Source organism: Sulfurimonas hongkongensis, from assembly GCF_000445475.1.
Taxonomy (GTDB): Bacteria; Campylobacterota; Campylobacteria; order Campylobacterales; family Sulfurimonadaceae; genus Sulfurimonas; species Sulfurimonas hongkongensis.
Genome location: NZ_AUPZ01000004.1, coordinates 1 through 115,343, shown reverse-complemented (window position 1 = coordinate 115,343; position 115,343 = coordinate 1). Strand labels below are relative to the sequence as shown.

General features: G+C 34.9%; 111 protein-coding genes, 5 tRNA genes and 1 pseudogene (1 of these 117 running past the window's edge). 40 read left to right on the top strand and 77 right to left on the bottom strand.

Going from position 1 to position 115,343, the window contains the following annotated elements; genetic code table 11:
- A protein-coding gene (locus M947_RS15375) for a GGDEF domain-containing response regulator (RefSeq protein WP_021286947.1) crosses the window boundary here: on the top strand, positions 1 to 313 show its 3' end. 935 nt of this gene lie to the left of the window's left edge; 313 of the gene's 1,248 nt are visible here — the last part of the coding sequence; its start codon lies off the left edge, out of view; the stop codon is at positions 311 to 313.
- Between the two features lie 13 nt (positions 314 to 326).
- Here M947_RS15375 and M947_RS15370 read toward each other — a convergent pair whose 3' ends face one another.
- Positions 327 to 1,433 (bottom strand): vWA domain-containing protein, encoded by a 1,107-nt coding sequence (locus M947_RS15370; RefSeq protein WP_021286946.1) that lies wholly within the window; start codon positions 1,431 to 1,433, stop codon positions 327 to 329.
- 206 nt (positions 1,434 to 1,639) lie between these two features.
- On the opposite strand from M947_RS15370, the gene M947_RS23480 reads away from it, so the two are divergent.
- Positions 1,640 to 1,897: a hypothetical protein gene (locus M947_RS23480; RefSeq protein ID WP_156022365.1), complete on the top strand. Its 258-nt coding sequence runs from the start codon at positions 1,640 to 1,642 to the stop codon at positions 1,895 to 1,897.
- Positions 1,898 to 1,946: 49 nt separating this feature from the next.
- A complete protein-coding gene (locus M947_RS15360) occupies positions 1,947 to 4,289 on the top strand; it encodes a tetratricopeptide repeat protein (RefSeq protein WP_021286944.1) in 2,343 nt (780 codons plus the stop codon).
- On the opposite strand, the gene M947_RS15355 is transcribed toward M947_RS15360, so the two are convergent.
- The 7 genes from M947_RS15355 to M947_RS15325 form a co-directional block, all read right to left on the bottom strand.
- A complete protein-coding gene (locus M947_RS15355; RefSeq protein WP_021286943.1) occupies positions 4,284 to 4,916 on the bottom strand; it encodes a phosphatidylserine decarboxylase in 633 nt (210 codons plus the stop codon). The two genes, M947_RS15360 and M947_RS15355, sit on opposite strands and share 6 nt — an antisense overlap.
- Positions 4,906 to 6,891, bottom strand: coding sequence for an ATP-dependent zinc metalloprotease FtsH (gene ftsH, locus M947_RS15350; protein ID WP_031347865.1), 1,986 nt, complete (start codon positions 6,889 to 6,891; stop codon positions 4,906 to 4,908). Before ftsH ends, M947_RS15355 begins: the two co-directional genes overlap by 11 nt.
- A 14-nt stretch (positions 6,892 to 6,905) precedes the next feature.
- The gene (locus M947_RS15345; protein WP_021286941.1) at positions 6,906 to 7,733 is read right to left on the bottom strand and encodes a 50S ribosomal protein L11 methyltransferase; all 828 of its coding nucleotides are present in this window, start codon (positions 7,731 to 7,733) and stop codon (positions 6,906 to 6,908) included.
- The gene (locus M947_RS15340) at positions 7,733 to 8,107 is read right to left on the bottom strand and encodes a chemotaxis response regulator CheY (RefSeq protein WP_021286940.1); all 375 of its coding nucleotides are present in this window, start codon (positions 8,105 to 8,107) and stop codon (positions 7,733 to 7,735) included. Before M947_RS15340 ends, M947_RS15345 begins: the two co-directional genes overlap by 1 nt.
- Positions 8,108 to 8,180: 73 nt before the next feature.
- A complete protein-coding gene (gene hisA / locus M947_RS15335; RefSeq protein ID WP_021286939.1) occupies positions 8,181 to 8,891 on the bottom strand; it encodes a 1-(5-phosphoribosyl)-5-[(5-phosphoribosylamino)methylideneamino]imidazole-4-carboxamide isomerase in 711 nt (236 codons plus the stop codon).
- A 30-nt stretch (positions 8,892 to 8,921) separates the two neighbouring features.
- Positions 8,922 to 9,533, bottom strand: a complete 612-nt coding sequence (gene hisH / locus M947_RS15330; RefSeq protein WP_021286938.1) for an imidazole glycerol phosphate synthase subunit HisH — start codon at positions 9,531 to 9,533, stop codon at positions 8,922 to 8,924.
- Positions 9,530 to 10,435 carry a PDC sensor domain-containing protein gene (locus M947_RS15325; RefSeq protein WP_021286937.1) on the bottom strand — a complete coding sequence of 302 codons (906 nt, stop codon included), beginning with the start codon at positions 10,433 to 10,435 and terminating at the stop codon, positions 9,530 to 9,532. Before M947_RS15325 ends, hisH begins: the two co-directional genes overlap by 4 nt.
- Before the next feature lie 165 nt (positions 10,436 to 10,600).
- On the opposite strand from M947_RS15325, the gene M947_RS15320 reads away from it, so the two are divergent.
- Genes M947_RS15320 through M947_RS15310 form a run of 3 tightly spaced genes read left to right on the top strand, consistent with a single transcriptional unit; the run spans position 10,601 to position 14,045 of the window.
- Complete coding sequence (locus M947_RS15320) at positions 10,601 to 12,151, top strand: PilZ domain-containing protein (RefSeq protein WP_021286936.1); 1,551 nt, start codon at positions 10,601 to 10,603, stop codon at positions 12,149 to 12,151.
- A 14-nt stretch (positions 12,152 to 12,165) separates the two neighbouring features.
- Positions 12,166 to 13,161 carry a lipopolysaccharide heptosyltransferase I gene (waaC, locus tag M947_RS15315; protein WP_021286935.1) on the top strand — a complete coding sequence of 332 codons (996 nt, stop codon included), beginning with the start codon at positions 12,166 to 12,168 and terminating at the stop codon, positions 13,159 to 13,161.
- Positions 13,158 to 14,045, top strand: a complete 888-nt coding sequence (locus M947_RS15310) for a lipid A biosynthesis lauroyl acyltransferase (protein ID WP_021286934.1) — start codon at positions 13,158 to 13,160, stop codon at positions 14,043 to 14,045. Before waaC ends, M947_RS15310 begins: the two co-directional genes overlap by 4 nt.
- On the opposite strand, the gene M947_RS15305 is transcribed toward M947_RS15310, so the two are convergent.
- The 3 genes from M947_RS15305 to panB form a co-directional block, all read right to left on the bottom strand.
- On the bottom strand, positions 14,011 to 15,087 hold the full coding sequence (locus M947_RS15305) for an AI-2E family transporter (RefSeq protein WP_021286933.1): 1,077 nt from the start codon (positions 15,085 to 15,087) through the stop codon (positions 14,011 to 14,013). The two genes, M947_RS15310 and M947_RS15305, sit on opposite strands and share 35 nt — an antisense overlap.
- A gap of 178 nt (positions 15,088 to 15,265) precedes the next feature.
- Positions 15,266 to 16,279 (bottom strand): Holliday junction branch migration DNA helicase RuvB, encoded by a 1,014-nt coding sequence (ruvB, locus tag M947_RS15295; protein WP_021286931.1) that lies wholly within the window; start codon positions 16,277 to 16,279, stop codon positions 15,266 to 15,268.
- A 27-nt stretch (positions 16,280 to 16,306) separates the two neighbouring features.
- The gene (panB, locus tag M947_RS15290; protein WP_031347863.1) at positions 16,307 to 17,098 is read right to left on the bottom strand and encodes a 3-methyl-2-oxobutanoate hydroxymethyltransferase; all 792 of its coding nucleotides are present in this window, start codon (positions 17,096 to 17,098) and stop codon (positions 16,307 to 16,309) included.
- Positions 17,099 to 17,152: 54 nt separating this feature from the next.
- Between panB and M947_RS15285 the strand changes: the two genes are divergently transcribed.
- The 3 genes from M947_RS15285 to M947_RS15275 all read left to right on the top strand — a co-directional run bounded on the left by M947_RS15285 (position 17,153) and on the right by M947_RS15275 (position 19,621).
- Positions 17,153 to 17,554: an Hpt domain-containing protein gene (locus tag M947_RS15285; RefSeq protein ID WP_021286929.1), complete on the top strand. Its 402-nt coding sequence runs from the start codon at positions 17,153 to 17,155 to the stop codon at positions 17,552 to 17,554.
- Between the two features lie 16 nt (positions 17,555 to 17,570).
- Positions 17,571 to 18,311 carry a tryptophan synthase subunit alpha gene (trpA, locus tag M947_RS15280; RefSeq protein WP_021286928.1) on the top strand — a complete coding sequence of 247 codons (741 nt, stop codon included), beginning with the start codon at positions 17,571 to 17,573 and terminating at the stop codon, positions 18,309 to 18,311.
- Positions 18,312 to 18,598: 287 nt separating this feature from the next.
- The gene (locus M947_RS15275; RefSeq protein ID WP_021286927.1) at positions 18,599 to 19,621 is read left to right on the top strand and encodes a hypothetical protein; all 1,023 of its coding nucleotides are present in this window, start codon (positions 18,599 to 18,601) and stop codon (positions 19,619 to 19,621) included.
- Positions 19,622 to 19,699: 78 nt separating this feature from the next.
- Here M947_RS15275 and M947_RS15270 read toward each other — a convergent pair whose 3' ends face one another.
- The 15 genes from M947_RS15270 to M947_RS15205 all read right to left on the bottom strand — a co-directional run bounded on the left by M947_RS15270 (position 19,700) and on the right by M947_RS15205 (position 39,233).
- On the bottom strand, positions 19,700 to 21,490 hold the full coding sequence (locus M947_RS15270) for a hypothetical protein (protein WP_021286926.1): 1,791 nt from the start codon (positions 21,488 to 21,490) through the stop codon (positions 19,700 to 19,702).
- Between the two features lie 2 nt (positions 21,491 to 21,492).
- Positions 21,493 to 22,794: a S41 family peptidase gene (locus tag M947_RS15265; RefSeq protein ID WP_021286925.1), complete on the bottom strand. Its 1,302-nt coding sequence runs from the start codon at positions 22,792 to 22,794 to the stop codon at positions 21,493 to 21,495.
- Between the two features lie 255 nt (positions 22,795 to 23,049).
- A complete protein-coding gene (gene nosZ / locus M947_RS15260; RefSeq protein WP_021286924.1) occupies positions 23,050 to 25,644 on the bottom strand; it encodes a Sec-dependent nitrous-oxide reductase in 2,595 nt (864 codons plus the stop codon).
- A 53-nt stretch (positions 25,645 to 25,697) separates the two neighbouring features.
- Positions 25,698 to 26,981, bottom strand: coding sequence for a c-type cytochrome (locus tag M947_RS23800; RefSeq protein WP_021286923.1), 1,284 nt, complete (start codon positions 26,979 to 26,981; stop codon positions 25,698 to 25,700).
- Between the two features lie 343 nt (positions 26,982 to 27,324).
- On the bottom strand, positions 27,325 to 28,740 hold the full coding sequence (locus M947_RS15255; RefSeq protein WP_021286922.1) for a BatD family protein: 1,416 nt from the start codon (positions 28,738 to 28,740) through the stop codon (positions 27,325 to 27,327).
- A complete protein-coding gene (locus M947_RS15250) occupies positions 28,724 to 30,550 on the bottom strand; it encodes a VWA domain-containing protein (RefSeq protein ID WP_021286921.1) in 1,827 nt (608 codons plus the stop codon). Before M947_RS15250 ends, M947_RS15255 begins: the two co-directional genes overlap by 17 nt.
- A complete protein-coding gene (locus tag M947_RS15245) occupies positions 30,547 to 31,476 on the bottom strand; it encodes a vWA domain-containing protein (RefSeq protein WP_021286920.1) in 930 nt (309 codons plus the stop codon). Before M947_RS15245 ends, M947_RS15250 begins: the two co-directional genes overlap by 4 nt.
- Positions 31,469 to 31,861 (bottom strand): hypothetical protein, encoded by a 393-nt coding sequence (locus tag M947_RS15240; protein ID WP_021286919.1) that lies wholly within the window; start codon positions 31,859 to 31,861, stop codon positions 31,469 to 31,471. Before M947_RS15240 ends, M947_RS15245 begins: the two co-directional genes overlap by 8 nt.
- Entirely contained in the window at positions 31,862 to 32,692 is an 831-nt protein-coding gene (locus M947_RS15235; protein ID WP_021286918.1) for a DUF58 domain-containing protein, read from the bottom strand.
- Positions 32,693 to 32,702: 10 nt separating this feature from the next.
- The gene (locus tag M947_RS15230) at positions 32,703 to 33,650 is read right to left on the bottom strand and encodes an AAA family ATPase (RefSeq protein ID WP_021286917.1); all 948 of its coding nucleotides are present in this window, start codon (positions 33,648 to 33,650) and stop codon (positions 32,703 to 32,705) included.
- 49 nt (positions 33,651 to 33,699) lie between these two features.
- A complete protein-coding gene (locus tag M947_RS15225; protein WP_021286916.1) occupies positions 33,700 to 34,623 on the bottom strand; it encodes an LPP20 family lipoprotein in 924 nt (307 codons plus the stop codon).
- 73 nt (positions 34,624 to 34,696) lie between these two features.
- Complete coding sequence (locus tag M947_RS15220; protein ID WP_021286915.1) at positions 34,697 to 35,746, bottom strand: CsgG/HfaB family protein; 1,050 nt, start codon at positions 35,744 to 35,746, stop codon at positions 34,697 to 34,699.
- Between the two features lie 46 nt (positions 35,747 to 35,792).
- On the bottom strand, positions 35,793 to 36,896 hold the full coding sequence (locus M947_RS15215) for a BatD family protein (protein ID WP_021286914.1): 1,104 nt from the start codon (positions 36,894 to 36,896) through the stop codon (positions 35,793 to 35,795).
- A complete protein-coding gene (locus M947_RS15210; RefSeq protein WP_021286913.1) occupies positions 36,877 to 38,313 on the bottom strand; it encodes a vWA domain-containing protein in 1,437 nt (478 codons plus the stop codon). The genes M947_RS15215 and M947_RS15210 overlap by 20 nt, the downstream gene beginning before the upstream one ends.
- Positions 38,310 to 39,233, bottom strand: coding sequence for a VWA domain-containing protein (locus M947_RS15205; RefSeq protein ID WP_031347859.1), 924 nt, complete (start codon positions 39,231 to 39,233; stop codon positions 38,310 to 38,312). Before M947_RS15205 ends, M947_RS15210 begins: the two co-directional genes overlap by 4 nt.
- A 143-nt stretch (positions 39,234 to 39,376) precedes the next feature.
- Here M947_RS15205 and M947_RS15200 point away from each other — a divergent pair.
- From M947_RS15200 to rd, 4 genes are all read left to right on the top strand, one after another.
- Positions 39,377 to 39,452, top strand: a tRNA-Lys gene (locus tag M947_RS15200).
- Positions 39,453 to 39,664: 212 nt separating this feature from the next.
- Positions 39,665 to 39,739 (top strand) — tRNA-Glu (locus tag M947_RS15195).
- A 349-nt stretch (positions 39,740 to 40,088) separates the two neighbouring features.
- On the top strand, positions 40,089 to 40,460 hold the full coding sequence (locus tag M947_RS15190) for a hypothetical protein (protein ID WP_021286911.1): 372 nt from the start codon (positions 40,089 to 40,091) through the stop codon (positions 40,458 to 40,460).
- Positions 40,461 to 40,582: 122 nt separating this feature from the next.
- A complete protein-coding gene (gene rd / locus M947_RS23330; protein WP_021286910.1) occupies positions 40,583 to 40,744 on the top strand; it encodes a rubredoxin in 162 nt (53 codons plus the stop codon).
- 3 nt (positions 40,745 to 40,747) lie between these two features.
- Here rd and M947_RS15185 read toward each other — a convergent pair whose 3' ends face one another.
- From M947_RS15185 to groES, 3 genes are all read right to left on the bottom strand, one after another.
- Entirely contained in the window at positions 40,748 to 41,539 is a 792-nt protein-coding gene (locus M947_RS15185) for an energy transducer TonB (RefSeq protein WP_021286909.1), read from the bottom strand.
- 189 nt (positions 41,540 to 41,728) lie between these two features.
- Positions 41,729 to 43,369: a chaperonin GroEL gene (groL, locus tag M947_RS15180; RefSeq protein WP_021286908.1), complete on the bottom strand. Its 1,641-nt coding sequence runs from the start codon at positions 43,367 to 43,369 to the stop codon at positions 41,729 to 41,731.
- A 143-nt stretch (positions 43,370 to 43,512) separates the two neighbouring features.
- Positions 43,513 to 43,773 (bottom strand): co-chaperone GroES, encoded by a 261-nt coding sequence (gene groES, locus M947_RS15175; protein WP_021286907.1) that lies wholly within the window; start codon positions 43,771 to 43,773, stop codon positions 43,513 to 43,515.
- Positions 43,774 to 43,977: 204 nt separating this feature from the next.
- Between groES and M947_RS15170 the strand changes: the two genes are divergently transcribed.
- A tRNA-Met gene (locus tag M947_RS15170) sits at positions 43,978 to 44,054 on the top strand.
- Positions 44,055 to 44,276: 222 nt separating this feature from the next.
- On the opposite strand, the gene M947_RS15165 is transcribed toward M947_RS15170, so the two are convergent.
- From M947_RS15165 to M947_RS15110, 12 genes are all read right to left on the bottom strand, one after another.
- Positions 44,277 to 44,353, bottom strand: a tRNA-Arg gene (locus M947_RS15165).
- Positions 44,354 to 44,429: 76 nt separating this feature from the next.
- Positions 44,430 to 44,648 (bottom strand): hypothetical protein, encoded by a 219-nt coding sequence (locus tag M947_RS15160; RefSeq protein ID WP_021286906.1) that lies wholly within the window; start codon positions 44,646 to 44,648, stop codon positions 44,430 to 44,432.
- A 6-nt stretch (positions 44,649 to 44,654) separates the two neighbouring features.
- Positions 44,655 to 44,882: a hypothetical protein gene (locus M947_RS15155; protein ID WP_021286905.1), complete on the bottom strand. Its 228-nt coding sequence runs from the start codon at positions 44,880 to 44,882 to the stop codon at positions 44,655 to 44,657.
- Between the two features lie 122 nt (positions 44,883 to 45,004).
- Complete coding sequence (locus M947_RS15150; protein WP_021286904.1) at positions 45,005 to 45,508, bottom strand: hypothetical protein; 504 nt, start codon at positions 45,506 to 45,508, stop codon at positions 45,005 to 45,007.
- 105 nt (positions 45,509 to 45,613) lie between these two features.
- Positions 45,614 to 46,324: an SDR family NAD(P)-dependent oxidoreductase gene (locus M947_RS15145; RefSeq protein WP_021286903.1), complete on the bottom strand. Its 711-nt coding sequence runs from the start codon at positions 46,322 to 46,324 to the stop codon at positions 45,614 to 45,616.
- A gap of 23 nt (positions 46,325 to 46,347) precedes the next feature.
- On the bottom strand, positions 46,348 to 47,871 hold the full coding sequence (locus M947_RS15140; RefSeq protein ID WP_021286902.1) for a bifunctional GNAT family N-acetyltransferase/carbon-nitrogen hydrolase family protein: 1,524 nt from the start codon (positions 47,869 to 47,871) through the stop codon (positions 46,348 to 46,350).
- A gap of 165 nt (positions 47,872 to 48,036) precedes the next feature.
- Positions 48,037 to 48,675: an urease accessory protein UreH domain-containing protein gene (locus M947_RS15135; protein WP_021286901.1), complete on the bottom strand. Its 639-nt coding sequence runs from the start codon at positions 48,673 to 48,675 to the stop codon at positions 48,037 to 48,039.
- 25 nt (positions 48,676 to 48,700) lie between these two features.
- Complete coding sequence (locus M947_RS15130; RefSeq protein WP_021286900.1) at positions 48,701 to 49,975, bottom strand: 2-hydroxyacyl-CoA dehydratase subunit D; 1,275 nt, start codon at positions 49,973 to 49,975, stop codon at positions 48,701 to 48,703.
- Positions 49,962 to 50,966, bottom strand: a complete 1,005-nt coding sequence (locus M947_RS15125) for a 4Fe-4S binding protein (RefSeq protein WP_021286899.1) — start codon at positions 50,964 to 50,966, stop codon at positions 49,962 to 49,964. The genes M947_RS15130 and M947_RS15125 overlap by 14 nt, the downstream gene beginning before the upstream one ends.
- Positions 50,967 to 50,991: 25 nt before the next feature.
- Entirely contained in the window at positions 50,992 to 51,918 is a 927-nt protein-coding gene (locus M947_RS15120; protein ID WP_021286898.1) for a hypothetical protein, read from the bottom strand.
- A 2-nt stretch (positions 51,919 to 51,920) separates the two neighbouring features.
- Positions 51,921 to 53,918, bottom strand: a complete 1,998-nt coding sequence (locus tag M947_RS15115) for a TonB-dependent receptor (RefSeq protein WP_021286897.1) — start codon at positions 53,916 to 53,918, stop codon at positions 51,921 to 51,923.
- Between the two features lie 304 nt (positions 53,919 to 54,222).
- Entirely contained in the window at positions 54,223 to 56,418 is a 2,196-nt protein-coding gene (locus tag M947_RS15110; protein WP_021286896.1) for a TonB-dependent receptor, read from the bottom strand.
- Between the two features lie 321 nt (positions 56,419 to 56,739).
- Between M947_RS15110 and uvrB the strand changes: the two genes are divergently transcribed.
- Positions 56,740 to 58,722: an excinuclease ABC subunit UvrB gene (uvrB, locus tag M947_RS15105; RefSeq protein WP_021286895.1), complete on the top strand. Its 1,983-nt coding sequence runs from the start codon at positions 56,740 to 56,742 to the stop codon at positions 58,720 to 58,722.
- A 140-nt stretch (positions 58,723 to 58,862) separates the two neighbouring features.
- Entirely contained in the window at positions 58,863 to 59,423 is a 561-nt protein-coding gene (locus M947_RS15100) for a DedA family protein (RefSeq protein ID WP_021286894.1), read from the top strand.
- A 166-nt stretch (positions 59,424 to 59,589) separates the two neighbouring features.
- Here M947_RS15100 and pckA read toward each other — a convergent pair whose 3' ends face one another.
- On the bottom strand, positions 59,590 to 61,167 hold the full coding sequence (pckA, locus tag M947_RS15095; protein WP_021286893.1) for a phosphoenolpyruvate carboxykinase (ATP): 1,578 nt from the start codon (positions 61,165 to 61,167) through the stop codon (positions 59,590 to 59,592).
- A 131-nt stretch (positions 61,168 to 61,298) separates the two neighbouring features.
- Here pckA and M947_RS15090 point away from each other — a divergent pair.
- From M947_RS15090 to M947_RS15075, 5 genes are all read left to right on the top strand, one after another.
- Positions 61,299 to 61,374, top strand: a tRNA-Val gene (locus M947_RS15090).
- A 205-nt stretch (positions 61,375 to 61,579) separates the two neighbouring features.
- Positions 61,580 to 61,735 carry a type II toxin-antitoxin system HicA family toxin gene (locus M947_RS15085; RefSeq protein ID WP_021286892.1) on the top strand — a complete coding sequence of 52 codons (156 nt, stop codon included), beginning with the start codon at positions 61,580 to 61,582 and terminating at the stop codon, positions 61,733 to 61,735.
- A 96-nt stretch (positions 61,736 to 61,831) separates the two neighbouring features.
- Positions 61,832 to 62,074, top strand: a complete 243-nt coding sequence (locus M947_RS0111855; protein WP_021286891.1) for a type II toxin-antitoxin system HicB family antitoxin — start codon at positions 61,832 to 61,834, stop codon at positions 62,072 to 62,074.
- Between the two features lie 61 nt (positions 62,075 to 62,135).
- Positions 62,136 to 62,471: a hypothetical protein gene (locus tag M947_RS15080; protein ID WP_021286890.1), complete on the top strand. Its 336-nt coding sequence runs from the start codon at positions 62,136 to 62,138 to the stop codon at positions 62,469 to 62,471.
- A complete protein-coding gene (locus tag M947_RS15075; protein ID WP_021286889.1) occupies positions 62,434 to 63,060 on the top strand; it encodes a nucleotidyl transferase AbiEii/AbiGii toxin family protein in 627 nt (208 codons plus the stop codon). The genes M947_RS15080 and M947_RS15075 overlap by 38 nt, the downstream gene beginning before the upstream one ends.
- An 18-nt stretch (positions 63,061 to 63,078) precedes the next feature.
- Here the strand turns inward: M947_RS15075 and M947_RS15070 are convergent, their stop codons facing one another.
- Complete coding sequence (locus M947_RS15070) at positions 63,079 to 63,555, bottom strand: methylated-DNA--[protein]-cysteine S-methyltransferase (RefSeq protein WP_021286888.1); 477 nt, start codon at positions 63,553 to 63,555, stop codon at positions 63,079 to 63,081.
- 177 nt (positions 63,556 to 63,732) lie between these two features.
- Between M947_RS15070 and M947_RS15065 the strand changes: the two genes are divergently transcribed.
- Genes M947_RS15065 through M947_RS15050 form a run of 4 tightly spaced genes read left to right on the top strand, consistent with a single transcriptional unit; the run spans position 63,733 to position 68,267 of the window.
- On the top strand, positions 63,733 to 64,968 hold the full coding sequence (locus M947_RS15065; protein ID WP_021286887.1) for an apolipoprotein N-acyltransferase: 1,236 nt from the start codon (positions 63,733 to 63,735) through the stop codon (positions 64,966 to 64,968).
- A gap of 50 nt (positions 64,969 to 65,018) precedes the next feature.
- A complete protein-coding gene (locus tag M947_RS15060) occupies positions 65,019 to 67,121 on the top strand; it encodes an RNA degradosome polyphosphate kinase (RefSeq protein WP_021286886.1) in 2,103 nt (700 codons plus the stop codon).
- Positions 67,122 to 67,652, top strand: coding sequence for a gamma carbonic anhydrase family protein (locus M947_RS15055; protein WP_021286885.1), 531 nt, complete (start codon positions 67,122 to 67,124; stop codon positions 67,650 to 67,652).
- The gene (locus tag M947_RS15050; protein WP_021286884.1) at positions 67,653 to 68,267 is read left to right on the top strand and encodes a trimeric intracellular cation channel family protein; all 615 of its coding nucleotides are present in this window, start codon (positions 67,653 to 67,655) and stop codon (positions 68,265 to 68,267) included.
- Here M947_RS15050 and M947_RS15045 read toward each other — a convergent pair.
- The gene (locus M947_RS15045) at positions 68,257 to 68,751 is read right to left on the bottom strand and encodes a nitrous oxide reductase accessory protein NosL (RefSeq protein WP_021286883.1); all 495 of its coding nucleotides are present in this window, start codon (positions 68,749 to 68,751) and stop codon (positions 68,257 to 68,259) included. The genes M947_RS15050 and M947_RS15045 overlap by 11 nt on opposite strands.
- Positions 68,752 to 68,826: 75 nt before the next feature.
- Between M947_RS15045 and M947_RS15040 the strand changes: the two genes are divergently transcribed.
- Positions 68,827 to 69,345 carry a redoxin family protein gene (locus M947_RS15040; RefSeq protein WP_021286882.1) on the top strand — a complete coding sequence of 173 codons (519 nt, stop codon included), beginning with the start codon at positions 68,827 to 68,829 and terminating at the stop codon, positions 69,343 to 69,345.
- Between the two features lie 297 nt (positions 69,346 to 69,642).
- On the opposite strand, the gene M947_RS15035 is transcribed toward M947_RS15040, so the two are convergent.
- The 9 genes from M947_RS15035 to M947_RS14995 form a co-directional block, all read right to left on the bottom strand.
- On the bottom strand, positions 69,643 to 73,059 hold the full coding sequence (locus M947_RS15035) for a molybdopterin-dependent oxidoreductase (protein ID WP_021286881.1): 3,417 nt from the start codon (positions 73,057 to 73,059) through the stop codon (positions 69,643 to 69,645).
- A 10-nt stretch (positions 73,060 to 73,069) separates the two neighbouring features.
- The gene (nrfD, locus tag M947_RS15030) at positions 73,070 to 73,975 is read right to left on the bottom strand and encodes an NrfD/PsrC family molybdoenzyme membrane anchor subunit (RefSeq protein WP_021286880.1); all 906 of its coding nucleotides are present in this window, start codon (positions 73,973 to 73,975) and stop codon (positions 73,070 to 73,072) included.
- Positions 73,975 to 74,613, bottom strand: a complete 639-nt coding sequence (locus tag M947_RS15025; protein WP_021286879.1) for a 4Fe-4S dicluster domain-containing protein — start codon at positions 74,611 to 74,613, stop codon at positions 73,975 to 73,977. The genes nrfD and M947_RS15025 overlap by 1 nt, the downstream gene beginning before the upstream one ends.
- Positions 74,614 to 74,887: 274 nt before the next feature.
- The gene (locus tag M947_RS15020) at positions 74,888 to 75,970 is read right to left on the bottom strand and encodes a SpoIIE family protein phosphatase (protein ID WP_021286878.1); all 1,083 of its coding nucleotides are present in this window, start codon (positions 75,968 to 75,970) and stop codon (positions 74,888 to 74,890) included.
- A gap of 74 nt (positions 75,971 to 76,044) precedes the next feature.
- Positions 76,045 to 77,337, bottom strand: a complete 1,293-nt coding sequence (gene hisD, locus M947_RS15015) for a histidinol dehydrogenase (RefSeq protein ID WP_021286877.1) — start codon at positions 77,335 to 77,337, stop codon at positions 76,045 to 76,047.
- A 1-nt stretch (position 77,338) separates the two neighbouring features.
- Positions 77,339 to 77,764 (bottom strand): DUF255 domain-containing protein, encoded by a 426-nt coding sequence (locus tag M947_RS15010; protein ID WP_021286876.1) that lies wholly within the window; start codon positions 77,762 to 77,764, stop codon positions 77,339 to 77,341.
- Positions 77,757 to 78,281: a shikimate kinase gene (locus M947_RS15005; RefSeq protein WP_021286875.1), complete on the bottom strand. Its 525-nt coding sequence runs from the start codon at positions 78,279 to 78,281 to the stop codon at positions 77,757 to 77,759. Before M947_RS15005 ends, M947_RS15010 begins: the two co-directional genes overlap by 8 nt.
- A gap of 38 nt (positions 78,282 to 78,319) precedes the next feature.
- Positions 78,320 to 79,600 carry a hypothetical protein gene (locus M947_RS15000; RefSeq protein ID WP_021286874.1) on the bottom strand — a complete coding sequence of 427 codons (1,281 nt, stop codon included), beginning with the start codon at positions 79,598 to 79,600 and terminating at the stop codon, positions 78,320 to 78,322.
- Positions 79,601 to 79,605: 5 nt separating this feature from the next.
- Entirely contained in the window at positions 79,606 to 80,046 is a 441-nt protein-coding gene (locus tag M947_RS14995) for a hemerythrin domain-containing protein (protein WP_021286873.1), read from the bottom strand.
- 147 nt (positions 80,047 to 80,193) lie between these two features.
- Here M947_RS14995 and M947_RS14990 point away from each other — a divergent pair, with 147 nt between their 5' ends.
- From M947_RS14990 to crcB, 7 genes are all read left to right on the top strand, one after another.
- On the top strand, positions 80,194 to 81,513 hold the full coding sequence (locus M947_RS14990; protein ID WP_021286872.1) for a S41 family peptidase: 1,320 nt from the start codon (positions 80,194 to 80,196) through the stop codon (positions 81,511 to 81,513).
- 8 nt (positions 81,514 to 81,521) lie between these two features.
- Positions 81,522 to 82,235: a phosphoribosylaminoimidazolesuccinocarboxamide synthase gene (gene purC, locus M947_RS14985; protein WP_021286871.1), complete on the top strand. Its 714-nt coding sequence runs from the start codon at positions 81,522 to 81,524 to the stop codon at positions 82,233 to 82,235.
- 109 nt (positions 82,236 to 82,344) lie between these two features.
- On the top strand, positions 82,345 to 82,584 hold the full coding sequence (purS, locus tag M947_RS14980) for a phosphoribosylformylglycinamidine synthase subunit PurS (RefSeq protein WP_031347851.1): 240 nt from the start codon (positions 82,345 to 82,347) through the stop codon (positions 82,582 to 82,584).
- Positions 82,584 to 83,261 carry a phosphoribosylformylglycinamidine synthase subunit PurQ gene (purQ, locus tag M947_RS14975; protein WP_021286869.1) on the top strand — a complete coding sequence of 226 codons (678 nt, stop codon included), beginning with the start codon at positions 82,584 to 82,586 and terminating at the stop codon, positions 83,259 to 83,261. The genes purS and purQ overlap by 1 nt, the downstream gene beginning before the upstream one ends.
- Entirely contained in the window at positions 83,258 to 84,361 is a 1,104-nt protein-coding gene (locus M947_RS14970; RefSeq protein WP_021286868.1) for a hypothetical protein, read from the top strand. The genes purQ and M947_RS14970 overlap by 4 nt, the downstream gene beginning before the upstream one ends.
- Positions 84,339 to 85,037 (top strand): lysophospholipid acyltransferase family protein, encoded by a 699-nt coding sequence (locus M947_RS14965; protein ID WP_021286867.1) that lies wholly within the window; start codon positions 84,339 to 84,341, stop codon positions 85,035 to 85,037. The genes M947_RS14970 and M947_RS14965 overlap by 23 nt, the downstream gene beginning before the upstream one ends.
- Positions 85,006 to 85,398, top strand: coding sequence for a fluoride efflux transporter CrcB (gene crcB / locus M947_RS14960; protein ID WP_031347849.1), 393 nt, complete (start codon positions 85,006 to 85,008; stop codon positions 85,396 to 85,398). The genes M947_RS14965 and crcB overlap by 32 nt, the downstream gene beginning before the upstream one ends.
- Here the strand turns inward: crcB and M947_RS14955 are convergent.
- Positions 85,395 to 85,964 carry an ATP-binding cassette domain-containing protein gene (locus M947_RS14955; protein WP_021286865.1) on the bottom strand — a complete coding sequence of 190 codons (570 nt, stop codon included), beginning with the start codon at positions 85,962 to 85,964 and terminating at the stop codon, positions 85,395 to 85,397. The two genes, crcB and M947_RS14955, sit on opposite strands and share 4 nt — an antisense overlap.
- 3 nt (positions 85,965 to 85,967) lie before the next feature.
- Positions 85,968 to 86,660: a dUTP diphosphatase gene (locus M947_RS14950; RefSeq protein ID WP_031347848.1), complete on the bottom strand. Its 693-nt coding sequence runs from the start codon at positions 86,658 to 86,660 to the stop codon at positions 85,968 to 85,970.
- A gap of 237 nt (positions 86,661 to 86,897) precedes the next feature.
- Between M947_RS14950 and M947_RS14945 the strand changes: the two genes are divergently transcribed.
- A complete protein-coding gene (locus M947_RS14945) occupies positions 86,898 to 87,071 on the top strand; it encodes a hypothetical protein (RefSeq protein WP_021286863.1) in 174 nt (57 codons plus the stop codon).
- Here the strand turns inward: M947_RS14945 and M947_RS14940 are convergent.
- Genes M947_RS14940 through ovoA form a run of 3 tightly spaced genes read right to left on the bottom strand, consistent with a single transcriptional unit; the run spans position 87,052 to position 90,750 of the window.
- Positions 87,052 to 87,462, bottom strand: coding sequence for a pyridoxamine 5'-phosphate oxidase family protein (locus M947_RS14940; protein WP_021286862.1), 411 nt, complete (start codon positions 87,460 to 87,462; stop codon positions 87,052 to 87,054). The two genes, M947_RS14945 and M947_RS14940, sit on opposite strands and share 20 nt — an antisense overlap.
- Positions 87,455 to 88,639 carry a PatB family C-S lyase gene (locus M947_RS14935; RefSeq protein WP_021286861.1) on the bottom strand — a complete coding sequence of 395 codons (1,185 nt, stop codon included), beginning with the start codon at positions 88,637 to 88,639 and terminating at the stop codon, positions 87,455 to 87,457. Before M947_RS14935 ends, M947_RS14940 begins: the two co-directional genes overlap by 8 nt.
- The gene (gene ovoA, locus M947_RS14930; protein WP_021286860.1) at positions 88,636 to 90,750 is read right to left on the bottom strand and encodes a 5-histidylcysteine sulfoxide synthase; all 2,115 of its coding nucleotides are present in this window, start codon (positions 90,748 to 90,750) and stop codon (positions 88,636 to 88,638) included. The genes M947_RS14935 and ovoA overlap by 4 nt, the downstream gene beginning before the upstream one ends.
- Before the next feature lie 32 nt (positions 90,751 to 90,782).
- Here ovoA and pgeF point away from each other — a divergent pair, with 32 nt between their 5' ends.
- On the top strand, positions 90,783 to 91,535 hold the full coding sequence (gene pgeF / locus M947_RS14925; RefSeq protein WP_031347847.1) for a peptidoglycan editing factor PgeF: 753 nt from the start codon (positions 90,783 to 90,785) through the stop codon (positions 91,533 to 91,535).
- A 158-nt stretch (positions 91,536 to 91,693) separates the two neighbouring features.
- On the opposite strand, the gene amrB is transcribed toward pgeF, so the two are convergent.
- From amrB to bioD, 19 genes are all read right to left on the bottom strand, one after another.
- Positions 91,694 to 92,476 carry an AmmeMemoRadiSam system protein B gene (gene amrB / locus M947_RS14920; protein ID WP_021286858.1) on the bottom strand — a complete coding sequence of 261 codons (783 nt, stop codon included), beginning with the start codon at positions 92,474 to 92,476 and terminating at the stop codon, positions 91,694 to 91,696.
- A 48-nt stretch (positions 92,477 to 92,524) separates the two neighbouring features.
- Positions 92,525 to 93,097 (bottom strand): AmmeMemoRadiSam system protein A, encoded by a 573-nt coding sequence (amrA, locus tag M947_RS14915; protein WP_021286857.1) that lies wholly within the window; start codon positions 93,095 to 93,097, stop codon positions 92,525 to 92,527.
- 22 nt (positions 93,098 to 93,119) lie between these two features.
- On the bottom strand, positions 93,120 to 94,943 hold the full coding sequence (gene dxs / locus M947_RS14910) for a 1-deoxy-D-xylulose-5-phosphate synthase (RefSeq protein WP_021286856.1): 1,824 nt from the start codon (positions 94,941 to 94,943) through the stop codon (positions 93,120 to 93,122).
- A 3-nt stretch (positions 94,944 to 94,946) separates the two neighbouring features.
- Positions 94,947 to 95,741: a flagellar assembly protein FliH gene (gene fliH / locus M947_RS14905; protein WP_021286855.1), complete on the bottom strand. Its 795-nt coding sequence runs from the start codon at positions 95,739 to 95,741 to the stop codon at positions 94,947 to 94,949.
- Between the two features lie 8 nt (positions 95,742 to 95,749).
- On the bottom strand, positions 95,750 to 96,775 hold the full coding sequence (gene fliG, locus M947_RS14900; protein ID WP_021286854.1) for a flagellar motor switch protein FliG: 1,026 nt from the start codon (positions 96,773 to 96,775) through the stop codon (positions 95,750 to 95,752).
- Between the two features lie 6 nt (positions 96,776 to 96,781).
- Positions 96,782 to 98,494 (bottom strand): flagellar basal-body MS-ring/collar protein FliF, encoded by a 1,713-nt coding sequence (gene fliF / locus M947_RS14895; protein ID WP_021286853.1) that lies wholly within the window; start codon positions 98,492 to 98,494, stop codon positions 96,782 to 96,784.
- Positions 98,495 to 98,505: 11 nt separating this feature from the next.
- Positions 98,506 to 99,600 (bottom strand): histidinol-phosphate transaminase, encoded by a 1,095-nt coding sequence (gene hisC / locus M947_RS14890; RefSeq protein WP_021286852.1) that lies wholly within the window; start codon positions 99,598 to 99,600, stop codon positions 98,506 to 98,508.
- Positions 99,590 to 100,678 carry a prephenate dehydratase gene (gene pheA, locus M947_RS14885; protein WP_021286851.1) on the bottom strand — a complete coding sequence of 363 codons (1,089 nt, stop codon included), beginning with the start codon at positions 100,676 to 100,678 and terminating at the stop codon, positions 99,590 to 99,592. Before pheA ends, hisC begins: the two co-directional genes overlap by 11 nt.
- Positions 100,675 to 101,451: an HAD-IIA family hydrolase gene (locus M947_RS14880; RefSeq protein WP_021286850.1), complete on the bottom strand. Its 777-nt coding sequence runs from the start codon at positions 101,449 to 101,451 to the stop codon at positions 100,675 to 100,677. Before M947_RS14880 ends, pheA begins: the two co-directional genes overlap by 4 nt.
- Positions 101,452 to 101,575: 124 nt before the next feature.
- Complete coding sequence (gene lysA / locus M947_RS14875) at positions 101,576 to 102,778, bottom strand: diaminopimelate decarboxylase (RefSeq protein WP_021286848.1); 1,203 nt, start codon at positions 102,776 to 102,778, stop codon at positions 101,576 to 101,578.
- Positions 102,779 to 102,855: 77 nt separating this feature from the next.
- Complete coding sequence (locus M947_RS14870) at positions 102,856 to 103,926, bottom strand: LptF/LptG family permease (RefSeq protein WP_021286847.1); 1,071 nt, start codon at positions 103,924 to 103,926, stop codon at positions 102,856 to 102,858.
- A 66-nt stretch (positions 103,927 to 103,992) separates the two neighbouring features.
- The gene (gene pth / locus M947_RS14865; protein WP_021286846.1) at positions 103,993 to 104,541 is read right to left on the bottom strand and encodes an aminoacyl-tRNA hydrolase; all 549 of its coding nucleotides are present in this window, start codon (positions 104,539 to 104,541) and stop codon (positions 103,993 to 103,995) included.
- Positions 104,542 to 104,682: 141 nt separating this feature from the next.
- A complete protein-coding gene (locus M947_RS14860) occupies positions 104,683 to 105,219 on the bottom strand; it encodes a 50S ribosomal protein L25/general stress protein Ctc (protein WP_021286845.1) in 537 nt (178 codons plus the stop codon).
- A 54-nt stretch (positions 105,220 to 105,273) separates the two neighbouring features.
- Entirely contained in the window at positions 105,274 to 106,461 is a 1,188-nt protein-coding gene (locus M947_RS14855) for a type IV pilus twitching motility protein PilT (protein ID WP_021286844.1), read from the bottom strand.
- The gene (locus M947_RS14850; protein WP_021286843.1) at positions 106,458 to 107,438 is read right to left on the bottom strand and encodes a transaldolase; all 981 of its coding nucleotides are present in this window, start codon (positions 107,436 to 107,438) and stop codon (positions 106,458 to 106,460) included. The genes M947_RS14855 and M947_RS14850 overlap by 4 nt, the downstream gene beginning before the upstream one ends.
- Position 107,439: 1 nt before the next feature.
- Entirely contained in the window at positions 107,440 to 107,862 is a 423-nt protein-coding gene (locus tag M947_RS14845; protein ID WP_021286842.1) for a hypothetical protein, read from the bottom strand.
- Complete coding sequence (locus M947_RS14840) at positions 107,831 to 108,766, bottom strand: aminodeoxychorismate synthase component I (RefSeq protein ID WP_021286841.1); 936 nt, start codon at positions 108,764 to 108,766, stop codon at positions 107,831 to 107,833. Before M947_RS14840 ends, M947_RS14845 begins: the two co-directional genes overlap by 32 nt.
- Positions 108,759 to 109,634, bottom strand: a complete 876-nt coding sequence (locus tag M947_RS14835) for an aspartate carbamoyltransferase catalytic subunit (RefSeq protein WP_021286840.1) — start codon at positions 109,632 to 109,634, stop codon at positions 108,759 to 108,761. The genes M947_RS14840 and M947_RS14835 overlap by 8 nt, the downstream gene beginning before the upstream one ends.
- Before the next feature lie 21 nt (positions 109,635 to 109,655).
- Entirely contained in the window at positions 109,656 to 110,303 is a 648-nt protein-coding gene (gene bioD, locus M947_RS14830) for a dethiobiotin synthase (protein ID WP_021286839.1), read from the bottom strand.
- Between the two features lie 49 nt (positions 110,304 to 110,352).
- On the opposite strand from bioD, the gene M947_RS14825 reads away from it, so the two are divergent.
- From M947_RS14825 to M947_RS0111850, 5 genes and pseudogenes are all read left to right on the top strand, one after another.
- Positions 110,353 to 111,588 carry an aminotransferase class I/II-fold pyridoxal phosphate-dependent enzyme gene (locus M947_RS14825; protein ID WP_021286838.1) on the top strand — a complete coding sequence of 412 codons (1,236 nt, stop codon included), beginning with the start codon at positions 110,353 to 110,355 and terminating at the stop codon, positions 111,586 to 111,588.
- Between the two features lie 2 nt (positions 111,589 to 111,590).
- A complete protein-coding gene (locus M947_RS14820; RefSeq protein ID WP_021286837.1) occupies positions 111,591 to 111,890 on the top strand; it encodes an ATP-dependent Clp protease adaptor ClpS in 300 nt (99 codons plus the stop codon).
- Position 111,891: 1 nt separating this feature from the next.
- Complete coding sequence (clpA, locus tag M947_RS14815) at positions 111,892 to 114,081, top strand: ATP-dependent Clp protease ATP-binding subunit ClpA (RefSeq protein ID WP_021286836.1); 2,190 nt, start codon at positions 111,892 to 111,894, stop codon at positions 114,079 to 114,081.
- The gene (aat, locus tag M947_RS14810) at positions 114,062 to 114,757 is read left to right on the top strand and encodes a leucyl/phenylalanyl-tRNA--protein transferase (protein ID WP_021286835.1); all 696 of its coding nucleotides are present in this window, start codon (positions 114,062 to 114,064) and stop codon (positions 114,755 to 114,757) included. The genes clpA and aat overlap by 20 nt, the downstream gene beginning before the upstream one ends.
- Positions 114,758 to 114,906: 149 nt before the next feature.
- A pseudogene (locus M947_RS0111850) lies at positions 114,907 to 115,343 on the top strand (hypothetical protein); the annotation flags it as partial.

Sequence of the window (115,343 nt, the reverse complement as noted above, 5' to 3'; positions counted from 1 at the left end):
AGTTGCAATCTCAGAGGTTTTAAGATCAAACACAAGCTACAGAGATATAGTAGCTAGATTTGGCGGTGAAGAGTTTTGTATAGCTCTAAAAAATATAAACCAGTATAGTGTACCTGAGATTTTAGAAAGACTTAGAGAGGAGATTGAAGAGTTTGTCTTTGTGCTTGATGATGAGAGTGAAGTTAAGTTTACTATCTCCATAGGAGCAACCTATCATGATGACTCTGACACGCTAGAAGAGACAATAAACCAAGCAGATATGAACCTATATAACGCAAAACAAAACGGAAGAAATCAAGTAAACTTTGGTTAAAAATTTGTAAACTCTATAAAACTAGCAACTCTCCAAAAGGGACTTTGCTCTCTTTTGGAGTTATCCATTTTACACTATAACTAGGCTCTTCATCAGGAAAGGCTCCATCAAGGTCACTAAAGTACAAAAGCAGTTTTGAATCTTGAAGATTTTCTTTTACAAACTCAAAAACAGGTCTAAAATCAGTTCCACCGCCACCAAAAACTTTTGCTTCTAAGATATCTCCACCATAAAAAGTAGTATGGGAACGAATTTTATCATCACAAACCAAGAGGTCTATCTCATAAGATGCTATAGTATTCATTAAAAAACCCAACTCGCTTAAAAACTCACCCAAAAGCTCTTCATCAACTGAGCCTGAACTATCTATGGCAACAACAAGTTTAAACTTCTCACTCGTAGCTGATGGTAAGTAGAGTCCAAGATGCAGGAGTTTTTTGTTTGGTGGCATCTGAGTATAATCATCCCTGCTAAATCTATCAAGTGCAACCCTAAGTTCATCTCGCCAATCTATTTTTGAGCTAGACTTTAGGGTAAAAAAACGCTCTAAACTTGTTGGAAGTTGCGAATTTTTTTCTTCCTTTTCTAAGATAGCCTTTGCAAACTCATCAAACAACTCTTCTTCTACTATTTGGTTCTCAATCTCTTTAACTTTTTGTTCTTCTTGCCTCTGAATATCATCTGCATCCTCAGCCTCATACTCTAGCTCATCGCGCAAAAACTCCTCTTTAAGCTGGGCATAAATCTCCTCAGCATAAAGTCCACTAAATCTTTTAGAATAGTGTGCCAAATCTGGACGATAGAGTCCATTTTCAACCAACATGTCATTTATAGCATAGTCAGTTGCCAACTGCCATAGCCAGCCACTTCTAGAGTTTTTGCGAGACTCATGTGCAAGTGATGCGTGCATGGCAGCATTTGCTAAAACAAACTCCATCTCAGCTAAACTAATCTCTTTAAAAAAGTCATCACTGTACTCAAGAGTTTTACCATTACTTTTAAAAGCTTGTATATCATCACTTTGTAAGAGTTCAAGCTTTGAGGCAAGAGTTCCAAAAAAAGGATACTCCACTAAGAGTTTAGACTTCGCCTGAGAAATTTTATTGTCAATTTTAGACATCCTGCTATCCCTTTTTTAAAGCTATTATATCAGTTGCTTATTATAGGTTTATAAAGGTTAACTCTTATAAGTAATCCACCTACATTGTTAAAATTATGGATAAAGGCAGCACAAGTAAAAGCAATAAACTAAAGATAAATCTCTATAAATAATATAATTGAACCCTCTGATTAATCCAAAAAAATAGATTCCGTGTCAAGCACGGAATGACGGGCACGCATCAACCTGAACAAACAAACTGTCAACCTGAACAAACAAACTGTCATCCTGAACAAACAAACTGTCATCCTGAACAAACAAACCGTCACCCTGAACAAACAAACCGTCATCCTGAACAAACAAACCGTCATCCTGAACAAACAAACCGTCATCCTGAACAAACAAACCGTCATCCTGAACTTGATTCAGGATCTACCTTAATAATTGTTCAGAGCACTCAATTTTATAAATACTTTTTTCACTAAAGATTATGGTACTATTTTTGCTACACAAAGTATTAAAACAGGGTAGGTGATGGCTGAGAATTTTGATGATATTATTATTATTGAAGAAGATGATGCTGCCCAAGTAGAGTCGAAAATTGTTCAAGAAGAAGAGTCTGATGGACTTAAAGCTTCACAAAAACAAAAGATTATCATTTTAGCAGTTGGTGCTCTTATAATCATTCTTATCACAGCAATTACACTTTTTTTTATACTAAGACCATCTAAAGTTGAGAAGAGTCTCTCTTTTGACCCTATTGAAACTAAGCTTAAAGAAAAAACAATACAACCCATAGAGACTACAAAGCTTGAAAATATGATTGCAAAAGCGAACTATTTATACTCAACTGGTTCAAAAGATGAAGCTCTATTTTTATATGAAAAAATTGCGATGTATAGCGAGGCTATCTCTGTTTATAATCTCGGGGTAGCTCAACTAAAAGATGGAGCTTATAACTTGGCTTTGCAAACTTTCAAAAAGGCTATAGTAAATGATGAAAAGAGATGTGTAAGTGCCATCAATGCGGCAGTTTGCTCTTTACATCTAAAAGATAAAGAGAGCTTTGAATACTATATAGATTTAGCTTATGCTTATCTTCCAAGAGAAAAAAATTCTGACCAATACTCCTACTACTATGCACTTATAAACTACTATAAGAACAATTACTTAGAGGCTCTAAGTGCTCTAGAGAATCCAACTAGTAACGAATACGCTACGACTCAAAAACATCTAAGAGCAAAGATAAACGCTCTTTTTTCTAACAACGACAAAGCTATAGAGGCTATGGAGGAGGATTTTGATGCTGATGACTCTTTTAGTATAGCTCTGCTTTATGCAAGAATCGGAGATTTAACTCTAGCACTAAAGCACTTAGAAGAAGCCATCATAAGAAATATAGAACCAGTAAAAGCATCTATTGCACAGGTCTATATAAACTTAAAAGCTGGTCGCATAAACACAGCGGGCAAGCAGTTAAAAAACATCACAGATATGTTCCCAGAGGAAGTTTATAAGCCTTATCCTCTCAGAGTTGAGCTTAAAGAGTCTCTTTTTGATCCACTTAAAGCTCAGATTAGGTATAGAAATAAACTCAGAAACTCTAAAGAGTTTACCTATCTTAAAATATTTTACTTCTCTCCATACAAGATTTTTAATGCTGATCAGACTATTAGCAACATCCAAAAAGGAAATGCAAATATATATATAGACAATATCTCAAGTGCAAAGGAGTATCTACAAAGGAGTGCCTCCTCATCGAGTGTAAATCAAGGAATAGTAAAAGCTATAAAAGATGCGATGGACTTCAAACTAAGAGACGCAAATGAAGAGCTTCAAAGATTAGCACAAATCCAGCCAAAACACTCCATCTTACAATACAACTTAGCTCTAACTTATGCACAAATGGGAAACATTGACAAAGCACATGAGCACTTTTTACGCTCCTACCATCTAGATGCAAAAAACTATCTCTCTGGCATCTATGCTACAATGACAGCTCAACTGACAAACAAAGAAAACACAACGTTAGTTACTATACTAAAAGACTCCATTATGTTAGAAGAACCTAGCGAAGAGTTAGACCTATATAACATACTTTTAGCCATCAGTGATGATAATATTCTCTCTATCTCGGATTGGCTAGATAAAGATTATGAAAACAAGCCTCTCTATCTCGCACTTGATACCATAATAGCACTAAAGTTAAACAACCAAGATAAAGCAAAAAAAGCATCACACAAACTAACTCTACTGTTACCAAATGAGATAGTCCCACATATGATATACATTGGTGCACATTTCATAGACCTAAAACCAAAAGAGTATGCAAGTGAAGTTTTAAACTATCTAAAGGTACAAAAATTTAATTTTAATGATCTATACTATGGTCCATACCTAACAAGATATCTCTACACTCAGCAAAATCTTATAACAGGTAAACTATTTTTTCTTAGAAAACAGCTAAGACGTGTCTTAGAGACAACTAAAGGCGACACACATGAGATAGTAGCAGCCCTAGCTCTTGCATCTCTTTATGATGGTGCTTATGAGGAGTCTTATACTCTATATAATCATCTCATAGATGACTTAAAGGTAAGAGATGCTTATACTCTGTTTTTAGGAGCAGTTGCATCTACCGCTGCAGAGCACCATGCAAATGCCATAGCCCTTCTAGAACTATCTAAGATGAAAGATGGAAGTTTTACAGAGAGTCGATACGCCCTTGGACTATTATATCTTGAAGTGCAGAACAATCAAGGTGCAGCTATACAGTTTTCAAGGATAGACGACAGTGGATTTTCTTCTGAGTATTTTAACTTTGATATTGACCTAGATAAGCTTCTTTTTCAAAAAGAACAAAAATTAAAATTATGAAAAATACCCTACTAATGATTGTGACGCATTAACTTCTTGTCCGATACTAAGATTTATTCTAAAGTTTTGAGGTAAATATATAGTTGTAACTCCATTTATCATTAGACCATACCTAGCCCCTTGAAGAGTCTTTTGTTTTGCATTTAAATCTACTTTGATATTATCAAAACTCTGCTTTAACATATGTTTTACTTTTACAACGTTTTTAAAACTATCTTCAAAAACTATCTCAACTCTCTCATTTAAGTCTCTTGATAGTGACGAATCTTTTGAGAGCCTAGCACCATGCTTCATATCTATAGACTTGATGGTAGCACTAAGCGGTGAGCGAAGTAATGAGGTATCAAAGTAATTACTGTTTATCTCCACCTTATAAGCATATTCACTATCATCAAACTCTTCTATAGATAAAACAGTACCATCTACAGGAGAGACTACGCTCTTTGCTTCAAAGTTTGGAGACATTCTCTCAGGATTTCTATATACAAAAAGTAAAAAAATAACCATTACAAAAGCGAGAAATTCAAAAAATTCAAAATCAAAGATGCTAAAAAAAACAAATGCTAAAAAAGCAAAACCTATATGGTTGAAGCCCTCTTTTGCTATTGGTAGGAGATTATTGTTCATCACTATTCTCATTGTTTTTATTTATGTTATTTTTAGACATCTTAGCATCCTCTTTTAACTCTTCTTCTATATCATCAACTGCAACTTCTACTTTTGAGTCTATGTTATTATCTTTTTCAAACTTGATAATAATCTCTCTTACCTCTTCACCTGTGATATTCTCTTTTTTATAAAGAAGTTTTACCATCTCTTCTATGGCATCTTTATACTCTTGTAGTCTAGCTTTAACTTCTTCATATCTCTTTTCTAGAGATAGTTTTATAAACTCATCCATGTTTTGGGCCATCTTATCGCTATATTCACGAGTAGCTTGTTGTCCGCTACCCAAAAATGACTGCCTGCTCTTCTCAAGCACCATAAGTCCCGCTACATCACTCATTCCATATGTTTGAACCATAGATTTTACGATGTCAGTTGCCCTTTCAAGATCATTGCCAGCACCAGTTGATATTTCGCCTAAAAAGACCTCTTCGGCAGCTCGACCACCTAAAAGAACATCAACCTCAGCCCACAATTCATGGCGTTGCATCATAAACTTGTCCTCTTCTGGCTTGTTTAGAGTATAACCTAAGGCAGCAAGTCCACGAGGAACTATAGAAACTTTAGAAACTTTTTTAGCTCCTTTTGTTGTCTCAGCCATAAGTGCATGACCACTCTCATGATAAGCTACTATTTTTTTCTCTTTAGGATTGATTCTGCGAGATTTTTTAGCAAGTCCAGCTAAGGCTCTCTCAACTGCTTCGTATAGATCTTTTTGCTTAACAGTTTTTTGACTCTTTCTTCCAGCTAAAAGTGCGGCTTCATTTACAATGTTTGCTAGATCTGCACCAGCCAAACCAGCAGTTAGACGAGCTACCTCTGCTACCTCAACATCTTCATCCATTTTTACATTTTTCATATGTACTTTTAGGATTTTTATACGTCCTTCAAAATCTGGCTTATCAACCAAGACTTGTCTATCAAAACGACCTGGACGAAGCAATGCTTGGTCAAGTACTTCTGGTCTATTTGTAGCTGCTAAGATGATAACAGGTGTATCTGTTCCAAAACCATCCATCTCTGCTAAAAGTTGATTTAGAGTCTGCTCTCTCTCATCATTTCCGCCCATCATCCCGCCAGCTGCACGGCTCTTTCCTATAGCATCTATCTCATCTATAAAAATGATACTCGGTGCATCCTTTTTTGCCTGCTCAAACAAGTCACGAACACGAGCTGCACCAACTCCCACAAACATCTCTATAAAACTAGAGCCACTGACTGAGAAAAATGGAACATCAGCTTCTCCAGCTACAGCTTTAGCTAAAAGTGTTTTACCAGTACCAGGTGAGCCTACCAAGAGCACACCTTTAGGGATTTTTGCACCAATCTCTACATAACGAGCTGGATATTTTAAAAAGTCAACTATCTCTTGAACCTCTTCTTTTGCCTCTTCAACACCTGCTACATCATCAAACTTTGTGTCGGGTTTTTCGGAATTGACCATCTTTTTAGAGTTACCAATGCCTAAAAGACCACCACCCATACTTTTTTGCATTCTTCCCGCAAAAAACATCCAAATAGCTATGATTATAAGAAAAGGAAATAGCCAACCAAACATCTCAGTAAACCAGTTTGTCTCACTAAATCCAGTATATTCTATGCCTTGCTTATCAAGAAGCTCTACAAGCTTTGTATCGCCTTTTACGATTCTAGTCGTATATATAGTGCCTTCATTTCCTACTGCTTTTATATAAGTTTGTCCAATACTCACCTCTTTTAGTGACTTTGACTCAACTAAAGATTTAAGTTCAGAATAACTTACTTGTTTTGTCTTTCTATTTGAATTTCCTGCATCTTCAAGTCCTCCACCATCACCAACAAGAGCTTTAAAGAGCAAAATGATGACTACTGAAAAAATAGCAAACGCTATTAGGGGGTTATTATTAAAAAAATTGTTATTTTTATTATCGTTATTGTTTGAATTGTTGTTTGCCATTATTATCTCTTTTTTTATTTTCTTTTTAAGACAAGCGTTACCCACTCACCCTCTGCGATTCTCTCTAAGATATCACAATCCTTGTAAAAGCTTAAAACCTTGTTCTCATACTTATCTAAGATACCTGACAAAATTAGCACTCCATCACTCTTAAGAGCATTTTTTAAGTCTTTTGCTATAAATGTAAGTACATCTGCAACTATATTTGCTACAACTACGTTGTATTTTTTTTCACTTAGCGAGCACGAACCTTCCCAAATATTAGCAAATTCAACTCCGTTTAGCTGTGCATTCTCTTTTGAGTTCTCTACTGAGACCGCATCAGTATCGCAAGCATCCACAATAGCGCCAAGCTTAATAGCTCCAATAGCGAGTATGCCACTTCCACAGCCTATATCTATAAGAGTGTCACCTTTTTTTACATACTTAGAGATAGCTCTAAGCGATGAAGCCGTAGTTGGATGATGTCCTGTTCCAAAAGCAAGAGCTGGGTCAATCGCAATGTTTATAAGGTCTGGGTTTTGAGCGTCCCATGTTGGATGTATATAAAACTTATCGATTTTTATAGGGGTTATACTTTTTTGATAGAGTTCAACCCAGTCGCTATTTTTAAGTTTTTTATGTTTATATTCAAGCTCTATAATCTCACCTAAAGCCTTTTGTAAAGCTTCGCAAAACTGTTCCAATCCCCAAGCAATAGTTTCAAGTTCATCCTCACTTCTGATAGTAAAACCGTCCTCAGACTCTTCAAATCCAACATCGATGGTATCTAAGAGAAAGTCTGCAAAAAGTTCTTTGTGTGATGAAACTTTAACTACTAACTCGTAGTAGTAATCTTGCATTACTCAGCAATCCCCATAACAGCACCAAGTTTTTCTTTTAGTACTTGAGGAGTAAATGGTTTTACGATGTAGTTATTTACACCAGCTTTTAAAGCAGTGATAACCTCTGACTTACCACCCTCTGTTGTTACCATGATAATTGGTGTGTCTTTAAAACGATTATCAGCTCTAACTTTTTTAACTAACTCCAGTCCATTCATCTCTGGCATATTCCAGTCAGTAATTAGCATATCAATATCTGGATTAGAGTCCATTTGACTCCAACCCTCAACGCCATCAGCCCCTTCTAGAATATCTTTGTATCCCAAGCGAGCTAAAGTATTTTTTATAATACGACGCATTGTAGAACTATCATCAACTACAAGTAATTTCAATTGAAATCCTTTTTTAAAATATATTTTGCAAAATTTATAATCAAATAATATCTAAATTTTTGTTTTTTTACTATTAAGTGAGGCTTTTAAATAGCTTTGGCAAATCTATAGTTCCCTCATAGTAAGCTTTTCCTATGATAACACCATCAACTTCTTTAGTTGCTATTAATGCCTCAATATCTCCTACATCTTTTACACCACCACTAGCAATTGTGCTGATGCCACTAGCTCTTGCAATATCAAGTGTAAACTCAAAATTTACACCGCTAAGTGTTCCATCTTTACCAACATCTGTGCATATTATAGCTTCAACACCAGCATTTGCAAACTCTTTTGCAAGTTCAGTTGCACGCATTGTGCTTACCTCTCCCCAGCCCTCAACTGCTACAAATCCATCTATAGCATCTATACCAACTGCTATGGGATATTTTGCAGCCATCTCTTTTACAAATTCAGGTTTTTTAACTGCTATTGAACCAAGGATCACTCTATCTATCCCAATATCTAACATCTTTTTGATAGTCTCTTCATCGCGGATGCCACCACCAAGCTCAAGTTTAACACTACAATTTTGTCGTATCTTTACAATCTGCTCTAAGTTTTTAGGCTCTCCTGCAAAAGCACCATTTAAATCAACTAAATGAACCCACTTGGCTCCCATCTCTTCAAACTTCTTAACTAAAAGCCAAGGCTCATCTGAATAGATTTTAGCACTATCCATAAGTCCTTTTGTAAGTCTTACAGCCTTTCCATCTTTTAAATCAATTGCTGGATATAAAGTCACAATAATTTTCCTTTAATTTATTTTATATATTTAGAGTTTAATAAAATTTTCCAAAATTTTAAGTCCATTTGTATGGCTTTTTTCTGGATGTGGCTGTATGCCTAGTATATTTTCATGCGATACCGCTGATGTAAAATCATAGCCATAGTTTGTAGTACCTATAATATCTTCTTTATTTGTACACTCAACATGATATGAGTGAACAAAATATAGGTAGTGGTTTGCATCTAAGCCAGTAAAGAGTGGATGCTCTTTTGTAAAGACTCTATTCCATCCCATATGAGGGACTTTTAGATTCTCTTCAAACCTACTTTTATTAAAAGCTTTTACGCCCCCTTTTATAAGTCCTAATCCTCTACTATCCCCAAACTCTTCACTACTCTCAAAGAGCAGTTGCATCCCCAAACAGATGCCAAACATATAGTTTCCACTTGTTGCATACTCTTTTAAAGCATCAATCATGCCTCTTTGGTTTAGATGTTGCATCGCATCTCCAAATGCACCAACACCCGGTAGTAAGAGCTTGTCATACTCCTTAAACCTATCTGGATTAGACACTACTACTGTTTTTTCTCCAAGTATCGAAAAAGCATTTTGAACACTTGCTAAATTTCCCATGTTATAATCAACAATTCCTATCATATTTCACTCACTGCTTTTGTAAATTTTATATAAACAGCTAAACTTATTATCAAAAGTGCAACCCCACCAATAATAAACATCGCATACATAAGCATTTGCGGGTCTGTTATGGCAAACTTAAAGACTAACATCAAGGCTTCAATGGAGAGTGCGATGATGATAGAACCTAAAAACTTAACCATAGTTTTATGTGGCCTTGAGATATCTTGCTCTTTGTTTCGCCCCATAATCTCCTCTTCTATAAGAGTCTTTGCCAAATCAAAAATAGCCAAAGATAAAGTAAGTAAAATGGTGGCTTTAAACATATCATCTATAACTAAATGCGAAAGTGTTATCTCATTTGTAAAAAAGCTCTTAACACCATGAGAAAAAAGAAGGATTGCAACTGCTATTAGTGCAAAAGCAAACATTACATAAGAGTATTTAAAAAGTCTTGTAAAAAAAGCATCAGAAGTGTTTAACTGAGCTATCTTTAAAACCTCACTAAGGGGCATGTCTAAACACGCTACATAGAGAAGTTCACTCTTTTCATTATAGATAGGTTGTGATGCTGTAACTGTTAAATCCTGAGTTATAAGGGACGGATATGGGTCTGTTATGGTACATCTCTCCTCCCTTACTGCACGATAGTAGTAGGCACGATCAGCTCTAATCTTGCCTATATCCTCCTCTTCTTCTTTTTGAGATGTAAATGTTGGGGATACCTGAACCCCTTTATAGTCTAAGAGATAGATGCCCTCACAGTTTTGTAAATCTGCTTTTATCTTTAAAAGACGGGGAACTATCATCTCCTGTGTGAGCGAGGGGAGTTTATTTGGAATATTTTTAGAGAAGAGATAGCAAAGATAGGCTCTTACTTTAGTACGACCTTCTGCAAAATCTTGAATATCGGATGCAACCATCTATTGACAAGCCTTGTGTTTAAATTTTTGCAATTATACCAAAGGCTACATAACATATGCTCATAATTGTAGAATTTTCATCATATTAAAATATCTTGCTGTAAGTATATTAGACACTTAAAAACATATGCTATAATTTTTTAAAAAAGTTAAGGGGTATTTATATTGTTCCATCTTTACTATAAGACTGCTGCGTCTAAACAGATATCAGATGTTGCCAAGTCATTTGACTTTTGTGAGGCACTTGATATAAGTAAAATAGATAAAGTCAAATATGCAGATGTCTATCTTGTAGAGATACAAAAGATAGAAAAAACTCTACTTCTGCGCATAAAAAAACTTCTAAACAACAAAAAGAACTCTTTGATCTACTTTTTTATAGATGAGTCTCCTAATCTAGCGCTATTTCAACTAGCATTTATTTTAAGTGTAAAAAATATTTTTACTCCAAAAAGTGAAACCTCAAAAGTTATATCTGAGATAAAAGCAGATATTTTTTTAAAAAAAACAACTGCACAAAATGAGCAGAGAGAACATACAAGTGTTGACTTTATAAAAAACCGCATCTACTTTATAGAAGTACTAAAAGAGAAGCTTCTTAAGAAGCCTTTGTCTACAGGCACCTGCTCTATCATAACCTTAAACATCGAAAATATGAGTACTTTGAGTAAATTTTGGAGTGAGTATGAGATAGAGATGGCTATTGGTGATCTACTTTTGCAAATCAAATTAGATATAGATGAACGCACTCTTCTTGCTCAATATAGCGATAAATTCTACATAGCACTTTTTGAGGGGCTCGACTTTGAAGCTACAAAACAAAAAGCCAACGCCATTCAAAAGCACATATTGGCATACACTTCTAAAGAGAAGATTAAACCCATCGTTAGCTTGCATGTTTTTGACGTAAATGATTTTGAATTAAATGATGCACTAAAAATTATTTCAGATATTGCAAAAGAAAAAATTTCAAGCAAAGATATAGAGACTCAAAAAATACACAGAGTCATCAACTTAGATAGTGAGCTTGATGATGAAAAAGTCATAGACATACTTTTACAAACCACATTTACAAACAAAACGCCCATAAAACTTCTAAATATCTACAAGGGTTTATGTATAAACAACCCTTCTATGATTATCAAAAAGACTCAAGAAGAGATATATGTTAGTTTTGAACAACTTCAAGGTACTGTTATGAACTTTGAAAAAAAGACTGTTATTCAATCTGCAAGCTTTACAAAAGATATAGAAGCAGATGTAAAACTCATCGACTTAAAAAAAAGAGTAGCACTTTTAAAAAATTTTAGATTTGTTGATGGAAGTGCAATTAGCAGAAAAAACAGTAGAGTCACCTCCTCTCAAAGAACGCCTATATCTGTCGTAAATAACAAAGGCTCTTTAAGTGGTGAGATTTTAGATATTTCTATGCACTCCATAGCTATAAAAACAAGAACTTCTAAGCAAGCACAAGAGCTAAACTCAACAGATGTTGAACTAAAATTTACTCTACCCATCAGAAGTTCTGAAGATGGATATATGAAACTAAAGCTAGATGCTAAAGTTATTTTGGTAAAGTGTAGTGAAAAGTATTGTAAGTTAGTTGTGGAGCTAAAAGAGACCCAATCACATGAGTCAATCTTGATGGAATATGTCTATGATCGGCAAAAAGAGATTATATCGGAGCTTAAAAAACAAAATATCATGCGAAATTAGCTATAATAGCGCCAATGAAAAAAGATATAAAACACATAGCCATAGTGCGGCTCTCTGCCCTTGGAGACATCGTAAATAGTGCAGTCATACTACAGTTTATTCATCAAAAATACCCAAATGCAAAGATAGATTGGATAACAGAAGAGATCTTTGCACCACTACTGCAAAATCACCCCTTATTGCATAAAGTCCACACCATAAATCTAAAAGAGCTTAAAAAATCAAAAAGTCTTACAGAACTTTTTAAAACTATCTCAAAGCTTTGCTCTTTAGGTAAATTTGATATCATCATAGATATGCAAGGACTACTAAAATCAGCCATAGTTTCAAGACTCATTGGCAAAAAAACACACGGTTTTGATAAAAATTCTTCAAGAGAGTCACTCTCAAGATTTTTTTATAACACAACTTCTTATATAGAGTATGATGAAAATATAGTAAAAAGAAATACTTTTTTAGCCTCTGATGGACTTGGATTTAAGATAAATGACTTGATGCTACTCAAAAAAAAGAGAGTTTTTGAAACTCAACTCTATCCACTAAACAAAAGTGGGGAAAAAAATATAGCCATAGTTATTGGTGCCTCCTGGGAGTCAAAGAAGTATCCAAAAGAAAGGGTAGCCGAGCTGTGTAGTGAACTAGGACAAAACTGTTATATCATTTGGGGAAATGATAAAGAGAGAGAAGAGGCTTTGTGGATTTGCAAAAATTCTTCATCTGCCATACTTGCACCAAAATTATCTCTGTTTGAGTTAGTCTCATTTATCTCTAGCGTCGATCTTCTTATAGGAAATGACACAGGTCCAACCCACATTGCATGGGCGCAAAATATTCCATCAATAACTCTTTTTGGTCCAACTACAAAGAGAATGATATATGTAACTTCTAAAAATCTATTTGTAAAATCACACTCAAAAGTAAATATATACAAGATAGACAAAAATGATTTCTCCATAGGAGATATTGAAGTAAAAAGTATTACAAAAAAGGCTCGGGAGTTATTAATATGATAGGATTTTACGCTTTTTTAATTTTAGAAAAAATTTTGATGCTTCTTCCAAAAAAACTTAGACGCTCTTTTTTTATAGCACTTAGTTTTATTGCCTTTAAGCTCTCAAAAAGATATAACAAAGTTATAAGAGATAATCTAAAGTTTGTTTATGGAGATGATGTTAGTGAAGAGTTTATACAAGATATTGCAAAAGCCTCCTTTAGGCAATTACTGTTAAATCTCCTTCACACTATGGAGATAAGATACTATAGCATTGAGGAGCTTGCAACAAAGGTTAGCTTCAAAAATGATGAAGTTGTAAGAAAAGCACAAGAACAAAATAGACCCATAATTTTTATAAGTGGACACTATGGCTCTTGGGAACTAGCAGGGGCTATGCTTGGTGCTTTGCGTGAACCATTTATGACAGTCTATAAAAAGATGAAAAACAAATATTTTGAGAAGTACTTACTAAGTTCTCGCTCAAAATCTCGCATGAAATATGTTGAGAAAAAGGGTGCGACAAGAAGCCTCTTAAAACATCTTCGTGCTAACAAGTCCGTTCTTCTCTTAATAGATACAAATGTAAACAAAAAAGAGGCCATCACAGTTGATTTTTTAGGTAAACCAACAAGCCAAGTAAAAACTACTGCGTACTTAGCACGAAAATTTGATGCGGCTTTGATCCCTATCCTTGTTCACGCCATAGATGATGAAAACTTTGTTATAGAGTTTTATGATGAGATAATCCCACCAAAAACAGATGATGAAGAGCAAGACATAAGGGTCTCAACTCAGATGCAAACCGATTGGCTCACACAAGAGATACTAAAAGATCCTAAACCTTGGTTTTGGTTACATAGAAGATTTAAGAATGATTATCCTGAGATTTATAAGAGCTAGAAGAATCTTCACACTCTTTTGTTCTAGCCTCAAACAGTTTTAAGATAGTTAAGAAAAATGCGGTAATTGCAGGTCCAAGTATCATCCCCCAAAAACCAAATGTTGCTAGTCCTGCTATGATTGCAAAAAAGATTATAAGCTCATTTATTCTTGTATCATCCTCTTTTAAGAGTCTGTTATTTATCTCTTTTATGATGAGTGGTTTTACAAAGGTATCTGCGATAACTGAGATAACTAAGATGGAGTAAATTGCTATAAAAATAGCATTTGATGTCTCTCCTATGGAGAACTCATAAATCATAAATGGAAGCCACATTAAAATCCCGCCAACCACAGGTATAAGAGATGCAAAACCATACATAATGCCAAAAAGAAGTCCATTGTATCCTATAAAAGATACGGCCAAACCAAACAAAACTCCCTCAAACATAGCAGTTATGATGATGGAGTAAAAAACAACACTCATAACTGAGGATATCTCTTTGGCTATAAGACTTGTTTCATGGACTGACATCTGAACTACTCGCTTTAAAAACTCTACTATATATGCACCGTTATATTGAGCAAAAAAATAAAAGATAATAGTTAAAAATGCATTCTTTAAAAACCCTGCACTAAAAGCACCTATGGTACCGGTCATAGATATGATTTTTGTTGCAAATGAACTTACATTCCACTCTTTTAAAATATCTTTGGAATATGGTTCTAAAAATGCAAGATAGCTTGGAGGATTTGCGATAAACTCTTTTACATAGGCTTCAAGACCTAGATAAACTTGTGGATCAATGTTTTTTAACTTCATAGTAAGAGTTGCCAAAAAGTAACCTAGAGGAGCAAAGAATAGAACTGCTAGTAAAAAACTAGATACAAGAGCTGCAACAAGACGATTTTTAAAGAGTTTATAAAAAAAACCTTGAATATCTGAAGTTGAAATTGCTAGTAGTGCAGCTATAGTCATCGTAAGTAAAAAAGGGGCATAAAGCAGATACATCCAATAAAGAGACGTAGCAAAAAGTATGGCTACAAAGTACTGTGGTTTCATTATTATCTGTCTCCTTGAGACTGTGAAATAACTCGGAAGTGAGGCTTCAGCCTCGCCTTTTTTGCGGGACGCATCGTGGAGAACGCCATTTGTTTGCGTTCCCAAAAGTCCCACTTCCAGTAGAAAACTATTTGAACAAGTTCCTCTTCAATTCCTCTCATAGGTGTAGGTGTAATTTTCAAAACAAACTTCCATCTTGTTGTGGTAAAGATAAGTTTAGTATCTCATAAGTATTTCTTGTAGCTTTTCTGCCCTTTGCAGTTCTCTCTAGGTAACCATTTGCTATAAGGTAAGGCTCTAGCACATCTTCAACTGTCCCCTCATCCTCGCTCAAAGCCGCAGCTATTGTACTAAGTCCCATAGCTCTTCCATTTGCTGATGCTAAGAGGTTTAATAGTCTTAAGTCCATCTCATCAAAACCATGAGAGTTGATGCCAAGCTCATCTAGTGCATATTGAGTTCTCTCATGTCCTATATCATTTTCGTGAGCTACCTCAGCAAAGTCTCTTACACGACGCAAAAGACGAAGTGCTATACGAGGAGTCCCTCTGCTTCTTTTTGCTATCTCTTTGGCCGCACTATGGAGTATTTCTTTGTTTAGCTTTAGGGAGGCTTGAGAGATGATTTGGGCTAACTCTATTGGGTTATAAAACTGCATCCTAAAGCTCATACCAAACCTGTCTCTAAGAGGGTTTGAGAGCATTCCAGCTCTTGTCGTTGCGCCTATGAGAGTAAACCGTGGCAGGTCTATCTTTACAGTTTGAGCGGCCGGACCGCTTCCTATAATGATATCTATACGAAAGTCTTCCATCGATGAGTAGAGTATCTCTTCAACTGCAGGTGAGAGCCTATGAATCTCATCTATAAAAAGGATATCGCCCTCTTCTAGGTTTGTTAAAAGTGCCGCTAAATCTCCGCTTTTTTCTATCATCGGAGCCGCTGTTACTTTGATGTTTGCATGCATCTCATTTGCAACTATAAGTGCTAGTGTAGTTTTACCAAGTCCAGGAGGTCCATAAAAGAGGACATGATCAAGCGCTTCTTGGCGTTTTTTGCTGGCCTCTATAAACACACTAAGGTTTTTTTTAATCTGCTCTTGACCTATATACTCGCTCCAAGCATCGGGACGCAAAGTGCGTTCAATACTATCTTCTTCAGCTGAAAAAGTCTCGATTTCCACTATTCTATCCATCTATCTCTACCATTAGCAACTTTACCATCAGTAAGTATGTTCCTCTTTTGGAAACTCCTTTTTTAAAACCTCATCAGCGTAGTTTTTCACAGCACTTCTTATCAAAGATGCACCATCCATATATTTTTTTACAAATTTAGGAGTAAACTCTTCAAACAATCCTAGCATATCTGAGAAAACCAAAACCTGACCATCAACTCCAGTACCAGCTCCAATGCCAATAACAGGGATATCAACACTCTGGGCCACTTCAGCTGCCACCTCAGCTTTTACACCCTCTATAACCATACAAAACGCTCCAGCTTTTTGCACAGCTTTTGCATCTCTTAACAAATGCTCTCTTTGGATACTATCTTTTCCTTTTACTTTATAACCACCCTCACTTCTTACAGATTGTGGCAAAAGTCCTATGTGTCCGCAAACGGCGATGCCATGAGTCGTTAGATACTCGATTATGTCAGCTCTACTCTCTCCGCCTTCTATCTTTACAGAGTCCGCTTGTGTCTCTTTATAGACTCTCATAGCATTTTTAAGAGCATCGTCTTTGTTATCATAAGTTCCAAAAGGCATATCACACACCACAAAGCTACTCTTTGCTCCCTCACAAACTGCGTTTGTGTGGTAGAGCATCTGCTCCATTGTTGCACTAAGAGTATCACTTTTGCCAGCAAAGCTCATATTTAGACTGTCTCCTACTAAAATCATGTCTGAACTTGATTCAAAAAGCCTAGCAAATAGTGCATCATAAGCCGTTATCATCACTAAAGGACGCACACCTTTTGTTTTTTGTATGGAAGTAATTGTCATTTTTTTATTCATAAAAGTATTTTAACCAAAAACTGATACAATTGCACTAAATAGGAGAATTACTTTATGGGCGTAAGAAGTGAGTTAGATGCTAACTTTGATTTTGAAATCGTAGATGAGTTTCTAGACCACTACACTATGATGGTTGAGAGCATGGAGGTTATGATTATGGATCTTGAAAAACCTAACAGATATAAGAGAAGTGTAGATGAACTTTTCCGTGTTTTTCACAATATAAAATCCGCATCAGGTTACCTAAAAATTACTTCTATGTCAAAGCTCTCAGCCTTTGTTGAAGATGCCTTAGAAGAACTAAGAGGGACTGAGGAGTTGGCAAGCAGTGAAGTCGTCTCTTGGCTTCTTGCCATCAGTGACACATACGCTCAGTGGTTAGAGGATTTAAGAGCTGATAATGAGCTAACTCACATAAAATTTGAGCTCTTAAAACTGCCCTCTTTAGAAAAATAAAATATTTGGAAAAAAATTGAAAAAATTAGTAGCATATATAACAACAACCTATCCTGAAAAATCATTTACAGTAGATTTAAGTCTATCACTTGGCGAGCATGGAGTTGATATGGTTGAACTTGGCGTTCCATTTTCAGACCCAGTAGCAGATGGTCCTCTTATAGAAAAAGCAAACCATATAGCGCTAAAGAGTGGTTTTAAGTTTAAAGAATTATTGGAGATATCCCAGATAATAGCCCCAAAAGTTGATACTCTTTGGATGGGTTACTTCAACAGCTTTTACCAACAAGATATGAACAAACTTTTACCACTTGCATCTAAACTTGGAGTAAGTGGACTTATCATCCCCGACTTACCATATGAAGAATCACTCAAATACAGTGATCTATTTAGAGCAAACTCTATAAGTAATATTAGTTTTGTAGCACCAACAGACTCTAAAGAGCGTATAAAAGAGATAACAAGCGATGCACAAAAATTTATCTATATGGTAGCATACGCTGGCATCACAGGTTCAGGGATAGCAGAAGACTTACAGCCTTTTATAAACTCCATAAAAGAGTTCTCAAAAACGCCCATTTATGTAGGTTTTGGAGTAAATGCAAAAACTGCAAAAGATAAAGCACAAGGTGCCGATGGTGTTATCGTAGGAAGTGCTTTTATAGAGATACTTCTAAGAGATGACTTAAATTATCAACAAAAAATTCAAAAATGTAATGAGTTAGCTAAAATCATAAAAAGTGAAATCAACCCTTAAGAAAAACTCTGCTCGTATGGAGATTTTAGCTTGTTAGCATCATCTCTTAGCTCTTTAAATACAAGAGCTTGAGCCGAATCTTTTTAGCTTTTTTAAAAGAACAAAAAAATGAGATACTTTAAAAAAAGCATAACAAATCATCACTTTCGCCAGCACGCTTTGTAACTATACTACTCCTTTAATCCATTTAAGCTTTTGAAAAACTAACCAATATAAACAAAATAAATGGAACAATATTTGTTTTTTTAGTGTTATTAAATTTGTTACCATTATATAAGGAGCTTATTATGTCCATAGCTAGTGTCACATCATCTTCACTTTATTCTGCATCTATCGTTAAAAAAAGATCAGAGACTTCTGAAATATCTACTGATGCGATTAGTTTATCAGCTGTAAGTAGCGATAGTGCTACTATCTCAACCAAATGGGGATTTAAAGTCGATGAAAACGGTTTTTTTAGTACTGATTTTAATAAAGCGGCAGGGATTCCTGATAATATCAAAATCCATAAGCAGCAAATGGATACTGTCGAACAATATGCTAAAATAGTTGGTTCAAACGATGACCCTGTTAAAGCACTTGGTAAAGTTTGGGATTTCTTTGCTAAAGTAGCTGGAAACACTCTTGATTCTGATGGAAGTATGAGCATTGAACAAGTTAGTAAAATGCCTAGAAGTTTTGAATTTACTGGCAGTTTATTTGATAACCCAATTAGCATACAACAAACACAAAAAGAATATCTTCAAGTAAGTAAAATATCTGGTGACATTCAAGGTATGTCGGAAAATACTTTTGAAACAGGTTTTAGATCATTTTTTGGTGAAAATATTGCTGTTGGAGATAATCTTCAAAATATTAAGAGTATATATCAAAACTATATTTCTCCTAATTATAATTCAAGTGAATCTAAAGATCAAATTAGTGTAGGTGAGCTTTTTGGAGCTTTTTGCACACAAACTATAGGTGGAACAGATCAAGCTACATATAATGCTACAAAAGCTTATTATAAATTTTTAGAAACTGGACAAGATTTCGAATCTTATCTAACAGATAAATTCGGAGCCGATTATGTAACAAATCTAGCAGATGGGATGAATATACATTTTGATGATCCTGATATGTTCGATACATTAATGAAAGAAATAGATCGTCATACAAAAGAAAACTACAGTAGTTATCTCTCAGGACAAAGCATTGCTAAAGATTCAATTCTAAGTAAAAATGATAATAACACACCTTCATCAGCCTATCAGACACTTAAAAATGCAAAATTACCAACTTCAGGTAAGTTGTTAAATCTTGGAGTATAGAAACAATAAAATTTAAAAAATGTGTGACCTAGCAATAACATCAGTTGTAATGAATTAGCAAAATCATCAAAAGTGAAATCAACCCTTAGAAAAACTCTGTTCGTATGGAGATTTTAGTTTGTTTGCATCATCTCTTAACTCTTTAAAGACCTTTCTTATCCACTCTTTGTAAGAGTCTTTCATAAGGTTTTTTAGAGAGTTTTTTTGTGCATCTATCATCATAACTACACTCTTTTTAAAATCCTCTTCATTAAATGCTTGATCAACCTCAGTCATAGCAGCATCAACTCCGACCCAACTAGCAGTCCCAGTCACAACTCCACAAAGCAGAGCCCACGGACCACTAGGCGCACAAAGGGCGATTCCACCCATAGATGCACCAAAAAACGAAGATGCTTTTATGGCTCCTTTTGCTCCAAACTTTAGTAGCATCTTACTCATTATGCTCTTTGAGATGGCACCACTAATAAGCAGGGTTCCCGTAGCACTAAGTCCTTTTTTTGCCATATCTCTTGAGTTTGCTTCAAATATGTCTCTAAAGTTTAACTCCAATGAGTTTGGCTTTATGTCATGTTCAATCTCAAGCAAACTAACAGTTTGTCTTAGTTGGCTCTGAAACTCTTGCATTGTTTTTTTTATACTTTTATCTATATCTCTTGAAGCCTCATCTACTCTTGTAGAGAAGTCGTTTTGATCAAAAAGGTAGTAGTTTATTTTTGTCATTATCTCATCTTCTAAAGCCTCAGTATTACAATCTTTTAGTTGAAATTTTTTTGGTAAATACTGGTTGTAGTATGGGGCTAAGTAATCGTTTTTATATCCGCAGTAAAGACTATAAGCTTTTAAAAAGATTCTGCTGTATTCACCTTTGATGGAGTAGTAGTACGCGCTAAGACCCGGCACTCCATCATAGACTTTTACAAAGACTCCATCTACATGCTTATCTATATCTGCATCTACCTTTTGAAGTAACAACTCAAGAGATGTGTTTAGCTTTGAGTCTATCACTCTATCTACATCTTTGTAAAACTTGTCAATCTTTGCTTGAGATTTCTTGATATGGTGTTTTTCATATAAATAATTTATGCTTGAGCTGATTATAAAAAGCAAGATTATAGTAGAGATAAAACCAAACAAGAAGTAGTTTTTATATCTCTGCTTTGTCTTTAAGATGGCATCTACTGACTCAAAACAAAAGAGTAATCTTGAGTAACCCCAAGCAAAAACACCTTGAGACACAAGAAGATAAAATAGCCAAATGTAGATGTTTTTTGAGTAATCTAGTGCCTCTAAGGAAGTGCTTATAAGCTTATATTCTAGAAGTTCTTTGTATCTTAGGTTTATTGATATAAAGTTTAGTATCTCGCAGTTAAAGGTTTTTATCTCGATGCTTGGGGTGCTAAAGTAAGCATAAACAACAAAAACTAAAACTAAAAAAAGTGTATTTATATATATGCTCCATCTTCTTGAGACTGCAAACAAAAACTCCTCTTTAACTCTAGTTGCTAAATACTTTTTTGTTTTTGCGTAGATTCCCCATAGCACTAAGATGTCAAAACCTAAGATAAAAAATATAAAAGCGTCAAAGTAGAGGCTACTTACTAGCATCAAAGTTGCTACTACAAAAGCAAGTATTAAAGAGATGAAAAGATTTAGCCAAACACTTTTAAAAATACTAAAAAGAGAGCTACTCTCATGAAAAATAGCACTAGCAACTGCAAGCTTTTTAATAAGTGGCATCTCTATAAGAGAGAGCATTAAAAGAGGGGTAAGGACAAATAGATAGAAGAGAAAAACTAAGCATGAAGAGCTCTCGGCTAGTAAAAACCAAAGAAGTAAAAACAAAAAAAGCATCAAGCTTTTAAACATCTCTACTTCTCTTCTTTTGTACAGACACCACTCGTCTGTGAGGAGTGTTTTTTAGTAAAGCTCTCTTTATTGTTAAGAAATTCTTCTGCTGAAGCTAAACATTTATCTCTCCCATCAATAATTTGAGTGTTTACCTCATAGTCTGGCAAAATTCCAACACCCTCTATAGTGCTTGAATCTGCTAAAAAGTAGTGTGCAACTGTAAGGCTTAAGGACTCATCTTTGCTAATGCTATATAACGATTCAACGCTCCCTTTTCCAAAAGTTTTCTCTCCAAAGAGTGTAGCACGATGATGGACTTGCAGAGCTCCGCTTAAAATCTCAGCCGAAGATGCTGTATTTGAGTCCACTAAAACTGCTAAAGGTAGCTCTGTGAGAGTCTTTTGTTTTGAAGCATCAAAATACTTTTTATCACTCTCAACTCTACCGATTTGAGTTATAATATTTCCTCTATTTAAGAACATATCAGCTACTTCAACTGCTTGAGACACAAGCCCGCCAGGGTTTCCTCTAAGATCTAAAATGATGGCTTTACTAGAGTTTTGATACTCTTTTATTTTACTAGATATTTTTTCAGCTATATTAGCATCAAAACTTGATATTTTAAAGTAAAGTATCTTGTTTTTTAGTCTCTCAAACTCTAAAGTCTCTATCTTAATAGTCTCTCTTTTTAGCTCAAAATTTATATATATGTCATCTCTTTTTATGCTTAAATTTACAAATTCTCCAACATCTTTACGTAAAAGCTCTATGGCTTTATCTAGCGAGATTTTTTCACAATCGACACCATCAATCTTAAGTACAATATCTGAGACCTTTATCCCAGTTTTAGATGCAGGTGAATTTTTTAGAACTTTTACTACAACAAGGGAGTTTTCTACTTTGCTTAAACTGATTCCAAATCCAACAAAAATACCCTCAGTTTTTATCCTTAGCTCTTGCATCTGCTCTTTATCAAGATAGCGAGAGTGAGCATCAAGCGAGTCCATGCAAGAGCTTATAAGCATCTCATAAATCTCGCCCTTAGAGAGCTCTTTTTTTATCAAATATTCAACTAAAAGTTCAAGTTTTTTATCTTCACTTTTTAATGAGTAGAGCTTTTGTTTTATTTTTTGTTTTTCAGATTTTATGAGATATGGTGTATTTTTTAAAAGTCCATCTATACTTTTAGAGATAAGTTCATCTTTACTAAAGGGCTTAAAATAGTGTTTTTCAATATTAAAAAGAACCTTTTCATACTTTATCTTTGCATCGGATGCCACAAGTGATGCAAACAAAATAAACACTAAAAAAACAACCCGCATCCCATCTCCTAATCTTTCTCAATCATAAGAGAAAATTCTACTATAAAATAAGCTTTTATGGAAATAATTTTTATTGGGTGTTCTGAACAATTATAAAATTAGATCCCTAATCAAAACAAGAGAATCGCTTTTTGCTATGCAAAAATGTTTCTTTAGAGTTCAGGATGACGGTTTGTTTGTTCAGAATGACACGTATCCTGTCATTCCGTGCTTGACACGGAATCTAGTTTGCAAACTAACCAGAGGGTTCTATTATTAAAACAAATCAGCGTTTTCATCTATCCATTTAAAATACTCTATTATGTCTTTTATCTCTTGATCTTTCATGTTCTGATTGGGCATTTTTAGGTTAAAAAACTCTATCATTCTTTTCATATACGGTTCATGAAACTTGCTTGTAGGATTTTTAATATACTCCGCAACCCATTGTTCTGCGTTTCTATGTCGTTTAAGAACACCTATTAAATCTGGACCAGAACTGACTCTTCCAATAACATGGCATCCCGAGCATCCTCCTTCACGAAAGGCTTCTTCTCCTTTTTTAGCTTTTTCCGATTTAGGTGTAGCCAAATGGGCTACAAGAAGATCTTTAGCCCTAATAGCAGAATCGGCAGTTTTAATCATATATTGCCAGATCATATTTTCAAAAAGAATTGCATTTTCAAAATTTTTCTCGTTGTATGCTTTTATTGCTTTTTCTTTTTCAAGAGCAATTTTTGAATATTGGTCTTTTGCATCGTCTACTAGATTTTTAACCGTAGAATACTTTGTATATTCTTTATCTTCAAAAAAAATGAAGAGTGATTCAATAACATTATTAGTCGCCTCATTGTTGGCTGTAATTTTTCGGTATTGTTTTTGCAACTCTTCTATAGACAAGCCTTTTATTTTAGTTTTTTGTATCCAATCATAGTTTTTATTTGGATCTTTAACTAGAAGATATCCCAGCATCTCTATGTGTAAAGCAGAACAAAATTCTGTACAATAGTAAGGAAAAACTCCTTCAATGTCTGCCACAAAATCTATCTGGACTGTCCTGCCTGGTTCTGTAGAAACATGTATATCATGATGGTCAATTGTAAATCCATGTGTCTCATCCTGAGCCCTTTCAACATTGGTTATATACATAGTAACTTTATCACCTTTATTGACCGTTATGTGCTCAGGATTAATATGTGAACGAACCATAGTAGAGTAAACATATACATGGTTTCCTTTTCTCTCAATCCGCTCTTCTCCAGCAAGCGTTTTTCCAATATGAGGTTTTCCTGTTTTTGAATTGGTTCCTATGTTGTATCTAACTTTTGTATGAATTTTACTTGCACGAATAGAAGCGGCTTGATGCGGTTCTCCAAGTGGAACAGGCATATCATAAAGAAGTTCCATCTTCTTTGCACCAATTTCTATAAGTTGATTGTTTTGCGGATGTAATGGTCCTACGGGTAAGAATCTATCAATAGAAAGTTTATTAAGAGATATAAGGTATTCTCCCTGAGGGTCTGCAGATTTTCCCTCCATAGCTTCAATATGCCCAACATTATAGTGCACATTTACTCTATCAATAAGTTTGAGTTTTTTATAATCCCACTTTACAATTTGTGAATCTACATATAAAGAACTATAGACTATGCCATCTTCTTTACCAAAAGAGTTATGTAGATGCCCAAGCCCAAGCTCCAACTGTCCATGCAAAGATTTTTTCATATCCAATATTGGTATACCATAAGTATCTCTTCCAATATACTCTTTGTTTTTTATTTGATTTAAAATTTTCTTAAAATCAAATACAGATGCATGAGTATCTAGCTTACCAGAGACAATAATAAGTTGACCATCTGGACTTACATCGAGTCCGTGAGGAGATTTATTTTCAGGTATTAAGAAGAGTGCATTATTTTTAACAGCTACTTCTATAGGTATTATTTTGTGTCCATTGATTACTTTAACATTTTTTTTATCTTTTGCAAGTTTGGCCAATTTCTTCCAGTTATACACATGTAAAAAATCCGTGTCATTTCGACTACATCCAGCTTCAAACGGAGGCAGACCTTTTTCTATTCCTCCCGTATAAAGTTCTGAGTTAAAAGAGTTTGTAAATGCCCAACCATCCGAAATACCCTTGCCTACATCTGTCAAATCTTGCATATAGGGAGGAAATTCAAGAGTAAAAGATTCTTCTTTTAAAATCTTCCCTTTCTCTCTGTTGAACTTCCAAAATGTTACTCCACCTCGATAAACATCTTCATAGGCTTCCATAGGATAGTAGTCATTTGTAAAAGGAGCCGGATATTGGCAAGATTCAAGTATATACTCCGTATTTGGAGTGACAAATGCACCTCCGTGGCTCGATTTAAAGATAGGATTTACTACAATTTGCGAAGTTTCAAAGTATTCTAAATCTATTACAGCGATTCTGGCATTTGCCTTGTCGTTTATAAAGAGATGTTTTCCATCATATTTACCATCAGTTTCAGAGAGTGCAGGATGATGTGTATCTCCCCAATTTATCTCTCTTCCTCTAACATTTCCTTGTCTCAAAACTTTTTTTGAATCAGTATCAAAACCATACCCTTGCCATGGCTCTGGAGTAAAAACTCCGATATATTTTAGAATTCTCATAGAGGGAATACCATAGACTAAAACTTGACCTGACTGCCCTCCACTAACAAATGCATAATATTCATCAAGTTTGCCACTAGGATTGTAAACTTTTAGTGCAGCAAGTGCATCTTTTTCAGTCAATCCGCGTTTTTTCATAACCTTTTTAAATTCTGACTGAGCTACTAAAGTTTGCGTCATTAAAAACAGCCCCAAAACTACGCTAGAAGTTGTTTGTAAATATCTTTTCATATCTTTTCCTATACTTTGTTATCTAAACATCTCAACCAAAGAGTATAATGTTTTTATTGATCTCCAAAAGTGGCTATCTCTTCAGCAAGTTTTTCCAATTCCTCATCTGATAAATATCCAAAGACAGCTATATGCATCTCTTCTTCATTTGCTTTATATTCAAGTGATTTTCTTAGCAACTCCTCTTTGCTTAAACCAATAAGTTTACTTCCCATACTCCCCTCTCCACTAGCTCCATGACATGGGGCACAATTACTTTTATACATTGAACTTACTTTAAATTTTCCAGCAGATCCAGCTCTTTTTTCTAAAGTTTTTATCTTTAACTCTTGTTCTTTTCTCTCATTTTCTCTCTTTTGTTCAATCACTTCTTTTTCTTCTTTTGTGGGCTCTTGTTCTTCTATAGTTATTGGTATTGTAACTTTTGTAGCATCTATTAGACTAGATACTTTTGCCAATGTATCTACTTCTATATCTGTTTTTAAAACATATGCACCTGTACCTATACCTATCAGTAAAGTAGCTATGAAAATAGAGTGCTGCAAAATTGTTGTTTTCTTAAACGGTTGTTTTTTTAACGATTTTGATTTTAGCCACCACGCTATCAGGGACAAAATACTAATAGCTACTAATACCCAAAAACCAATAACAGGATAGGCGTGCGTAGTAAATTGTGCTACTTTGCCATCTCCTAAAATAACTGGAGTAAACGGTTCAATCGTAATAGCTCCCTCATGGAGGTTATGTCCAAACCAATAGAGCCAATAGGCATAGATTCCTAAAAAAATAAAAGGTAAAAGCACAGGAATAATCATAAGTCGGTTGACAAATTTATTGTTATAAGTGATAAAAAACATAAAAATCATCCCCAAGAGAATAAGCGCGTAAGGAGCAAGGGTACTTTCGTATATCCCTCCTCTTTCCATAGGGGCCATTCCTACATAATGGTTAATAGTGTTCATTTCATGAACCTCTCCACTTAAACCATCAAAATGAATATATACAGGAAGTCCATAAGGAAAAGCTTTTTTAGGATAATTAGGTGCTTCTAAAGAAAAATTCCATACCGGCAGTGATGGGACTCCTATCTCTTCAGATATTTCAATCATTTTTTTTAAGTTAGCTCTTGCTTCTTTTTGAGTATTGACACTAATATATCTATCTTTTTGATAGAAATTCCAAAGCGGATAAACATATGACGGTATATCCTCAACTTTGTTATCTTTGATGCGCTCTAAGGTTCCATTGAAACCAACAGAAGGAATGATAAAGCCATACAACAAAGCGACTAAGGCAATGCCGGCAAAGATTCTTGACATCAAAGAGTAGATATTCACAATAAATTCCTTTTTACTTAAAGGTTTATTATATTATTAGTCCTTCAGTTTTTTTATTTATTTCTAAACTTTCACACACAAATTTCAATAAACCACAGCTTAAAGTTTAATAATTAATCGCAAAAAGAACAGCTCTTCCTTTACTATTTATTTTAATACTAAAATATTGTAAAGGGTTCTTTTGTGCAACTTAAAAAGTATATCAGCTTTGCCATGAATTGCATATTAAAAATTAGATTCTTAAACTTTTAATAAAGATCAATATTTTAAAGATACTCAAAGTAAAAGAGAAGATGATCGCAAACTAATAAAAAAATTAATCATAGAGGGTATAAACATGTAGTTATGAAGCTGTAATATACTTCCTAACTACCTCTCTTAAGAGCTTTTTATCTATCTCTATCTTTGTATCTGAGTAGATATTTTGCTCTATTGTTTCTATGATTTTCTTAACCTTTTCATCGTATTTGTATGGAAGTAGTTTTACTAAAAGTACTCTCTCATCCTTTAGAGATAAGCCCTTTTGCTTTTTTAGTATCTTCCATGGTTTTACTATCCCAATAACAAGTCCTAAGATCAACCCTAGCACAAAAACAAGTAGTGCCCATAGAGTTGACATACTTTGACCACTTTCCACTAAGACTTGTTCACTTGACTCTTTTTTTATAACTAGCTCTTCTTTTGGCTTTGAGTTATTAACTTTTATCTTTTGTCTTTTAGTTTTTATTATTTTTATCTCTTTTGTTTTAGGGTCAAAATATTTCAAGGTAAATGGTTCTATAGTAAAGTCATCTTGGGCTACAAAAGCTATTTTTTGAGTGAGTTTATTGCCATCAATGGAGATATCTTCTTCAAAAACATTAACTGAATCTATATATGGTTTAAAACTTTTTATATCCTCTAGATTTCCATCTCCTAAGACTTCTAAAGTAAGATTTAGTGCTTCATTTGCATTTATCTCATCTTTGTCAACATTTGCTTTAATGCTAAAGTTACCAACAAGTTCAACACCACTAGGAAGTGGCTTTACATCTATGTTCAACTCGTTTGAATAGTATGTTTTCCACTTGATTTTTGGTACCCACGAACCCCAACTATCTCTTGCATGACTTCTTGAAGCTACACTCATCTGTGCCTTTGAGATAGTTAATGCTCCTGCTCTTTGAGCTGCCATCTTGTAAACTACCTTTGTGACTATATACCCTTCCTTTTGCACTTTTTGTGGTTGTGATTCGCTCTTTATCCAAAAACCTTTTAACTCTGGTGCTTCAAACTTACTATCAACTGCCTCAGCCCCTAACTTTTGCTTAAACAAAAGAGTGACTTCAAAGGGCTCTCCTACATAAACCTCTTTTGTACTGCTCTGTAGTGACAAAACAAAGTCAGCATCAGCATTTGCCTTTCCTTGTGTCACTTTTATCTCAACTGCATTACTTTTATGCATCACTCCATCAACTTCTATCTCAATAGGCTCTATAACACAATCTTTTTGCGGTATAAACTTGTAGCTAAATGTATTGTTTCTTGAGATTTTACCATTTATCATCTCTATGGAACTTTGAGAACTTGTTGAGATTACATTTACACCACAAAGTGTTTGTATGACTGGTCTGCTTGCATTGGTTGAGCTTAGGTGCAAAGAGTAAGTTACCATCTCACCAAGCTCCACACTTGTAGCATCTACACTAGCTCTGACACTAGCATCTAAACTAAGTTTTAAAAGAAATAAAACTAAAATTATCTTACCAAGGTTTCTCATCACTCATCCTCTTTGTAGGTTTTTCATCACTTAGTTTATACATAAAACTACTGTTTTGTGTGTTTATCTCATCTAGCCATTTTTTTTGCTCTGCATCACTCATTTGTGTCTCTTGTTGCTCTTTTTGGCTTGTATCTGAGTTTTCATCGCTACTCTTTTCATCCTCTTTGAGTTCATCTAACTGCTCTTTTTTCTTTTCTTTTGCATCTTGCTTATCTTGTTTGTTATTTTCTTCTTCTTTAGCTTTTGTCTCATCGCTCTTTTTTTCTTCATCATTTTGGCTACTTTTAGAGCTTGACTCATCTTGGCTATTATCATCTTTTTCATCTGAATTTTCACTAGCATCATCAGATTTTTCTTTATCTTCTTTTTTCTCGTCTTCTTTTTGCTCATCTTGTTTTTGCTCATCTTGTTTTTTTTCTTGTTCTTTGAGCAGTTTTTTGACTCTTTCTAAATTCTCCCTAGTCTCTCTGTCCTCTTCTATCTCTAAAGAGTTCTCATAAGCCTCTACAGCCTTTTGAAGCTCTGATGATTTTGCATAAGCGTTACCAAGATTTGAGAGATTTTTAGCCCTCATCTCATCTCTATCAAACATAGCTCTCTCATAAGCTTCTATAGCTTTTTTATAATTTTTTTGCTTGTAAAAAGCATTTCCTGCATTAAAGTATCCCTCGCCCAGCTGAGACTTGTTCGCATAGTTTTCATAGATCTCTGCAGATTTTTTATACTCTTTCTTTTCATAAGCCTCTTTTGCATCCTCAAGCTCTATAAAGTCAAGCATAGAAGCTCTTGTCTCAACACTAAAAGAGATAAGTAGACAAAAGAGTAGCAGAGTTGGAAGCTCAGTTTTTCCCCTTTTTGAGATAGAGCTAGTAGCTATAAGAAGTAAAAAAAGTGCTAGTGCTAGAGGATAGTAAAAGAGTGGCTCATACTTATTTATCTCTTCGCTCTTAAGCTCTTTTTCTTTTGAGATGGACTTTATCTCTTTTAACATCGCTTTAACATCTGTGTTTGAGAGTGAGGACTTTATATAGACTCCACCACTCTCTGTAGCCAGAGAAGATATCTCTTTATTTAGTTTTGAGATGATTATTTTACTATTTTGCTTTATAAAGTTTCCATCTTCTTTTTTTACGGGTGCACCCTCTTTTGTTGCTATGCCAAGAACAAAGACCACTATCTTGTTTTTTTGAGCAAACTCTATCTCATCTCTGAAATCTATTGCATCTCCGCCATCACTAAGAATTAAAAGATATTTTTCATCTCTATTCTCATTAGTTTTTGCAAATGCTTCTAAGATGGATAAAAAGTCAGTCCCCTTTTGAGTTATGGAGCTAGTATCTAGTTGTTTAAGTAAAAAACTAACCGCACTACTATCAAAACTAAGAGGCGAAACAAGGTAAGAGCTTTTAGCAAATGCCATCACTCCAACTCTCTCATCACTCATCTCATCTAAAAACATTAAAGCCTTTTGTTTTGCTAGCTCTAAGCGATTTGGATAAACATCTTGTGCTAACATTGAGTCACTTATATCAAGAGCTATCATCACATCTGCACTCTTTGCTTTTACCAAGACCTTGCCTTCATCAAAAACTGGCTCGGCTAATGCTAAAATCATAAAAATTCCTATAAGTAAAAACAGAGCATTTCTAGCTCTTTGTGTCATTGAATTTGCGCTTACTCTTAGCTTATCCATAACCTCTTGTGAAAAAAATTGAGCCTCGGACTCTTTTTGAGTGAGTAGTAACCCAAAAAGAATGATAAGTGGAGGAAGCATATAGTATAAAAATTCAGGATGTAAAAAACTCATAAACTACCTCTTTTGTTTTTTAAAAAAACATATAACATTAGACTAAGAAGTGCAATAAAAAGCGGATAAAAGTAATAATATTTAGTATATGAAAATGTTTGAGCTTTTATCTCTGAGGTCTCTAGTTCATCTATCTTTTTATAAACTCTCTCAAGCTCACTAGCACTTGCAGCTCCAAAAGCTTTTCCTCCAGTCTCTTGTGCAATCTTCACCAAAACCTCACTATTATACTCATGAGGCATCCCGATGCCAATAGGGTAGACTTTTACACTCTCTTTTTTTGCCATATCTAAGGCTACGTCAAGAGGAACTTTGTCTATCTGTGGTGTACTATATCCATCAGTTAGTAAAATTGCAACCTTACTTTTTGACTCACTCATCTTTAGAAGATTTACCCCTTGAGCAAGAGATGTGTATAGTGCTGTATATTGCCCTGCCATGCCAATTTGTAGCTGAGAGACTATCTTGTTTAGAATGTTTTCATCATAAGTAAGTGGAGATGCTATAAAAGAGTAGGCACCAAAAACAACAAGACCAATATTGTCATTTTTTCTCTCTTTGATAAATGAGCTAACTATCTCTTTTACTACATCAAATCTTGTGGAGTATGGATTTGCATTGTCAAAACCCTGTGCTTGCATCGACTGAGAAGCATCTAGTATAAGTGCTATCTCATAACCATCTTTTGGCTCTAACTCATAAGGTTCATCTTTTATAGGCGACATCATAGCTGTTATGAGCATAATAACACCAAGCCACTTTAGAAAAAAAAGCACCCTTGAGGCGGAGACAGAATTGTGCATAAAGTCTTTTGTATGAGGAAAGTATATAGCAGAAGCTCTTTGCTTGCAAAAAAAGGCACAAGCTATAAAAAAAACGATTAAAAAAGCTAATAATGGATACTCAAAATAGATGTCCTCAAACATCAATCATACCTCGATATAGTTCTATATAACTTTTGACTTCATCATCAAAAGCCTCTACCTCTTTTTTATACTTATATGGTTCAAGTCTTTTAATTAGGTTTTCATACATCTTAAAGTGTCTAGGCGAATCATCTCTAAAAGTAAACCCAAAATGAGTGATAGCATAAGCCGCTTCTTTTGTTTTACTTAAATCTTGCGAAGCCATCAGCTTGTAATGCTCTGCCCGTTGGTTATAAGCATTTTTGTTTTTTATATATCTTACAAGAAGATAAACAAGCGCTAAAAGAATCATCGCAACTATAAAAATAGTACCTAAGAGGTAAAAAAATGAGTACTCTTCTATCTCAACTATAGTCTTTATGTCATGAAGTTCTATATCTTGCATCTATCTACCCTCAAAGAGTCTGCGAAGCTCTACGCTAGCACTCTTATGTGTATAAACTTTAGTAAATCTCACTCTGTGCTTTTTAAGAGTATCAAAGAGCTTATGATCATGTGCAGCCACTTTTTTTGCGTAAGACTCAACACTTGAAGCATTAAAATCTCCCTCTAATGTAGCTCCGCTTTGTGGATCAACTAGAGATGCAAAGCCCATTTTGGGAGGTTTTTCTTCTAAGATATCTCTAACTATTATCGCTATAACTTCATGCTTTTTTGCTAAAACATTAAAGTCTGGTATCTCAAAAAAATCTCCTATGATTACGATGAGTGACTTTCTTTTTAGTCTTTTATAAAGCGTATCGGTGATAACTTTAAAGTCAAGCTTTTGGTTTAATGCATCAAAATCAAGTATCTCTTGTGTAGTTTTTTGAACCTGGTGGAGTTTTTTGCTAGGCTTTGAGCTTGAAATTAGCTTATCTGTAAAGATATATGAACTTAGTAAGTCGCCATTTTTTAGAGTTGAATAGCCCAAAAGTGCATTTACCTCAGCAATGCTATCTTGTTTAAACTTCTTTGAGCCAAAGTGTACGCTTCCATTTAAAACAGATACTAAAACAACATTTAGTTCTCTCTCTTCACGAAAAACTTTTATATATGGGCGCTGCATCTTAGCCGTAATATTCCAGTCGATATGACGAATATCATCACCATGCATATACTCACGAAGCTCTATAAAGTCATAGCCCTCACCGTGAAATATAGATGGATTGTTTCCAATCATTTCACTGAAGACTTGTCGTCTAGCTCGAACCAAAATCTTTTGAAGTTTACTCAAAATCCACGCCTTAAGGGATAGCTACTGTCTCTAAGACTTTTTGAATAATCTCATCAGTGGTAATACCCTCAGCCTCAGCCTCATAAGAGAGTACAATGCGATGGCGCATAACTTCTTTTGCTACATATGCAACATCAATAGGAGTTACAAACTCTTTTGCTCTGAGATATGCCATAGCCTTTACAGCTTTAAACATATCGATACTCACACGAGGAGATGCTCCAAACTGTATAAAATCTTCAAGTTCTTCAAGTCCATAATCTTTAGGATTTCTTGTAGCACTGACAAGCTCTATGATATACTTTTCAACCTCTTCATCTATATGAACACTCTTTATTGCCTCTTTTAACTCTTGGAGTTCACTTGCGTCTATGACCGCTGAGATTTTCTCAAATGCACCACTAGAGATACGTCTTGCAATTTCCAACTCTTCATCTTTGGTGTTGTAATCAACTACAATCTTTAGCATAAATCTATCTAGTTGAGCTTCGGGGAGTTGATAAACACCCTCTTGTTCAACTGGATTTTGCGTAGCCATAACGAAGAAAGGAAGGTCTAACTTAAACGATGCATCGCCTAGTGTCACCTGCTTCTCCTGCATCACCTCAAGGAGTGCTGATTGAACCTTTGCCGGTGCTCGGTTTATCTCATCGGCTAGTAACAGGTTAGTAAAGATAGGACCTTTTTTGATTTTAAAGCTATTGTTTTGTGGATCATAAATCTCAGCTCCCAAAATATCTGATGGAAGCAGATCTGGAGTAAATTGGACTCTCTTAAAACCAAGTCCAAGTGAGGATGCTAATGCATTAACTGTTGTAGTTTTTGCAAGTCCAGGGACGCCTTCTATGAGGATATGTCCATCACACAAAAGTGCGATAAGCATACCATCTATCATCTTTTCTTGTCCTACAACTACTTTTGAGACTTCTTTTTTAATCTTTTGTATCTTCGAAACCATACTAAAATGACCTTATGTTAAATGTGTAGAGAAGTATATCTAAGCGTGGTTAATGATTTTCTACTAAATTAATTCCAATGACCTCGTTTATACCTTGAGACTTTATATCCTGTTCAAGATGAATTGAAGCATTTTTATATACACTCTCCTTTGAACCATTATATCTCTCTTTTAGTATTTTGCTCTTTCCACCAATTCTTTGGTTTTTATCATAAACACCGATGTCTAAAGTAATAACGGCTATCTTTATAAAACTACTACGATTTATATTATCACTAGTTTTAATTTTTATCTCTATAGCATCTTTTGTATCTACTACATTAAAACCATTTTGTGCAAGATAGTTTTTTATACTTTTTATAAACTTTGAAGATTTAGCATCCCCTTTTACAGAAAATTTCAAACTCTTTGCTTCTTTTAAAAACTCTTTTTGTTTTATCTCTATAAAATTTAAATTCCCTTTTTTATCAAAACTCTTATCTAATTCTGAGACTATAAGAACATTTGAGAGTAACTCACTAGACTTAAGAGATAGCTCTTTTTTTGTGTTGTATCTACTTAGTGCGTCTAAATCTTTTAGTGAGTCATACTTTTGTGTTATCTCTCTTTTTTGTGTCTCTAGGCTTTCTTTAAGCCCTTTTATAAACTTTACTTTATCGCTTCGTAGCATCACTGCAAACTCTCTATAGCTAACTTTGTGAGACTTGATAACCTCATAATTGTTTATGCTAATCTTTGAGACATCTGACTTTATCTGATTTTTAACACTTGAGTTTACAAATCCACCACGAACCTCTTCATTTGACTCATAAGAGGATTCTATAGTAGTTCCAAGCTTTGCAACCATATCGCTTAGAGCTGCTTTTATAGCACTCTCTCTATCCTTTGCTATAGCCATTCCATACATAAACTTACTATTATCGCTAGGAAGTGGTGCATTTATCCAAGCTGGCAGTGATTTTGCTTGTGGCATCGGAGTAGAAGAACCTAGGCACCCATTTAAAAGAAATAGAGCCAATAGTGACAAAATCAGAGTTTTAATATATCTACTTAGCACTTATTTGCCTCTTTGCTCTCTCTTTTTTATCGATCGAGTTATCTATCCTTCTAAGAGCTAAGTTTATCTCTTCTACTGGTCCCATAGTCAAGTCATCAGCCAAAGTATATGCTTTTTTTGCATGCTCTAGTTTTCCTTGGGCTTCTTGAACTACTCCATAAACATATGCAACCACATAAGACCTACCATCAAGCTCATCTAAAAGTTCTTGAAGCATTGACTCTGCTTTGTCCATGCGACCAGCCTTGATATACTCTAAAGCGTACTCAAAAATATCTTCTTGCCTATCAGTTACATTATCAATTTCTATCTCATCAAGAAGTGCTATTTCAAAGTAGATATAGTTAGGAGTGAGTTTATATACAAATTCACTTGCTATTGCCGAAGTTAGTCTATTTAGTGCTTGTCCTTTTGATAAAATTTCAGTGGAGCCTCCAAGACTAAAATAACCAAGCATAATAGGTTTACAAGAATCAGCAGAATATTCTTTACTAATAGTATCTCCATAGATTATAGAACCTGTCTCAACATCTACTATATTAATATTTGCAGAAACTGAGGCTTTTGTAGTATGGCAAGTTACTTTATAGTAACGCCATTTAGTACACCCTTTTTTAGTATAGTTTAGACACTCCTTTGCATCTTTTTTATATCTGCCTGACTTGCCACTAGCAGATGCTATCTCACCATTTATAACCGCTTGAGCACCTATGAGCTTACCAACCCTCGTAGCAGTTGTCTCATCCATTAGCTCAGATGATTGTAACTTTTGCTCAGCCATAATCTTGTCTAAGTCTTTTCTACTTACAACTGTAAAATATCTCTTTTGATCTAGTTTGTGCTTAGCTATTTGAGACTCTATCTTTCCTGAGAGACCATAACTGTCATTTTTAAAGTCACTTATTGCTATTTTTTTCTTTATAGCCATCTCTTCTACTTCAGCAGGCTGTAGTGCTTTTATCTTAATTTTTTGAGCACATCCACTCATAAACAAAACAGTGATAAATATCCAAAACATTAGCTTAGATGATATTTTCATATAATTTTTCCTCTTTAAAATCTCACAAATTTTAGTTAAAAAGCATTTAACTTATCTTGAACTTGCTCTTCTCTTTGGCATTTTTCAAAGACTTTATCTCTTTTTTCTCAATACTCTCTATAATCTCATTATATTTTTTTGCATCACTTAAAGCCAAAAGAAAAACTAACTCTTCTAAGGACTTAGCCTCATCTATCTTTTTATTCATAAGCATCTCGGCGGATGAGAGTTTAACCTTTTTTTTAAACTTGATTTTAGCAAAAAGAAACCCCGCTAAAAATGCTAACAGATAGTAGATATACTCATACTCTATCTCAAAGTCTTTTTCTTCTTTTTCTAAAAGTTCCTCTTTTTTATAAAGCTTTTTAACCTCAACAGCCACTTTGTCAAAGTTCAAAGATTTAAGTTTTTTCTCCTCTAAGTCGAAGTACTCTATCTCAATGCTAGGGATAGTAAAGTTACTATCGCTCACAAAAGCAAACTTTTGACTCCATGAACCTACATACCCATCTTTTGTAAGTTCTAGATTTTTTATGGGTTTTTCTTCTATAACTTTAACTCCATCTATGTCAAAATGAATTGCTTTTATTGCATCAAAATTTGCACTACCATCTATCTTTATCTCTAAATGATAAGGCTCATAAGACATAATGCTACTCTTATCCTTTTTTACATCAGCACTCAGTCTTCCTACAAGATTGCTTTTAGCATCTTTTATCTCAAGCTCTACACCTTTTTGTCTGATAATCTTTACACTATAATCTTCACGCTCAACATTATCTCGCCCTATAACGCTATTTTGGATGGAGTCTTTATTTGTTTTTTTCATCATAGTATCAAAAAAAAGTTTCAAATCTTGTGCTTTTTTTACATAGAGCAGATACTCATAAGTATTAACTCTTTTTTCATCTACTATGCTCTCATCTTCACTAAAAAGCAAAATTCTATGCTCTTCATTGTCCACAACTGGATTAAACTCTATAGTGTATGTCTGTGCACTGTCACTAAAATTACAAGTGTATGTTAGATGTATCGGTTCATTTGTCATCGCACTTCTCTTATTGGCCTCAACGCTCCACTCATAAGTAGATGCAAAAAGTTTTAAGCTTAAGAGCAAAATTAAAAATACTTTACCAAGGTTGTTTTTCATCTACTTGCCTCTTGTTTATAAGCTCATATGCCTTTGAGCTTAATTTTGTTTTGTTTGAGTTTAGGTCTATCTTTTTTTGAGCGGATGTTTTTTTAGCATCTTTGGCATCTGAACTTCCACTACTAGCACTTACGTTCATATTTGAGCCTCCACCCTCTTTTTTTTTCTTCTTTTTTTTACCTTTTGATAGAGATGCTTTTTTAGAACTCTTTTTAAACTCTGCTTGCTTCTGCTCTTTTAAGCTCTTTACATATCTTAGGTTGTCATCAGCCTCTTTTGAGTAACTAAGAGTGAGTGATTTCATATAGGCTTCTTTTGCTCTTTTATACTCTTTTAGTTTTACAAGTGAGTTTGCCATGTTGTAAAAAACTATAGATTTAAACTCAGCATCTGAAGATTTTACCATCTCATAAGAGCTAAGAGCCGATTCAAATTCGCCATTTTTGTAGTGGGCGTTAGCGAGCTTAAACTCTTTAATGTTTTTATCTGCAAAGTAGTCTAAGATGCTTGCATCTAAACTAACCCCAAAGAGAAGCAAAAAAGCTATAACATATCTCTTTAGAGTTGTGTTGCTCACCAAAAAAATAACTATTGCTAAAAAAACAAAATAATAAAAAAGCTCGATATTCTCAACTACACTCTGCTCACTTTTCTCATCTTCACCTCTTTGAGATCTCAGTGCATTTAGTAGCTCATCAAAACTCTTAGTATATACACCATCAGTCGCTTCGCTTAGTTCTTTGATGGCTTCATTTTCCCTACTCACTACAATATTTCCCGCCGCATCTTTTAAAAACTCGCCACTCTCTAGGGCTATACTATCACCCATCTTTGTAGCTAACATAAAAATATTTACAACTAAGCCTCTCTTTTTGGCAAACTCGGCTTCTTTTGCATAGTTTGACTCATCTGCTCCATCACTAAGTATCACTACACTTGGGTTTTTTGACTTTGACATCTTTGCCATAAGTTCTAAGGCGCTCATAACAGAGCTACCTTTGGTTACAATCATATTCTCATCAAGAGAACCAAAGAGATGTTCAAGCAGCTCTCTATCTTGAGTTAGTGGTGATAAAATAATGGCATTAGTAGTAAAACCAACCACTCCAAACCTGCTCTTCTCATGGGCTCGTATAAGACTCTTTAGCGTCCCTTTTGCTTTTATAAGTCTTGATGGATAGATATCTCTTGCTTGCATAGAAAAAGATAGATCAACTGCAATTATCACATCACTTAACACCATCTCTTTTTTTACAGGTTCTTGAAGTATTACAGGCTTTGTAAGTGCAACTATTATAAATACAAATGTGAGGACATATCCATAAGCTCTAAAACTAAAGCTCTTAAAATCGCCCTTTGCTATTAATGCCACTAAAAACAAAAAGAGCCAAAAGTACTGGGCTGATAAAAAGGTCATCTCTTAATCTCTCTATAGATTAGATAGAGTAAAAGTATAGATGCTAAGAGTAAAAATATCTCATAGTAGTACTCTTTTAAAAGATAGTCTCTACTCTTAATCTTTGAGGATTCAAGCTTATCTATCTGTTCATAAACATCTTTTAACTCTTTAGCAGTTGCAGCTCTAAAAAACTCTCCATCAGACTCTTTTGCTATCATCTCTAAGAGTGCCTCATCTGCCTCACCCTCATGTCCTACAGCTATTGTATATATTTTTATATTTTTTTCATTTGCTAGTTTTATAGCATCTTTTGGCGAGATACTTCCGCTGTTATGTTCCCCATCACTTAGTAAAACGATAATCTTACTCTTAGCACCTGATGTCTCAAATGCACGCACACTCATAGCTATCGCTTCGCCTATTGCTGTGTTTTGTCCAGCCATTCCTTGGTTAGTGTAGCTTAGCATCTCTGAAACTATCTCTTTTTCATAGGTTATAGGAGATGCTATAAAAGCAAAATCTCCATAAATCACAACTCCAACATTATCTCCTAGTCTTTTTTTTATAAATTCTGCTGCAATTGTCTTTGTAAGTTCAAACCTGCTTAATCTTTTTCCATCACTAAGCTCATCATCAACATCAAAACCAGATGAATTCATAGACCCGCTCGCATCAATGGCTAGTACTATATCCTTTCCCTCTCGGTTATAAGGATTGTCTCTATCAACTACGATAGGGGATGCAAGAGCCACACAAAGAGAGATAAAGATAAGTATCTTTACTATCCACTCTCTCTTAAAGAAGTTTTTTTTAGCCCTTAAGAACTCCAAATGCACAAAATATCTGCTTTGTATCTGCTCTTTACATTTATATAGACAGTAGATTATTGGAAATAGTAAAAAAATAAGATAAGGATACTCAAAACTATAATAATTCATTAGATGTATTTTACCTAAAAAAGAGATTTTTTCATGAGTTATTGCAACTCTTTTAAAACTTTTAACAATTTCATAGCAATTGTCTTGACATAGAAAAACTATTTGCCTATAATTTCGGCTCACAAACAAATTGTTTGTATTTCGTCTTGTTAGCTCAGCTGGTAGAGCACGTCACTTTTAATGATGTGGCCGATGGTTCGAATCCATCACAGGACACCATTTTTTGATTATTTGCACCTCAGCTTTAAGCTCATGTACTTTAGTACACTTCGCTAAAAACTTCGGCACAACTAATTAAAAACAAATTATTTTGTACGCAAAACGAGCAAAAGCCCGTTTTTACTACGTTAACACTAGGTTTTACTCAGCGTAAAACTCATCGAAATAGTTCGATTTTGATAACAGCATACAAAACTTTACAAAACAAAAGTGGCCCCATCGTCTAGCGGTTAGGATCCATGGTTTTCATCCATGTTACAGGAGTTCAATTCTCCTTGGGGTCACCACTTATACTCCCCTATTTTAGGTACTTCCAAGACTTTCAAAAAGTAACTTTAAGAAAAATACAACAAATATATAACATTGTATACAACTTTTTTATCTCCCATTCAACAACTAAGTGCGGCAATCTAACTTGTCAATCTTTTACTCATTTCACTAAAAAATACTTCATACAAAATTTTATAGTTTAGTACTTTTCTAGGTCTATGATATTACTATTTGACATGCAATATGATTGCAATTTTCTTCAATCATAACAAACGGTTATACATTTCTTTTCATTAACTTTAACATGATAAACTTCTGAAATAACATAATCTTATTATGCTTATAAATTATCCAAAAGGAATAGATATGAAAAGTAAGTATACACTATTAACAGCAACACTTTTAATTGGAACCTTGCTCATGACAGGTTGTAGTTCACACAAAGCTAAAGCACCAGATAAAAAAACAACAAAAACTGTTAAAGAGAAGAAGGATTCAGTTATTTCTTCTAAAGAAGTCACAGATAAAAATAAAAGTTTGCTAAATAAGATTTCAGCAATAGAAGCCAAAATAGCCACTCTTGAGAAAAAGATTGCCCAAACTGCGTTAGGTGAAGATAGAGCTAAACTAGTTAAAAAGAGAGCTCAATTAGAACAAGAAATAGAAGAAATAAAAAAACAACAAATTAAAAATGCTAAAGCATTTCAAAAATCTCGACAGAACAATACAGTTAAATAAAGTAAAAACGGATGGCTTTATATGTTTTGGAATCGTCAACTTTCAAAACTTACAGCCTAAATTTTTAAAATCTGTATAAATTCAGTATAATAGTAAACCAACCCTAATTAAAGGAGATAGATATGAAAAAATATAAGTGTTCATTTTGTGGATATATTTATGATCCAAAAGTAGGTGATCCTAAGGGAGGGATAGCTCCCGGAACTTCTTTTGAAGATTTACCAGATGATTGGGTTTGTCCAAATTGTGGTTCAGCTAAAGAGTACTTCAAACCCTTAGAGTAAAATTTATCTCAAAGAGTAGTCGATGGGAACATTCAAAGTCAAATCTTCTTTTGGCTTTGGAAATTTTCCAGATAGATCTTCTATAGTCTTAATTGCCGAACGGCTTAGTATCTTACTCTTTGAAGATATAATTTCAATAGAGTGAACTTTTGCATCTTTAGAGAGTACAAACTTCACTATGACTTCTCCCTCTTCTTGCATCGCTCTTGCTCTTCTTGGATAGTAAAGATTATCTCTTAAGAGTTGTACTATTTTTGCAAGATGTTCTTGCATATACTCTCTCTCAAGTTTTGCTTTTTTATTCTCAATATCTTGAACTTTTTGCTCTTGTGTAGCCTTGGGTACTTCTTTTATGCTCTGTTTATCAGTTTTCTCAAAACTCTCTTCTATGACTTTTTTATCTTTTGCAATTTCTTGCTCTACTATAGGTTTTGGCATCACTACAGGAACTTCTTTAGCAATCTCTTTTTTAACAACTGGTTTTGGTATAGGTTTTGGTTCTGGCCTTTTAATAATTGGCTTAGGTTCTACTGTAGGTTTAGCTTTTGGAAGAACGGGTTTAGGTTCTAATATAGGTTCTAGTTTTTTAATGATAGATTTGGGTTTTGCTATAGGTTTTGGTTTTGGAAGGATTACAGGTTTTTGCACAACTACATTGCACAACTCTATACAAACTTTTTTCTCCGCTATCTCTTCTTTGGTCGAAACTACACTTTTATATGTAAAAACAACTAAAATTGCTATAAGAGTATGAAATGCTAAAGATAGAAAAAATGAGCTACTATGTCTAATCATAGTGCTGATAATATCAAATTATATGTTATATAAGAGTTAAATGAAGAGGGGAGACATCGAACTTTGATTCGAAAAGGGCAAAAGCAAAGAAATTTGCTTAAGAGGTCCTTCGCAGTTCGGTCCTTCGGACATCGAACTTTGATTCGAAAAGGGCAAAAGCAAAGAAATTTGCTTTTGCTAATCCTTTTCTCACATCATACCTGGCATTCCGCCCATTTGTGGAGGCATTCCTCCGCCCATGTCTGCATCACTCTCTTCTTTTATTTCATATATAGCCGCTTCTGTCGTTAGAAGTAAACTTGACACTGATGTTGCGTTTGTAAGAGCAACACGAGCTACTTTTAGTGGGTCTATGATTCCCGCTTCAAACATATCTACATACTCACCAGTTGCTGCATTAAAACCAATGTTTGGATTTTCGGCAATCTCTACCGCATTTACAACTACACCAGCATCATAACCTGCATTTTTAGCTATTTGTTTTATAGGAGCTTTTACAGCACGGAGAATAATCTCACAACCTATTAGTTGGTCACCCTCAAGATCATTAAGTTTAACTTTTGCAGCAGCACGTATAAGAGCAGCACCACCACCTATGATGATGCCCTCTTCTACTGCTGCTTTTGTAGCTGATAGCGCGTCATCTACTCTATCTTTTTTCTCTTTCATCTCAGTTTCAGTTGCAGCTCCAACCTTTATAACCGCTACACCGCCACTAAGTTTTGCAAGTCTCTCTTGAAGTTTCTCTTTGTCATACTCACTACTCGTAGCTTCAAGTTGAGTTTTTATCTCAGAGATTCTAGCGTCTACTGCTTCTTTAGTTCCTGCACCGTTTACTATAACTGTGTTGTCTTTATCAATAACTACGCGAGATGCTTCACCTAGCAAAGAGATATCAGTACCCTCTAAAGTGTGTCCTGTCTCTTGTGCTATAACAGTTCCATTGGTAAGAGTTGCGATATCTTGAAGCATCGCTTTTCTTCTGTCGCCAAAACCTGGAGCTTTAACAGCAGAGATATTTAAAACGCCACGAAGTTTGTTTACAACTAGAGTTGAAAGAGCCTCACCTTCGACATCTTCAGCGATAATAAGAAGTGGACGAGAAGTCTTTTGAACTTGTTCTAAAACTGGTAGAAGATCTTTTAGTGAAGATATTTTGCTATCGACTAGTAAAATCCAAGGATTTTCGATCTCAGCAGTCATTTTTTCAGTGTTTGTAATAAAGTAAGGACTTAAGTATCCACGGTCAAACTGCATACCCTCAACAACCTCTAACTCATCAGAAATTCCCTTAGCTTCTTCAACTGTAATAACACCATCTTGACCAACTCTCTCCATAGCCTCAGCTATCATATCGCCAATAGAAGTATCAGAGTTTGCAGAAATTGTAGCGACTTGAGCTATGTCTTGTTTGCCACTTATTGCTTTGCTTGATGTTTTTAGGTTTGCTAATATTGCCTCACAAGCCTTGTCCATCCCTCGTTTAACTTCAACTGGATTAGCCCCTGCTGTAATGTTTCTTAGCCCCTCACTAAAGATAGAGTTCGCTAAAACTGTAGCAGTAGTAGTTCCATCACCCGCTTCATCAGCAGTGTTAGATGCTACTTCTTTTACAAGTCCAGCACCCATATTTTCTAGTTTGTCTTTTAGTTCTATCTCACGCGCAACAGACACACCATCTTTTGTTATGATAGGAGAACCGTAACTTTTTTGGATCAGCACATTACGACCACGAGGTCCCATTGTAACTTTTACTGCATCTGTTAGTTTTTCAACACCACGAGCCAGTGCATTTCTAGCACTATCTGAAAAAATTATCTCTTTTGCCATGTTTATTAATTCCTTTTACTTTTATTTGATTTATATGCTAAAACAAACTAGTCCGTTTTAGCAGCAGGGAAAAATGTCCCTACAACCCCCTAAAGCTACGAAAATAAATTTTCGAGAATTAAAAGGTGTTTTACTTGTTTGATTTATCCAATGATTCCAAAAATATCTTCTGTATCTATCACTATATACTTCTGTGAATCTAGTGTAATCTCATTTCCTGAGAATTTACCAAATACAACAACGCTACCCACGCTAATATCGCTAACTTCTTTGCTAATGGCTACAACAGTTCCTTGTAATGGTTTTTCCGTCGCATTGTCTGGGATGATAATACCAGATGCTGTTGTATTTGATTCGTCTTGTCTTTTTACTAAGACCCTTTTGCCTAATGGTTGAAAGTTCATTAATTCTCCTTTTAAAGTTTATGATTTGAGATAGTAATATTACAAAAAAAAGGTAACAAAGTCAATAAGTTTAGTAACACAGACTAAACTTTACTTACAAAATGTTATAAATGTTATTTAGTCTATGCCATTACAAGCAATTCTTTTTCCACAAAAGCAAACTTAAAGTTTTCAAGTTATATAATTCCGACCTACAAAACGGATGTCAAGGTAGCTCAGCTGGTTAGAGCGCTGGTCTCATAAGCCGGAGGTCGGGAGTTCAAGTCTCCCTCTTGACACCATCCAAACCCTCTAAATGCAAACTTTCTAATTTGATTGAAATCTTCTTTTTTTAAAGTGTCACTAAAAAGATTATTGCAACTATCCTCAGTTAACCTTTAATCCACGTTTATAAAAATTTGCATTAGATATTAGAATGGGCGTAGTGATACTTCTATTAATTCAAGTATAGATAGTTTTTTTGAAAAAGTCTTTGAAAATTCGTTGTTGAGGAAGTTTAAGTATGGTGCGCCCGACATGATTCGAACATGTGACCGCTGGTACCGCAAACCAGTGCTCTATCCAGCTGAGCTACGAGCGCACACCATCTCTGTTTAAAGAGGATGAAATTATATCTACCTTAACTTATACTATTATAAAATAGCAACTATTTAAAGTTAGAGCTTAGTTTTACTCAGTAAATCTTCTATTTTTTTCTCTTGTAAGTAGAGCTCATGCGTTCTTCTCACATAAGCCTGAAGTAGTTTTTTTAAGTCATTGTTTCCATCTTTGTTAAAGTCGTTTGCCATATTTTTTTCTAAAAAAGGAGCAAAACTATCCTCTACATCAACATCAAAACGGCGACCTCCTATAAGTAACCCTATTTTTTTACTCATACAACCCTACTCTAAGATGCTTTCTATTTTTTCAACTATCTCTTCTATCTCCAAATCTTTCATCAGGTTTGCTTCTACCAATTTTTCTATCTCTGCATCTTTAGCTTGATTTTCGGCTCTAAGCGTTATGAGATCTGTACGAAAAGTTTTATTTTCTTCTTTTAAAGAGTTATAGCTTTGTAATATTTGGGATATTTTATCATTTAGTTTGTCTAAGTTTGTCTGATTTTGCATAAAGATTCCTATATATTTTATATCTATATAATTCTATCACAAAAATTATAATCTTTACTTCACTCTTTTAAACAATAGGCTTGGATTTTAAAAACTTCGCTAAAGGGGCATAATATAGAAGCTTATTTAGCTTCTATGACTTTTTTTAACTCATCCTCTGAGTCAATAGTTTTAATTTTTGTAATTAAACCATCATCGATATAGACAACAACAATTTGCTCATTATTTATCTCTGCTCTGTAAGGTGCTGCCTTTTTTTTATCGTCAAGCAATAAAACAGTGTGCTTAAAATCCTTGAGCCCAGGTAGTATAAACATACTTCTAATTAGTGATGGGGCTGCGCTTACATCTGCAACAAACTGTGTATGATTTTGGCTTAAATATGTAGGGGACTGCGTTACAAAAAAATCATTACAAGTATGTGCGACATCTTTTGAAAATGCAAATATCACTTTTTTTGTAGATGCTTCTATTTTATGTACTTTTTCAAACTGATCGCTTAGAGCCACATCTGATAGACTCTTTCCAACAACTAACTTTGGTTCGATTGCCTGTTCTGGTGCGGCTGTTGAACTACATCCAATAAAAAATATTGATACAAATAATCCAACTATTATTTTTTTCATGACTCACTCCGATTTATTTTTTGACATACTACAGTATCTTAATTTTAAATTATGATGCTATTAAAATCTAATTATAATTCTTGATATTTTTTAAAGAACTTTTTCCTATCTTTGAATACTCATAGCAAACTCTTCTATAAGTTTTTTAGGCTCATCTTCAAGTCTTTTTTTAACCATCTGTGCAAATACATCAGGATATATCTCATATACTTTGTTTTTCATTGACTCTAACGTTACATCTACTATATCTTGCGGACTTGTTTTTGGCATCGGTGAACCCTCTGTCATCCTAGTCTCAATCGGCCCAGGGAGCACCTCATAAACCTCACCACCAAAGAGTCCAAACTCAGCTCTAAGTGCTTGTGTAAATGAGTGTAGTGCACTTTTAGAAACGCAATAGTTTGCCATTATGGGGAGGTTGATTATAGCCAATACCGAAGTGACATTTACAACTGTTCCTTTTGAGCTTTTTAGTTTTTCAAAAAGTGCTTTTGTTAGGTTGCTAGTTCCCTTTAGATTCACTTCTATGTCCATAAAACTATCATCAAATAGTTTAGTGTTTGAATTAACTCCAGCATTATTTATAAGCACATCAAGCTTGTCTATCTTTGTTACTGCTTTATCTATAGACTCTTTTGATGCAATATCTAACTCTATTACTTCTATTGTCTCACTCAAATCTTTGATGTTTTGTAAACTCTTAATATCTCTAGCAGTACAATATATCTTACTTGGATTTAACTCCAAAATCTTCTCTACAAAAACACTTCCTAAACCGCCGTTTGCGCCTGTTACCAATACAACTTTATTTTCCATTTTTTTTTCCTTTATTTTAAATTTTAATATTTTTTAGTCACTTCATAGATATCCTTTCTTCTATCATTTAAGTTTCTTACACTTCCAAACTTATTTAGCTCTGTAAGCAGGTCTATATCAACATCGGCTATAAGCACCATCTCGCTATTTGCGATAGCTTCTGCTTTGATGCCATTAGTAGCAAATGCAAAGTCACATGGTGTAAATACTGCTGATTGAGCAAATTGCATATCCATATTGTGCACATTTGGTAAGTTTCCAACACTTCCCCCAAGAGCTACATAACACTCATTTTCAATAGCACGAGCTTGTGAGCATAATCTTACACGAGAGTATCCATTTTGAGTATCTGTTAAAAATGGTATAAAAAGAATATCCATTCCCTCTTCTGCAAGCAGACGGCTAAGTTCTGGAAACTCAGCATCATAACAGATAAGTATCCCAATCTTTCCACAGTCAGTGTCAAAAGTCTTAAGATTACTTCCACCTTGCATGCCCCAGATTCTTTCCTCATCTGGGGTTACATGGATTTTTTCATATCTCTCTATACTACCATCTCTTCTACACAGATATCCAACATTATAAAGATCTCCATCTTTCATCTCCGGCATGCTTCCTGTAATGATGTTGATATTGTAAGATATAGAGAGTTCAGAAAATCTTTTAACTATAGTTTGTGTATGTTTTGCCAACTCTCTTATGGCATCAGGCTCTGACATATGATTGTTCTCCGCCATCAGCGGAGCGTTGAAAAACTCTGGGAAAAGAGCAAAGTCACAGCGATATCCTGAGACTGTATCTAAAAAATACTCCGCTTGTTGCATCAGCTCGTCCAAGTTTGAGTAAGGTCTCATCTGCCACTGTACCAAACCTAAACGAACTATCTTCTTTTTTGTTGTAGCTTTTTTATTTGGGCGTTCATAGTAGATATTATCCCACTCAAGCAGTACCGCAAACTCTCCAGAGTCTAAATCTCCCTCTAAGTATCCTTTTAGGATTTTAGATGGATGAAAATCATTGGAGATTTGAAAGTTTAGTACAGGATCATCAATCTCTTTTCTTTTTACTTTTTCTATATACTCTTTTGGTGATATCTCATCCACGTACTTATGATAGTTTGGGATTCTTCCACCAAATGCTATGCCTTTTAGATTTAGTTTTTCACAAAGTTCTTTTCTATAATCATACAAACGACGCCCTAAGCGAAGCCCTCTAAATTCCGGTTTTACAAAAACATCGATGCCATATAAAATATCTCCATCATCATTATGCGTACTAAAAGTGTACTCTCCTGTGATTTGGCTATATGTATGATGGTCTGAAAACTTATCATAATCAACTATGATGCTAAGTGCACAAGCAGCTATCTCATTATTTACTTTAATAACGATCTGACCATCAGGAAACTTCTCAGTTAAAGTTTTTATCTGACTCTTTGTCCAATATGAATCTGGCAAGTTAGGATAAGACATTACCATCGCTTCTTGCAATTCTTTAACATCCTCTAGTTTTAAATACTCTAGTTCAATATTTTCAATCTCTTGCATTTTTGGTTTAAACCTCAAATCTTTATTTTAGTGATTATACAATCATTGGAGGAAAATTATATGACTTTTTGAAAACTAACTCTTAGTAGCACATTTTATATAGTTACCTCTTTTAAAACATAATTTTATAAATACCACTAATCAGGAGAACTAGTTATAAAATATTTACAGTTTCAAATGTTGATAGTAAACTAAAAATCCTATAATAATTAATAATAATGAGGCAAAAATTTCTATATGCTTTTTATATTTTGCTAATTGCACAGCAATACTTGAACTTATTTTAAAGATAAATAGGTAAAAAAATAAAAATGGTATTAAAACTACACCCAAACCAAAAGAAATCCCATACAGTAGCGAAGTGTTAAAATTAGTAGTTATAGAGCTTAGTAGCACAAGAGACATCAAAGGAGCACAAAAACTAAAAGAGCTAAAAAATCCGATTCCTAGATATCCTAAAGTAGATATCTTTGAATTTGTGCAACCTTTTATACAGGATTTTTTAGCTCTTAGGGCTGTGAAAAAAAGCCAACTACCAAGCAAAATAATAAAAGCACCTAATATTTGTGAAAAAAAAGAATTTTCAATCATAGATTTGACTAAACCAGCTCCAAAAAAGGCTAAAACTGCTATGAGAGTATAAGCAACTACTTTAGCTCCAAAAAACTGAACTAAAATTTTCATAGTTCTTGATCTATCTTCTCCATTAGCTAGTAAAATAGGACTCATTACAGGCATACAACTAATAGCGCAAGCAGTTGCGCCTAGCTGTAGACCCATAAAAAATATAGAAATAAACATCATCTATTATACTCGTAAATATATAATTTCATTTTTTCCTTCTTCGTCTATTCTTTATTGATTCTACAAAAGCTTCAATCCTTGTGCTCAACTGTCCTTGTTGAGAAGGACTATAATCACTCTCAATATACAAAATAGCAATACCTGCCTTTTCCATAGCTTCAAGCACACTTCTTTGTTCCATCTCATATACTGTACATCCTGCGAATGCTTGATATATAACAGCATCAGCCTTATAATTTTTTACAAGATCAATAATTCTTCTTATACGATCATCATTAGTTGTAAAAATTGGACAGGTACACGCTTTTAGATACTTATCTGAAATGGAATCTATCATATCATATAAATTCCACTCATCAACAGCTACCATATCATTAAACATTCTGTTTGAACTACAAGTTTCATCAGCTACAATCAAAGCGTCCGATTGTTCTATAATAAGAGGTATCTTATAGTTTGGAAAGATAGGTGGTGAGCCTGTAAAAACAATTCTTGGACTTCTTTTTCCAGCAACAGTTATTTTTTTATCTACTCTTATTTTCATCTCTTTGAGTAAAATTTCCATAGCTTCAGTCCAGCTATCTATCTTATCGAAGAAAAAAGCGTTTGTTATCAAGAACATATCTAACCCTAAAATAGGGAGAATTTCTTCTTTTCTATATTCTGACAATTTATGATAAAGTGATTGTGCATATCCTATCTTTTTTATTGAAGCTTCTAAATTTGATTTTGTAAGTTTTTTGTTTTTAAACTTTGATAATTCAACTGCAAATTGTTTTATACTTTTTCTCCAGTATTCACGACTTCCTTCGCTCTCTTTTGTACGAGGAAAGTCAACATCAATGACCTTAAATCCATAATTTCTTATGATAGTCCCAGCTTTTGTTTTTTGATCACAAGTAGTAGGAGAAAATACAATATCAGGCTTATCAATAAAATTGTTTGATGCAAAGTGTCCAACAGTAGCTTTTACTAATGGACAAGCCTTTTGCGGTAATAAATCGCTTCCTATTTCATCATCTGTGTAAAATCCATTGCATAGTCTTATAGGAACTCCATCTAGAGCATAAATAATTTCAGAGGGTATCTGTATACACATAGTTCCTACTTTTGTTTTGTCATTATGGAGTGATTCATTTTTACAGTAAACTCTTTCAAATAAATCATAAAAATAGTTCATACTTTCAATTGGGGATTTAAAATCATCTTTAATACTATTTATAACTTTTATTGCCTCCATAGCTTTATGTCTGTTTTGTTTCTCTTTTGGTGTTTCAATTGTGCGCTCAATGTTGCTCATTTAATTCCCTTTTTTTATCCATAGCCATCCTAATTATAAATCCTTCTTTTGTTGATTCAAAAATAGTTTTTCCAACAAAATTTGCTTCTAAACAACCCTCTTCTGGACAAGCTGCAACACATTTTAAACACAATGTACAATCTTCGGTTACAAGATTTTTACTTGTAACATCATCAGCTATTTCTAAAATATCCATATCACATGCTCTATAACAATCACCGCATTTTGTACATTTGCTGCCATCTTTGTAAAGCTTTAAAAGTGCTGGTTTTGAAAAAGTATACTGCAACGCGGCCATAGGACAAAAATAACAAAAAAATCTTTTTTTTATAAAAGACCCAACTAAAAATAGACCAACGATAATCATTCCCAAAGTAGTCATTACAATCTCTGTTTTAGAGGAAAAGTCAATATAAAATTGACCAAAATCACCTGTAAAAGCAGGTATCAACATCCTTCCCGGACAAATATCACAAAAGGGCATTGATAGTCCATTTGGAAGTGTTGGAAGTCCAAAAACAGAATTTGAAATCATGACAGGAATTATCAAAAGTAAAATCAATAAAATCCACTTAATCGATTTTATCTTTGCTCTGCTAGACCAGTCATACTGTGAAAATCTTATTTTTAACTTTTTTCTAAAAGCTGTAATCCAGTCCTGCATTGTACCAAGCGGACATACAAAACCACACCAAGCCTTATTTAAAAGCCAAAACCAAACTATAAACATTCCTAATGAAATTGAAAAAGCATATCCGGCAAATCCTAAAAAAGTTTCCCAATGGTGATTTAAATCATGCTGAAGCATCCCAAGATAACATTTTCCGCCTGTTCCATCTGAGTTATACACACATGCAAATGTAGGCAATTTATCACCCAAATCAAACCCAATATATCCACCATAAACAATCAATAAAAATGCAACTATTTGAAACCAAAAACGAAATCTTACAAGATTCATATTATTGATTTTCTTTTTTAAATTTGACACCAATACTCCTTAAAATATAACTTCTCTATTTTTCATCAAACCATATGTCTTTTGGTTCTTTTTTCTTTTTTCGTCTGTAGTAATAGATGCCTAATGAAAAAACAAGCATTACACCGACAACTACATAAAAACCAGAAAGTTGAGAAGAGTATTCAAGAGGTGAAGTGTGAAAATCAAATGGCAGAGTCATTGTATAAACTCTCTTTTTATACTCTTTGCCATTATAAATTCCACTTATATTTTCTTCATAACTAGCTTCCACTAGTAAAGACTCTTTATATCTTTTATTGGTTTTTATATCAGCATAAGTATTTCTTGGTATTTCAAAAGAGACAATTCCATCACTATCTGGATTTATCTTGTTTGTCCAACCTTTTTGAGTATAGACTCTTAAAGGTATATCTTTTTTTATATTACTCTTAAAATAGATCTTAAATGGCAAGATATCACCAGAGTATAAACAGCAGTTAATGTGATGCTTTCTTATAGGTTTTTGTAAGATTACTTCAAATGGTATTTCAGATAACGGCTCTTTTGCATAGTGAGTACCAACCGTTTTACCACGCACCTCTTTTACAAGTGCATCTTTTAAGTCACCATAAACATTATATATGCGTATGCTAGATAACTCTATATTTAAAACTTCATCTTCTAAATATAGATTTTTAAAAAAAATATGATAGCTTCCTTTGTATGGCACATCAAAAGGTATTTTTCCATTTATAACATTTGTCCTTGTTACACTATTATCCATGTCCCGTATAAAGATTTCTGAGTCATTAAAACTCTCTATTTGCTTACCATTAGGATAATTACCTTTTTTTATTAACAGCTCTTTTTCATTTGTTTCTTTATTTTTATATTGATAAATCCATGTTGAAGCGTTTAGTACTATGGGCAAAAATAGAGACACTATAAGGATAGCTCTTTTTAAATTTATTATAAGATTCATCGTTAAAAACTTATTTTAAGAGTTGCCATTACAACTCTTCCTGGGGAGTTATGATATTCTATATACCCTCTATCAAACAAATCATCTACACTTACTTCAAGTTGGCTATTTTTAGTTATGCTTCTTGATAACTTTAAATCAAACAGAGTGTAACTCTCATATGCACTAGATTCTGTATTTGCATCATCACTATAACGTTTTCCCACATATCTTCCACTAGCAATTATATTAATAATTTTTGGGTTCATATACTCAATAGAAACTGAAGCTTTATTTTTTGGAACATATGTTAAGTATTTGCCCTCTAGTGCACTGTTAGCCTCAAATTTTTTGATTTTTGATTCATTGTATGTGTAGTTAGCCATTGCTTTTAACGCATCTGTAAAAGTATAATCAACTTCAAGCTCCACCCCTTGAATCTCTACTTCACCCACATTGGTTTTCTCTTTATAATTTGTACTTGAGGGATCAAGCGGGTCTATAGAATATATAAAATCCTCAGCATCACTTCTATACGCTGTAATATGAATATTGCCATTTACAATTTTTTGATCTACTCCAATTTCATAAGAGATCACGGTCTCCGGATCTAAATTTGGATTTCCTGCATACACATTCGAATAATATACCCAATTACTATAGAGGTCACTTACAGTTGGTGCTCTAAATGCTTTACCTATAGAGGCTCTTAAAGATGTTGATTTAGTTGCATGATAAACTGCTCCAATTTTAGGACTAAAAGCATTAAATGTTTTCTCCTTATAATTTGTATCAATGCTATTGACTTCATCATGCATTTCACCGCTATGATTTTTATAGTAATCTATTCTTGCACCAATGTTTAAAATAAATTGTTTATTTACAAACCATTCATCTTGCGCAAATATTCCATAATAGTCTTGACTTCCTTTTTTAAATATAGTATCACCTGTAGCGTAAATATCTTTTTTTTCTGCATAACTATTTTTCATATCAACCCCAGCCGTTATAATATGATCTTCTATTGGAATGGTATATTGGGCAGTTGCACCATAATCATCGTTTTTACCTTCATCTTTATATTGCAATTCTGTTTGATAAGTCGCATTATATTTTAATGAGTCATACGAATTCTCACCGGGTTTACTGTAGATAGTAATTTTCATATCTGATAAATTGTCAAAAAATTTTGCATAAGTTGCTTGAAGTGTATGCATTGTCTTTTCGTATGGATTATAGCCACTAGGCACATCTAAGCCACCCACATCTTGATTATGATAATAAATATAAGAAGCTGTGATATCTGAAGTGTCGTCAATGTCATATGTAAACTTTATATTTGCATTCTCTCTCTCAACACCTCTTTTGATAGTATTTTCTTTCTGATTAGCAGCTACATCAGTTATATATCCATCACTTTCTGCTATTTGACCAGATAAAAAATAACCAAATTTACCAACCTTTCCAGTAGTAGAGATTGAACCTATCTTAGTATTCATGCTTGCATAACTAAGAGCAATATCAGTTTTTTGTTCTTTGGGTTTTTTAGTAATAATATTAATGACACCACCCATTGCATTTGAACCATACAGTGAAGAACCGGAACCTTTAACCACTTCTATTCTTTTTATTGAACTCATTGGAATCTGATTCCAATCTACAGCGCCCGTATATGGATCATTCATAGGAACGCCATCTATTAACACTAAAGAGCGAGCATCGCTTCCCCCAAAGCCTCTCATATATACCTTATTGCTTGTATCAACAGACATTAATCCCATGCTGTTTCGTATATTTAAACCGGCAATATTTTTTAAACTTTCATTCGCACTTAAAGCAACTGAGTTTTCAATATCTTGTTCTGTAATGATATTAATACTCGCCGGCACATCAGAAACTTTTCTCTCTGTTTTTGTAGCTGTAACAGAGACTTCACCCAAATCTGTTGAATCAGCATTTGCTACATTTAAAAATATTGCAACAGCAATCAAAGATAAACTTATACCATTTACTTTTGTCATTTTTCATCTCCACGGTTTATATAATATATAGCACCAATGTTGATTAACTAAAATAATGATAAAATCATCTTGGTGCTTGTCGCCATTCCTTGCCTTGTAGTCGCCAAACTAAAATCATGGCAAGGAATTTAGAAGTTTAAAGTATAGCAACAAAGTGTTAATTTTATATTAAGTTTAATTCCAATAATTAAGTGTATTTATAAATCTTTACTAAAGAAAATGTATATTCATACATTTTTAATTATAGGTTGATTTACAAAATTAATTGCGTTGTTTCAAAAGCTTTAGATGCTTCATTCTTTTTTTAAAATTTAAATGACAATTCACCATAAACAGTTCTTCCCGGAGTCATATCAGACTGAAAGTATTCTTTATCAAATAAATTATTTATAGAAAGTGATGCACTTAAATAATCTTGTATTTTATATCCTATCTTTGCATTGACAATAAAGTATGATTCATAAGCGCCATAGACGTCTTTTATAACATCTGTATTATCATCTGTTGTATACATATCATCTACATATGAACCTATGATTGAACCATTCCATAAAGCAGTATTTCCACTTACCCCTATATTGAACTGTTTTTCAGGTACATAAGTCAACTGTTTCCCGACACTTGCCGGTTTAGAATCGTTCTCTATCATTTCTGTCTTGTTATATGTGTAGTTAGCAAACATATTTATGCTCTCTGTGATTGCCTGTTTAACTTCAATCTCAAGTCCTTTTATCTCTGCTTTACCAGCATTTCGTTTTTCACTTAATGTAGTACTCACATCTGTTGAATACATCATGTCATATAAAACATTTTCATAATATGTTGCTTTTAGTTGAGTTTTAGTACTAAATTTTTGCTCAAAACCTACCTCCCAAGATGTTACTGTCTCCGGTTTTAAGTTTGGGCTTGATTGATATACTTTTCCAGAAGAAGATATCCATGTCGAATACATATCACTTAAAGATGGTGCTCGAAAAGCCTTCCCCCAAGAAGTCCTTAGCGTCGTGCTTTTTGTAGGCAAATAGACTAATGATACTTTAGGACTAAAATATGAATCATGTCTTTTTTCGTAAGTTGTGTAATTATCATTTATATAGTCTTTAAAATCACCTTCTGTCTCCCAATAATCGTATCTTCCGCCAATATAAGCTATCAAATTTTTTGTTATATCTATCGTGTCTTGTATAAAGAACGCTTTTGTGATACTCTCTCCATTATTCTCTCTTTGCAAAGTTGTTTTGCTATCATAATCTCTCCAATTCGTTAACGTATTGATATCTTTTTGCAACTCATTTCTAGTTATATCTATCCCTGTAGTTATATAATTATAATCACCCAATTGAAAATTCAACTGCGCAGATGCAAATGTTTTTTGACTCGGTATATCAGTAAATTTTCCAGGACCACCCTCAGAAACAGCTCCTGTTGTTTGAGAGACATACCAATAGTCATTTTTAATATAACTTGCCTTAGCCTCTAAATCCATAGTATCATTAAATGTATTCGTATAATTTATTGTGAATTTATCAGATGTTTCACCGTTTGGACCGAATAAAAAATCTTTTTCTGAAAGTGTTGCTTTATTTGCTACGTCAAGTTGCACACTTCCAGAGTAAATGGGATTGCCAGAACTATCAGTTAAGTAGGTATTGAAACTATTATATTCTGTTTCATCTTCATGATGATTATAATCAAATATTATTTTTGAATTATTATTAATATCATAAAATATTTTTACTCCAATATTGTCTTGTTTCCAAGATTTTTCACCTTTATCTCCCACAATATACTTAGCATTTCCTTTATAGTCAGTAGTTAATTGCTGCCCAGTCACATCAACTCCACCTATGCCACTACTTGGTGTCTTGATAACAAGGTTACTTATGTATCCATCACTTTCTTTATGTCCGTAATTAACACTAATGCCTAAAGAATCAAAAAATTTATCTTTATATGATAATTCTAGGTTTTTATAATTATTACTTCCGTACCCTGTTTTTATGTTGAATTCTTGTTTCGTCGGTTCTTTTCGTATGATATTGATAACGCCGCTCATTGCATTTCCACCGTATAATGATGAAAAAGGTCCCTTAACAACTTCAATCTTTTCTATATCTTCTACGGCTATACTAGACCAGTTTACTCCAGAAGAAAAGGCGTTGTTTATTGATACACCATCGACTAATACAGCAGTTCTACTATATTGAGGAATACCTCTTAGTGTAACTACATTACTCCAACTATTTGGGGTATGATCCGCATCTGATCTAACATATACACCTGCTACATCCTTTAGTGCTTCATCTGCTCGTTGCACCTGCTTATTTTCTATCTCTTTTGAAGTTATTATTTCAATACTCGCTGGTGATTCAGATGTCGTAACTGCTGTTTTTGTCGCCGTTACGGAAACATCTCCTAAATCTATTGAATCTGCATTTGCTACATTTAAAAATGCTGTAGTAACAATCAAAGATAAACTTATACCATTTACTTTTGTCATATTTTTCTCCTAATTTATGTTTTGATAAAACAACACCAAAATATAATTTACGATTAAATTAATGAAAGTAACAATAAAACAATATTGGTGCTTGTCGTAACATTCCCTTTCTTGTAGTCGCCAAACTAAAATCATGACAAGGAATTTTGAAGTATAAAGTGTAGCAGTGGAGTATTAATTTTATGTTAAGTTTAATTATATTTTTTAAGATAATTAGTTAATTTTTATCAAAGTATTTAACTTTCACATATAGACTAATGATAATGGCTATATAACATCCAAATTCCTTACTATTATCTCCATTTAGCTATAATCCCATCAATGAAAAAAGAAGCAAATTTTAAAGTCGTATCTCCTTATCAGCCAGCTGGTGATCAGCCAAAAGCTATAGAAGTTTTAAGTAAGTCCATACTAGATGGAAACCGCTACCAAACCCTTGAGGGTGTGACTGGGAGCGGTAAGACTCATACTATGGCGCGTATTATAGAAAACGTGAAAATGCCAACTCTCATCATGACTCATAACAAAACTCTCGCAGCTCAGCTCTATAGTGAGTTTAGAGAGTTTTTTCCAAACAACCATGTGGAGTATTTTGTATCTTACTATGACTACTATCAGCCAGAGGCTTATATCCCAAGGCAAGATCTTTTTATAGAAAAAGATAGTGCTATAAATGATGAGCTTGAGCGTCTAAGACTCTCCTCTACTGCAAATCTTCTCTCTTATGATGATGTCATAGTCATCGCATCAGTCTCTGCAAACTATGGTTTGGGAGACCCAGAGGAGTATCTAAATATGGTTCAATCTCTAGAAGTTGGAGATGAGATAGCTCAAAAAAAGCTTCTTCTTCGTCTCGTTGAGATGGGTTACAGCAGAAACGATAGTTATTTTGATAGCGGTCACATCAGAGTAAATGGCGAGACTATGGATGTTTACCCTCCATACTTTGAGCAAGAAGCTCTGCGTATAGAGTTTTTTGGCGATGAGATAGAGGCTATGTACACTATCGATGTTATAGATAACAAAAAATTAGAGGAGCATAAAAGGTTTACTATCTACGCAACTTCACAGTTTAGTGTCTCTCAAGAGAAGATGGCGGTAGCGATAAAACGTATAGAAGAAGAGTTAGATGATAGGCTTGCATTTTTTCAAAAAGAGGGAAAAGTAGTAGAATACCAAAGGCTAAAACAGAGAGTGGAGTTTGACCTTGAAATGCTACAAACTACAGGAATGTGTAAGGGCGTTGAGAACTACTCAAGACTTCTTACAAACAAAAAACCCGGAGAAGCTCCCTTTACTCTGCTTGACTACTTCGCGGTAAATCACAAAGACTATCTTGTCATTGTAGACGAGTCTCACGTTTCGCTTCCACAGTATCGTGGAATGTACGCAGGAGACAGAGCTAGAAAAGAGGTTTTAGTAGAGCATGGTTTTCGTCTTCCATCAGCGCTAGACAATCGTCCCCTAAAAGCGGATGAGTACATTGTTAAAGCCCCCTTTTACCTCTTTGTATCAGCCACTCCTTCTGAGTATGAGCTCGAACTCTCTAGTGTAAAAGCTGAGCAAATTATCCGCCCTACAGGCTTGCTAGACCCTATCTTAGAGATAAAACCATCTGATAACCAAGTAGAAGACATTCATGATGAGATAAAAAAGATAACTGCAAAAAATGAGAGAGTACTTATAACGGTTTTAACAAAAAAAATGGCAGAAGCACTAACGAAATACTTAGCAGATTTGGGCATCAAAGTTCAGTATATGCACTCAGATATAGACACCATAGAGAGAAACCAAATTATTCGCTCGCTCAGGCTTGGCGAATTTGATGTGCTCATCGGCATCAACCTGCTTCGTGAGGGATTAGACTTACCAGAAGTCTCTCTTGTGGCAATCTTAGATGCGGACAAAGAGGGCTTTTTAAGAAGTGAAACTGCACTTGTTCAAACTATTGGTCGGGGGGCTAGGAACTCAAATGGTAAAGTTATCTTATACGCAAACAAGATAACGGGCTCGATGCAAAGAGCAATTGACAAAACTAATGCAAGACGAGAGATACAAGAAGCACACAATAAAAAACATGGAATCGTCCCAACTACAACCATAAGAAAACTAGATGCTAACCTAAAACTTGAAGATCATGGTGGTATTTACCAAAAGCACAAAAAAATGGATAAAATTCCAGCAGCAGAAAGAAAAGTCATAGTAAAAGAGTTATCTCTAAAGATGAAACAAGCTGCAAAAGAGTTAAACTTTGAAGAAGCAGCAAGACTTCGTGATGAAATCACTAAAATAAAACAACTTTAAACAAAGAGGCACAAGTGACGAGGGCTTCCTGCCGAAGGAAACTCAGCGTTAGCGTAGGTAGCGGGATTATTCCCGATACCGTGACAAAATAGAATAAAGGTTTCCTTTATTTTATGAAATAAAATCAAGGAATATTAAACTTGGAAGATACATTTAGCAACTTAGCCACATACGGATACATAGGACTTTTTCTCTACTCACTAGGTGGTGGCTTTGTAGCGATTATTGGGGCAGGCGTTCTCTCTTTTTTAGGTGAGATGGATCTCTCTTTGTCTATTTTGATAGCTTTTGTTGCAAACTCTCTAGGAGACTTTTTACTTTTTTATATGGCTCGCTATCAAAAAAGCATGATGATGGATGGACTTAGAAAACATAGAAGAAAGTTAGCTCTAGCTCATGTTTTAATGAAAAAATACGGTTCTTCGATTATATTTTTGCAAAAGTTTGTTTATGGCATAAAGACGCTCATTCCTATTGCTATTGGTCTAACAAAGTATGAGTTTAGGAAATTTGCAATTTTAAATGTTCTTAGTGCTGCAGTTTGGGCCTTAGCATTTGGACTTGGCAGCTACTACTCTGGAAGTGTTTTAGTAAAAGTGGCTTCATTTATTGGCGAAAAACCTTGGATAGCACCTATTATTTTAGTGGTTTTTGGAGGTTCTTTGTGGCTCTATATGGAAAAAGCCACAAAGCGTAAGTAATAGCTTCTTTAGAAAATGAAAGAATTGAGTTTCTTTAGAAAACGAGAGACTGTGAAATAACTATAGTTTTCTTCTGGAAGTGGGACTTTAGTCCCGCCCAAAAGGCTTAAAACTTTAGTTTTAAAGCCACTCAAGGCGAGGTTAAAGCCTCACTTCCAACTCAACTCTATAACTTTGGTCCATATGGTGCAAAGTCTGTATGCTCTTCTGTCTGGTACTTAGTGTAGTTCTCTATAAACATTTTTGCTAATCTATCTCTTGTAGTATCAAAAAGTTTTTTATCGCTCCACGCATTGCGAGGGTTTAAGATATTAGGATTTATATCTCCTAGAGTTTTTGGAACTTGAAGCCCAAAGACTTCAATAGTATCAAACTCACTATCTTTTATAGTTCCATCTAGTATAGCATTTATGCAAGAGCGAGTATTTTTGATGCTCATGCGTTTTCCAACACCATAACCCCCACCAGTCCAACCAGTATTTACAAGATATACATGAACATTGTGTTTGTCTATTTTCTCTCCTAAAAGATTGGCATAAACTGTTGGATGAAGTGGCAAAAAAGCCTCCCCAAAACAAGCTGAGAAAGTTGCAACTGGCTCAGTTACACCTCTCTCTGTCCCAGCTACTTTTGCAGTATACCCGCTTAAAAAATAGTACATTGCTTGCTCTTTAGTAAGTTTTGAAACTGGAGGGAGTATCCCAAATGCATCAGCAGTTAGGAAAATTATGTTTTGCGGGTGTCCAGCCATCAAGTCTTCTTTATGGTTCTCTATATGTTCTATTGGGTAAGAGACACGAGTATTTTCTGTTTTTGAGCTGTCTTCATAATCAACCTCTCCCTCTCCATACATAACGACATTTTCTAAAAGAGCATTGGTTCGTATAGCATTATATATTTCAGGCTCGCTCTTTGCGTCTAGATTTATAACCTTAGCATAGCATCCACCCTCAAAGTTAAAGACCCCGTGGTTATCCCAACCATGCTCATCATCTCCGATAAGAGCTCGTTTTGGATCTGTACTTAGTGTAGTTTTACCAGTTCCGCTAAGCCCAAAGAAGAGTGCAGTATCTCCATCTTCTCCAACATTTGCAGAGCAGTGCATTGCAAGTTTTCCCTCTAGTGGCAACCAGTAGTTCATCATAGAAAAAATCCCTTTTTTCATCTCACCACCATACCAAGTACCGCCTATAATGGCTATGTTATTCTCAACATCAAAAAGCACAAAAACTTCTGAGTTTAGACCATGTTCTTCCCATTTTTCATTTACCGCTTTACAAGCGTTTAGAACTGTAAATTCTGCATTAAAAACTTCTAACTCTGAGCTAGTTGGGCGGATAAACATATTTTTTACAAAGTGGGATTGCCATGCTATCTCAGAGACAAAACGAACTGATCTCTTAGATGCTGCAGAGGCACCACAAAAAGCATCTGTGACGTAAATATCTTTTCCTGAGAGTTGTTTTTTAGCAACCTCAAGAAGCTCTTGAAAAATCTCAGCAGAGACCTTTTTGTTTACGTCCCCCCAAGCTATATATTTGTTTGATGGATCGCGATCTACAAAGTACTTATCTTGTGGGCTACGACCTGTAAAGATACCTGTATCAACCGCAGTAGCACCCGTCTTTGTCTGAGCACACTCACCGTTGTCAAGTTCATGTTGTATAAGTTCATCATAGCTTAAATTATGATGAATTTTACCAATATTTTGTAATCCTAATTCTTCTAACTCTCTTAAGTGCATAACCTACCTTTTGGGTACTTTTTTTGTAGTTGGAATTATACACTCTATAAACATAAAATAAATATAAATATTTGCCCTAAATCAAGAAAAATTACTTTAAGGATTATAAGCTACAATGTCACTCTTAATTTGCTCGCATAACTCAGTTGGTAGAGTATTACCTCGACAAGGTAAGAGTCACTGGTTCGAGTCCAGTTGTGAGCACCATCCTACTTTTTATGTAAAATAGTCGTCAATTCTAAATATCAAGTACACTTTTCATCTAATATTAAATTGCTAACCTTTTACTCATTTCACTGAAAAACACTTCGTATGAAGTTTTGTAATTAAGTGCTTTTCTAAGTCTATGCTTTCATAAGTAGCATCAAATAAAGATTTAACTTTTGATGAGCTTCAAGGTTTGCTCTTTACTTTGGGTTATGAAAAGATAGAAGGCAGTGGTTCTGCTGTAAAGTTTTACAACAAAGAAAAAGATAATCTTATAAACTTACATAAGCCACTTCCAAGTAATGTTTTAAAAATATATCTTATAAAACAGATACAGTTAAATTTAATGGAAACATTATAAATAGCTAATACAATTCAATATAAGGGGTACATAGGCTCCATAGAGTACTCTAGTGAAGATAAACTATTTTTTGGAAAGATAGAGCTTATTGATGATTTGGTAACTTTTGAAGCAGACAGTGCAAGTGAGCTTGAGATTAACTTTGCTAAAGTTGTTGATGAGTATCTCCAAACTTGTAAAGAGCTAGGAAGAAAACCACAAAAGACATACAAAGGTGTGTTTAATGTCAGAATAGACCCTAAACTACATCAAAAAATTCATAAAGAGGCTTTAAAAGCAGGTGTCTCTTTAAATGCTTTTATTCAAAATGTGCTAACTTCAAAAGTAGCGACAGTATAAAACTAAAACCCAACCTGTACTTTTAACCACAGTGTGATAAAATCACTACAAGGAGTTTCTAATGCTTAACAAAAAAATAAAACTTTTTGAAAAATTACGAGATAAGGGAATATTTTGGAGCTACAGCAAAAGTGCTAACTATGAAGAGATTGGCTCACATCTTTTTATAGAGCATCTTTTAAAGTATGGCGATTTTGATGATATAAAAATTGGATTTGAACTTTTTGAAAAAAGATATATAAAAAAAATTTGGAAAGAAAAACTAAAACCTGATAAAAGTTTTATCAAAACAAATCTTATGTTAGCAAGAGTATTTTTCGGTATGGATGTGGAGAGCAACTACTTTAAAGGGATTAAAAATGCAAGATTTGAAAAACTTAAACTGCTTGCTTCCTAAGACTAAAAAACTACTTCTTGATATGATAGAAAAATGTAGTTATTTACACAAGTATGTATTGGTAGGTGGCAGTGCCTTAACATTGCATATATATCATAGAAAAAGTGAATATTTAGATTTTTTTACTTACGATGATAGTTTTGATAAAAGAGAAATTTTTGACTTTATAAAAGGATTTGAATCAAAAGAGATTATCAATCAAACCGATACACAGATGGATTTGCTTTTAAATGGTGTAAAAGTTACATTTTTTAATGCAAAGTGGAATTTTTTAAAGCCACAAAAAATTGTTGATTTTAATCTTGCAACGATAGAGATGATTGCTGCTATGAAAGTTAATGTACTTTTTTTAAGAGCAAAATATAGAGACTATTATGATATTTACTTTTTAGTTAAAAAATGTATGGGACTCAAAGATATATACAGAGCAAGCGAAAATATAGTTGAGGGAGTAACATTTAAACTTTTTGCCGTAGCACTAATATATATTGATGATATAGAAGATGATAATATAGACTATCTAGAACCGATAAAGAAGATAAAAAAAGAGGCGATTAGAGATTTTTTTCAAAAAGAATTACAAAAATAGCATAAACAAGGCTATTTTCTAAAGAGTTTCACTCTCAAGAGAGAGCAAAAATTTTTTTTTATCTAATCCTCCGCTATAACCACCCATACCACCATCTGAAGCTATAACTCTGTGACATGGTATAAGAATAGAGATGGGATTTTTTCCATTAGCATTTGCAACTGCTCTTATAGCTTTTGGATTACCAAATTTTTTTGCTTCTGTTGCATATGAGATTGTTTCGCCATAAGGTATGTCCAGAAGTGTCTTCCATACTCCCTTTTGAAACTCTGTTCCACTTGGAGACAAGGGAAGGGTAAACTCTTTTCTCTCTCCTGCAAAATACTCAAAAATCTCCTCCTCTAGCCTAAGTAAAAGAGGAGATGAAACATTAATCATTTGAAAAACCTCACCATCCTTTACAAAATCAAAGGAGGTTATGGCTCCATCATCTGCCGTAGCGATCATGTTGCCTATGGGAGTAGTGATAATACGACTATAAAGTTGGTTTTGCATATAAAATTTACCTCTCTTGTTTGTAGTTTTTTTATGAAGATTTAATATTTCATAGATCTCTATTATAGAGTATGATTACTAAATAATTTCACAGTCTCTTAAGCAATAAGCTAGATGTTGGATTTATTTTAATACTTTCTTAACTCTATCTTTACTATAAACTCTCTATAATTTCAAATGATTGAAAAAATAACAACTTTTAAAAATAACCACACACTTGTCTTTAATCTTCTTGTTGGCTTATTAACTGCTCTTTTATTTAGTGCTTTTATCTACTTTGAGCATTGGGGTTTTAGCTTTAAACTCATAAACACTCTCTTTGGTCTTGCTTCTATTGCACTTTTTTTATACATTCCAAAAAGAGCGGTTTTAGCTGCTGGCTTTTTTATAGGGCTGCTTTGGTTTTACTGGATAGGTTATAGCTTTGAGTACACTGGAGTTGGATATCTCACTCCCTTTGTAAGCTTTGGGTTTGCCATCATCTATATGCTCTTTTTTGGTGCTTTAGCTCTTAGTAAAGAGGTCTGCATAAGAGCTCTTTTACTCTTTGGGCTTAGTTTTTTTGAGCCATTTGATTGGAATTGGATGCAAATCGAGCTTGTCTTTGTTGAGAGTTTCATCGGCATTCATAAGTATCAACTTATTATAGTCTTGCTCGCTCTTAGCTTGCCCCATTACATAAAAAAACCTTACAAATACGCACCTCTAGCTCTACTCATTCTAGCTATAAACTTCAACACTTATGAGCCAAAGGCTCCCGAACTTAGTATCAAGCTTGTAAGTACCGATATCGCACAAGATAAAAAATGGAAAAAGGAGAGTCTTCGCTCTACTATAGATATGATTTTTAAAGAGATTGAGGATGGAATTGTCAAAAAGTATGATATAGTAGTCTTCCCTGAGTCTGTCTTTCCGCTCTATATGAACCATAATCAACTTCTTATAGATAAGCTTTTACAATATTCTAAACATATTAGCATAATAGCAGGTACACTTTACAAAGAGAATGGACACAATTACAATGTTACATACTTGTTTGAAAATGGACAATTTGAAGTTGCTAAAAAGCTTGTTTTAGTTCCCTTTGGCGAGTATATCCCACTTCCAAAATTTGCGCAAGACTATATAAATGAGGTGTTCTTTGCAGGAGAAGCGGACTTTGAGACTGCAAAAGAGCCAACTGATTTTAACATAAAAGGTGTAAAGTTTAGAAATGCTATCTGCTACGAGGCAACTTGCAGTGAACTCTATGATGGTGAGGTAAATTTTATGATAGCCATCAGCAATAATGCTTGGTTCGCACCAAGTATTGAGCCAACTATTCAAAATCTTTTAATGCGTTACTATGCTAGAAAAAACAATACTATTATATACCACTCAGCAAATTATAAAGGCAGTGGAGTTATAAAATGATAATAACATTTAGATATAATTAAAAAAAATAATTTTGGGGCAAAAAATATATGATAAATCTCAAAAATCCAGACCTCTATAACAACCGTGAACTCTCGTGGTTACAGTTTAATACTAGAGTTTTAAAACAGGCTCAGGATGAGTCACTTCCACTCTTAGAGAGACTAAAATTTCTAGCCATCTACGGGACGAATTTAGATGAATTTTATATGATTAGAATTGCTGGGCTGAAAAAACTATTTGCTGCTGGTATCATAGTCTCAGGAGCTGATAGACTTACACCTATGCAACAACTTCTTGAGATAAGAACCTACTTGCATCAAGAACAACAGGTCGTGGAACATTGCCTAAGTTCCATCTTAAAAAAGCTTGAAGTTGAGGGCATCTTTATAAAATCTTATGAAAAAGTAAGCCAGACCCAAAGAGGTACTTTAAAGAAATTTTTTTATGAAAACATCTACCCAGTTATTATTCCCATAGCAGTAGATGCAACACACCCCTTTCCTCATTTAAATAACCTAAGTTTTGGACTTATTGTAAAGCTCAGAGATATGGAGAATGAGACTATTGAGAGAACTGGCATCATAAGAGTGCCTCGTGTTATTAGTAGGTTTATAGAGCTTAATGATAGCGTTTATGTACCTATAGAATCACTCGTTGTTCAGCATATTCAGGACCTCTTTCCGGGTTATAAGCTTATAAAGTACGCATCTTTTAGAGTTACAAGAAATGCAGATATGGAGATAGAAGAAGAGGAAGCTGATGACTTTATGGAGATTTTAGAAGAGGGCTTGAAACTTCGCAGAAAAGGCGAGATGGTAAGACTTGAAGTCGGTAGTGATTCAGATAAAGAACTTTTAAACTTTTTTAACAGACACGCAAATGTTTACAAAGATGATATATATAGATTTCATACCTTTTTAAACCTCTCTAGCCTTTGGCAAATTGTCTCAAACAAAAATTTTGCACACCTTTTGCACCCGTCATTTAAGCCAAAAACTCTACCTCCATTTGACCATGATGAAAATATATTTACAGCCCTAGAGAAGCAAGATGTTTTAATGTACCATCCATATGAAAGTTTTGAGCCAGTTATAAAGCTAATACAAAGTGCTGCAAAAGACCCTGATACAGTCTCCATCAAGATGACACTTTACCGTTCAGGAACCAACTCACCGATAGTTCAAGCTCTGATGGCAGCATCTGAGAGTGGAAAACAAGTGACTGTTATGGTTGAGTTAAAAGCAAGGTTTGATGAAGAGAATAACCTTATCTGGGCAAAAGCACTTGAAAAGGCTGGTGCACATGTAATTTATGGCATCAAAGGTTTTAAAGTTCATGCAAAAGCAGCATTAGTTACTAGAAGAAAACATGGAAAACTAAAGCAGTACGCCCATATAGGTACAGGAAACTATAATCCATCAACTGCAAAAATCTACACAGACATGAGCTATATGACCTCAAAAGATGTCATCACAAATGATTTAACAAAGTTTTTTCACTTTCTAACTGGCTTTAGCAAAAAGGGCAAACTTGATGAGCTTTATATGTCTCCAGCACAGATCAAACCAAAAGTTTTATCTCTTATAAACAATGAGGCTAGACGAAAAAAAGATGGTCAAATTATTGCAAAACTAAACTCTTTGGTTGATGAAGATGTTATTTGTGCTCTCTATAGAGCATCACAAGCTGGGGTAAAAGTAGAGCTTATAGTACGTGGTATCTGTTGCTTAAAGCCTGGTATCGAGGGAGTTAGCGAAAATATCAGGGTTATCTCTATCTTAGGTAAATATTTAGAACACCCTAGAGTTTTTTACTTTAAAAATGATGCAAGTCAAGTCTATATATCTTCAGCTGACTGGATGCCAAGAAACTTAGTAAGAAGGATAGAGCTTTTAACTGCCATCAAAGATGAAGAGTCAAAAAGTAAAATCCTACAGATATTAAAACTTCAAGGCTCTGATAACGCTTTAGCACATGAACTTCAAAGTGATGGTTCATACAAAAGAGTAGCAAGAGCATCACAAGATGAGAAGATTATCAACAACCACAAACTACTAGAAGAGTTTGTAAACAAAATTTCAAAAGCGAGCAAAAAAGAGACGCAAAGAAGTCTCTCACAAATTATGTTACGACTTTTTTCGGAGGATTAAATGACTTATAAATTTAGAAATATTTCACCAACTATTGGTAAAAACACTTGGATAGCTCCATCAGCTGATGTTATTGGCGATGTAACTTTTGGGCAAGATTGCTCCATCTGGTTTTCAACCATCATTAGAGGAGATGTGCATTTCATTAAAATTGGCGATAGAGTTAGCGTTCAAGACTTAAGCATGATTCATGTCACTCACTACAAAAAAGATGATAAAAGTGATGGTCATCCTACTATTGTAGGCGATGATGTAACCATAGGTCACCGAGTTATGCTTCATGGATGCACCATAGAAAATGCTTGTCTTATAGGGATGGGCGCTACTATTTTAGATGGAGCTGTTATTGGCAGGGAGAGCATTGTAGGAGCTGATGCTCTTGTGACAAAAAACAAAGTTTTCCCACCTCGCTCTCTTATTATGGGAAGCCCTGCAAAAGTTGTCAGAGAACTAAGTGAAGAAGAGGTAAAAGAGCTCTATGCATCTGCTAAGAGATATGTAAGTTTTAAAAATGAGTACCAGAACCAGTAGATGCCAGAGTTTTTTATACTTGCCGATATCATCGGCATTATGGCTTTTAGCATCAGTGGTTTTCTTATAGCTATAAAAAACAAACTTGATATGTTAGGGATACTTATAGCCTCAGCCTTAACAGCACTAGGAGGTGGAATCATACGAGATGCAATTCTGGGCTCAACTCCTTTTGCTTTTAGTTCTTTGTATCCGGCCATCACCCTATTTTTGAGTCTTTTTGGAGCTTTTATTTTTAAACTTTACAATAAGCCATCACTGGAACAAAAGTGGATTTTTGTGGTGAGTGACACTATAGGGCTTGTCGCCTTTAGTATAACAGGGGCGATTTTGGCAATAAATGCCGAATATAATTTTTTTGGTATTATGATATTGAGTTTTATAACTGCCATGGGCGGTGGAGTTACAAGAGATGTTATGATAAACCAAGTTCCAACGGTTCTTATAAGTGACTTTTATGGCTCTATTGCAGTCATAGTAGCACTACTTTTAGCACTTCTAGAAACACTTGGAACATTAAATGCACTAAGTATTTCAAGTGTGGCAATATTCTCTATACTACTAAGACTTATAGCCTTTAAACGAGGCTGGCAACTGCCTAAATTTAACGCTTAAAGTCTTTTTTTGCAACTTCAAGTGCCCCTTTAAAACTCATAATCTCTCCACCATACTTAGCTTGAAACTCTTTAGCCATAGACCTATTTAAAAAAGCATACTTACTAACTCTAGTCATCGTTCCTCTTACGTTACTTCCAACTACATAGTAAGCATCACCAACTGGGATAAATTTTAGTGAGTCAACATCAACAACTTTAGGATTTTTAAGAGTTACCCCCTCTCCCAAATGCTCTTCTAGGCAGTGAATCGAGCAGTATTGATAGTGGTGTTTTTCATCCTCGGCTGCATGGCTAGTCTTATAGTACATTATCAAGTTCATACCGCATCTCACACAAAACTCTTTGTTCTTGCCACTTTGAGTTAGAGTGGCTTCTGCTGGTGAGACCGACTGAAACATAGTTGACTTTACATGTGGCTCTTTATCTATAGTACATCCAGCAAAAAGCAGAGCTATAACTAAAGTTGCATATATTTTTCTCATTTTTTTATCCTTGTGTTTTTATTATTAATGTATATTAACATCTAAGCATTAAATAAGTGTTAAAGTGACTAGATTATGACAAAAAGTATAAACATTAAACAAAAGCTAAAAAAGTATATAAAAGAGATAGCTCTTTTTATAATTATTATGACAGTGATCGCAAATCTCCTTAGTCTATATAAAAGTATGGATTTAAACAAACAAAGGCTCCAAGAGATGAGCATCACTCTCTTAGATAATACAAGCTATTCACACCCAAAAGACAAACCTATTTTAATTCATTTTTGGGCCACTTGGTGCCCAACTTGTAAGATAGAGGCATCAAATATACAGAGCATCTCACAAAAGTATGAAGTGCTAAGTGTTGCTGTAAACTCTGGCAGTGATGAGAAGATAAAAGAGTATATGAGTAAAAATAGTTTTGATTTTAAAGTCTATAATGATGAGAGTGGTTTTTTTGCAAAAGAGTTTAAGATTGCGGCTTATCCAACTACTTTTATATATGACAAAGACAGAAATCTAATCTTTAGTGAGGTTGGTTTTACAAGCACTTTAGGTTTATACTTTAGAATGTGGGTAGCAGATAAGTTTTAATAATTGAATACTCTGAACAATTATTAAGTTAGATCCTGAATCAAGTTCAGGATGACGCGTATTTCGTCATTCCGTACTTGACACGTATTTCGTCATTCCGTGCTTGACACGGAATCTAGTTTATAAATTAATCAGAAGGTTCAATTAAATAGAGAAATTGTGAAATAATTCGGAAGTGAGGCTTTAGCCTCGCCTATTTTGCAGGACTCATCGCGGAGAACGCTATTGGTTAGCGCTCCCAAAAAATCCCACTTCCGGAAGAAAACTATAGTTATTTACAGTCTCAAAGAGCCCTCTTTAGCTCTTTAGGTTTACCTCATAAGCCTTGTCTGAAAGTGGTACCCATGGGCGTTTTATATGTTTTGGACGGCGCAATTTATCGTTTGCATCTAGTCCACGAGTAAGATCATCTCTCCACCCTTTGTAAATCTTAAAGTTGTTTTCATAGTTTACATAAATATCACCTATCTTATCGCCACTTTGAGCAGGTTCTAAGATAACTTTTTGATGCCAACAGTGCATTCCAGATATTGGATCTGGATGAGCAGCAGCTACAGCATTTTGCCATGAACCACTTAGTCCATCCCACCAGATATTACCACTATCACGGTTATAATCAGCAAATCTAGCGGCATGAAAAGGTTTAATACCCTCTACATACTTTAGCTTTCCTATTTTACCATCCATTTGAAGCTCAGCAGTTGGAACACCAAAGCTATTGAGTCCACCTGTTCCATCATAGTCTTCAATCTTAATTTGACCACCATCTCTACCTGCATTCTCAGGAGAGTGTGCCATAAAAGCAGGGTCATTCATATCTCTTTTTACTGGCTGTGAATTAACTTTACCAGCACTTACTCCATTTGGAATTGTGACTGAATTTACAAGTTTCCATCTACCACCATGATGTGAACACGCTAGTGTACCAGGGAGTACTCCCTCAGTAGGAACTGCCATAGCTACAAAGTAACCAGACTCTAAACCTGTAACACTATCTGTAATCCTTACACGAATAGCATCTCCACGTTTAAATCCTTGACGAGCTGCATCTGGGGTTGAGATCCAAACAGGGTCATGGTTTTGTGAAATCTCCATAAGATGTTTCGAGTTAGCTGAACGGGTATGAATGTTGTAAGGAAGTCTAAATACAGTATTTAGTGCATACGAATTCTCTTCAGTCATATACATATGATTTACATGCGATACGATATGAACCATCTCCTTTTTCTCCTCTTCACTTCTTGGATAAAAAGGTATAGCATACTCTGGCCACTTCCAATCATCCGCAAGCCACTCACAAAAGAAGTCAAGTTTTTTATCTATAGTAGCAAAACCTTCCATCTTTTTACCATCAATCTCAATACCTATAGACTTCTTCTTGCCATGGCTATCAGCCGTCATAACACCAGTTCTTTCATCTATGGTTACATCATTTTTATCATACTTATGACCATGTGAGATATAGTTCTCTCCATCATCTATAACTTCTCTCTCTTGAGGTGAGTAGATATGGTTTTCTTCCAGCCAAGTACCATGGTCTCTCATATACTCATAGATTGGAAACTCTGCATTTTTATATCTTGAGTCTGACGTCGCAGTAGCTTTGAGATTTGGTAAGTTATCACCAAATGCTGCATCATACCACTCTGCGATAGTAACAGGAGTTCCTGGAGTTTTCTTAGACTCCCACATAGATTTAATCGACTTAGTCTTAGCATCATCTAAGAAGATATCGCCTTTTGGATCTACATAGTTTACACACAGATCAAACCAAAATTCATTCTCTTCCCAAACTTCCCCAAGACCTGCTTTTATATGAGCTTCTAGAGTAGCACGATTTGGATTTTTAGGCTTCCATCCCATCTTCTCTAGTGCTACGCGCATAACAGGTTGACGAAATGATGTCCAGCGAGCTGGCATTGTAGCCTCAGAGTGTTGGTCATGTCTCTCACCAGCAAGACCGACAGGCAAGATATAATCGACATACCAGTTAGTCTCAGACCATACAGGAGATAGGTTAAATGTTAGCTCCATCTTCTTTTCATCTTTAATAGTCTCTATCCATCTAAAACCATCTGGATTTATCCAAACTGGGTTATACATACGAGGGATCCAAACAGCTAATTTTTGAGGAACATTAAGGCCTCTATCTATCCACTTTTGTTGCCACTCTTTATCTGAGAGAAGATGTGGTAGTAAAAATGACAGCTCATAAGAAGCAAGAGGCCATTCAGGTGGCCAAGAAAGCTCATTGTAAACATCTACTTTTGGAATATCAGCACCTCTTTTTCCTTGACCGATAGTAGCACTTCCACCTTTTCCAGCAACTGAAATAACATGCCAGTGATGGAAAAATGTACCACCCTCAGGTCCAATCGCACCGCGAAGTGCAAGTGAGAAGTAACCAGTTCTTCCTGCTGTCCATCCACCACGATTACCCGCAGATGAAGCTCTCCAGTAGTATGAAGACACAGAAGTTCCAGCCCAAATAAACATATCATATAACTCTTCAATCTTATGAGCAGGAACACGAGTCTCTTTAGATGCATACTCAAGTGTAAATGGAGCATAAGTCTCTTTTAAAACTTCTAAAAAATCTTCAAACCCATCTCCACTAGGAACTTTAGATATATAGCCTTTGCTAACCATATACTCTAAGTATTGTTTATTGTCTAAGAACACTTCCCAATTTATCCACTTTTTAACAAACTCTTTATCAACTTTGCCTTCACTTAATACTCTTTGAGCTAAGTATAGATATATAGCTGGTTCAGTTCCAGGCCACGCAGATATCCACAAATCTGCCATACCAGCAGAGTTAGATAGGCGCGGATCCATAACTACGAGCTTAGCACCTTTTGCTCTTGCATCTGCAATAAAAGAGGCTGATTGTTGAAAGTAGTGTCCAGCATCAGCAGCATGAGATGAATTTAAGAAGATAAGTTTTGCATTTGCCCAGTCTGGAGATGGTCTATCATCGTTTGCAAACTGTATGATTCCTGTACGAGCGTTTGCTGAACAGATATTAGTGTGTGAGTTAAATGCGTCACAGCCTAGTGTATGCCAAACCTTACCAGTAAAGCCATTTTCATTTGGACGACCAACATGAAACATTACAGTTTTTTTAGATAACTCATCACCAACTCTAAGAGTATCGCCCATTTTTTTACCAATGGCAGTCATTGCCTCATCCCAAGTTGTACGGACCCATTTACCTTCCCCACGAGCAGAACCAGGAGCACGCTTAAGTGGAAATGCGATACGGTCTGGATCATACATTTGGCTTTGCGATGCGTAACCTTTTGCACAGTTTCTTCCGCGAGACCCAGCATGAAGAGGATTACCCATATACTTCTTAACTGTAAAAGTTTTCTTGTCTATCCATGCAGTTAAACCACAAGAAGCCTCACAGTTAGAACATGCAGTTGGAACTATCATATAGTCGTTTACTTCTATACCCTCTGGATTATCCGCACTTCTTACACCATGACGATCAATCCCGCCTCTTTTCCAATCATTGCCATCAAGCTCTTTAAAGTCAGCCCACTCCTCCATCGGAGGATAGAATGACAGTGAATCTGGAGTATTTGTAAATTTGCTATCTTTAACAGACTCAGCTTGTGCGTCTGTTGTAAATACGCCCTTAGCAATAACAGCACCAGCAACAGTGAATGCGGCGCCTTTTAAAAATGTTCTTCTACTTTGTAAATACATCTAATTCTCCCTAACTCATTGGTAATAATTGTGGAATAGTTAACCAGACATGTTTAACTAGCCACAGACCTACAAGCGCTAAAATCGCTGCAAGTTTTAAAATATTTTCGCTCTTTGAAGCTCTACTTAAAATAATAAGCAACATTGGTAAAAGATATGTTATCCATTGTCCTAGCCAAAACATCACTGTATATGGTCCATCACCTTTGATGTATTCTAAAACAAAAGCTACTTCTTCAGCTTTCATAGGACCAAAAACATACTCTGACATATATAAGATAAAAGACATTAAAGCACTTAGACCTAAGACTACGCCTAGAGTCTGTTTAGCTTCATAGTTTAGTTTGTTGCCACCTAGTAGAATCATAAATGCTGAACCAGCCAGAAGTGCTGCAAGCATCATTTGAGCTGATTCTGTTGGCATCTGCCACAATTCACGAGCCGTACATTGTGACATAAGAGCTGCTGTATAGAGTGTAACAGGGATTGCTAAAATCACCACCCAAGTTAGTATTTTATCAAAGAGTGCATCATCTTTTTTGATAAAGCTAACAAATGCAAGAAGAAATAGTAAACCTACAAATATTGTAGCCATCCAAGCTCCGACAGTAATTGCTGAAGAGAGATGAGGATAGAAGAAAATATGCCACATTCTAAATGGTTGATGCAGATCCGCTAGAGTAAAAAGTAAAAAGATATGGATAAAGATAAGAGCTACTACTGTTGTAGGAAATCTTAGACCCTTTACTTGATCTGGATACTGCCTAATAAGCAAAAACAACATAAAGATAACACCAGTACCAATACTCTTCGCCCACATATTAACTGTAACCAACCAAGGCCAAACAATTCCAGGAATTGCCGCATCTAAAGTAACCACAGCATTCGTTGCTGCTAAAATTTCATGTGCCGCCATTAGTGTGCTCCTCCTACTGGAAGTGTAGTTATCTTGTTAAACAGTGAGTGACCATCTACTCTTTTTGAAGCAAGAGGATTTAAGCTAACATTACCACCATTTACATAGAAGTGATGAGGGTTTGTACCTTTTTCTGGTTTTCTAACCTGAACATTACTTTGATTTTTTTGGATATATTTAGAGATATTTGATGTTGGATCATCCAAGTCACCAAAAATATTTGCCTGAACTGGACAAGCAACAACACAAGATGGCATCATTGAAGATGCAACGCGGTGAGCACAATAAGTACACTTATCTGCAGTTTGTGTTTGAGGGTCGATATATATCGCACCATAAGGACAAGCCATAACACAGCCTGCACAACCTATACAGCGTTCTTTATCAATGTTAACAATACCATTTTCTAAATAATGTAGAGCACTCACGGGACAGATTCTCACACAAGGTGCATTCTCACAGTGATTACATCTAAGAGGGGTAAAAGTTCTTTTTGTCTCTGGGAAAGTTCCCACATCTACATACTTAACACGAAGTCTCCATGTACTAAGTGGCACTTCATTTTCCACTTTACATGCGATCTCGCACCCTTTACATCCCATACACAGATGTAAATCAACTAGGAAACCTAATTGCATATATTCTCCTTTTGCTTAAATAATTTTAGGACATCTTCTATTTATAACAATAACTAATACACTTAAAAAGAAGCCGTTATAGTGCTAAACTAGGCTCTTTTACGTATGAAAAATAGTATCAAAGTAATCTTAAATTAGTTATAAATAAGTGATAATATTTTGATAAATAGCTTTTGTTGGGTAGTTTTGTTATCTTACTTAAAAAATAATTTATAATTAAGTATCATTTATAATTCTTAGGTAAAAAAACTTTACCTAAATAACAATTTTTTATTTATGTGACATTTTTTAAGTGAATAAGCGTAAAATCATCACTAAATTTATAATCATTTAAAGAGTTTGTGATGGAGTCTATAAGAGCTGGATTTTCTATAATCTCTTTAGGTTGAAACTGCTTTTGATCTTTGTACGAATGCTCTACAACCCCATCACTATGTATCATCATAGAATTCCATTTTGTAATATTTAGTTTTGATGGCTTTGGAGTTTTTGAAAAGTTCATAAATGGCAGATTGTTCGCTTTTACTCTATATATAGTGTTATCAACAAACTTTACTTTAAATGGATACATTCCACCTGAGACATAAGAGAGTTTAGTGGATTTAGGATTTATCAAAATCATAGTGTATGAGAGTTGTTCTAACTCCCCTAAGAAACTTCTTATAATAGGAAATATTTTTTTACATATCTTTTTTAGGTTCTGTTTTCCCGTTATCATCTCTTTTATGGTAGCAGATGTGGCAAAAACAGTCAAAGCAGGAGAAACTCCATGGCCTTGACCATCAAGTAAGTAGATAAACGTTGAGCCATCTTTTCTCTTAAATATGGAGTAAAAATCCCCACTTAAAATATCTGATGGATGGTAAATAACTTTGCATTTTTTTGGCTCAAACTCATTTACGATGCCACTTTGAAGTTTACTTCTTGCTATGTATTGTTGAGAGTTACCATACTCTAGTAGGTTTTGTACCTTAGCATTTAACTCTCTTAACTCAGTAATATCGTGACGGATGGAGATATACTCTAGGATATCCCCATCTTTTGAGAGTATTGGATAGATGCAAGCGTCTACTACATAGATGGTTCCATCTTTTCTTACATTTTTAAGAATTCCACGCCAAATTTTTTTGGCTTGTATAGTGTCCCAAAGCTCTTTAAAAAAAACACTTGGCGTATCTGGATTTCTAAGGATGGAGTGAGGACGACCTAGAAGTTCCTCTAGTGGATAACCAGAGGTTTCAACAAACTTTTCATTTGCATAGGTAATAGTTCCTTGAAGGTCTGATTTTGACACAATATTACTCTCATCAACAATATGTCTATACTGTTTGAGAATATTTGATTCATCTGTCTGCATAATATCATCTTTTTAAACAAAATTTAATTTTATTGTCAAAAAATTATAACTGTTTAAAAAAATAAAGTCAATATCTACTTATTTAGTCTAACTCTCACAGATTGCTCATGCGCAGTCAATCCTTCTGTGCTTGCTATGAGTGCACACTCTTCGCCTATTTTGTTGATGGCATTTTTAGAAAAAGAGATTATAGAGGTCTTTTTCATAAAGTTCTCAACTCCAAGAGGGGAGAAAAACTTAGCAGTTCCACCTGTTGGCAAAGTGTGGTTTGGACCAGCTACATAGTCTCCAATAGCCTCAGGTGTGTTATGACCTAAAAATATCGCTCCAGCGTGTTTTATATAAGCTAGATATTCAAAAGCATTATCAGTTGCAACTTCTAGATGCTCAGGAGCGATTTCATTCATTAGTTCTATAGCCTCATCCATATCTACTGTTACTATAATAGCACCCCTCTCTTCTATGGACTTTCTTGCAATCTCTTCTCTTGAGAGTTTTTTAAGCCATACTTCTATCTCTATCTTTACTGCATCTGCTAGTGCTTGTGATGGAGTTATTAGTATAGAGCTTGCCATCTCATCATGTTCAGCTTGAGAGAGCATATCTACTGCTAAATGACTAGGATTTGCACTATCATCTGCTAAGATTCCTATCTCGCTAGGTCCTGCTATCATATCTATGTTTACATCACCAAAAACCATCTTTTTTGCAGTAGCTACAAAGATGTTTCCAGGACCTGTTATAACATCAACCTTTGGGATACTCTGTGTTCCATAAGCCATAGCAGCGATGGCACTTGCACCGCCAACCTTGTAAACTTCGCTAACACCACAAAGATGACAAGCAGCTAGTAAAAGCTCGTTTGGTTCGTTATTTGGGGTTGGAGTAGTTACAATTATGTTTTGTACACCCGCAACTTGAGCTGGTATAACATTCATCAAAAGCGAAGATGGGTATGCAGCTTTACCACCTGGGATATAGAGTCCTGCACTATCAACTGGAGTTACTTTTTGACCTAAAATTGTTCCATTTGATTCTGTATCAAACCACGACTTTGGTTTTTGTTTCTCATGATACGCTTTTATTCTGTCGTATGCTAGATGGAGTGAGTCCCTAAGTTTTACATCTAGGTTGTCATAAGCTTTACTCATTGACTCAGTTGAGATTTTTAACTCTTCATCACTCTTTGGAGTCCAGTTATCAAACTTTTCTATATGCTTCTTTAGAGCCTCATTTTTATCAAGTTTAATTTCATTTATAATGCTAGTAACTATTAGACTAACTTCTGCAATGTCCATCTTCCCTCTTTGCAAAAGTTCATCAAAACTTTTAGCAAAACCGCTATCTCTTGTATCTGTAAAAATCATCTTATTTTCCCGCTTTTATATACTCATCAAACTGTTTTTTTACAACACCTAACGCTTTTAGAAAATTATCCGCATCTATTGCACCCATGATAGGTTGATACATTGGTTCACCACTTGGGAGTAAAAACCAGATAGCTGGGGTTCCTGGTTGCCAAAGCTCTTTTGGCATATAATCATTCTCGTCACTATACGAAATTATAGATATAAAGTCTCTGTTTAATTCTTTTATAACCCTCTCATCTTTTAGAGTTGTCTCATCTAAGATAACACAAAACTTGCAAGTATGTCTTGAAGATATAAACAAAACTGGCTTTACAAACCTCGTTGCCTCTTTTATCCCAGTATCATAATCTTTTGCCCATTTTATCTCTGATGCCATCAAAGAAGTAGCAAAAAGAAGTGTTAAGTATAGTACTATTTTACGCATGTGTTTTTACCTTTTTTAGAAGTTCTTTTGAGCACTCTAGGGCACTCTTTTTTGTTACATCTATAACTATATCTGCAACTTTTAAATACTCAGGGCGACGCTCATCATAAAGCTCTTGTGCCTTTTTAAGATCTTTTAGAAGTGGTCGTTTTTTTAGTTTTTTTAAAGCATTTGGATGGTGTTTGATTCGCTTTATTATTTTCTCAAATGGAGAGTCCAGCAGAACAACTGTTCCTATCTTTTTTAGGTTTTCTTGTTTGTAAAAACCTCCACCCGTTGAGATAAGAGTGTTTTTTACACTACTCTCCAGCCACGCAGCTACATTTCGTTCAAGCTTTCTAAAGTACGCTTCGCCATCTTGTGCAAAGATATCTTTGATTTTTCTGTTTTGCATACTCTCTATTATATCATCTGTATCAATGGTTATATAGTCAGAGTGTTTTATAACCTCACGGGCCACACTGCCCTTTCCTACTCCCATAAACCCTATCAAAACTATATTTTTATTCTTTAGCATCTACTTGGCCCTTACATCTACCGTCATACTTTTAGATATCATGCAAAAGCACTCATATCAAAATCTGGTTTAGTTTTTTTAACTCTTTTATATATCAAAACTGCTGTGATGATATTGTATTGCAAGATTACCATACTAATGATAAAAGCCATAGCAAATAGACTCAAATATGCATCTGTATAGTAAGAGAGTATAAAACCTAAAAGAGATGCTACAAAAAGAGAGAACTGTATCATCGCCAACTTTTTGTCTATCATCTCATTCATTGTTGGGATGCTCATATAGCCCATCGCATTTAGATGAAACCAGATTAAAAAAGGAACTATCTTATATAACATTCCTATCATAATAGAGAGTATAAAACCACCGATTAAGATTGAGGACACAACTATATGCTCACTTAAGTAAAACTCATCTACTATCCAAAAAAGTGAGCCAAAAGCTAAAAAAATGGTTGAAGTTTTATAGTACAGAAGTGTAATATCACTAATTTTTCTCTTTCTGTTTTTTATTTTTTGCAGAAAAATAACTGCAAATGAAGCAAAAAACAGAACTATCCAGAGCTTTGCAACTACTGAGTAACTTTGGAAAAAAAGACTCGTTATCATCCATAAAATAAGCGAGAGAGATATAAACAGAACCACTCTTTTTTGGTAGAAATCTTTAAACTTTGGTGCTACATAAAACATAGGCAAGACTTGAAATGTTACACCAACTATCAAGATTCCCCCAAAACCAAATATAGCCAAAACGCTATGAGTGTTTGCAACTATATTTCTATAAATTGCTACATCTATATCTATGTAGCTAAAGAGCAAAAAAACTCCCATCAACACACTCAAAAAAGCAAAAATAAGACTAACACTCATCCCTGCAACTGTTGGAGTAAAGTTTTTTACCTTTTTTATAGCCATTAAAGTTACAACTATCATAGCTAAAAATCCAGATGCAAGTAAAACAATAGCTAGACTATTTAGTAAAGCCAGCTCAAATTTTAAGCCCATAAGCATAAAAAGAGTACCAAAAACCAAGGCTAGATGCGAGGCTTTTGTAATGAGATCAACTCTATACATCTTTACTCCAGCTAAGACTGGGAGCATCTGAGTTAATGAACCCAACATGACAAAACTCATAAAACCTATAGTTATCGCATGTGTTATAACTATAGCATCTACGCTATATCTGCTTTGCAAAAGACTTGCATCACTTAGGAGTATCAAAACTCCAGCGAGTATGGCAAAGAGTGGAGCTGTAAGATAGAACCTAAGCGGTGCTGAGATCGGAGGGGCTTGCTCCAGCGAGAGACCGTTAAACTGCACTTTTTTTACTCAACAATCATAGACTCCATCATATCAACTACTCTAGGTGCTTCAGCACTTAAATGTTGCTGTGCCATCGTATATAGCATCTGCTCCTCTTTCATATTGTGTTGCTGCATTAGTATCATCAGAGTCTCTGAGAGTCCAAAAAATTTATCTTTGTCTTGTGCTTCAAGAGCTTCACCCATCTGCTTTATAAGGCTTCTCATCTGTGCGTGTTCATGTCTCATCATCGCAGTCGGACCCTCAGTCATCCCTGTTTTTGCTTCAAACTCTACAAACATAACTCTCTCTTCCATCTGAAAGTGTCTCTCTGTAGCTTTTGCAAACTCTTCATAACTCTCTTTTGCATCACTTAAAGATTTACCTGCACTATCTTCCATCTTTGCAAACAGCTCATCACATCTGCTGTGATCTTGTGATAAATACTCTTTGATTGAACTCATTTCGTTTTCCTTTTTTGTAACAATATACGCTTTAGAATTTTTGTATTATATAAAAAAAACCTGAATATTTTCTCTCACAAATCAATAATTTGTTATTTAAACATCTTTTTACTATAATGTCCATCTTTAAAAACAATAGGGAATCATATGAGCAACAAAAAATATATAACATTAGGTTTTGCCACTGTAGCAGTAGCTTTAACCATACTGTTTTCTGCAAATCTTTTTGCAAAAAACACAGAGAGTACAAAAAAAGAAGCTTCAAGACTTGAAGCTCTTGCAAAGTTTACAAAAGTCATAAGCATAGTTGAGAAGTACAATGTAGACGCTGTAACCATCGAAGATCTTATGGATAAAGCGCTCCAAGGCATGATGACAAACCTTGATGCACACTCAAACTTTTTAACACAAAAAGATTACAAAAAGCTTAAAGTTCAAACAGATGGAGAGTTTGGAGGTCTAGGTATTACAGTAGGTGTCAGAGATGGAGCTTTAACTGTAATAGCACCTATTGAGGGTACTCCAGCTGATAAGGCTGGTGTAAAACCTGGCGATATTATCTTAAAAATCAATGACGAATCAACTCTAAGCATGACAATAGACGAGGCAGTTTCGCGCATGAGAGGAAAAGTTGGTGAGCCTATTGAGATTACCATTGTTAGAAAGGGAGAAGCTAAACCACTTACTATTAAGATTGTAAGAGGCATTATTACCATTGAGTCAGTCTATACAAAGACTATAGGCGATGATATTTTATATGTTCGAGTTACAAGTTTTGATAAAAAAGTTGTTGAAGATATCTCTAAAGCTATAAACAAAAAAAAGGCAATGACAAAGGGTATTATCTTAGATTTAAGAAACAATCCTGGTGGTTTGCTTGACCAAGCTGTTGGCTTAGTTGATTTGTTCGTAGACAAAGGTGACATTGTATCTCAAAAGGGTCGCAAATCCTCAGATGACCAAGTATATAGCGCTAAGAGCTCAAACACTATAACAGATGTTCCCGTAGTGGTTGTTGTAAATGGTGGAAGTGCCTCTGCTTCAGAGATAGTTAGTGGTGCCCTGCAAGACCACAAAAGAGCCATCGTAGTTGGAGAAAATACTTTTGGAAAAGGAAGTGTACAAGTTGTTCTTCCTATCACAAAAGAGGAGGCTATTAAACTCACTATTGCAAGATACTATCTTCCAAGTGGAAGAACTATTCAAGCACTAGGCGTTAAGCCAGATATTGAAGTCTTTCCTGGTAAAGTTCAACAAGATGAGAATGGCTTTTCTATAAAAGAAGCAGATCTTAAAAAGCATCTCGAAGAAGAACTTATAAAAGCTGATACAAAAGTCTCTTCTGAGAAAAAAGCAAAAGAAAATGGTAATAAAAAAGATATAATTTCAAAAGAACAACTATATAAAGATATTCAACTAAAAGAGAGTGTTGATATTATAAGAGCACTCATCATAGTAAAAGGATAAACAAACAGATGCAAAAAAGAGAATTACTCTATGAAGGTAAGGCTAAAAGACTTTATTTAACAGATAATAAAGACTTAGTAATATCAGAGTTTAAAGATGATTTGACAGCATTTAATGGCGAAAAAAAGTCAAGTGAAGTCGGAAAAGGTGCACTTAACAACAAGATTTCAACTGAGCTCTTTAAACTACTAGAGGAAAATGGTATTCAAACTCACTTTGTAGAGATGCTAGATGACAACCATATGCTTCATAAAAAGGTTGATGTTATTTTGATTGAAGTCATCGTTCGCAATATTGCAACTGGTAGTTTAACTAGAAATCTTGGCATAGAAGATGGTACACTTCTTCCATTTACTTTAGTGGAGTTTGATTATAAAAATGATGATCTTGGTGATCCAAAACTAAACGATCAACACGCCCTTATCTTAGGTTTAGTTGAGTATCAAGATGAACTAGACAAACTTCGTAGAATGGCAAGACAAGTAAATGACATACTTCGTCCTTACTTCTTTGAAAAAGGTTTAAACTTAGTGGACTTTAAACTAGAGTTTGGAAAAGATAGTAGTGGAAATATCATCTTAGTTGACGAAATTTCCCCTGATAATTGCCGTTTTTGGGATGTAGAGAGTGGAGAGAAGATGGATAAAGATAGATTTCGTCAAGGTCTAGGCGGACTAGCAGTAGCTTATGAGCAGGTTCTAAACAGAATTCTCTCAAAATAGAACTAGTGCTATGAACATCTTGGCAAAGAAAACCAAACATTAGCGTATGTGGGAAAACTACTTTTCCCACCGTAAAAATTAAATAGAATTTTAGGAAAATAACACAATGATAAAAGCAATAGTAAATATATCTTTAAAAGCAGGCGTATTAGACTCTCAAGGAAAAGCAGTACATCACGCACTAGAATCACTTCACTTTAACGCAGTAAAAGATGTTCGTGTTGGAAAACAGATAGTTTTACAACTTGATTGTGATGATAAGAAGAAAGCTTTAGCTGATGTTACTAAGATGTGCGAAGACCTTTTAGCTAACACAGTTATTGAAGACTATGATATAGAGTTAGTATAATGACAAAGGTAACAATTTTACAGTTTCCTGGAACAAATTGCGAGTATGATACACAGTACGCATTTGAGAGACTTGGAGCAAAAACTGAGATACTTTGGCACAAAGCAGATAAAGTTCCACAGGATACTGACCTCTTAGTAATAGCTGGCGGCTTTTCTTATGGAGATTATCTAAGAAGTGGAGCTATTGCTAGATTTTCTCCAGTTATGAGGGCAGTTGAAGCTTACGCAAAAGCTGGTGGAAAAGTTCTTGGTATCTGCAATGGTTTTCAAGTTTTAACTGAGGCTAGACTTCTTCCCGGTGCGCTAAAAAGAAATGAACAACTACACTTTTTATCAAAGCATCATCATCTAAAAGTAATAAACAATGATAATGATTTTTTAAAAAAACTAAATGTTGGCGATGTTGTAAATATCCCTATAGCTCATCATGATGGAAACTATTTTATAGATGCAGTTGGACTAAAGGAGCTAGAAGAGAACAACCAGATACTCCTTAGGTACACAGATGCAAAGGGAAATATACAAAACCCTAATGGTAGTGTTGAATCAATAGCTGGTATCTGTAACAAGCAACAAAATGTTTTTGGTCTTATGCCTCATCCTGAGAGAGCTATGGAGACAATCCTAGGAAGCGATGATGGCGTAGCCATGCTTCAAGGATTTTTAAAAGCGTGATTCGCCTAATCTTTTTAGGGTTGTTCTTTTTAACAACTCTAAGTGCAAATGAAGTCAACGCAATCCAGGATAACAACATATCTCTAGATGCCTCTTTGCCAAAAGTTTTATATCTTAACTTTAAATCAACTCCTCATAGAGTTATAAAAGGTGAGATTTTTCCCATAACTATAAAGACTCTCTCAACTGTTAAAGATTTCTCAAATATCACTTATGAACTCTTAAATTATAATGGCTTAAAACTTCTAAATGAACTTCCTTACAGAGAAGAGGACTCTAGATATTTTTATGACACTTTTTACTTTCTTACAACAGATAGTGATGCAAAGATACCTGACTTTAAAGCAACTCTAAATGGTTTTGATAATACTATTTACAGAGATACTATACTTAATGGTTTTAAACTAAATGTAGTCACGCTAAACCCTAAAAAATACTTTGCAAATATAGTAGCAAATAGTTTTGAACTTTTAGAGTTTAAGACAACTGCCTATGATGATGATCATAATATTGTAGTCTTTGTAGCCACCGCTACAAACTGCGATATAGCCTCGTTTGAGTTAAAAGATGCTTACAAACAAGGAATTGAGTCAATAACAGAGTCTCACTTTAATTCTAAGTTAGTTTACTACGCAGTTATAAAAAAAGATATAGAAAACCTCTCTTTTTCTTACTTCAATCTTTTACAAAACAATTTTGTCCGCCTAAATATTCCCATCATAGTAGATGATGATAGTGTGACAACACAAACCGATTTAAAACCAAAAGATCAATCTCACGATAGAGTAAAAATGCTTCTTGCATCGGCAATAGCTTTGATCGCTTTTTTGCTTATTTTATGGAGAAAAAAATATATCTACTTAGTTTTTATACTGATTCCTCTAACTTATGTTATATATATAGCCATTCCCTCAAAAGAAGTTTGTATAAAGGTAGGCTCTAAGATATATCTACTCCCAGTTCACAATGGGACTATTTTTGAAAAAACTAACACTGTTTACCACTTACAAAAAGAGGGGAGTGTAAAAGATTTTGTAAAAGTAAAACTTAAAAATGAAAAGATAGGTTGGGTTAAAAATGAAGATATTTGCAAAGATTAGTTGGCTTTTTGCAACTATTATTATTATGTCTTCTCTAGCGCTGATGATAATTTTTTACTATCTAGCCCCTAGGCCTTATGCTAGAAAAATATCTGCTTGGCTCATTAGGCTTGGTACCTTTTTTACAGTTGAAATTCAGGGAAAAGAGGACAAAGATGCACAGATGTTTTTGATTAACCATCAGAGTGATTTAGACATCTGTATCATGGAGACGATAACGAGTAAAGACTTAGCTTGGGTAGCAAAAAAAGAGCTATTTGAGATACCATTTTTTGGTTTAGCACTAAAACTGCCAGAGGATATTGCAGTAACAAGAGAGAGCAAAACTTCTTTACTAAAACTACTAAAAGATGCCAAAGATAGGATAGATAAAAAAAGAGTCATAACAATGTTTCCAGAAGGAACTCGCTCTACAAAATCAAAGATGCTTCCTTTTAAGTCTGGTGCTAAGATGCTAGCAGACAAGTATAAGCTTCGCGTTCAACCTGTAGTTATTATGCAGAGTGCAAAGTATTATAATGTAAAAGAGTTTTACTACAAACCTGGTCGCATCAAAGCTATATACTTAGACTCTTTTATAGCAAACAAGCAAGATAAGGATTGGCTAAATAATTTAAGAACTAAGATGCAAAAAGTATATGATGATGAGCTATCAAACAATCCTAGCCATAGGTAGTGGTGGTTTTATTGGTGCAATCCTCAGGGTTTACCTTAATGGTTTAATCTCAAACAAACTTCCTCATGACCTTCCATTTGGTACTCTTGGAGTAAACCTTATTGGAAGTTTTATAATGGGGCTTTTAGTAGCTTACTTTATGTACACTACACTATTTTCTCTACATACAAAATCATTTCTCTCCACGGGGATTTTAGGAGCCTTAACAACATACTCAACATTTGCTATAGAGAGTTTTTTTCTCCTAGAGGGTGGGCATATCATCTTAGCTTTAGTAAATATCTCACTAAACGCTTTTGGAACTATTTTTATGGCTGGTTGTGGTTTTTATATAACTAAATACTTTTTAGCACAGTCTTAGATCTCTATAATCTCATCCCCACACCATTTTGCAAGCTCTAAGTCATGAGTGATAAGAAGCATTCCCTTCTCATCTAGTGAGTCAAGCAGCATCTTCATAACTTCAAGTTGTATAACATTGTCAAGTGCAGATGTAGGTTCATCTAGTAGTAAGATCTCACTTTTCATAAGCATAGCTCTTAAAATTGAGGCTCGTTGTAGTTGCCCGCCTGAAAGCTCATGTGGGAGTTTTAAAAGTAGTTCATAGTCTAGGTTTAGTTTACTCAGATATGCTTTAAGGTTATCAACAGATGCTACATCTTTTATTTGATTTATTAAGCTATAACTTGGATGAAAAGAACTATATGGATCTTGAAAAACCTCAGACGCTCTCCTGCGCTCAATACTTCCATTAAGAGGTTTTAAGTTTCCTAAAATCAGCTCAAAGAGAGTACTCTTTCCAGCTCCACTAGCTCCAACTATAACTTTTATCTCACCTTTTTTTAAACTAAAAGACAAATCATCAAAAAGCAAAAAGTCTTTTTTGTATCCAAAAGAGAGATTTTTAACTTCTAAAAGAGTGCTCAAGTATCAGCTCTTAGTCATTGAGAAGTATAATTTTGTAAGCTCATTATAGAGTGAATCTGGTGTTATATCAGCATTGTCTTCCCAGATTCGCTTCATGATAACATTGTCCTCTTCTCCTGCCCAAACTTTAACGTAAGTGCCCTCTTTATAGCCGTGGTCTTGGCGAAATTGATTTAAGATATTTTTACCAACATAAAGCCTATAAAGCGTCTCTAAATCAAGCCCACTAAAGACAACCAAGTCAAAAAAATCTGCTAAGAGAGCCTCAAGTTCAAGCTCTTCTTGGCTTAAAACCTTACGCATTATATCTTCAACTTTTAGTATAATCTTTTTTTGCGATGCAAAGTCATCATTTTTTATATCTATTTTAGAAAAACTCTCTAGATTGGATATATTGATGGCCAGCTCGTCTATGCCACCTCTTAGAGTTTTACTGTAATTCTCTATAGCTAAACTCATCACAAAGTGCCATACATCGACAACCTCTATCTGCAAATTTGCCCAATCAGGTTCTTGCTTAATGTTCTTCCAATGTTTCCATGAAAAACTATCAATCATCTCCGCGCACTCCATATAGATGCAACGCCTCCAGTTTATCTCTTTAGCATCTTTTGTCAGACCCTTAACCCAATCTTCTCCATTAGTAGCATCATTTAACTGTGATTGAAGTTGTAGCATTAATAATATTTTGTCCAAATTATTTTCCTTAATTTTATTTCATAAATTTAAGGGAACCTTTTCCCCTATTACTATCTATCATGCTCTGCGTGGGAGTTGATATATATGCTATAACTCAGATATATATGAGTTCCAACGCAGAGCATTGGAACTAGGGAAAACTCAACACTTACACTCTATTTTCTAATAATCCTAAAATAAGTTGTTTATTTTACCTAATATGCTAATATTCCATACTTAAACAAAGAAAGATAGATGAAAAAGATAAACTGTAGAAAATGTAAGTTTTATTATGTTACTTGGGAAAAAAAACAACCTCATGGATGTAGGGCTTATGGTTTTAAATCTGCTCAAATTCCCTCTATTGTTGTTTTTCAAAGTAGTGGAACTGATTGCTCACTATTTGAGCTTAAGGCTCCTTCCAAATAATCTTCTTACCAAAACCTAACCTATTGTCAGTTAGTTTAAAATATTTAACTTCAATCTTGTAAAGCTTTGCTCTCATTGCAAGTGCATATGGAAATCTCTTAAAGTAGAGTTTTTTTAGTTTCTCATCTCCAAGAGTTCTAAAGACTCCTCTAAACTGCAGACCTTGTATCTTACCTACTTCTTTTGTCTCTAAAAGAATATTTCCAGCAACATTTTGGTTTTTTTTGATATGTTTTATATGTGTGGTATCCTCGCTACTTGCTACTACAAATGTTAGTCCATCATAGATATAAAAGAGACTACAAACACTAAGCTCATCGCCATCAGAGGTAGCTAAACTTAGAGCATGATGCTTACTTATAAAAGACTCTATTTTTTCTAAATCACTCATGATTAAACTTTGACAAAGCCCCATCAAGTCTTTTGACAATCTCTTGCATCTCATCACGACTCACTCCAAAGTTTAGCCTCATAAAGCCGCTTCCCTCTTTTGAAAAACTAAGCCCAGTATTAAGCCCTAACTTTGCATCTTTAATAAAAAAATCTTTTATGCCTCTGTTGCTAAGCCCTAAGCCTTTACAATCAAGCCATGCAAGATAAGTTGCTTCTATGGGTGTGACCTTTATAGTATTGTTATGTTTTTTACAAACCTCTACAAGTAGCTCATAGTTGCTCCAAAGATGAACTTTTAACTCCTCTAGCCACTCTCTGCCCTCTCTATAAGCAGCTTCAAAAGCTGTATGAGACAAAACACTTCCTTGTGCAAAATGAACTTTCTTATAGCTTTGTAAAAATCTCTCTCTTAAAGCCTTACCTCCTATAGCTATACTACTTATAGCAAACCCAGCCATATTAAAAGTTTTTCCAACTCCTATAGCTGTTATTGTTATATCTCTTGCCTTTTGACTTAGAGATGCAAAGGGGATGTGTTTATTTGGTGCATAGACTAAGTCTGAGTGAATTTCATCACTAAAGACTACGATGTTGTGTTCTAAGCATAGTTCTAAAATCTCTTCTAACTCCTCTCGTCTCCAAACTCTACCAACAGGATTATGAGGTGAGCAAAGAAGCAAAAGTTTAGTCTTTTCATCTATCTTTTCTTTTAAATCTTCTATATCAAAAACATAACTTCCATCACTGGCTTGCTTTAGAGGATTGTTTAAAATTTCTCTTTTTTGTTCTCTAACACTGCTTAAAAAGGGAGGATAGATTGGAGTTTGTACTATAACTTTATCGCCAACTTCACTAAAAGCATCTATTGCCAAATCCATAGATGCAACGACTGAGTGAGAGTAGAGCAAATCCTCTAACTCATAAGAGATGCCATGCTCTCGTTTCATCCACTCTATTTGAGCTTCAAAAGCACTCTCTGGCATCATCTGATAGCCGATGATAGGATGTTCTAGTCTCTCTTTTACAGCATCTAAAACAAACTCTGGCGTATTGATGTTCATATCAGCAACCCAAGCAGGAAGCACATCCTTTGTACCAAAAAGTTCCTCTCTTAGAACATACTTCTCAGCTTTAGAGTCTTCTCTACTTGCGTGTGTTTTAAAGTTGTATTTCACTTCTTCTTCCAGATGCTACATTGTGAGATAGTGTGTTGAAATTTTCTTGCTGTCTCTTTTATCACAAACTCTATATCTCTAAGGTGTACAAGATCAAAATGCTCACTGAGTATCTCTTTTAAACTATCTAGAGTTCTAACTTCATTACCACTTGCATCTACAAAACCACCAAGCCACATCTCTTTTTGAGTAGAACTCTCTTGCCAAGTATATGGAGAGGTTATCATCAAGATGCCATCACTGTTTAGTCTCTCGTGAATAGTTTCTAAAAATAGTTTAGGGTTGTAGAGTCTATCTATTAGGTTTGTTGCCATCACTAAGTCGTATGAGCTTAGATTTGGCTTGAGGTTACATGCATCTCCTTGCCAAAAAGAGACTTTATGAGCAATATCTTCATAACCCAACTCTTGTATGGTTACTTTTTTATTTTGTACTAAATCGCCCTCTAGTTTAGATGCAAAGGCTATATATCCTCTCTCTTTTAACCTCACTCCTACTTGAATAAAACGGGCTGAGAAGTCCACACCCTCAACCTCATCAAAATCCTTTGCAAGCTCAAAACTAGCCCTTGTAGTCGCACACCCTAAGTCTAGTGCTTTTGTTTTGTTAGTACTAAACTCTACTGCTATCTTTGCACACTCTTTTGCAAAGTTTTTAACTCCAAAATAAGTATCTCCATACTGAAATTCACAATACTGTGAGACTAATTCATCGCTCTCATAAATATCTGATTTGCTCTCATTTTGATTGTTTGAGATAACATATCTAAAACCTGCATTTTGAGGGAAATGCTTTCTAAAGGCATAGCGAGAGTGTTTCATTATAAGATTTCCACTACTAGCCCATGATGAACCGAGTATGAGTGCATGTTTTTCATCAAATGTTGGAACTGTAAAGTCATCATAAGCCTCATGAACTTCAAAGCCATCAAATGGCCTCATTGGTGTTCTACTCCACTGCCAAACATTTCCCACCACATCGTAGATAGATTCGCCACTATTTGTGTGAAAGCCAAACTCATTTACAGGACAAGAACTAGCATAATGATAAAAGTTAAGATTTGCCCTACTTTGATGAAATGCTGGCAGATCCTCTATATTTGTTTGTTCATAAATGGCTCTATACTCAGCCTCACTAGGAAGTACACAAGAGACTCCATCTTTTTTACTCTTGTATCTACAAAACGCCTCAGCCTCTAACGCATTTACATCAACTGGCCAATCAAGTGGCATATCTATAACTTCGCACAGAGCTCTGTATCTATAAACCCTATCTTCATAGACCCAAAAAACAGGATATTTTGCCTTTGAGCTTTTTAGATACTCTAGCCCCTCTTCATCCCAAAACTCCTCATTTTCATAACCGCCATCTTGCACAAATTCCATAAACTCTGCGTTACTTACAAGATACTTTGAAGCCTTAAACTTACCAACTTCTTCTTCATAAACTCCATATTCATTATCCCAGCCATAAAGATTATGAGTTGTGCTTTTGCCTAGTTTTATATGAGTGCTATCTATCTTTATCATCTCATTTTTTGGGGCTTGTGAGCTATGCGAGCAGATATTAAACTCTTCTACACACTTAACAAACTCTAGCGGCATCTGACGGTGAAGCACGAGTGAAGTCTCTATATGAATCCTCTCATGCTCAATGCCCATAAGAATTACCCACATAGGTGAGTCTTGTTTGATGGGAAGTTCAAGCTCAAGATTCATAATAAGCTTACTAACTATCTCTTTTACCTTTGCTCTATACTCTCTTACCTCATCAACTTTTGGCCATGCATAGTTTTTAGCATTAACATCATCCCATGCCATCTCATCAACGCCTACTGCAAAGATGGACTCAAAGTTTGCATCTACTCTTTTATCTATTATCTTCATAAGTATTAGTTTGTTTATGAAAAAAGTAGCGGTGTGTCCGAAATAAAATATCATTGGATGTCTTGAGGGTTCTGACTTTTTATAAAAGACTTCATCACTCATAAGAGTCTCAAAAACTTTCTCAAAAAGAGTATAAGTGTTGTTAAAGTATTCTACTATTTCTTGTCGTTTTTTCTCTATACTTTCTCCATCAAGTGTAGGAGGATATATGCTAGTATTATTCAATTTACGCCCTTTTGTTTTGCTATAATTATTATATGAAAATTCATCAAAGCCCAAGATTAAAGAACCAAGCAAAACTCATTCATGCGTTTTCCTCAAGAGATGGCGGTGTGAGTCTAGCTCCATTTAACTCACTAAATCTAGCCTTTCATGTAGGCGACAACGAAAAATCAGTTTTAAAAAACCATAACATCTTAGCCACTCTCCTAAACTACAAAACACAAACGCTTGTTCATATGAAACAGATTCACTCTAATTTAGTCCATATTGTAGATGCAGGAGATAATTTTTTAAATCCTCCAACTTGTGATGCACTCATAACTGACAAAACAAATATCCCTCTTATGGTTATGGTAGCAGACTGTAACCCTCTGCTTTTTTATGATAAATCAAGAAGAGTTATAGCCGTGGCTCACGCAGGAAGGGAGGGTGCATTTGGAAATATTGTAAAAAATGTAGTTGAGAGTTTTGAACACAATTTTGGCTCAGATGCAAGGGATATTTTTGTAACTATAGGAGCAAGCATAGGTGTTTGTTGTTATAAAATTGGGCTTGAGATTAAGACAAAAGCAGAGGAATTAGGGCTCGGATTTGCAATAGAGCAAAGAGATGGAGCTATTTTTTTAGATGTTCGCAAGATTTTAAAGTCCCAACTCTTAGCGTCTGGCATAAAAGAGCAAAATATCGAGATAAGCAAGGAGTGTAGTTGTTGTAAGAACACCAAATACTTCTCCTATAGAGCCTCTAAGATAACTGGAAGATTTGCTGGTGTTTTAATGATGCGTTAAAGCTAGAATATCTCCACTAACTCCATGCGAGGCTGAAGCCTCACTTCCGGAAGGGATGTGTGGCTTTGAAGTTGTTAGGGAATTCGAAAATGAGGTTTTAACCTCGCCCAAAAGGTTTATAGGTCACGCTCTGAGCCCCTAACTCTTAAAATACCCATCTAAACAAAACAAGCGCTCATATAACCCACAACACTACTCTCATCTCCACTAGCATCACTACTTGTTCTATAGTCAAGTATGATAGGATTTAATTTTTGCGCCCTTGCACTTAGCATCATAGCCTCAACTCCCAAAATCCCACAGGCCTCACAACCCTTATGTAAAAGAAAAGTATCAAGTTTTTCAATAGCTTCTAAGCAGACATTATCAAGCTCGTTGGCATATTGCTCATTATAAAAATGGCTCAAATCTGTACTAATAATAACTCCACAATCTTCTAAACTTAATATCATATCTATAATCTCTGATAAAGCAGAAGGATCAACGCTTCCATATACTAACTCAACAATCTTTGCACCCTCTATGTAGTGTTTTATAAAAGGAAACTGCACTTCAGTTGAGTGTTCTGCATGTGTGATTATCTCTTTGAGTCCAAAATTTTTCTCTAGGGACTCATATATAAGTTCACTTTTTGCTATTGCACCAAATGGAGTTAGATACTCTGATGCCAAGCACATACTCACCCCATCAAAGGCAACTCTATGTGATGGTCCAATAACTACAAAATTTTTCACGCTACTTTTAGCTAAGACTCTATAAGCAATATTTGCACTGTATCCTGAGAAGACATATCCAGCATGAGGAACTATCACTGCTCTTGTTTTTGCTTTAATTAGTGAAGACTTTTTATTAAATAAAGCACTAAAACTGCCAAAATATCTTAAAATATCGCTTGCTTCTCTTGGGTAAAAAGTACCAGCCACACTCATCTCTCGTTTCATACTACTCTCCTAAGAATCTTTTGTAAAAACTATATTAAAGTTTCACTTTTATAGCAATGATATCTCGTCAAACCTTGCCTCTTTAGCGTCCACTCTATACTTTAAAATTTTTGGGTTTTGCGTATATATAGAAGGGTTTGCACCCGCTTTAAAACTAAGATGTTCTAAAAAGTCTTCTGTTTTTGGAAGTTGTTGCCACACTTGAGGTAAAAAGGTGCCATGGTAGTGATCGTGCTCTAAGATAAGTCCATCTTTATGTGGTGTAATCATCTTTAAAAGCTCTTCATAACTGCTATACTCTAACTCTTCTGGGACGCTTAAAACTGAGACTTCAAGACTAAGCTCACTTAGTTCATCTTCTTGAAGCGGTGAAAACCTACTATCTCTAAATGCACTCATAAGGGTATTTGAGACTATATCATCATAAAGAGTTCTGTGAGCGATAATGGAACCTATACATCCACGAAGATTGCCATTTTTATATAGTGTAACAAAGGAGGCTCTCTTTTGTGCAAGCTGTGGGTATTGCTTTAAGAGTCCATCTTTATCTAGATCCTCTTTCTTAGAGAAATGGTGCAAAAGCGTTGTTTTTGCAAGAGATAAAACTACGTCATCTAACATATTGTACTCCTCTTTAAAAAAGCTAAACTCTCTCTTTAACTCTAAGAGCTAGCTGTTGTGGAAGAAGTCCAAGGGACTCTTCTACTAGTTTTGTATTTCCATGAGTTATAAATTTATCCCCATATTCAAAACTCTCAACCTCCACATCTAAGATTTTAGCATAAGATAAAAATTCTAGTATTGTAGAGCCAACTCCACCCATTTTAGAGCTATCACTAAATACAAACCATTTTTTATGCTTAGTAGCCATATCAAGTAGCATCTCTTCATCTAATGGTTTTACAAACCTCAAATCTAATATGTTTACCTCAAAATCTAAGAGTTCTGCTGTTTCATAAGCGCGACCAACTCCATTTCCATATCCTATAAAGAGTATGTCGCTGTTATCTGAGCGAAGTAGTTGAGATTTTGCTAACTCAAAAGGAGCTGATTCTGGTAGATTAGTCTCTATAAATGAGCCTCTTGGATATCTTAGTGAACATGGATGCTGATACTCTGCAGCAAACCCAAGTGCTTGATGGAATGACTTCTCATCTCTGGGAGCAAAAAGTGTCATATTTGGGATAGCTCTTAAAAAACTAATATCAAAAACACCCTGATGTGTCTCTCCATCTTCACCTACTATTCCAGCACGATCAAGTGCAAAAACAACAGGTAAATCCATCAAACAGGTATCATGAATAACTTGATCATAAGCGCGTTGTAAAAATGTTGAGTAAATTGTACAAAAAGGTTTAAAACCCTCTTTTGCTAAAGCTGCCATCGAGGTAACTGCGTGTTGTTCTGCAATGGCTACATCCCAAAATCTATCAGGATAAGCCTCTATAAGCTCACTAAGTCCCGTGCCACTAGGCATAGCAGCAGTAACTCCAACTATTTTTTCATTGTTTTTTGCTAGATGCATAAGTGCCTCTGTATAAATCTGAGTAGCACTCTTAGCTGAAGACTTCTTTGAACTGTGACCATTACTTAAATCAAAAGGACCAACACCGTGCCACTTCTCTTCTTTACCCTCTGCAATATCATAACCCTTACCCTTGAGAGTCTGAGCGTGAATAACAACAGGTTGATTGAGATTTTTAGCAGTCTGCATGATTTCTATGAGTTGAGAAAGGTTATGCCCATCAACAGGACCAATATAGTTTATGCCCATCTCTTCAAAGAGCATTCCAGGAGTGATAAGTTTTAAGCTCTCCTCCATTCTCTTAGCTATGTAATGAGCACCATCACCAAAGTTATCTACAAAGTTTTCCGTATGTTTTTTAAACTTTTGGTAAAATGGAGATGCCATTGCAGAGCTCAACATCCTACTCACTGCACCTATTGGTTTTGCGATACTCATCTCATTATCATTTAAGATAATTACTAAAGGAAATTTTATCTCTCCTAGCTCATTTAATGCTTCATAAACCATACCAGCCGTCATTGAACCATCACCTATCATAACTACAGGGATTCTTGCTTTTTGCTCACCTTTTAACTTTATCGCCTTTGCAGCTCCCACCCCTAAAGATATAGAGGTAGAACTATGTCCAGCTACAAAATAATCATACTCAGATTCACTTGGTTTTGTGTATCCACAGATGCCCCCAAACTGGCGAAGCGTGTCAAACTTTTCCCATCTCATAGTTAGTAGTTTGTGTGCATAAGATTGATGTGATACATCGAAAATGAAAGGGTCTTTCTCTATATCAAAAACTTTGTGCATAGCTACAATTAGCTCAGTTGCACCCAAGGTTGAACTAAGATGTCCACCATTTTTACTAACAACTTTTAAAATTTTTTCTCTTATCTCTTGACAAAGAACTTCTAGCTCTTTTATATTTTTTTCTTTTACATTTATCATTTTTTATTCACTTAAAGCTGCTCTTTTTACCCGCTCAAACCTTTTAGAGATTTGAGCATCTATATTTCCCGCGTCACTAATAGCGATAACTCCGCCCTCACTAACAGCACCATCTGAGACAATATCAACATGTTCTAGTGAACCTAGATTTTTAGATAGGTCTTCATGATTTTTAGGATTTACCCGTAGTTTTATCTTTGAGGCTCCTTGAAGCTCTTTTATAAGCTCTCTTGATAAAACCTCAGCTATCTCACTTGAACTTTTTGATAGCTCTACATTGATAACCTCTTTTGATATATCAATTGCAGCACTAACTAGTTCAGATTTTATCCCCTCTAAGGCTTTTTCATACTCAGATGCACTCTCCTCTAGAGTCTTTATAGAGTTTATAAACTGCTCTTGAGAATTTTTAAAATTTGCCTGCTCCTCTTTTAAAGCCTGCTCTTTACCCTCTATTATACCCTCTTGAAATGACTCTGCTTTTACTTTTTCTATCTCTTTTTTATGCTCTTGGCTCATAGACTCTAACTTCATCTGTAGCTTTATAAAGTTAGAAGACATATCATCAGTTTTTTTCATCAATGACTCGATAAGAGAGTCTTTTGAATTCGTGCTTATAGAGCTTGCATCTACACTGGTTTTAGGCTTTTCTGGTTCTTTTTTTTCATTTTTTTCATTTTTTTCTAAAGTACTTTTTTGTACACTAGCATCAGAAGATGGACCCATAGCCAACACTTTAAAAGTATATTTATCAACATTGTGTTTTACAAGCTTTTCATTTGAGATTACAGTTGCCATCTTCTGTTTTACTCTACCATCTCATCGTTTGAACCCATCTGTATAGTTCCAGCCTCAGCTAGTCCATTTACAAGTTCAACAATCTGTCTTTGAGCATTCTCAACATCTTTCATCTTAACAGCACCAAGAAACTGCATCTCCTCATCAAATGCCTCTTTTGCTCTCTCACTCATACCAGAAAAAAACTTCTCTTTAAGCTCTTCAGGTGCACTTTTTAAGGCAAGCATAAGCTCTTTTTTATCAACCGCTTTAAGTATCTCTGTAATAGCAGTTTTATCAAGAGTGACAATATCTTCAAAAGTAAACATCATCTCTTTTATCTGAGTAGCTAGCTCCTCATCTATCTGCTCAACTTGAGATAGTGTAGCTTTTGCACTTTTTGCACCAAGACGGTTAAAGATATCTGCAACCGCACGAGGTCCACCAACTTCGACTTTGTACGATGCCAAAGACTCTAGCTTTGACTCTAACACTGCTGATACTCTTTTTATAACAGATGGAGAGATATCTCCAAGTCTAGCCATCCTCATAGCAACTTCTGAACGAAGATCATCTGGAAAGAACTGAAGTGTGTCGGCAGCTTCAGTTGGATCCATATGAGCTAGTATAAGTGCAATAGTTTGTGGATGCTCATTAACTATAAAATCTGAGAGTTGTTGAGGCTTGATTTTTGACAAATAGGAGAAGTTTTGAGTATTTTGCATACTTTTTGACAACTTATCTAAAACTCTTTTAGCCTCTTCTGGACCTAGAGTTCTATATAAAAGCTCTCTAGCATATTCCAAACCACCAGATGTAAGAAACTGACCCGATTGAAATATTGCATGAAACTCTTCAAGTATGGTAGTAGCTATTGCTTTTTCAACACTCTTGTTCCCTGCAATATATTTTGAGATCTCTGTTATTGCATCTACATTCATATTTGAAAAAATTGCTGCTGTTGGCTCTTCTCCTAATTGCATTAGCAATATAGATATCTTTTCAGCCATACTCATTTCATCATATTTTGCTTGTTGTGTTGGATTTAAACTCATAGCTATCTACCTTTTTTTCTCTCTTGTATAAGGTTGTTCTTCCTCAACTAGTAGAGACTGAAGAAGAGATGCCAACTCTTCTGGTGCATCTTCTGCCATATTTCTAACTTTTTCTAAAAGAACTTCATGTTTTAGTTCATCTTCATTAAAGCCCTCTCCAACGCCCAATTGACTCTCAACTTTTTTACGCATCTGTTGAACTTTTTCTACTAAGTCCTCTTCTTCATCATCTTCTATCTCAAGTGATGGGCGAGTTAGCTCCTCATCCTCTTTTGAAACTTCGAGCATTTTAAGAGCAAAAGGAGAGATAACTTTTTTGTAAAGTATCAAAAGTAAAATAAGAACAAAAAGATATTTAAAGAGTCCAGAAAATGGTGCTAAATAAGTTTGAGAAAAGGTCAGCGCCTTTGAGACTCCATCAACTTCACTTACAGTAGTATCCCTTTTAAACTGCAAATTCTTAACACTTACCTGATCACCTCTTGCTTCATCTATACCAATAGAACGACTAACAAGTGAAGACAAGGCCTCAAGATCACTCTCTTGAAGTGCTAAATACTCAAGTTCATTTGTTGGTTTATTCTCTTCATCTAGTTTATATTTGTACTTTCCATCAACTATAACTGCCGCACTAATCTTTTTTATGCGGGCAAATTGTGACTTTGTAGTTGAGACTGTTTTACCAACCTCGTAGTTAGTAGTACCTGTATTTTTTTCATACTTCTCACTAGTCTGGTTACTCTTTAAGCCCTCAACCGGTCCTATATTACTTACAGTTCCAGGAACCCCACCAACTTCTGCTGGGGTACTTCCTTCTCTTTTTTCTTCGCTTATCTGCTCGCTTCTAACAACATTCTCAGGATCAAACGTCTCAGAAGTAGAGTTTTGGATTGAGAAATCAAAGTCTATATTTACCTGAGCTACAACCTTCTCTTCGCCGCCTACAAATGGAGAGACAACTTGTATAATCTTTCTTTGTCTTTTTCTCTCCTCTTTTGTTTTGTACTGTTGTTGAACAACTGAGAGTTCGCCCATTTGAGCCATCTCATCTTCATCACCTAGAGTCTCGCCATCAGAGTTTACAAGCATCACGTTTGTTGCTTGCATCTTAGGCACAGCAGATGCAACAAGATTTTTTATACCTCTGATTTGCTTAGATGAGAGTTTTCTTCCATCAACAAGTGTTACCATAACAGATGCACTAGGATCAACTTGCTTAGCGACAAAAAGTGTATCTTTTGGAAGCGCTAAGCTAACACTTGCAGACTCTATGGGAGCTAGTGCATTTATGGTTCTTGAGAGTTCACCCTCTAACGCACGAAGATATTTGATATTTTGGTCAAAACTAGTAGCTCCAAACTCTTGTGTGTCAAAAAGTTCAAAACCTACACCAGTATTCTTAGGAATACCCATAGATGCTATAGTTATACGCTCCTTGTAAACTACCTCTTTTGGTACTTTTATGATGTTGTTGTCTTCTAGTTTATATGCAATTGAATCTTTTTCCAACTGAGCAACTACCTTAGCTGCATCTTCTGAGCTTAGGGAGTTAAATAAAATTTCATAATCGTCATCTGTCTTCTTTTTAGCAGTATATACCACCAAAAAAATCAAAAAAGCGACTATCCCAATGACAGCTATTGCAATAATAGCTCTTTGTTGCTTAGTAAGCTTTGTATAAAGAACAACTAGCTGAGAAAAAAGTACCTTAAAATCCATCTACTTCCCGTTTATAGTATCTCTTGTATCAGTTCAAAAAAGCGGGTGTTTTGCTCTTTTGTTCCAACTGTCACCCTAATAGCATTCATATTATAACTACTTAAATCCCTTACAATCATCCCTTTTTTCAAAAGAAGTCCTGCAATTTGTGAAGAGTTTTGGCTCGGATTTAGACATAATGTAACAAAATTTGTATAACTGTCAATTATATCTATTTTTTGCTCGTTTACAAACTCTTCATAGCGTTTCATCTCACTAAAGTTAGCAACTATACTATTTTTAACAAATTCTTCATCACTAAGAGCTACTTTTGCAGCTTCAAGAGAGAGTGTAGTAACATTAAAAGGAGGTCTGATTTTATAAAGCTCTTTTATAATGTCAGTACGTGCGAGTCCATAACCAACTCTCATACCACCAAGTCCATAAGCTTTTGAGAAAGTTCCAAGATAGATTACATTTTCAAACATCTCTATAAGCTCTTTTGGTTTGACTTCTTTTTTTGCATCTTTAAGGATAGCATACTCCATATAAGCACCATCGACAACAACTAAAGTGTTGCTGTCAATCTTGCTTAAAAAGTCAAAAAGTTTTTGTGAGTCTATGGCATCTCCTGTTGGGTTGTTTGGTGTACATATAAAGATAATAGCTGGTTTTTCTTTTTTGTAAATCTCATAAAACTCATCTAAATCATGCGACTGTGAAGTAGTCCGTAAAATCTCAGCACCTACGTGTTTAGCGTAAATTTCATACATCGCAAATGTAATCGAGTTCATTAGTATTTTAGAGTTTTCATCTGCTTTTGCATGGATTAAAAACTCTATGACTTGGTCACTCCCAGAACCGATTATTACATTTTCATCTTTGACTTCAAATCTTTTTGATATGCCACTCTTTAAATCCATCATAGAGTCATCTGGATACAAGGACATTTTTGTAACTATTTTTGATACTGCCTCGCTAACTCTGCTAGAACATCCATAAGGATTTTCATTAGATGCAAGCTTTATAATATCTTTTGGCTCTATACCAAACTCTCTTACAACAAGTTCTATAGGCTTTCCAGCTTCATAGTTTTTAATATCTTTCATCTTGGCATTAAACTTCATCTTCACCCTTTACATAACTTCCAAGCCAAGTAACCTCAGCATCGTGCTTTGCTAGCACTTTTTGAATATGGGCTTCATCAACATGCCCATAAAAATCTATATAAAACCAGTAACCAAAACCTGCATTGCCCTTTGATGGGCGAGACTCAATCTTTGAGAGATTTATATTTTCATCATCAAAATCTTTTAGAAAGTGAACTAAGGAGCCTGCCTCTTTTGCATCTTCGAGTTTTACTAAGATTGAAGTCTTATCATCTCCACTTATAGCATTTTTAAAGTCACTTAAAATCACAAAACGAGTAGAACTATCATGTTCATCTTCTATGTTCTCAAACATAGTTGGAACACTGTAGAGTTTTGCAGCAATATGAGAACAGATAGCTGCCGCACTTTCATCTTGTGATGCGAGTATTGCAGCCTTAGCAGTTGAGTCAACTGGAATGAGCTCAACATTTACAAGTCCATGCTCAGATAAGAACTCTCTACACTGTCCAAAACCTTTATCTTTTGAGTATATTCTCTTAATATCGCTAAGTTTTTTAGCTTTTGTTACAAAAGACATATGTATGGGCATATAAAGCTCCGCTACTATCTTTACACTACTTTTTGCAAGCAGATCAAGTGTCTCTCCAACTATTCCATCTTTTGAATTCTCTATGGGGACCACTCCAAACTTAGCTCTTTTTGCTTCAAGCGTTTTAAAAACTGCATTGATAGAACCTAAAGAGAGATAGTCACTCATAGCGCCAAAACGACTCTCTGCAGCCTGATGGGTAAATGTTCCCTCTGGTCCCAGGTATGCTATGAGTTCAGGTTTTTCTAGGTTTCTAGAAACTGCAAAAATTTCCAAAAATATAGCTGCAATGGCACTTTTGTTTAAGAGTCCACCCTTTTCTTTGCTTTGAGCTTCAAGCCTGTCAATGATGGCTTTTTCTCTCTCAGGTCTATAAATAGCACCACCGGACTCTTTTTTTATCTCGCCTACACGATGAACAACTCTCATTCTCTCATTTAACAAATCTAGCATCTGCGAGTCTAGCTTATCAATGGCCACCCTACAATCATCTAAGCTCTTCATAGCTCCTCCAAAATCTCTTGCATATCTGCATAAGTTCTATCTGGTCTTAACTCTGGGTCTAAAAATGGAACTATCTCAGCTTCACTTTTGTACTTTCCACTTGTTACAAAAAAAGTCTTTACCCCCAGCTCTTTTGCTCCGCCTAAATCGCCCTTTACATCGTCACTTATCATAGTAATATCACAAAACTTAGCCTCAGGATTTTGTTTTTTTAAAGCCCTTAGAGACTCCTCATAAAAAGCGATACTAGGCTTTCCAACAACCTCATAACTTACAGAAGTTGCAAACTCTAGCATCTTTAAAATCGCCCCCACTCCAGGATATCTCTTAGAGTTTTTTGCATAGATGGAAGTCTCGTGCATACCAACTAGCTTTGCACCAAGGAGTAAAAACTCTATCATCTGTGCATACTCTTCGTTAGTAAAATCCTCTTTTATAGCCACTAAAACTGTTTTAGGATTTGTATAGTCTAAGCTATACCCCATGTTCTGCAAAGTTTTTAAAAACTCATCAGCACCATAAGCAGCAACAGAGTCTTTTTCTACGCGAGATTCAAGCATCATAAGTGGGTCAAGGTATTTATCAAAGGAAAATTCAAAACCTTGTGAGATTAAAAAATCATAAAAATCTTTTGATGCCCTCTTAGTGTTGTTTGTTACAACCATATATGGAATTTGTTTTGTATTGCATCTTTTTATAAACTCTCTGCTTCCACGAATGGGAGATTTATCCTCATCACTTATAAGTGTGCCTTGAACATCAATAAAGTACAAGTTGGTCTCCTTTTATATTTTTAAGCACGATCCCTGTGCGTGAGCCTTCTGCTGAAGCTGTCGTAAGACTCTCTGTGAGAAAACTTAGCGTAAGATAATGGGCTTTGCTCATTATCTGTACAAATTAAATAAACTCTTTCTCAAGAGCTATAATATCTTCAAACTCTTCTCGCTCTCTTATAAGCCTGTCTTCACCACCCTTTACGGCTACTTCTGCGCTTCTTCCTCTTGTATTATAGTTGCTTCCCATACCAAAACCATAAGCTCCAGCACTATGGATGATTAACAAGTCGTTTCGTTTTACCTCTGGTAGCTCATAGTTTTTTGCAAAGAAGTCACCGCTCTCACAAACAGGGCCAACAACATCTACCACTTTAGTTTTACTCTTATCTTCTACTAGTGCTTCTATCTTATGATAAGCGTTGTAAAGACTTGGACGAAGCAGGTCATTCATAGCACCATCAACTACAACAAACTTCTTATCCCCATTTTGTTTCTCATATAAAACCTTAGTTAAAAAGTATCCAGCATTTGCAGTCAGAAATCTACCCGGCTCACAGATGATGGTCAAATCAAGCCCTTTTATAGCACCCAAAATCGCTTGTGCATAATCATAAGGTTTTATCGTTACTTCTTTATCATAAGTCACACCAAGTCCACCACCAATATCAAAAAACTTTAGCTCTATATCTATAGCAAGAAGTGAGCGAACCATATCTGCTACAATCACTGCTGACTCGTAGATTGGTTCTAAGTGTGTTAGTTGTGAGCCTATATGAAAGTGGATGCCAACAGGATCAAGTGCGGTGGAATTTTTAGCTAAGACATACATTCTTTTTGCACTATCTATATCTACACCAAACTTGTTATCATGCAATCCTGTTGAGATATATGGATGAGTTTTGGGGTCTATATTTGGGTTTACTCTTACACTTATGCGAGATACACTACCCAACTCTTTTGCAATCTGCTCAACTCTAAAAAGTTCAGCTTCACTCTCAACATTTATGTAGAGTATATCGCTTAAAATCGCTTCGCGAATCTCATCATCACTCTTTCCAACACCTGAGAAAATAACTTTATAAGGAGGAATTCCAGCCAAGAGAGCACGACGAACTTCACCAATAGAGACACAATCTGCTCCGCTTCCTAAATCCCCAAAGTGTTTAACCACACTAAGGTTTGAGTTTGCTTTTACTGCATAGGCAAGGATTGATTTTCTACCTTTAAATGCCTCTTTTAACTCTTTGTATCTCTCGCTCATATAATCAAGATTATATACATAGAGTGGAGTTTTGTATTTTGTTGCCAATTGTTTAAAGTTCATGTAAAAATCCAAATAATTTTTAAGTGATTTTATCCAATAAGTGCTTATGTTTTTGTTATATCAAAATAACTATTGCATCATCTTCGTATGCGATACTTTCGCCACTGCCTAGTAGCTATTAAAAAGAGTATAACTACAGGTGCTACAACTCCTATCTCGCTAGGTATTGTTTTGTTGTTTGATAGTTCTATAAGCATAAACAAAATCCCCCAAAAAAGCAGTGTTGCAAGGATCGCCCCAAAACTAAAGAGAGATACATTTAAAAATCTAACACTAATTGGAACAAAGAAAAAGATGATAACAACCAAGCAAGGGACAAAAAATGGATAGATAAATATCTTATAGAGTGCTCCTTTTATGGCACTAGTATTTATATTTTGATCTTTTAGTAAAAAAAGTGCGTCTATGGCATTTTTTATAGTAAAGTTTACCTTTCCCTCATAGACTTGATCTAGCATCTTAGGCCTAAAACCCTCCAATATATTTAGACTTTTAGCCTCTTTTATCTTCATCCCAGGTGAATCAAAGCTCATATCATCTGGTTTTGTAATGATGTCTGCTTTTGCGATGTACCAAGAGTCATCTCTATAGATGGCCGAAGATGCTACTATAACCTCTTTTAAAATATTGTCTTTAATACTAAAGACTCTAATTCCCTCGGCTCTCTCTTGAAGAGGCAGCATCTCAGAGAAGTATATATACTTGTCTTTGTGCGTAAAAAAGAGATCTTTTGTAGGACTTAGATATGCTGAATTTTTTCGTATATTTTTAGAAAACTCTTCTGCACGTGAGAAACTTGAAAGTGAGTGTAGTGAAATAAATAGAATTATAACAAGGGTTGAGACTACAACAAAAGGTTTTAGTACATCGATTCTTGAATAGCCAAGAGAGTAAAAAGAGACTAAGGCATTTGAGCGAATAAGAAAAATTTTTGTAGATATCATCGCAAAGATTAAAGAGAGTGGCAGAAGCATATCGATGGCAAAGAAAACTTTATATACAAGGTAAATTAGTACTAGATTGGCTGATTCAGACAAGGAATCAGCATTATCCATATAGTCAAAACCTACTAAAAACATCACTAATGCACTTAGTATTATAAAGAAAAATTTTAAGTAGTGAAAAGAGATATATTTAAATAGTAGCAAATTATTCCTTCTCATAAAATCTCAAAAAAATGAGCTAAAAGTATTAAAAATTGAGTCTTATTTTATCTAAAATTGTTTAACTGAAAATTTTGAGCTTACATCTTCAAGCGAAGAAGCCTCTAAATGCTCTATTGCCTCACAAGCATGGGCTATCCAACCTGAGAGATGCCTAGACTCCTCATCATTAAAATCACTCAACACATAAGATGAAACTTCACCTTTATGCTCAGGTTTTCCTATGCCGAGTCTAACTCTAACATAGTCTCTAGTAATCTTCTCATCAGTAGATTTGAGTCCATTGTGCCCTCCATGTCCACCGCCTCTTTTAAAGCGAACAGCACCAAAAGGCAAGTCTAAATCATCATGTATTACTACAACTTCATCTATCTTATAGAAGTTTTTTACAGCTTGTATAGAGTTGCCTGAGAGGTTCATATATGTAAGTGGTTTTAATAAAAAATGATTTGAAAATTTAAATAGCTCGCCGTTAAATGATGAAGAAGAGAGTTTTTGAGCACTATTTCTACGAACAAGTTCATCTATAACCATAAAGCCAATGTTATGACGATTTTTGGAGTATGAGGGACCTGGGTTACCAAGTCCGACTATTAACATTGTAAAATCTCAAAAAAACTTTTTTTTTCAGGAAACATCGCTACGCGAACGATACTCTTGTTTTGTAGCCTCAGGGGGTTGTAGGGACAAATGTCCCTGCCACTATAATGGGCTTTGCTCATTATAGTGCTTAACATGGTGTTACTTAGCCTTGATAATACTAACTACTGCAACACGGTCAGCATCACGCATAACTACATTAGGGATAGCTACTAAATCACGAACAAGCTTAGAATCACCTACGTCCATATCAGTAACATCTATCTCAAACTTACTTGGAACATTTTCTATCGCTCCCTTTACAGTTAAACGAGGTTTAGCTTTGTGCACAAGACCTTTGTTTTTAAGACCTATCGCCTCACCTACAGTAACAACTGGAACATTATAAGTAGTTACAACATCTGGTTGTGCTACCATTAAATCAACATGTAGTAAATTACCAGTCACAGGATGTGCTTCATATGATTGAACTACAACATTCATCTCTTTACCACTAACCGAAATAGGGAATGCTAAAGTATCTTTGTTGCGAACAGTACGGATATATTCATTCATTTTGAATGCAGCATTGATATTTTCAAGCCCTTTTCCGTAGATGTTGGCAATTAGATATCCATCACGACGTAGTGCTTTAGTGCCCTGTTTGCCAATACTCTCTCTAATTATGCCTTCTAACATATTAAATCCTTAATTAAAAAATGTTTGGAATTATACAAAATTAAGCTTTAAATTCTACTTTAAATCAAAAATATCATTTTTTTGAGCCAAATCCTCTTCTATATTTTTATTAGAGCTTGGGTTTTTTGCAGTCTTAGAAGAGCTTAAACCGCTCATTCTAAGTTCCAAGTCAGACGGACTTGTAGCATAATCTTTTGCTTTTTCTTTATTTATGACACCTTCATTATAAAGCTCTAAGATATGTTGATCAAAACTTTGAGATTTATAGTGTTCTTTTCCCTTTTCTATTGCATCTTTTATCTCAAAGTCACGATTTTCCATGATGAGTTTCTCTATAGTTGGAGTGCGAACCAAAATCTCCATAGCAGCTCTTCTTCCTCCATCTATAGTAGGGATAAGCCTTTGTGAAATTATACCCTGAATTACACCAGAGAGTGAGAGCCTCACACGATTTTGTTCATCTGTAGGAAAGGTTGAAATTATACGGTTTATGGTCTCTTTTGCATCTATGGTGTGTAGAGTTGAAAAAACTAAGTGCCCTGTATCCGCAGCGTGAAGTGCAAGATTTATAGTCTCGCGGTCCCGCATCTCTCCAACTAAAATAATATCTGGGTCCTCTCTTAGTGCTGCACGAAGAGCCTTGTCAAAAGAGAGAGTGTCTTGTCCTACTGAGCGTTGATTTATGATGCAACCTTTGTCTTTGTGAACAAACTCAATAGGATCTTCTATAGAAATAATATGCTTTTTCTTTGTTAAGTTTATCTCATTGATTAAAGCTGCAAGTGTAGTTGACTTACCACTACCAGTTACACCAGTTACTAAAACAAGCCCTCTCTCTTTGTTTGCAAGCTCTCTTACAACTTCTGGAAGCTTTAGCTCGCTTATAGTTGGAATATTGATAGGAATAGCACGAAAAACAGCAGATACTCCATCCATCTGAAAAAAAACATTTACACGAAAACGATTTCTCTCATCAAATGGGTATACTAAATCTACCTCTTTATTTTCAACCAGCTCACTAAATCTACCTTTTAAAAGCTCTTTTGCAAAGGTAAGAGCATCCTCTTTAGAAAATATATCCCCAGCAAACTGAACAATATTTCCATTTATTCTAGCTCTTATTGCCGAGTTTGCTTTTACATGAAGGTCGCTTCCCTTTAGCTCTATCATCTTTTTAAGATATGCTCTTATTTTATTTAGCTGGGCAAAAGTTAGTTTTGAGACATCTACTGCATTTTTCATAATGAGTCCAATATCTCTTTAAATGCCTCTTTAAATGCCTCAAGTCCATCTTCAATCTGCCCATCAAGCACCTCATCAAGGTCAATTCCAGCAGCTTTTACTCTTTTGAAATGTTCTTTTATAATGCTTGCATCTATTGGCAAAGTCTGCTCTTTTATCTCATTTTCATCAAAAGCTTTTATTGTGTCTATTGGAGCAGTATTTACACAGTTAACCCCAAGCAGTTTGTCCACATAGTAAGATGCCTCAAGTGAGTCGTCTTTTACTCCAGTACTTGCAAAAAGAGCTCTACAACCATCAATATTCATCTCTTGTATAGCGCTATATATATCAGCAGTGTTATAGATGCCACTAAGAGAGGTCTCAACTCCAGCCTCCCTAAGTCTCGTATCTATAGCACGGTCAACTCTACTTACAAAGATGCTAATAACACTATCAACCTTTTTGTTAGACTTTTTTAGTCCTCTCTCTATCGCCTTAGCACAAGAGATAGCCTGCTCTTTTTTAAAAATAAGTGTTGCATTAACAGGTATGGCATATGCAATTAACTCTTCTATAGCGGTATATCCAGCAGTTGTAGCTGGAACTTTTATCATTACATTTTCTCTATCTATCTCACTAAAGAGCCGCTTGCCCTCTTCTATGGTAGCCTCTGCATCATCGCAAAAAAATGGATCAACTTCTATGCTTACATATCCGTCATCACCTCTGTCGTGTAATGGTTTTAATATATCTGCTGCTTTTTGAATATCAAATATAGCAACTGCTTCATACTTGGCTTTAGGGCTTAAACCCTCTAATGATGCAAGTTGTTCTTTATATGCACCAGAAGTTAAAATGGCACTCTTAAATATCGCTGGATTTGATGTAGCACCGTTGATGATACCACGACTTATTAACTCCTTAAACTCACCATCAAGATAGTCTCTCTCTATAAAATCAGCCCATAGTGAAAATTTTAACTCTTCTATATACATATTAGTTCCTGAAAAAAAATTTATCTATTATATCCCAAATCTTGTCAAACTTTTTTAAATTAATAAAAACAATAACATGAAGTAGCAAAAGTGCGTACAAAACTTCATTATCTATAAAGATTTTTAAATGTGTTGCGTTAAAATAAAGATAACTCTCAAATACCATCTCTTCATAAATTTGAGTATTTATAAAAAACAATACAACTGTTAAAAGTGTCAAAAGAGTAAGATAAGAGATATTTTTGAAATATCTATAAATTCCATAAGAGATAAAAAATAACAAAACAAAGTAGAGAGGGTAATACCCTAAAACAAATAGATGCAATAAGAGCATATGCAAGGCTACTAAAATAAAAAAATATATAAAATTTTGTACTAAGTTTTTCATAAACTTAAGGAAGATAGACTTTGTCTCTAAGCTCATTATATTCCAAGCTCGCATCACTATCTAGTGTGATGCCACCGCCACTTTTATAAATATAACCATTTTTTGTCTTCTCAACGAAACGAATCATCACTCCACTATCAAAACTCACTCCATCATAGACTCCAAAGATTCCGCTAAAATAACCTCTCTCATAAGACTCTACTTCTTCTATTATCTCTAAAGTTTTTTTCTTAGGCGTTCCACTTATGCTTCCAGCTGGCAGAAGTTTTTGAACTATATCTCCAACTCTCTCATGCCAACTATCCCCCACAAAACCACTAATGTGTGAGCTTACTTGCAAAAGCTCTTTTGTACCAGCATCTACTCTTTGAACAAATCTAAACATCTTAACTCTGATATCTTGTGCAACCATAGAGAGGTCATTACGAAGCAGATCAACTATCATAGTATGTTCAGCCAGCTCTTTAGTGTTGCCTAGAATCTTCTTCTTTGCATCTGTTATAGACGCATCTATAGTCCCTTTCATGGGATAGGTATCTATATGTGAGTCTTTTATGCCAACAAATTTCTCTGGCGAAAAACAGACAAACTCATCTTTATATCTTAGTTTGTACTTTGCATTTGCATTTTTATATATCTCTTTTAAACTAAGTGCTGACGATATTTTAGTAGGTGCGGTTAGGTTTAAAAGGTAGGTGTTTCCAGACTTTATCTGCTCTATAATTTTGTCAAACTTCTCTTTATAAGCTTTAAAGTCTTCCTCTTCTTTTATAAAGAGTTCATCATGTTTTTTAAAAGTATAATCTTCATCTATAGAAAATTCAATATCATGCAGATGCAAGTCAGCGAGCTTTATAACTTCAACTTTTGAAGCCAAAAAATCACTTATAACTAAAAAAGGCTCTCTTTTTCTTCCTAGAGTATTTAACTTTTCAAACATTTTGTATGAGTTTTTTTAAAACCGCCATTCTGATTGAGACACCATTTGTAACTTGCTCTAAAACCTTGCATCTCTCATCAGCTAGTAGTGCATCGCAGATATCTACATTTCTATGAACGGGTCCGGGATGGAGCAAAACTATATCTCTATCTCCTACTAGACTCGTTGAAATACAAAAGTCACTAGCATAGTCCCTTAGTGAAGCGTAACTTTGAGAAGAGTGTCTCTCTGTTTGAGTTCTAAGACTCATAATAGCATCAACTTCATCTATGATCTCTTCTAAGTAGTGAGTAGTTCTAAGCTTAGTTTTTGGCAAAAAATGAGGAGGTGCAACTAAGATAACTTCCATGCCAAAGCGAGTTAAGAGTTCTATATTTGAGTTTGCAACTCTAGAATTTTTTATATCTCCAACTATGGCTATTTTTTTACCCTTTACATCTTTAAAATGCTCTTTTAGAGTAAAAAGGTCAAGAAGTGCTTGAGTTGGATGGGCATGAGCGCCATCCCCTGCATTTATGATGGCTGATTTTGTATGCTTTGAGAGGATTTTTGGTACACCTGCATTTTGATGACGGACTATCATAGCGTGTGGATTCATAGCATCGAGATTCATAGCAGTATCTACTAAAGTCTCGCCCTTTTGTGTTGAGCTTTTTGTAACATCGAGATGAACAACTTCAGCACCAAGCCTCTTTGCGGCTATCTCAAAAGAGCTTCTAGTTCTAGTTGAGTTTTCAAAAAAGAGCGTTATAACAATCTTGTCTTGCAAAATTCTCTCATATGCACCTTTGTTAAATTCCCTTGCATCTGCAAAAACAGCCTCTATCTCATCTGTGGTAAAATCATCTGTGCGTATTAAATGTTGCATGCTCATCTTTTAAAATAATGTTTAGAGATTATACAAGACATCGCAAATAGTGTCAATATTTTTGCTAACTTTCATAACCTCAAATCCACTCTTTAAAAAGTAAGGCAGAGATATTGCCTCAAAACTCCTATCTTCCTCACGACAATTAAACGCAACTTGATGTTTTATCTTTGCATCTTCTAAAACTTTTCTACTCAAAAGTGTGTCATTTATGCATCCGAGTGAGCAGTGAGTAACTAAAAGTGCTGAAGAGTTAAAAAGAGTTATCAAATCCACCATCATAAGCTCCCTATCTATTGGAACTAAAAGCCCACCAGCTCCCTCAATGATAAGAATATCACAATGCATCTCAAGCTTCTCTATTGCCTTTTGAATCTTCTTGATATCTAGTTTTTTACCCTCAGATGCAACAAAAGGAGATGCTGCTTTTTCATAAGTGATGGGGACTATATCCTCTAAAGTCATCTCTTTAAACTCACAATTAAGTTCTCTTAAAACACTTAAAAGCTCATTTGCATCTTTGGCATCTGTGCTTATCACTCCAGTCTCTATTGGCTTGATGGCTCCAACTCTAAAACCACGAGATGCAAACTCTCTTAAAAGTAGTTTTGTTGTGTAAGTCTTACCAATATCTGTGTTTGTTGCTGTAACAAAAATTCTTTTTTTCACATTTATCTCTACTTTGGTATAATCGCTTATAATTTATAAGGCATGATTAATGAATAATTTTGAAGAGTATTGTACCAAATTTGTCCAAGCAGTAGGAAGTAAAGATGGAGCTGTCAGCCCGGCTATAGTTTCCTCTGCATCTTTTTCTTACTCTACGCCAGAGATGGCTGAGGGCATTTTTTCTGGAAGTGTGAAAAAACCACTCTATGCTCGCATGGGAAATCCAACAAACGCAAGACTAGAGTCCATCATGGCAGAGATGGACGCTGGAGTAGCAGCGATTGCAACAAGCTCAGGCATGGGGGCTATAACGCTTGCTGTTATGTCTATTGTCTCAATGGGCGATGAAATCATCTCTATAGGCGGTCTCTTCGGCGGAACCTACGCTTTTTTTTCAGAGACTCTACCTCGTTTTGGTGTCAAGTCTCACTTTTTTGATGTTGATGATCTTGCCTTAATTGAGGATACAATAAATGAAAATACAAAAATTATCTTTTTAGAGAGTGTTGGCAATCCAAATATGAAGCTCCCAGATATCAAAAAGATAGCTGCTATTGCAGACAAGCATGGGGTTTTACTCATAATTGACAACACTACAACCCCTCTTAGCATCTCTACTATAAAACTCGGAGCTGACATTAGTGTCTACTCAACTACAAAAATCATCTCAGGAAACTCCTCCGCGCTTGGCGGTTGTGCAGTTTTTCGCGCAATTAATGATGGCGAAGACAAATTGAAATCTCCAAGATATGAGTTTTTGCAAAAGTTTATAAAGGGAGCTAAAGAGATGGCACTCATTGCAAATGCAAAAAAAAGAGCCCTAAGAGATTTTGGAATGACTGCGAATGCACATGCAAGTTATCAAACCTTACTAGGACTAGAGACACTTCCTCTTAGACTCTCAAGAGTATCGCGAAGTATAGAGATAGTCACAGCAGATTTAAGTAAAAACGGACTTGATATAAATCATCCATCACTTAGCTCACACGAGCATCATCAAAGATATCTGAGTGATTTTAAAAATGGTTGTGGCTCTCTGTTTTGTATCGACTTTAAAACAAAAGAAAAAGCATTTGAGTTTTTAAACAAAACAAAATTAGCTACTCTAACTGCAAATATTGGCGACAGTAGAACACTGGCTCTTCACATGGCTTCTACAATTTACAAGGATTTTGATGAAGCAACAAGAGAATTTTTAGGTATCTCTGATGGACTTATTCGCGTCTCAATGGGTTTAGAAAACCCCGAAGATATTATAAAAGATTTTATACAGGCGAGTAGGTAGAGATGGCAACAAGAACTGATTTAGAACAAGAAACTATAGTAGAAGTTATATATCCTAAAAAATATAAGGTATATTTACTAAATGATGACTATACTTCAATGGAGTTTGTGGTCGATATTCTCATAAGTATCTTTCACAAAAGTCTCTCAGATGCACAACAGACAATGCTCGATATTCACAAAAAAAATAGAGGTCTTTGTGGCATCTACACCCATGAGATAGCTGAGACAAAGGTTATGCAGGTGCATAAAAAAGCAAAAGAGAGTGGTTTTCCACTAAAAGCAGTAATGGAAGAAGAATAAAATGATAAGTACAAGTTTAAATGATATATTTCAAAAATCAATTTTATATGCAAAAAGTTTAAGACATGAGTATCTCACAATTGAGCATGTTTTTTTTATACTACTAAACTCAAAAGAGGGTTCAGACATTATTAGAGCTTGTGGTGGAGATATTGAGGTGATGAAAGAGGCTCTTGGCATCTACATCTCAACTAGTATAGATCCTCTTCCCCTAAATATTGATCAAGACCCATATGAGACAGTAGCACTATCAAGGCTCATTGACAATATGATTATCCATCTTCAAAGTGCGCAGCAGCAAAATGCAGATGTAGGAGACTTGTTAGCGGCTATATTTGATGAGCAGAAGAGTTTTAGCTACTCTCTTTTAAATGAGCATGGTATATCAAAACTAGATATTCTAGAACACATCTCACACAAAGAAGATAGTAAAACTAAGGACGATGAGTCATATCTGAGCAAGTTTTCTATAAATCTCCTTCAAAAAGCAAAAGAGGGTAAAATTGACCCTGTAATTGGACGAGATAGTGAAATAAGTAGAGTTATCCAAATACTTTGCAGACGCAAAAAAAACAACCCTATCTTAGTTGGTGAAGCTGGAGTTGGAAAGACAGCAATTGCTGAGGGATTAGCTTTGAGTATAGTTAGTGGTGATGTGCCAGATATTATAAAAGAGGCTGAACTTTTCGCACTAGATCTTAGTGCAATGCTAGCTGGAACAAAGTATAGAGGCGACTTTGAAAAAAGGCTAAAAGGCGTGATGGATGAGTTAAAAGCACACCCAAACGCTATACTTTTTATAGATGAGATCCACACTCTAGTAGGTGCAGGCTCAACTAGCGGGACAATGGATGCAGCAAATCAGCTAAAACCAGCTCTAGCTTCTGGAGAGCTAACCTGCATGGGTGCTACAACTTTTGCAGAGTATAGAAACAGTTTTGAAAAAGATAAAGCACTTAGCAGAAGGTTTTCTAAAGTCGATATCGATGAACCATCTGAAAAAGTGAGCTATAAAATACTTCAAGGTCTAAAGAGTAGATATGAAGAGCATCATAATGTTACTTATACACCAAAGGCGCTAAAGAGTGCAGTTGAACTTTCAAAAAGATATATTACAGATAGATTTTTACCTGATAAGGCGATAGATATTATAGATGAGACAGCTGCATCTTTTCATCTAAAAGACAGAAAAAAAAGAAAAATTACAGCTTACGACATAGAAAAAACTATCTCTAAAATTGTAGGCATATCAAACTCTAAAGTAAGTAAAGATGAGACAAGTCAGCTAATGAATTTAGAAGAGGAGTTAAAAGCAAAAGTCATAGGACAAGACAAAGCTATAATAGAAGTCGCAAAAGCTATAAAAATCTCTAAAGCTGGACTAACTCCAGCAGATAAACCTATAGCTTCATTTTTATTTTCAGGTCCTACAGGGGTTGGTAAAACTGAGCTTGCAATATCGCTAAGTAAGGTACTAGGTGTTAATTTTGAGAGATTTGATATGAGTGAATATATGGAAAAACACGCTCTTTCTCGTCTTGTTGGAGCACCTCCAGGGTATGTTGGTTATGAGCAAGGTGGATTGCTTACCGAAGTTATAAAAAAGCATCCTTACACAGTTTTACTGCTTGATGAGATAGAAAAGGCTCATCCTGATTTGGTAAATATTTTACTTCAAATCATGGATAGTGCAACTCTTACTGATAACAATGGTTATAAGGCAAATTTTCAAAATGTTATACTCATTATGACTTCAAATATTGGAGCGAGTGCTAGAGGTGTTATGGGATTTAACAAAGATAGTTCAATAGCTAAGGATGAGGAGCTAAAGTCATTTTTTACTCCTGAGTTTAGAAACAGGCTAGATGCGATCGTTGAGTTTGAACAACTAAGCATTGAGACAATTGAGAACGTAGTTATGAAGTTTATAGATGAGCTAAATAGTGACTTAAAAAAGAAAAAAATAACTATTAGCATCTCGCAAAATGCCAAAAAATTCATAGCAAAAAGTGCTTATTCACAAGAGTTAGGAGCTAGACCACTAAAGAGATATATACAAGACAACATCACAAATAAACTAAGCGATGAAATCCTCTTTGGTAAACTAAAAAATGGTGGTAAGGTTGAAGTTGGCGCTAAAGACAGACTCATACTAAGATTTAAACAACTAGATGATTCCAAAACTAAATAAGTACACTCTAGACTTCCCAGATGCAAGAGATGCAAATGAAGATGGCATCGTAGCTTGGGGAGGCGATCTTAACCCATCAAGACTAATAAAAGCTTATCAAAACGGAATTTTTCCTTGGTATAGCAAAGATGATCCCATCATCTGGTGGTCAACAAACCCTAGACTTATCTTAGAACTTGATGGTTTCAGGCTAAGCAAATCATTAAAAAAAAGTATGAAAAAATTTGAGTACAAGTTTGATACTAATTTTAGAGAAGTAATGATGCATTGTGCAAAAATTTCACGAAAATCTCAAGAAGGTACTTGGATACAAGATGAAATCATAGATGCTTATGAAGAGTTACATCACTTGGGACTAGCGCACTCTGTTGAGACTTACTATAAGGGGGAGCTAGTTGGTGGACTTTACGGTGTAGTTGTCGGTGGAGTTTTTTGTGGAGAGTCTATGTTTAGCCATATGAGTGACGCATCAAAATCAGCTTTTGCTATTTTGGTCAAACACTTAAAAGATTGGAACTATGATTTCATAGACGCTCAAGTACCAACAGAGCATCTAAAAAGTTTAGGTGCAAAAGAAATCTCAAGAGGGTGTTTTTTAGAAAAACTTAAAAAAAGTAGTTTTAAGAGTCTTGAGCACAAGTGGGAACTAAAACAAAAACCACTTTCAATCATCTAGAGCTTTACTATAAATCTAACACCGTGTAACAACTACCCACCATTTAAAAAATAATATCAAAGCATCTATATTTAACTTGTCAATAAGAATAGTATGTTAATAATGAAGAAGTACCTCATTTTACATGAGCTATCAAGAGAGGTTTTTTTATGAATGTAGAAGATTTAAAGTATATTAACTGGAAAGAGATTGGTTGGTGGAATGAGTTAAAAAACAACGTTAATTCTATTGATAAACTAAAAAAATACATCTATTTAAACAAAGATGAGGAGGAAAAGTTACGCAAGGTTGTCAATAATCATCCTATGAATATTCCTCGTTACTATTTAAGTTTAATAGACCATACAAAGGAAAAAGATCCAATTAAAAAGTTAGCTTTTCCAAGTGAAGAAGAGCTTACAATAAGTGGCTTAAGTGGAGAAACAACAAAAGATCCATATGGAGATGATAAACACAACAAAGGTAATGGGATACTACACAAGTATCCATACTCAGCTTTGATTGTTGCAACAGATTATTGTTCAATGTATTGTAGGCACTGTTTTAGAAATGTCAAGCGCAATCCAAAAATGTACCAAAACGCAGT

Bases quoted from the DNA above. Each gene is read 5' to 3' on its own strand.
- M947_RS15010 (WP_021286876.1), bottom strand. From the start codon at position 77,764: ATGCGTAAAATAGTACTATACTTAACACTTCTTTTTGCTACTTCTTTG.
- M947_RS15285 (WP_021286929.1), top strand. From the start codon at position 17,153: ATGGGCGTAAGAAGTGAGTTAGATGCTAACTTTGATTTTGAAATCGTA.
- M947_RS15325 (WP_021286937.1), bottom strand. From the start codon at position 10,435: ATGGTTGCATCCGATATTCAAGATTTTGCAGAAGGTCGTACTAAAGTA.
- M947_RS15250 (WP_021286921.1), bottom strand. From the start codon at position 30,550: ATGAGTTTTTTACATCCTGAATTTTTATACTATATGCTTCCTCCACTT.
- waaC (WP_021286935.1), top strand. From the start codon at position 12,166: ATGAAAAAAGATATAAAACACATAGCCATAGTGCGGCTCTCTGCCCTT.
- dxs (WP_021286856.1), bottom strand. From the start codon at position 94,943: ATGATAAATGTAAAAGAAAAAAATATAAAAGAGCTAGAAGTTCTTTGT.
- M947_RS14860 (WP_021286845.1), bottom strand. From the start codon at position 105,219: ATGTTAGAAGGCATAATTAGAGAGAGTATTGGCAAACAGGGCACTAAA.
- M947_RS14965 (WP_021286867.1), top strand. From the start codon at position 84,339: ATGAAGATATTTGCAAAGATTAGTTGGCTTTTTGCAACTATTATTATT.
- M947_RS15310 (WP_021286934.1), top strand. From the start codon at position 13,158: ATGATAGGATTTTACGCTTTTTTAATTTTAGAAAAAATTTTGATGCTT.
- M947_RS15205 (WP_031347859.1), bottom strand. From the start codon at position 39,233: ATGAATTATTATAGTTTTGAGTATCCTTATCTTATTTTTTTACTATTT.
- M947_RS15070 (WP_021286888.1), bottom strand. From the start codon at position 63,555: ATGCAAAACCAACTTTATAGTCGTATTATCACTACTCCCATAGGCAAC.
- purC (WP_021286871.1), top strand. From the start codon at position 81,522: ATGCAAAAAAGAGAATTACTCTATGAAGGTAAGGCTAAAAGACTTTAT.
- crcB (WP_031347849.1), top strand. From the start codon at position 85,006: ATGAGCTATCAAACAATCCTAGCCATAGGTAGTGGTGGTTTTATTGGT.
- M947_RS15025 (WP_021286879.1), bottom strand. From the start codon at position 74,613: ATGCAATTAGGTTTCCTAGTTGATTTACATCTGTGTATGGGATGTAAA.
- M947_RS15360 (WP_021286944.1), top strand. From the start codon at position 1,947: ATGGCTGAGAATTTTGATGATATTATTATTATTGAAGAAGATGATGCT.
- M947_RS15270 (WP_021286926.1), bottom strand. From the start codon at position 21,490: ATGTTTAAAAGCTTGATGCTTTTTTTGTTTTTACTTCTTTGGTTTTTA.
- M947_RS14825 (WP_021286838.1), top strand. From the start codon at position 110,353: ATGAATAATTTTGAAGAGTATTGTACCAAATTTGTCCAAGCAGTAGGA.
- M947_RS15120 (WP_021286898.1), bottom strand. From the start codon at position 51,918: ATGAATCTTATAATAAATTTAAAAAGAGCTATCCTTATAGTGTCTCTA.
- pckA (WP_021286893.1), bottom strand. From the start codon at position 61,167: ATGCACTTAAGAGAGTTAGAAGAATTAGGATTACAAAATATTGGTAAA.
- M947_RS15020 (WP_021286878.1), bottom strand. From the start codon at position 75,970: ATGCAGACAGATGAATCAAATATTCTCAAACAGTATAGACATATTGTT.
- M947_RS15050 (WP_021286884.1), top strand. From the start codon at position 67,653: ATGCCAGAGTTTTTTATACTTGCCGATATCATCGGCATTATGGCTTTT.
- M947_RS15060 (WP_021286886.1), top strand. From the start codon at position 65,019: ATGATAAATCTCAAAAATCCAGACCTCTATAACAACCGTGAACTCTCG.
- M947_RS15215 (WP_021286914.1), bottom strand. From the start codon at position 36,896: ATGAAAAACAACCTTGGTAAAGTATTTTTAATTTTGCTCTTAAGCTTA.
- M947_RS15040 (WP_021286882.1), top strand. From the start codon at position 68,827: ATGACAAAAAGTATAAACATTAAACAAAAGCTAAAAAAGTATATAAAA.
- M947_RS15140 (WP_021286902.1), bottom strand. From the start codon at position 47,871: ATGCAAGAGATTGAAAATATTGAACTAGAGTATTTAAAACTAGAGGAT.
- M947_RS15065 (WP_021286887.1), top strand. From the start codon at position 63,733: ATGATTGAAAAAATAACAACTTTTAAAAATAACCACACACTTGTCTTT.
- M947_RS14855 (WP_021286844.1), bottom strand. From the start codon at position 106,461: ATGAAAAATGCAGTAGATGTCTCAAAACTAACTTTTGCCCAGCTAAAT.
- M947_RS15150 (WP_021286904.1), bottom strand. From the start codon at position 45,508: ATGAAAAAAATAATAGTTGGATTATTTGTATCAATATTTTTTATTGGA.
- M947_RS14840 (WP_021286841.1), bottom strand. From the start codon at position 108,766: ATGTTTGAAAAGTTAAATACTCTAGGAAGAAAAAGAGAGCCTTTTTTA.
- hisC (WP_021286852.1), bottom strand. From the start codon at position 99,600: ATGAAGTTTAATGCCAAGATGAAAGATATTAAAAACTATGAAGCTGGA.
- M947_RS15230 (WP_021286917.1), bottom strand. From the start codon at position 33,650: ATGGTTTCGAAGATACAAAAGATTAAAAAAGAAGTCTCAAAAGTAGTT.
- M947_RS15055 (WP_021286885.1), top strand. From the start codon at position 67,122: ATGACTTATAAATTTAGAAATATTTCACCAACTATTGGTAAAAACACT.
- aat (WP_021286835.1), top strand. From the start codon at position 114,062: ATGATTCCAAAACTAAATAAGTACACTCTAGACTTCCCAGATGCAAGA.
- pth (WP_021286846.1), bottom strand. From the start codon at position 104,541: ATGTTAATAGTCGGACTTGGTAACCCAGGTCCCTCATACTCCAAAAAT.
- M947_RS15190 (WP_021286911.1), top strand. From the start codon at position 40,089: ATGAAAAGTAAGTATACACTATTAACAGCAACACTTTTAATTGGAACC.
- lysA (WP_021286848.1), bottom strand. From the start codon at position 102,778: ATGAACTTTAAACAATTGGCAACAAAATACAAAACTCCACTCTATGTA.
- M947_RS15005 (WP_021286875.1), bottom strand. From the start codon at position 78,281: ATGCTAAAGAATAAAAATATAGTTTTGATAGGGTTTATGGGAGTAGGA.
- ruvB (WP_021286931.1), bottom strand. From the start codon at position 16,279: ATGGATAGAATAGTGGAAATCGAGACTTTTTCAGCTGAAGAAGATAGT.
- M947_RS15035 (WP_021286881.1), bottom strand. From the start codon at position 73,059: ATGTATTTACAAAGTAGAAGAACATTTTTAAAAGGCGCCGCATTCACT.
- M947_RS15145 (WP_021286903.1), bottom strand. From the start codon at position 46,324: ATGGAAAATAAAGTTGTATTGGTAACAGGCGCAAACGGCGGTTTAGGA.
- amrA (WP_021286857.1), bottom strand. From the start codon at position 93,097: ATGTTAGATGACGTAGTTTTATCTCTTGCAAAAACAACGCTTTTGCAC.
- rd (WP_021286910.1), top strand. From the start codon at position 40,583: ATGAAAAAATATAAGTGTTCATTTTGTGGATATATTTATGATCCAAAA.
- M947_RS15075 (WP_021286889.1), top strand. From the start codon at position 62,434: ATGCAAGATTTGAAAAACTTAAACTGCTTGCTTCCTAAGACTAAAAAA.
- M947_RS23480 (WP_156022365.1), top strand. From the start codon at position 1,640: ATGACGGGCACGCATCAACCTGAACAAACAAACTGTCAACCTGAACAA.
- nosZ (WP_021286924.1), bottom strand. From the start codon at position 25,644: ATGAAAAGATATTTACAAACAACTTCTAGCGTAGTTTTGGGGCTGTTT.
- groES (WP_021286907.1), bottom strand. From the start codon at position 43,773: ATGAACTTTCAACCATTAGGCAAAAGGGTCTTAGTAAAAAGACAAGAC.
- M947_RS15080 (WP_021286890.1), top strand. From the start codon at position 62,136: ATGCTTAACAAAAAAATAAAACTTTTTGAAAAATTACGAGATAAGGGA.
- M947_RS15045 (WP_021286883.1), bottom strand. From the start codon at position 68,751: ATGAGAAAAATATATGCAACTTTAGTTATAGCTCTGCTTTTTGCTGGA.
- M947_RS15255 (WP_021286922.1), bottom strand. From the start codon at position 28,740: ATGAGAAACCTTGGTAAGATAATTTTAGTTTTATTTCTTTTAAAACTT.
- M947_RS15265 (WP_021286925.1), bottom strand. From the start codon at position 22,794: ATGCGGGTTGTTTTTTTAGTGTTTATTTTGTTTGCATCACTTGTGGCA.
- M947_RS14940 (WP_021286862.1), bottom strand. From the start codon at position 87,462: ATGAGTGATTTAGAAAAAATAGAGTCTTTTATAAGTAAGCATCATGCT.
- nrfD (WP_021286880.1), bottom strand. From the start codon at position 73,975: ATGGCGGCACATGAAATTTTAGCAGCAACGAATGCTGTGGTTACTTTA.
- M947_RS15370 (WP_021286946.1), bottom strand. From the start codon at position 1,433: ATGTCTAAAATTGACAATAAAATTTCTCAGGCGAAGTCTAAACTCTTA.
- panB (WP_031347863.1), bottom strand. From the start codon at position 17,098: ATGAATAAAAAAATGACAATTACTTCCATACAAAAAACAAAAGGTGTG.
- fliH (WP_021286855.1), bottom strand. From the start codon at position 95,741: ATGGCAACTGTAATCTCAAATGAAAAGCTTGTAAAACACAATGTTGAT.
- M947_RS15110 (WP_021286896.1), bottom strand. From the start codon at position 56,418: ATGACAAAAGTAAATGGTATAAGTTTATCTTTGATTGTTACTACAGCA.
- M947_RS15345 (WP_021286941.1), bottom strand. From the start codon at position 7,733: ATGCAAGATTACTACTACGAGTTAGTAGTTAAAGTTTCATCACACAAA.
- uvrB (WP_021286895.1), top strand. From the start codon at position 56,740: ATGAAAAAAGAAGCAAATTTTAAAGTCGTATCTCCTTATCAGCCAGCT.
- M947_RS14995 (WP_021286873.1), bottom strand. From the start codon at position 80,046: ATGAGTTCAATCAAAGAGTATTTATCACAAGATCACAGCAGATGTGAT.
- M947_RS14820 (WP_021286837.1), top strand. From the start codon at position 111,591: ATGGCAACAAGAACTGATTTAGAACAAGAAACTATAGTAGAAGTTATA.
- M947_RS15135 (WP_021286901.1), bottom strand. From the start codon at position 48,675: ATGATGTTTATTTCTATATTTTTTATGGGTCTACAGCTAGGCGCAACT.
- M947_RS14845 (WP_021286842.1), bottom strand. From the start codon at position 107,862: ATGAGCTTAGAGACAAAGTCTATCTTCCTTAAGTTTATGAAAAACTTA.
- M947_RS15225 (WP_021286916.1), bottom strand. From the start codon at position 34,623: ATGCCACAAGCAAAATCACTGCCAGCTTGGATAAATGCACCACTTCCT.
- pheA (WP_021286851.1), bottom strand. From the start codon at position 100,678: ATGAAGAGCTTAGATGATTGTAGGGTGGCCATTGATAAGCTAGACTCG.
- M947_RS14945 (WP_021286863.1), top strand. From the start codon at position 86,898: ATGAAAAAGATAAACTGTAGAAAATGTAAGTTTTATTATGTTACTTGG.
- pgeF (WP_031347847.1), top strand. From the start codon at position 90,783: ATGAAAATTCATCAAAGCCCAAGATTAAAGAACCAAGCAAAACTCATT.
- amrB (WP_021286858.1), bottom strand. From the start codon at position 92,476: ATGAAACGAGAGATGAGTGTGGCTGGTACTTTTTACCCAAGAGAAGCA.
- fliF (WP_021286853.1), bottom strand. From the start codon at position 98,494: ATGGATTTTAAGGTACTTTTTTCTCAGCTAGTTGTTCTTTATACAAAG.
- groL (WP_021286908.1), bottom strand. From the start codon at position 43,369: ATGGCAAAAGAGATAATTTTTTCAGATAGTGCTAGAAATGCACTGGCT.
- ftsH (WP_031347865.1), bottom strand. From the start codon at position 6,891: ATGGCAAACAACAATTCAAACAATAACGATAATAAAAATAACAATTTT.
- M947_RS15305 (WP_021286933.1), bottom strand. From the start codon at position 15,087: ATGAAACCACAGTACTTTGTAGCCATACTTTTTGCTACGTCTCTTTAT.
- M947_RS15185 (WP_021286909.1), bottom strand. From the start codon at position 41,539: ATGATTAGACATAGTAGCTCATTTTTTCTATCTTTAGCATTTCATACT.
- M947_RS15240 (WP_021286919.1), bottom strand. From the start codon at position 31,861: ATGCAAGATATAGAACTTCATGACATAAAGACTATAGTTGAGATAGAA.
- hisD (WP_021286877.1), bottom strand. From the start codon at position 77,337: ATGATTTTTACAGATACAAGAGATAGCGGTTTTGCTAAAAGTTTTGAT.
- M947_RS15155 (WP_021286905.1), bottom strand. From the start codon at position 44,882: ATGCAAAATCAGACAAACTTAGACAAACTAAATGATAAAATATCCCAA.
- M947_RS15220 (WP_021286915.1), bottom strand. From the start codon at position 35,746: ATGAAAATATCATCTAAGCTAATGTTTTGGATATTTATCACTGTTTTG.
- M947_RS15160 (WP_021286906.1), bottom strand. From the start codon at position 44,648: ATGAGTAAAAAAATAGGGTTACTTATAGGAGGTCGCCGTTTTGATGTT.
- M947_RS15245 (WP_021286920.1), bottom strand. From the start codon at position 31,476: ATGTTTGAGGACATCTATTTTGAGTATCCATTATTAGCTTTTTTAATC.
- M947_RS14850 (WP_021286843.1), bottom strand. From the start codon at position 107,438: ATGTATATAGAAGAGTTAAAATTTTCACTATGGGCTGATTTTATAGAG.
- M947_RS15210 (WP_021286913.1), bottom strand. From the start codon at position 38,313: ATGACCTTTTTATCAGCCCAGTACTTTTGGCTCTTTTTGTTTTTAGTG.
- clpA (WP_021286836.1), top strand. From the start codon at position 111,892: ATGATAAGTACAAGTTTAAATGATATATTTCAAAAATCAATTTTATAT.
- fliG (WP_021286854.1), bottom strand. From the start codon at position 96,775: ATGAGTTTAAATCCAACACAACAAGCAAAATATGATGAAATGAGTATG.
- M947_RS14990 (WP_021286872.1), top strand. From the start codon at position 80,194: ATGAGCAACAAAAAATATATAACATTAGGTTTTGCCACTGTAGCAGTA.
- M947_RS14835 (WP_021286840.1), bottom strand. From the start codon at position 109,634: ATGCAACATTTAATACGCACAGATGATTTTACCACAGATGAGATAGAG.
- hisH (WP_021286938.1), bottom strand. From the start codon at position 9,533: ATGATAGGAATTGTTGATTATAACATGGGAAATTTAGCAAGTGTTCAA.
- M947_RS15355 (WP_021286943.1), bottom strand. From the start codon at position 4,916: ATGAACAATAATCTCCTACCAATAGCAAAAGAGGGCTTCAACCATATA.
- M947_RS15275 (WP_021286927.1), top strand. From the start codon at position 18,599: ATGTCCATAGCTAGTGTCACATCATCTTCACTTTATTCTGCATCTATC.
- M947_RS15130 (WP_021286900.1), bottom strand. From the start codon at position 49,975: ATGAGCAACATTGAGCGCACAATTGAAACACCAAAAGAGAAACAAAAC.
- purQ (WP_021286869.1), top strand. From the start codon at position 82,584: ATGACAAAGGTAACAATTTTACAGTTTCCTGGAACAAATTGCGAGTAT.
- M947_RS15115 (WP_021286897.1), bottom strand. From the start codon at position 53,918: ATGACAAAAGTAAATGGTATAAGTTTATCTTTGATTGCTGTTGCAATA.